The organism is Dorea sp. AGR2135 (assembly GCF_000420885.1).
Classification (GTDB): Bacteria; Bacillota; Clostridia; order Lachnospirales; family Lachnospiraceae; genus Dorea; species Dorea formicigenerans.
Genome location: NZ_ATVU01000007.1, coordinates 1 through 115,343 on the forward strand (window position 1 = coordinate 1; position 115,343 = coordinate 115,343).

The following is a 115,343-nucleotide window of genomic DNA, read 5'->3' on the forward strand; positions in this document are numbered from 1 at the left end:
TTAAGCACGCCGCCAGCGTTCATCCTGAGCCAGGATCAAACTCTCGTTTAAAAATCTTAATTCCGATTCGACTCGGATTTAAAATCAAAGTTCGTTCCAGGTCAAGAAAACTACTAGCTTTCTTATCCCTTTTACTGTTTTAAGGTCGACATTGTCATTCAATGTCCGTTCTGAATTTTCTCTTAAAGAATCTTCAGGGTTGTTGTCTATTATTTAATTATCAAGGATCTTTTTCTTTGGTGTCGTCTCAGCGACAGCTTATTTATATTATCACATTCACAATCGCTTGTCAACAACTTTTTTATTTTTCTTTTTTGCTGTTTGTTCCAATCATCTCTGTCGTTCGAAACAGCTTAATTAATATACCATGTCCTTTTCTAATTGTCAATATTATTTTTATTTTTTATTTTATTCGCGCAATTCACACAATTCAGTTTTTTACTTTCTATCATAACTACAGTTTTAAGAATGCACTTCGAGCCATAATTTCCGATCTTACATTTTAACAAAACACTACGTCTCCAATATTGTTCTTTTGTCTACTTACTGTTATAATTGCTAGACGGAGGTTCTTTTACTTATGAAAATACAGCTTTTATCAACATTAAAAAAATATAAAAAGGATTATTTAAAACAGGACATTTTCTCTGGTATCATTATAGCCGCTGTATCTATTCCCATTTCCATGGGATATGCACAGATTGCCGGGCTTCCTCCGGCTTATGGCTTGTATGGTTCTATTCTTCCTATATTATTATTCGCAATTTTTTCTACATCAAAACAATTTATTTTTGGTGTAGATGCTGCTCCCGCTGCTCTTGCAGGCAGTGCGCTGCTTTCTCTTGGTATTGTTCCCGGATCTGAAGCTGCGTTGAATTATATACCGATTTTGGCACTTTTTACTGGTCTGTGGCTTCTTTTCTTTTACATTATAAAAGCCGATCGGATTGTAAACTTTATATCAACCCCTGTTATGGGCGGATTCATCAGTGGAATCTCTTTAACTATTATCTTCATGCAGATTCCGAAACTTATGGGAAGCTCTGCAGGATCTGGTGAAATCATCGAACTTGCAGAACATATTTATGCCGCCGGTCAGGATTTCCACGGGATTTCTCTCGGATTAGGACTTGGTACATTACTTATTATAAGAATATGCAAAAAATGGATTCCAAAATTTCCAATTGCAATTCTTATCATGGCTGCAGGCGTAGTATCTACTGTGTATTTCCATGTTGACGCAAAGGGTGTGGCACTGCTTGATTCTGTTGGAACCGGACTTCCGCCATTTTTCATTCCTGACTTTAGTCAGGTAGATCTGGCTCAGGCTGTTGGGCGTGGACTGATGATTTCACTGGTTGTAATGGCTGAAACTTTGCTTGCAGAAAACAATTTTGCTTTCCGCAATGGTTACAATCTGAATGACCGCCAAGAAATCTTAGCCTGTGCTGCCGGTAATGTTGCCTCTGCATTTGTAGGTTGCTGCCCGGTGAATGGAAGCATTTCCCGGACATCTATGAACGAACAATATGGCGGGCACTCTCAAGTAGTTTCCATTGCTGCAGGCATTACTATGGCAATTCTACTGTTATTTTTCACAGGCTTCATTGGATACCTGCCGATTCCGGTTCTGACCGCAATTGTGATATCCGCACTTATGGACGTTGTAGAGGTTCATTTATGTATCCGCCTCTTCCGACTAAGCAAACAGGATTTTTACATTTTCATGGCAGCCTGTATCAGTGTATTATTTTTAGGAACAATTTACGGTGTGCTCATCGGTGTATTGCTTTCATTCTTTGCCGTTATCACAAAATCCGCGAATCCAACTCGTTCTTTTCTTGGTGTGATTCCCGGAAAAGATGGATATTATGACCTTATAAGAAATGTACATGCGTATCCTATCAAAGGCGTTGTCATGTACCAGTTTAATGAAAACCTGTTTTTCGCAAATGTAAAGATTCTTCAGGAAGATCTTGAAGATGCAGTCAGTCCTGATACGCAAGTTGTAATCATTGACGCAAGAGCAATCAACAACATCGACATTACTGCTGCAGACCGTCTTGCGGAATTATCTTCGCGTCTGACAGACCTTGGAATACATTTTTATATCACTGAACATACTGAAAAATTGAACCAGCAAATGCGTCAGTTAGGTGTTGAACATCTGATTCGCGAGGGACATGTCCGCCGGACAATACTGGCTGCTCTTCACGACGCAGATATTTACGCTCCATATGAACTGGATATCCCGGATTCTGAAAAAGAAAGCGTAAAACTAAACCTGACATTTCTTCCTGCAGAAGATGAAGATACACTGGAGGAATTTGCATGGGCTTATGGTGATCAGGTAGTCGAGGAAATGGAACATGAAGTTCACCACATCTTAAATCATATTCACGGATTAAAGGATATTGAAGAGATTCTTGAAAACGGTCTTGTAGACCACCTTGAAAATTGGCATTCTCTTGGTGCCTTTGATGAGGACGAATTACTTCGCCGTATCGAGCTTCATCTCAATGAGTTGTCACAGGCACTGGCAGAAAACCAACCATTAGTTCTTCAGTTAATTGAAAAACGAAGACGTATTTTAAGAGACCGTGTTCTACGTGAACATCCGGAAGTCTTCGATAAGTTACAGAAACATCGCCGAAAGCTTGAAGAACGATTAGAACTTCAGCGTGCAAGCGTAGAACCTCAAGAACAAACACCTCAGCCAAATCAAACTTTTGAAAAAGAAGACGTTCCAGCGCAAGAATCTGATGTGGCACAAGATTCCGGTGCGGCACAAGATTCCGATGTGGCACAAGATTCCGATGCAGCACAAGATTCTGATGTGGCACAAGATTCCGGTGCGGCACAAGATTCCGATGCGGCACAAGATTCTGATAATATACAAAAAGAATATGAACTTGACGAGAATACTGCCGAACAGGAATCCAATCTTGAGCGACAATTTCTAGAATATATTCGCCGACATTAATTCAAAGATTTCCACTAAACGCATACAAAAAAAGGCAACACATACACGACGCATGTGTTGTCTTTTTTCGTTCAATATTTCTATTTTTTCTCTTTATTACTTTCATATTCTTTCAATGCTTTTAATGCCTGACCACCCATGAGATACAGAATTCCAGTGTTAAATATGGTCATAAGACCAATTCCTACATCCCCCAGATCCCAAACAAATGTATAAGCTGCAATTCCACCAATGAACAGCATTACAAGTGCAAGTACTTTATAAGCAGTCTGCCAGAACCATTTATCGCCAAAGAGATAGGATACATTACTTCTTGCGTAAAAGAGTATTCCTAAAAATGTCGAGAAACTGAATAAAAATAATGTAAGTGCTATAAAGATTACACCAAATTCTCCAAGATGATATTTCATTGCTGACTGTAGTAAATCCATTCCTGACTTTCCGGCGACTACATTTTCCGGTGCCAACAGCATGATCATTGCAGTACAGCTACAGATCACAATGGTGTCAATAAATACTCCCAGCGCCTGTGTAAGTCCTGCTTTTACCGGAAAATCACATTCTGCTGCCGCTGCCGCACATGGTGCTGATCCAGAACCCGCCTCATTTGAAAACAGACCTCTCTTTACGCCGTTCATAAGAACTGCACCAAATCCTCCAGATACAACCTGTCTGATTCCAAATGCCTCCTCAAAGATTCGACCAAATACGCTTGGAATACTTTTCATATTTATGAGAATAACAAAAATCGTAATGAAGAAATAACATACAGCCATAATCGGCACGATCAGGTCCAGAACTTTTACCGTCGCGTTTTTACGAAGGACGATCACTGCCGCAACTGCAACAAGGACAATCGTTGTATAAAGCGGTGGAATATGAAATGCATTTTCAAAAGAAGATGCAACTGAATTACTGATTACCTGGCTGATTCCACACCAGCAGATCAGACCGGAAATTGCAAACAGGACTGCAATCAAGGTATGATTTTTCTTCTTTCCTGTCTTTTCTTCCATATAGTGATGAATATAGTAAGCCGGACCTCCACGGTATCCTCCGTAAAGTGGATCTTTTTCTTTGTGAATCTGTGCCAGCGTTGCCTCTACAAATGCTGTTGAAGAGCCAATCAGGGCTGTCACCCACATCCAAAAGACCGCTCCTGCACCTCCTGCGGAAATTGCAGCTACAACCCCGACAAGATTTCCCATGCCGACTCTCGTCGCTGTTGATACGATCAACGTCTGAAACGTGGACAGACTGTCTTTATTCTCCTTCTTTGACATCAGTGCCCGAATCATATCCGGGAACAAACGCAAAGGTAATACTTTTGTCCGCACTGAAAAATAAATCCCTGTCGGAATCAATAATATAATCAGCAATGAGATTCCCACACTATCTCCACCCGGCAATGGAACATGTATCAAATCTCCCCACAATAATGCATAAATTCTTTCAATTAACGATACAACCATTTCAGAAATATCCTTTCTGAGCTCTTTGTCACTTTAACGCTCTGCACTATCATACTATATCTCAATATATTGTGCAAATACTTTTCATGAAAAAACAATTTCCTGCAATACTCTTCCGACCGCCTGTGAAAAATCACTGATATTTCGAATCTTAATCAGATTTTGCCCAAAAATCTTTCCTGCTACTTCTCCAGAGCGCGCACTTCCCATAAAAATTCCGATCACCTGAATTCCTTTTTGTTTCAGATTCTGCACTTCTTTTGCAGTATCTTGAATCGCAAGCAGATCTGTGTATTCTTTATTTTTATAAAAAGCACCTTCTCCACTATCCTGATCATCCTGCGGGCTTGCATCTGTCAGTACGAGTAAAATTCTTTTTCTTTTTTCGCCGTTCTCCATCAAGTGTCCTGCCGCCCGAAGTGCAAGTCCATCGCGATTGTTTCCCGCTGCAACATACCGGAACAGTTCATCCTCTCTCTCTTCTTTGCAATTAGGGAAAATGTGCAATATCGTATAGCCGCGGATACTGCAATAAGAATAAATCTGTACCGGAATCTTACATTGTTTCAGACTTTTGGATAAAATATACGCCTGTGCCGCAATCCGCTCCTGCATCTGCTTTCTCGAAGAAGAGGCATCTATGAGAATATCAACAGAAAATCCAGGAATTTCTACCTCTTCTTTTCTCTCAAATACTCTTGGATCGTCCAGATAGACTGCTTTCCACACTTCCTGTGGATTTAGTTTTCCGTGAGCTGCTTTCTCTGAAAATCTCTCTTCTTGTTCCTCAAGACAAATCTTTAGCTTTTCTGTAAGTCTTCGAATGGCATTCTGATAAATCGAATAATTCTGTTCATAATGTTTTTTATTCTTCTCATATTGTCTGGCAGTCTCTGCCTGAAATTCTCTAATTTCCTTTTTTTCTCTTTTTCCTTTTATCTTGGATAATTCATTTTCACCAGTATATATCTTATTTCTGTTTTTTTCTGTCTCCGACTCTTTCAGGCCATCCTCCCTTGCTCTTGAATTCCCTTTTGTAAATAAAAGATGACAATTTTTATGATTTCCCACACACAATTTTTGTTCTATTTTTTCCTGGTATTCTTGCGAATAGATACTCTTCCCAAAACATGCCTCTACATATCTTTTTGTTTCTTCCGGATTTCTCTGTAGCGGCAACTGGAATATATAGTGTCTGCCTCGCTCCATTATTCCCGATTTCCCATCAAAAAATGTATTTTGGTCATCATAATTTCTGGCACGTACATAAGTAGCACTTACTTTTCCAAAAGACTGAAATGCTCCGGATACCTTCTGCAGAAAATAATTTCCTTTCTTCTTTTCAGTCGGACGATACGCAAAATATTTCCACAGATTTTCTCTTGTCTGTTCCAGAATTTGATCCGTTGACATATCTTCTGAAAAAGAAAACGCATGTAAAATCTGCTCATCTTCCTCTTTTAACCCTGATGACTGTCCCAAAATTTCTCTGCAATGTCCGTTTCGTATCTGATCAATTCTGGAATACTCTTTATATTTCCGATAACGTCTCAGGCTTTCTCTGGCATACTCTTTCCTCAAATCCAAAAGTGCTGTCCTTTTCTTCTCTTCTTTTTGATACAATGCATTTTCCAGCCCAATCCAGAGAAGCCCTTCATATAACTCCTGGTTCTTTCCTCCTAACTGATTAAAAAATACGTCTATTTTTTCCTGATCGTACCATTTATATGCCAGTCCGATAATCAGGTTCAAATACATATCTGCTGTTCCATCCGGGGAAAAGGCAAGAAACATCGGTTCAAATTCATACTTTTCTGCTGCAGTCCATATAAAATTACGTGCTCTTTTCGCTTCTATTAATTCCTGCTCTTCCATTCCTGTCACCTTGTAAATATTTGCATATTTTATTATTTTTTGCGAAAAACATCCTTTCTTTGGATTTTTCTTGAAATCCTTGCCTGAATCGTATCCCGGATCAATGTCTGCTCATATGGATCAAACGATTTGTTCGCAATTCCCATATCTAGCGCTGTATGAATATCAAGTCCTTTTTCCATCAGATCGATTGCTCCCAAAAGGCCTCGAAGATCCAGTGCCTTAGAAGAAATCTCAGCATTTTCACATTTTTTCTGTAAATCTAAAAATAATGCTGCTAACTCTTCTGCCGCATCTTCCCGGATTGCCGGAGAGTTCTTTCTTATCAGTTTTATCAGGCTTTCTTTGGCAATCATCGGCATCTGAATGACGGCAAAACGTGACACCAATGCTTCATTCAGTTCTTTTGTGCCGGAATATCCATAATTCATGGTTGCAATAAACCGCGTTGCAGGGTGAAGTTCTATTCTTTCATACCCCGGAACGTCAATGGCCCTACGAAAATCCAATGTTGCATGCAGCACTGCCATAGCTTCACTTTTTGCCATGTTAATTTCATCCAATACCGTAAAACCACCTGTTTTTGCTGCTGTATATACCGGGCCGGGCCGGAAAGTCACTTCACCGCCGCGAAATGTATCCATCCCTATGAGGGAAGCAGCATCCATATTCACATGAAAAGACACATCCCATCGCGGCCGCATAAAAACTCCGGCCAGATTCTCAGCAAACAGATTCTTTCCTGTCGCCTTATGTCCGACAAGCAGAAGATTCTGCCCGCATAGAATAGCTGTAATTGCCTGCTCCCACACATCTTTCCCATAATAAAACTGCTCCAGCTTTGGAATTCTTTCCTCATAAGATTTTTCTGCCGGATAACTTTCACGAAATTTTTTTATCTCATCAATCAAATCATCTCTGATTCCAAGTTCTCGTAATTTTTCTAACAAATGCTGTCGCTTCCCTTCTGTTCTAAACTTACCATCTATACTTCTTTTAGAGATTGCCTACATCTCCTGGATGCTATAAAACTCCAAACAATTGATTGATATTTACATTGTCATCAATAATTCTGCTACTTGGCTTTTTTGCATTAGCAAGCATGGTTTCCACTCTATTTTCCAGTGCCACATCTATAAATTTCCCCATATTAATTCCACGCAGTTCAAAGAAAAGTGCCGGATTTTCATCCAGCCGCACTCCGACGCCATATAACGCTGCTGCGACATGCTTGCACATCAATGCCCAGTCAGGACAACTACATCCGAAACTAATTTCACTTGGATTCGGAAAAAGTCCATTTTCACCTGCAAATAATTCTTTCATGGCAACCGGGAAATTTCCCGCCAGCAATTCTTCCATACTCTCAATCTTTTCACTGCATTGTTCAATGATATTCTGACAATGTTCCTGATTGAGCGGACTGATCCGTATCTCCACCTTGTATGGGGTTTTTCGTCTCCCCTGTACTTTTGCTTCTATTTTCCCCTTCTTTATCTGAAGATCCACAACCGTTCCCGTTCGGACATAACGTTTTCCGCGTTCCAGCCTTGACTCATAATCTGCATATCTTTCCAGATTCTCACACCATGCATTTCCCCACCATGTCTTCGTAATCTTTCTGCCTTTGACTATAATTGGATGAACTTCTTTTCCTTTTTTCCGTTGCTTTTCAATACTTGCCCCGGCATTCTTTTTCAACAGTTCGCCGCTTGGCTGTTCAAACTGCTGCCTTTCATCCCAGTATTTTTTCATTTATTTTCCCTCTTTTTTCGTTTCATATACTTATACAATATTTTGTTCTTTTTATTCTTCAAGCCGAAGCAAGGAGAACAGCTCTTCATTATTAAGATCTGTAATCCATTTTTCTCCACCTGATCCTATCACATTTTCAGCAAGTTCCTTTTTTGAATTAATAATTGCATCTATTTTTTCTTCAATAGTACCTTTGCTTACAAACTTATGAACCATTACATCTTTTGTCTGTCCGATACGGAACGCACGGTCGGTCGCCTGATTTTCAACTGCCGGGTTCCACCAGCGGTCAAAATGTATCACATGATTTGCTTTCGTGAGATTCAGCCCTGTTCCTGCCGCCTTAACAGACAACACAATAAACGGAACATATCTTTCACCTTGAAATTTTTCAACTATTTCTGTCCTGCGTTTTACAGGTGTACCCCCATGGATCACATACCCTTTTGCATGAAAAATTCCCGTCAGATATTCTGCAAGATATTCTGTTATTTCCTTAAACTGCGTAAACACAATTACTCGCTCACGTTTCTCATAAATTGTCTCACACAATTCTTTTAACAATGCAAACTTACCGCTGTCTGCCGGGCTATAATCATCCTGTCCCAGATACTGATCCGGATGATTACAGATCTGTTTCAGTTTTGTAATTGTGCCAAGTACAATTCCTCTTCTTTCAATCCCCTCTGCTTCAAGAACACGTTTTTCCATATCCGATACAGCTTTTCGATACAATACGGTCTGTTTTCTGGATAAGGCAGCATAATCTAACATTTCCACTTTTTCCGGTAGATCAGAAATAATATTTTTGTCAGTTTTCACTCGTCTGAGCATAAACGGACTGATCATAGATTTCAATTTTGCATATTTTTCCGGATGCTCTTCTAATCCCTTGCAAAACTCATGAAATTCTTTTGAAGCCCCTAAAAGGCCATGATTAAGGAAGTCAAATAATGACCAAAGGTTCGTAAGATCATTTTCAATCGGTGTACCAGTCATAGCAATCCGCATCTTACTCTTCATTTTTTTGATCTCTCTTGTCTGCTTCGTCGTTGGATTTTTTATTGCCTGCGCCTCATCAAGAATCAGACAATCCCATTCTTTTTCCTTCAATGGTTCTATTTTTGTCGCCATTGCGTATGTTGTAATTGTTAAAAATGGTAATTCCTCTTTTGCTTCTTCTGCCAGTTTTGTTGATGGCTTTCCGTGCAGGATTACACTGTTCATAGCAGGGACAAATTTATCTTTTTCTCTCTGCCAGTTTCCAATCAAAGAAGCCGGAACGATTAATAATACTTTTGCATCTTTATCTGTTTTTCTCAATTTTTCGAGATATGTCAGAACCTGAATTGTCTTTCCAAGTCCCATATCATCTGCGAGACATGCTCCAAATCCTAGCCGATTCATATAGTTCAACCAGCTATAGCCGCTTTTTTGATATGGCCGTAGTGTTGCTTTCAAAGTCTTCGGAACAGCTACACTTCGAATTCGATTCGGTTCCCTGAGATTAAGAAGCATTCTCGACATCCACACTCCATTTGAAACTACAATTCCAACATCTGGAAGGATTTTGTCATTTCCCATTTCCAGTTGAACTGCATCTCTAAAAGATAAGCTCTCTGGAATATCCTCCATTTCTTCCAGAAGCTTTCTTAATTTTTCATGATTGACTTCAATCCATTTTCCCTTTAAAAATGCCAGTCCTTCCGTCTGTCTGAGCAACTGCTCAATCTCAATTTGTGTCAGTCTGACTCCATCTACTTCTAATGACGGCTGAAGAGAAACAAGTGCATCAAAGCCTACCATGGATGGTTTTTCTTCACCCAGTTTTACATTGACAGATAACATGGAATTTTTCTTTCTCCACCAATTAGGTATTCTGCATAAAATTCCTGTCTCTTCGATTTTCTCGATATCTTTTAAAAATGAATATGCATCATCCACTGTGAATTTCAGCGTGTGAAACATTTCTCCACTTTCCATTAATTCCGCGATCAAAGGAGAGACTTCTGCCGCGCGATTTAAACTCGATAAAAGAGTAAGGAGTTTTTCTCTGTCGTCTCTATATTCAGTCAACGCATATTGGAGCGGCATATGCTGTACGCTTCCATCTGACTGCCTGGATGCATAGGTTGCTATAAATGCAAATGGAGCATCATCATTTTTACTTTCTACAAGATGAAGGAAAATACGCTCTGGCACATGCAGGCTTTGATTTCTCTCTGCCAGATACATTGCCACTGAACCTTTATAGTTTCTGATCTGACCTTGAAAAATTGTTTCCAATTCTGAAAATCTGTTTCGTATCCACTTTTCATCAATAAATTCTGTTCCGATTGCATATGGGGTTGCATTAAGCAACCGTTCAATGCATTCCTGTGTCGGAGCTACTTTTATCTTATCCCTTGCAATTTCCAGCTCCGGAAGTCTGGTCAATTCTTTGAAAAATGCATCGGATACAAGATAAAGGAAATATCCTGAAACTGTAAGTTTTGATGGACTCTCTATATTTCCCATATCATATAAAAATTCTGCTGATTCCTCGTCTTCTGTTTCTTCTCCTGTATTTTCCGGATAGAATCCGTTTTTTGTAAAAATGTACTGTCTTTGCATATTGAAATCTCCGTTACTGTTTTTTTCCACAACATTTTTTATATTTTTTTCCACTTCCACAAGGGCATGGATCGTTTGGATACACTTTCTTCTCTTTTACAATTGGCTTCTGCACCGGCATTCTAAAATCATCATAAAGATCATTATAAATATCCGCTTTCTCAAGTGTATCGGAAAAAACCTCCAGCTGTGACTCTATCCATTTCAGATCTTCTGCCTTTTCCAGATGTTGTGCCAATAATCTCGCCCGTTCAAAAAGCAACTCATTTTCCATCGTACAGCCAATCCCAATAACTTCTCTACGAATAATTTTGTAGGCTTCTTCTGCTCCTTTTTCTTCCTGTACACACCAACTCCAGACGCTCAAGGCATTCTGGTTATGTGGTTCTTTTTTCAGCCAGTCTTCAAACCATTTCCGTCCCTGTTCAATTTTGCCTTCTGCGTATAACTCTTCCCCGATTGCAGATTTAAAATTGCTGCCATCATCAAAGCTAAAGTTTAGCATTTCCAAGATTCTACTACAGAATTCTACACGCTTTTCGTGCTCACCTGCATTTCCAAGTTCCATTTCAAAATCCTGCAACCATGCATCTATCGGATATTGATAATCCTGTGATTCCATAAGTTCTGTAATTCCAATTTTATACTCTGCATTTTCAACAATCTTCTGAAAAATCCCCCAGGCTTTCCACCATAATGGAATCATTTTCTCATAATTCTGTTCATACTGAGCTTCATAGCCCTCCTGAACTAAATTGTCCCATTCGTCCCATTCTGTCAGAATTTCATGTGTATCTTCATAATCTATGCACTGCTGCACCATGTTTCGTAACGCCTGCGCATATCTTTTTTCATCATAGGGCTGATTTTCTTTCATTACATCATAAATTTCTTCTATTACAACCGCACCTATTTTTTCTTTCGCTTCACTCACAGAATATCCTGCGTCAATCAGTCTGTTGTAAGATTCTCTCGTCACAGGCGGGTCATTTTCTCTTAACTGATTATCTACAACTTCCAATATCAGTTTCTTTAATCTTAAGTTTGCCATTTTTCTTTTCCTCACATTCTTTATTTTTCAACATAACTACAGACACGAAAAGGCTGTATCCTTTTTGTATATTGAATTCAAGAATGCCAAGGCATTCTTGAATTTTCTTCATTTTCATGCAAATCAATATCTTCAACCAGCAATTTGCCAATTTCCTTGTATGTTCTTAGAAGAGTATTATTCACTTCAACTGCAACATGTGTTCTTGCCTCTTGAAGTAATTTTTCGATTTTATTTATCATCCTATTATCCGCTAATTCATCCCTGATTCCTCCTTCCTATATCATCAACTAACAATCTCTACACTTATTATATCATTCCCCCCTGATAGTAGTTGTAAAAACTTCACATTTTTCATATTTTAGAGATACTTTGTGCTGTACATAATGCCGCCGAGGATGTCAAGTCATTGCTGCAAAAAAATATGCGGCTTTTTTGCCACGAAAATGGCTTAAAACCGCATATTTCTCTATAGAGGATGTTATATACTTCTGGCAGTTACTTTATCACTCTCCATCATTTTGATCTCTTCAGCTGCATTCAAGACATTCAGCTGATATTCAGCAATCTCTTGTAATATTTTGAATCTTTCTCCTTTTTCTTCACGCAGCATCTGTGCATTATGTGATTCCAGATTGGATAGAACTGTTAATTCATTAATTGTTGCAAAATCTCTGACATTGTTTTTCTTCGCAAGTTCAGGATTTGCCTCTCTCCATGCTTTCGCCGTAAATCCAAATAATGCTACATTTAATATGTCTGCTTCTTCCGCATATGCAAGCCATTGAAGGTTTTCTCTGTAATTCATTTGAGGAAGCAAGTATCTTTTTACAGCATCCGTCTGGATCAGATAATTATTTTTACTTAAAAACCGTTTTGCATCCCATTCCTTTTGTTCAGAATTGTTTTCTTCTTCCTTTAACCGTTGAAATTCTTTTATCAGATATAGTTTAAATACCGGACTGATTGCAGATGCAAATTCAAATGCAATATCTTTGTGTGCATATGTGCCACCATATTTTCCACGCTTTACATATAATCCTATAGCATTCGTTTTATTAATCCATTCCGCAACGCTTAATACAAATGTATGTAAACCCGCTTCAGATTTAAAGTGGTCGAATTCGACCACTTTAAAATCAGGATTATAAATCATTTCCCACGTTCCTAAAAATTCTAATGTATTTCTATTTCGTAGCCAGTTTTTCACAACATCAGCGCTACGTGATTCTCCTGTTTTAGCTTTTGCAATATCCGTAATACAAATATAATCATCCAGTTCTTGTTGTGAAATTGAAATTGGTACATCTTGTACATTAATTATTCTATTCTTCATCCACTTCTTCCTTTTCTGCAAAATTTCCCATTTTTATCCTATATGCTAATAATCTAAAAACATAATCTGGCATTTTTCTTGTTCCTCTTTCCCATTCTGTTACGGTTCTGTAAGGAATTCCGAAATACTCACAAAATTCCTTTCTGTTCATTCCAGTACTTTCTCGTAATTCTTTTATTTCCATTTTTCTCCCACCATTTACACATTGTGTATATATTATAGCATATTTTTTCATTTATTACAACATCTATCATCTTCATTTCGGAATACTCTCTGCAAGACAGAGCCGCCCATATCCCACCATTTCATTTGGATATTTTTCAATCCCCGGAAATGGTTCCGCCCCTCTTCTCAGATAAGCCTTGACCTTCTCCCCATACAGATAGCTGTCATTTCCTCTTACAATTCCCCACTCCATTAAAAGTGCCGCACTCCCCGTCACAAATGGTGTGGAAAAAGACGTTCCGCTGAATTGCATCACGCTTCCTCCAACAGATATCGTGCTCACATTTACTCCCGGCGCCACAAGATCTGGTTTGACTGCACTTGCACTTTCTCCGGTCAGTGGTCCACGCCCGGAAAAATCTGCATAGGAAAATGTCAGGCTGTCATATGCTCCTACTGTGATTGCCCGCATCGCAGTTGCCGGATTTGTAAGTGTCGTGCTGCTTACTGGTCTGAGAAATCCGGTTCCCGGATTCAATGTTCCTTCGCCTGGGATCCACATTTCATAATGTCCATCCACAATTTTTCTCGGTGTCAGAACCATTGTCCACACTCCGCTGTTTATATAGCTCCCGCGTGGGAGGAAATCCAGATAGATCTCCTGGTTTGTGCTAAATGGACTTGGCTCCCCGTAATACAAAAGTATTTCTGTTGCATCGACAGTAAATCGCTGTGTTCCAAGCTGCTCCTTGACTGGCCCGATACGTGTACCTGTAGGCGATACAATTGAAATATCTATCTGATCTACATATCTTTTCCAAATCTGAACATTTAACGATGGCTGTTTTTCCTGCACTGCCAGCTCAATCTCCTGTTCTCTATTTGCTCTGACATTTTCTGATACTCTCCCAGATGTATGCCCTGCGGTTGCCCCTTCATTTCCTGTTCCGATACAAATGCAACTCTTCCAGATATTAGAAATGTCATTAATAAATCGCTCTAATAATGACGTTCCGTCTCTGGCTCCGTATGTATTGCCAAAGCTGATATTCACAGCCACCGGCATTCGCAGCTCTTGTGCTTTGCGTATAACATAATCAATTCCCTGCATAAGCTCCGTCGTCCTTGGAAATCCCCCAGACATAGGATTTCCAAGTTTTACTACAATGAATTCGCTTTGAGGGGCAACTCCTGCATAAACACCGCCGCTTCCTCTTCCATTTCCAGCCGCAATAGCGGCTACCGCCGTTCCGTGTCCTGAAATATCACGCGTACGGATAGTTATCGCTTCCTGTGTCACTATATTTTTCGGTGTTATTACATGATAAAAATCTGGAAAAGCAGCATCTATCTCTTCCTTTGTATACTCCACTCCCATTCCATATCCTTTCGGCACATGCTCCCCCTCCACCGCCTTTAATGACTGATCCCACAGATAACGGATTCTCGTTGTCCCGTCTTCATTCCGAAAATCAGGTAGTGTGTAATCAACCCCGGAATCTATGACTGCCACAAGTACTCCCTGTCCCGTAAGCGAAAAACGGGCGTCCTGTACCTCATTGATACAAGACACCCGTTTCCCATTTCGTACCTGGAAAAATAATCGTTTTGGTTTTTCCACATATTCTACTTCTACAATCTGTACCAGATCCGGTATCTGTGACTGACGTATATGAATAATAGCATATTCATTTAACAGCTCTGTAACTCTCTCAGAAATCTGTCGGACTATCTTTAAATTACCGGAATATTTGATAATCAACTCCCACACCTGGTCCACAGGATTATATCCTACATTCAATTCCTGAGATCGTTCACGTTCACTTTCCGTGGCATTCAATGCCTGATTCAAGAGATTTTCTAATTTCTGACTCTGCATTTCTACTCCCTTAAATGAGCTCAGGCATCAAATATGGTGCCAATTCTACCGGAATAAAATAGCCTCGATCATAATGACAACTTGGACATACAGGCGGTGCCATTTTTCCTTTTTGAATATGTCCGCAATTCATACACATCCATTCCCCTCCATCTGGATTTTCAAAATACTGATTTTTCCCAAGCAGTTCTGCAAGCAATGCAAAGCGACGTCCATGCACAGCTTCTACCTTTGCGATCATGTCAAATGCTCCTGATGCCTGATCAAAACCTTCTTCTTTTGCAATTTTAGCAAATTCCGGATAAACGTCTTCAAACTCCTGCATTTCATTATGCACCGCACTTTTCAGAAGATCTGTCACATTTTCTGCAAGATTTACTGGATACCCGCCACAAATTTCAATCGTCTGCTCTGTCTGACCTCTCAATAATTCATAAAACACTTCCGCGTGTGCCCGCTCCTGATCTGCAGTGAATAAAAAAATCTGGCTAATGGAATACAGATTATCACGACTCGCCTGCTTTGCCGCAATTGTATAACGATTCCTTGCCTGACTCTCTCCTGCAAATGCCCGCATCAAATTTTCTCTTGTCTTACTTTTACTAAAATCAACAGCCATGGTACATACTCCTTTCTTACTTCTATAAGTAGTATGCTCCATGGCTGTACAATTATTCCCTCTTATTCTCTTTGCAGTTCACTTTCAAGAATACCTGTTTTTGTTAATATGTTTTGTTTTTGTGTCATTCTCATACTTTTTCCTAATTAAATCCTATAATTCTTCTTGCCACACTGTACGCAAGAGAGGATATCTTTCGTCCGGGTCTTCCCGGGATGTTCATGGTCTGTCCAAGTATTCCGTAACGGATCTTCATAAATGTCTTGAAATCCTTCTGTTTCAGATATATCCACAGTTCTTTTTTCTTCTCCAGGTTTTCTGTTTTCTTAGATCGGATACATAAAATGGAAGAAACAGTCATCATGATTGCGAGATAATTAATCATATAATTTCTCAGTTTCTTGCATTTTACATTTTTTAATTGGTACATATCAATCATTGCCTTTGTAACAAAAATCTGCTGATCCAGTCTGGATATCATAACTTTCTCATTGACAGACTGATCTTCTCTTCCAATATAATAACGATAAAAATCCACATCCAGGTAATACACTTTTCGCACAAATGGCAACGGATAATACACATAAATATTATCTACATAAAATGTATGTTTTGGAAGCTCTAACTGGCTGAGCTTAAGCATCGCTGTCCGATAAATAACAGAATGCATCAGAATGTACTGATCCAAATGGAACCGTCCGATTTCTTCCCATTTGAAAATCTTATCCTGAGGAAGCACATTACGGTAATGAATACATTTCTTATGGGTTGCTCCTACTTTCTCATAAACATAATTGGAAATGAGCATGTCCACCTCTTCATCTTCAGATTCCAGCTTCTTAAGAAATTCCAGAATCTTCCGAAGAGCCTCGGCATCTACCCAGTCATCACTGTCCACAACTTTAAAATACTTTCCGGTGGCATGTGTAAGTCCTGAATTCACAGCATCGCCGTGACCTCCATTCTCCTTATCCACCGCCTTGATGATCGTCGGATATTTTTCCTCATACTCATGTGCAATCTTAGAAGTATCATCGGAAGATCCGTCATTTACAATTATAATCTCTACATCTTCCCCGCCCACAAGAATACTCTCAATGGCGTGAGACATATATTCCTGTGAATTGTAACTTGGTATTGCAAAAGATATATATTTCATGCATCTTTCTCCTTATATCACATCTTTTTGAATTTATAGTTTCTTTCTTATTATATCACTACTTACCCAAAGCAGAGCCTTAGGAATCTTTTTAAGTATATAGCATCTGTGCACTTTTTCCAACCAAAATTTTTATATCTTTTTTGCAATCTCCTTGTAAAAAATGCTATGATTCGATATAGTAGAGATAAAATTGATAATTTTTCAACAAAAGGAAGGTACACATATGAAAAAGAATCTGATTGTCGGACAATCCGGCGGCCCGACTGCGGTCATTAACGGAAGTCTGTATGGCGTAGTCACTGAAGCCATGAGACACACTGAGGAAATCGACGAAATATACGGTATGATTAATGGAATTGAAGGATTTTTAAACGGACATATGATGGATATGCGTTCGCTCATTGAAACGAACGAACTCTCCTTACTCCGCACAACACCCGGCTCTTACCTCGGGTCATGCCGTTACAAGCTTCCCGAAGATTTAAATGATCCTGTTTATCCATTGTTATTCAACAAGTTTACATCGCATGGTATCGGTTATTTCTTCTATATTGGGGGAAATGATTCCATGGATACTGTAAGTAAATTATCCCGATATGCCAAAAAGATCAACAGCGATATTCGCTTTATCGGTGTTCCGAAAACCATAGATAATGACCTGGTCCACACAGATCACACTCCGGGATTTGGAAGTGCTGCAAAATATGTTGCTTCCATGGTCCGCGAAGTTGCTATTGATGCAAGTGTTTATGACAACAAAAAATCTGTCACTATTGTAGAAATTATGGGGCGTCACGCCGGCTGGCTCACTGCCGCCAGTGCCCTTGCCCGCAAATATGATGGTGATAACCCACGCCTTATTTATCTGCCGGAAACTGCATTTGACCAGGAAGCATTTCTTAAAAAAGTACAGGAAATGCTGGAAACAACCCCAAACTTAGTTGTATGCATCTCTGAAGGAATTCATGACAAAAATGGAACCTTTGTCTGCGAACTTGCCGGTGATATTGGAACCGATACCTTTGGTCATAAAATGCTGACCGGATCCGGAAAATATCTGGAAAATCTTGTCAAAGAGCGAATCGGCGTAAAAGTCCGCTCCATTGAGTTAAATGTATGCCAGCGCTGCTCCAGCGAATACCTGTCAGCTACAGATTTAAATGAATCTGAAAATGCCGGAATCGTTGGTGTTCAGGCTGCATTAAAAGGAGAGACAGGCAAGATGATCACATTTATCCGAAACGGTGATCTTCCTTACGAGCTCTCCTACGAAACTGCCGATGTAAATGAAATCTGTAACATGGAAAAAGCCGTACCATCTGATTGGATCACAGAAGACGGCTGTGATGTCACAGAAACATTTATACAGTATGCAAGACCACTGATCCAAGGAAAAGTGGTGGTATCGGAAGAAAACGGCTTACCGCTTTTTGCTTACCGAAAATAGTTTCCCTACAATGAGGCACAGAATAATCGTGATCAACATATCAGGCAGTGTATTTCCTACCGGCATATCGATATTCATCAGAATTCGATACGCAATAAATCCTATCACCCAGATAATCATATTCGGTACATGCACTGCCTGATTACTCTTATCCAGTTTCAGCAAGAAGAAGTCTGCAATCTGGATTGCAATCATCGGTGCAAATACGGAACCGATGAGATACAGAAAATCTGTAATATTATCCATCGGATATACAATTGCTGCAATCGTTCCAAGCACAGTTACCACGATTGCCACATGTTTTCCATTCCATTTGTTCACAACGGTTTCACTGGAAATTCCTGCGGAATATGCATCCAGAAATGTTGTTGTAACTGTTGAAAATACGATGATCAGAAGTCCGGCGATTCCAAGACCTGCTTTTAGCATGATCTGTGCAATATCATACTCTCCGGTAATAATTGCTGCTCCCATTCCGATCACATACATCCAGCAGCTTACAATACCATAAGTAATTGCGCTGACTGCTGTTGCTTTTACCGGCTCTTTTGCTTCTCTTGTATAATCACTGATCAGTGGAAGCCAGGATAATGGCATGGCAACGGCAAGTTCAACTGCTGCGCCAAATGTCATGCTGTCATCCGATGGTACGCCAGCTCCGCTTCCTGTGAAGATAACTTTGCAAAGAATCAGTGTCAGGATAAATAATGCCGCCATAGCAACCGTGTTTATTTTTCCAAGATTCGTAATTCCAATAACAATCCACAGAATGATCAGCGCTCCGATGACCAGGCACCAGATCCAGCGTCCGGTATTCATGACACCATCTGCTGCCAGTGCTCCATCATAAATCATAATCGCCGTCCAGCCCACAAGCTGCAGCACATTTAACACTGCAAACAGAATACTTCCCTTCTGTCCAAAACTCATTTTTACAGTTTCCATTGCACTTTTTCTGACTTTACCACCGATTACACCTGCCAGGAATAACATAAGGCAGCCGATGATATGTCCTACGATAATTGCAAGAAGTCCTTTCCCCATTCCAAGTGGTGCCAGATAAGTTCCGGTCAGAATCTCCGCAATAGAAACGCCTGCTCCAAACCAGATCAGTCCATTTTCAAATAAACCTGTTCTTTTTTCTTCCATGATGTCTTTCCCTCTTTATGCTTCTTTCTTATATTCTCCCGTAATTGCAAATCCGTGATCCATAGGTCCGCTTCCTTTCCCGAGATCCAGCATCGCAGCCAGTGCTCCGGAAATGTAATCTTTTGCACGCTCTACGGATGTGTCCATATCAAATCCTTTTGCAAGGTTCGATGCAATGGCACTGGAAAGTGTGCAGCCGGTTCCATGTGTATTCGGATTATCAATACGTTTTCCGTTGAACCAACGATAATCACCGTCACGATAAAGCAGGTCATTTGCATCATTCAACTTATGTCCGCCCTTGCAGAGAACTGCGCAGTGGTATGTATCACTGATTTTCTTTGCAGCCTCGATCATATCATCTGCTGAGTGAATCTCCATTTCCGCCAGAACTTCTGCTTCTGGAATATTCGGTGTCAGAACACTGGCAATTGGAAGAAGACGTTTCTTTAAAGTTCCGATTGCCTCTTCACTGATCAGCTTCGCTCCACTTGTCGCTACCATAACCGGGTCAACGACGATATTTTTTGCTTGATACTCTTTCAGTTTATCTGCAATTTTCTCAATCAGCGCACCGGAAGATACCATTCCGATCTTCACTGCGTCCGGATAAATATCTGTAAAAATGTTATCTAATTCCTCACCCAGAAATTCCGGTGTTACTTCCATAATACCCGTCACACCTGTCGTATTCTGTGCGGTTAACGCTGTGATTGCACTCATCGCATAAACGCCATTTGCAATCATTGTCTTAATGTCTGCCTGAATCCCTGCTCCACCACTGGAATCACTTCCGGCAATTGTTACTGCTGTTTTCATTATTTTACCTTTCCTTTTTTACTCTATTTGAAAAATATATCTGCCGCTTTGAAGCTTTCCATATAAATGTCTGCTTCTTCGCGAATCATTTCCTGATCTTCTTTACTTTCTTCGTCATACACGCCAACCGTATGATATCCTGACAGTTTTGCTGTCCGGATCGCATACAATGCATCTTCAAAAACATACAGTTCTTCCGGAGTCCTGCCTAAAAATCCAGCTGCCATATGATAGACTGCCGGGCTCTGCTTTCCAGCTCCTGCCTGCGCGCATGTAAAAATGTGTTTAAAATACTGGCGTACTCCAAGACGTGTAAATGCATGTTCCAGGTGATCTTCATCACTGGCTGTCGCTGCCACGACCGGAATCTTTCTATCTGACATTTTTTGTAAAAATTCTTTTACTCCGGCTTTTAACGGTGCCTCGTAATAGTAGAATTCTCTCACTACATCTTTGATCCCCTGACTGATTTCTTCTACAGATTGTTCAAGCCCATAGCGTGTCCGCATATATAATGCAGCCTCCGGGATAGACATATAATAAATCTTCTCGGCAAGTCCAGGCTCTGCTTCAATCTGCTGACTCGCAAGGTATCTCACACCCGCGTCCTGCCAGATGGACATAGAATCCAGAACTGTCCCGTCTATGTCTAAGATGACACCCCCCATATTCTGTACGGGAACTTTTCCACAACATTTCTGCTTTGATGCATTTTTCTCCACGTCAGATTTATTTTCTAACATGCTTTCACCATCTTCTCAGTGGCTGCTTTCAGCTCTTCTGTTGCTTTCTTAATATCCGGTTTTGCGAAAATAGCGCTGATAACTGCGATTCCACAAAGTCCACAGCCTGACAACTCCTGCACATTATCTTTTGTGATGCCGCCAATTGCGATAACTGGAATATCTACAGCCTCACAAATTGCTTTTACCATCTCATGGTCAACTTCTACTGCGTCATCTTTGGAACTGGTCGGAAATACGGCTCCGACTCCAAGATAGTCTGCTCCGCGCTCCTGAGCGAGAAGTGCCTGCTCCACTGTCTGTGCTGAAACTCCGACAATCTTATCTTCACCAAGCTTTGCCCGGACATCTCCTGCTTCCATATCACTTTGTCCTACATGAACTCCGTCCGCGCCAACTTCCAGTGCAAGCTCCACATCATCGTCCAGCACAAACGGTACCTGATATTTTGCACACAATTCCTTGATTTCCTTTGCCTCCTGAAGAAAAGCATCGTGATCGAGATGTTTCTCACGAAGCTGTACAAATGTAGCTCCACCTTCCAGTGCCTTCTCAACCTGACTGTAAAGTGTCTCTGCGTTCAGCCAGCTTCTGTCTGTCACTGCATAAAGCAGCAAATCTTTTTTATCGCACTTCATATTTTGCTCCTTCGTCTAACTGCTCTTTTGTCATGTTATAAATAGCATCAATAATTCTGTTTCTGTAGGTAGAATTACCGTCACCTTTCTGCATGTAGCTCCATCCAATCTCACCGGCAAGTCCCATCGTACAAACTGCCGCTGCTGCCGCCTCAAGCTTCTGCTCAGGATTTGCAACAAGATATGCTGTCATCAGTCCGGATAACTGGCAGCCTGTTCCTGTAATTCTTCCCATTTCCGGACGTCCATTACGGATCACGTAACATTTTCTGCCATCGCTGACAAGATCAATCGCTCCTGTAATTGCAACTATACTTCCGGATTTTTCAGAAAATGCTTTTGCAAATGCAACTGCTTCGTCCAGATTATCTTCTGTCACTGCGTCAGCTACATCAGCGTCAACACCCTTTGTAGTACCGCTTCCTGCAGCTAATGTCTTGATTTCGGAAATATTTCCACGGATTACATCAAACTTTATTTCCTGCATCAAGTTGACAGCTGTATTCGTTCTAAGAGAACTTGCTCCTGCACCAACCGGATCAAGCAGAACCATGTGATTTAATTCATTTGCCTTATGACCTGCCGCCAACATTCCTTCAATCGTTCTTACATTCAGCGTTCCGATATTAATGTTCAGACCTCCGCAAATTGCAGTGATATCCTGCACGTCCTGCGGCTCATCTGACATGATTGGGCTTGCACCACACGCAAGAATCACATTTGCTACATCATTGACCGTAACATAATTCGTAATATTATGGACAAGCGGTCCTTTTTCTCTAACGTTCTGTAAACATGTACCTAGCATTATTCTCTCTCCTTTTTGTGTTGTGAACATTCGCTGATTTTTATATTGCTAACACAAATAGCAGATATACCTAATAAAAGATATACCTGCTAACATTTACGCATCTCTTTCCCTACGTTGGCATTATCCAAATCAGGTTGCAGGTCAGGGCATTCATCCCAATCTCAGCCTGCTTGATACGCAAGCCCCCTGTTGTTCGTTATTCATTTCATATATATTATACATAATAGACAAAATTTTACAAGTTTATTAATTATAGCACACTTTTCTCTTATAGTATATACATATTTCCTTTGCAATATTCTCAAAAATATTTTTTCACTTTTACTAATATTTTCTTAACGTATCATGACTGTCATCGGTAGTCTTATCAATCCTCTTTACTACTACATAATATCCGTCATCTCCTGCCGGTATTTTCACGCGGTCACCAACTTTATGTCCAAGTACTGCTTTTCCAAGCGGTGACTCGATGCTAATCAGTCCTGCCAGGGAATTTCCTCGGACACTTGTCACAATCCGGTATGTCTCCACTTCTTCATCATCTTCAAAATAAAGATCCACGGTATTATTAATTCCTATCTCGTCTTCTTTTGAATCATCAGACACAATGTTAGCAGTTTTTAACATTCTCTCTAGATAACGGATACGGCTTTCGTTGCGGTTCTTATCCTGCTTCGCTGCTTTATACTCAAAGTTCTCGCTCAAGTCTCCCTGTGCTCTTGCCTCTTTTACTGCTTCCAGCTCTTTTTTACGGACAACAATCTTTCGGTACTCAATTTCTTCCTTTATTTTCTTTACATCACTTTCTGTCAGTTGTTCTCCCATATGATACAGTCCCTTCTATATTAATTGATAATGTTTCATTGCTTTTTCAATTCCGTCATTCATCACACTGTCCGTCACATATTCTGTATATGGATCCAATACAGAATCATGCTCTTTCATCGCTACTGTATGTGTGGCGTATTCGAACATCGCCAGATCATTGCTGCTATCTCCAAATACATATATCTGATCCATGTCATAGCCAAGATATTTCCTCATATACTCAATCCCGGTCGCTTTTGTATATTGCTTTTGAATACACTCATAACTTCCATGTCTCCGATCGATGACTGCCAGATCGTCACGGACTTCCTCTATGAATTTTACTACATCACTTGTCTGATCAGAGAGTAAGAACATTTTATCATAAATGAATCCGCCATCCTCAATATATTTCTTACAACCTAATCCCCAGGCTTTTCCCATGCGCTGTCTAATATCTTCGATTTCCGGAAAACGGGAACTATTTTGGGGAAAATATAGATCATCACTGGCTTCCAGAACTCCTTCCATATGACACTCCTGAATCACCTGTATGTAACGTCTGCACTGCTCCTTGGTCAGTGTACTGTGCATCAGCACATTTCCCTGATAAATGATTTCCGTTCCACAACCGCACACATATCCGTCTACCGGTATGTGCTTCATAGAATCCAATGTGTTACAAGATGTACGACCTGTATTGATAAACACAAGATGTCCGTTTTCTCTCGCCTGCTTCAATGCACGAAGTGTACTTTCCGGCACTATCTTCGTCTGTTCGTCAATCAATGTACCATCTACATCAAAAAATAATGCTGCTTTATTCATTCTGTCTCTCCTCTATATCTAGTTCAAGTCGAACATCCGTGAGACTTGGCGCATGATTCTGGTCAGCAAAGCTGACATATTCCTATCAGAATCACTGCGCATCCTCGCGGAGCGTTTGTCTCAGTCGGAGACCTAACTCCCACTGAAACAAATTTACTACTACTCACCACCTGAAGTGGGAGTCTTCTCGACTGAGATAAAAAGCTGGATTACTGTGATGTATTTCCGTTTTTATCTCGCAATTCCAAAATACTGATCCACTCCATTGGCAATCCCGGTTACGATCTGCCACTGATATTCGTCTGTCGCCATCTTCTGATCTTCCGTCGGATTACTCATATATCCCATCTCCACAATGGTCGTCGGAACCTGTGCCCAGTTGATTCCACTCATGGTATCTGTCTCCCAGACACGCTCTCTTTTTGCTCCGGTCACTGCTACCATCTGATCTAAAATATCTGTAGAAAGTGCCTGACTTTGGGAATATAGATTTCCATTATATGGATTGGAAGCAGTCTGACAGATCGTCATCATGCCGTTGGCACTGCTGCTATCCGAACCATTGGCATGGATGCGGATAAATGCATCGGCATTGGCATTGTTTGCAATCTGTGCACGCTCTGCATTCGATACATTTACATCGTTCGTCTCTCGTATCATCAAAACATCATACCCACGGTTCATCAATTCTTCTTTCAGCTTCATAGAAACAGCCAATGTCAGTTCATATTCCTGAAGCCCTGATGTCTTACCACTTGTCCCGGAAGCCACCTTTGCTTTCATTTCAGAAGAACCTGGACCGACCGGTTCTTTCTCGCTATTCCCCTTTGCCTGATGTCCTGCATCAATCGCAATCAAATGTCCATTTTTCTGCGGCTGTTGTTCATTCGCCTCTTCTGCCTGTGATTGTCCGTCTGGCTGTGATGCCTGTTCCTGCATATCTGTCTGTTCCTCTTGTATATTGTCTTCTTTTTTATCTTCTATATTTAATACCAGTTTGTCTGGATCTTTTTCCTTTGTCTTCGTTTCTTTTTCTGTTGTCCCACAGCCTGTAAGTACCATAAGCACTACAAGTCCCAGTAACAATACTCTTTTTTTCATATTCCACCTCCGTAAGTACTATTCTACCATAACTTTATTATTTCTTAAGTGGTTTTTTATAAATTTTCGATTTGTTTAAGAGTTTCAACATACTTTCGTCACATTTTCCTCTTATACTAAATGACAGATAGTTGAGAAAGACATCAGCTATCCCCCCTCATAGAAGTGCGAAAAGCACTTACTCTCATTCCTTTATATAACTATAACAGCACACGAAGCCTCGCCGGGAACGCACCCGCGGGGCTTCGCTGTGTCTAGAACACTCCTTTCATATCTACTCTTTTCAAATTTCCGTAAACCATGTACAATAAGAATAACGGTATTATCATTCATTGAGAGATTTACCAATTCAAGAATGCCTCGGCATTCTTGCTGCGAGGTGGGAGTCATCTCCCGGCTGATATACAACTGTTAAAGGAGTGCCTATTATGTCTGGGGAACGTAAAAACACTATAACAAAATCTGCAACTGCTAATACAACAACGAAAAAAGGGCTATCACAGGGACAGGCCGATATTCTGATTGCCATCGTAGCCATGACCTGGGGCTGTTCATATCTTCTGATGAAAATCGGGCTGACAGGAATGCCGCCATTCTCTATTATCGCACTGCGTTTTTGCATTGCATTTATTACCGTTGCACTGGTTTTCTTGCCGAAAATGAAGCTGATGAACCTGCGCACTCTTGGATATGGAAGTATTCTCGGACTGCTTCTGTTTGGTGTGTTTGCTTTTCTTGTTCCGGGAATGAAATACACGACCGCTTCCAATGCTGGATTCCTGGTTGGTATTGTGTCTGTATTCGTACCGGTAGTACACAGCTTTTTAAAACACAAACTGCCATCCAAACGTACAACTCTTGGAGTCCTTTTGGCTTTACTTGGAATCTGCCTGCTTACATTTCTCTCCACCTTTACAATTAATCTTGGAGATATTTTATGTATCCTCAGTGCATTTTCCTACACCATCCAGATTATTCTGATGGATCATTTTACAAAAGAAACTGACAGCTTTCTTCTTGGAATCTGGCAACTTGGATTTACCGGTCTGTATGGTGTGATCTTTACATTTTTATTTGAGACTCCCTCACTTCCAGGCAGTGGCGCGCAGTGGGGCGCAATTCTTGGTCTGGCGATCATCTGCAGTGCTTTTGGATTTATCGTTCAGCCAGTTGCTCAAGAATACACATCTCCGGAACATACCAGCATGCTTTTCGCACTGGAACCAGTATTTTCTATGATTTTTGCCTATATTTTTCTCCATGAGAAATTATCTCTGCAAGGAGCAATTGGGGCATTTCTGATTATGGTCGGTGTCGTGATTGCTGCAAGCACCCATGAAGCGTGATTACTCCCTCTTTTCCCGGAAATTTGTTTTATTTTCCTATTCAAGAATGCCTCGGCATTCGGTTTAATGTGCAAAAAATGAGATTACAACTAATCTCCAACGTTGCACTTCTTGATTATTTATAGTATAATTCTAAGTATACTTATTATTGTACTTAAAAGAAAAAATTTGATCATGGAGGTCATTATGAATAAAAATCAAAAAGACGGCAATTTTGAAGAAAACCTTGGCTCCCGCGTGAAGAAATTACGCCAGGAGATGAATCTGACACAGGCAGAGGTCGCAGATGCCCTGCACGTAACACCAGGATATATCAGCAACGTAGAGAACAATCGTACAGCAATGTCTCTTCGTATCCTGATCTATTATGCAAAGCTTATGAATACAACACTGGATTCTCTTGTTGGTTCTCTGGAGCCTGCTTATAAAGAGAACGCTCTGGACAATGAAGTTATGCATCTTGTAGCTCAGATGAATGATCTGGAAAAACAGAAATTAATCAATACATTAAGAATCTGGATTTAATTTATACTTATTGATTTTATAAGATGCCAGCAATCTGTGTTTTTATCACGCAGATTAACCTGGCATCTTTTTTTATTGCAATAAGTTCAAGTCGAACATCCGTGAGACTTGGCGCATGATTCTGGTCAGCAAAGCTGACATATTCCTATCAGAATCACTGCGCATCCTCGCGGAGCGTTTATCTCAGTCGGAGATTGGACTCCCACTGAGACAAATTTGCTACTACTCACCACCTGAAGAGGTGGGGGTCTTCTCGACTGAGATAAATAATATATAAAACCAACCGGGTATTCTTCATGAATTGAGTTATTTTCGTGATAGCTGCGAGCATAGTCTGTGTGATTATACACTGTTTGAACCGATTTATCGGTGAGTTTGTATAATCTCACAGAAATAAGCGGCGCAGCAGTTATAGAAAATAAGCTCATCATGAAGAATACCCGGCTGGTCTTTTTATAAATTTATTTCATTGCTTCTTTAATTGCACTTAACAGTTCATCATATGTTTCATATGCCGGGATCTGTGGATAGTCTGCTTTAATCTTATCGGTACTTCTAAATAAAAATCCAGCTTTACTAGCCTGAATCATGCCAAGGTCATTATAAGAATCTCCACTTGCGATTGTGTCAAATCCGATAGACTGCAGTGCTTTGACTGTACTGAGTTTCGACTGTTCTACACGCATCTTGAATCCGGTAATCTCTCCATCTTCCGCAACCTCCAGTGTGTTACAGAACAATGTAGGCCATCCTAATTTCTCCATCAGTGGTGTTGCAAACTGTGTAAATGTATCACTGATAAGAATCACCTGACTAAATGTACGGAGCTCATCTAAAAACTCTTTTGCTCCCGGAAGCGGATCGATCTTGGCGATTGTCTCTTGAATTTCCTTCAATCCAAGACCATGCTCCTTTAAAATACCAAGACGCCATTTCATAAGTTTGTCATAATCAGGCTCATCTCTTGTTGTCTTCTTAAGTTCCGGAATATTACTTGCCTTGGCAAAAGCAATCCAAATTTCCGGTACTAATACTCCTTCTACGTCTAAACATGTGATATCCATCATTCTTTCCTCCTCTTTATATGTCATAAGATGATGTTGAGTACAAAAGCCTTCCATTATATTTTTTTACTCTACACCTTGTGATACCTTGAAATCGCACGAAGCACCTTCTCCATCTCAAATGGCTTCGCCAGATGCTCATTCATACCGGCATTTTTTGCTTTCTGAATATCGTCAGCAAATGCATTTGCTGAAATTGCAATAATCGGTACAGTTGCACCCCGTGGGTGAGTGCATGTACGGATTCTTCTGGTCGCTTCAAGACCGTCCATGACCGGCATCATAATATCCATCAGAATCAGGTCAATCTCCTGTTCCCCTGATTGTTCAAAGATATCCAGTGCCTCCTGTCCATTTTTTGCAGCTGTTACCTGTACTCCTGATTCTTCCAGAAGATACCGGGCAATTTCCAGATTCAGCTCATTGTCTTCTACAAGCAATACGTGCATACCTTCCACATTGGACATCTCCGCCTCTGACTGTACACTTACATTTTCAAAACCCCTGTCAATTGCAAATGGAAGAACTAATATAAATGTACTTCCTACATCCTTTTTACTCTTTATCTTAATCGTGCCACCCAAAGTATCCACTAGCTTCTTTGAAATTGCCATACCAAGACCGGTTCCTCGGTAAACGGTACGAGCTCCTGTATCTTCCTGTGTAAATGTTTCAAAAATATGTTTCTGAAATTCTTCACTCATGCCAATTCCAGTATCTGAGACAGAGAATCGATACACTACATCATCTTCTGTCCGTGATACCATATCTACACGAAGCGTGATCTTACCATGGATTTTATTATATTTTACTGCATTACTAAGGATATTTGCAAATATCTGACGGAAATGCATCGGACTTCCCACTACATGTGGACATTCAATTTCTGACACTCCGATCTTTTCCAGCTCCAGTCCCATTTTCTCTGCCTGGGATTCCAGATCTGTCCAACAGCCTCTAAGTACTTCCCGGATATCAAATGGCTTATGTTCTACTTCCAGCCCGCTTGTCTCCAATCTGTTCATATCCAGCACATCGTTTACAAGCTGCAAAAGATTACCTGCTGTCATTTTCATTTTTTCATGGCATTCTTTCAATCTTTCTGGAGCATCCCAGTTTTTCTCTTCAATATCCAGCATACCCATGATGCCATTGATCGGAGTCCGGATATCATGGGACATTTTCCGAAGGAATTCTGCCTTGGCATCATTAGCAATTCTTGCCTCTTTCAATGCCTTAACCAGCTCTTGCTGATAAGCCAGCTCTTTCTGCTTATAATCATCAATAATCTGCGTCACATACAGCACTTCTGTTACGGATTCTGTCGGAACTTTCTCCTGCGCGATAAATAATGCACATCTCCAGATTCCCTGCTTATTCGGATATTCCCGGCTGACAAAGTTCTTCTCTTTTAACCGTTCCCCCAGTGTTGACAAGTCAAAGAACTTTCGCATTTCTTCCTGATAATCTTCATGAATCTGAAATGTACAAAATTCCATCAGCTTTTCAGATGCAATTCCTCTGTCATTTGCAATTTTGTACATTTTATTTGGTTCAGAAATCTGCTCCATATAATCTGTGTTCAGATTTATATTATAGATTGCATAATAAATCTCACTTGTTGCAGCTTTTAGACTTCGAAATCGCATTTCCCGCTCGATGTTCTTAGTAATATCCTGATGATAACCACGTATGCAGACTCCGATTCTCTCATAATCTTTCGGCCGCACTCCTCCACATCGGATCCAGATTTTTCCACGAGTCGGATGGTGCCACGGATAAATGACGTCAGCATATCCTTTTTCCAAAGTTTCTTTCACACAGTTGTCCACTTTTTCCGTATATTCCGATGGAATATTGTCTCTCCATATACGGTAACATTCCTCACTTGTGGTACCTTTCGTCAGCCCCAGAAGCTCACGCATATTTGCATCGGCCTCCATCACCGGTTCTTTTCCCTCTTGCCTGATAATCGACCAGATACCAATCTGTGCTCCGCAAAAGATTTCTTCTATATTCCTGCGGTATTTCTGCCTGGACTTGATAGATGCCATCTCAAGCTTTGTACATTCTTTCTTATAAGCATCAACTACTACTCCGATATGATAGCCCAACAGGGAAAGCAGCCTTCGGATCAGTCTGGATTTCTTCATATCCGGATTATCCACGCCCACAAAACCCATTAATTTTCCGTGGATAGAAATGGGAAAGGCAATCAGCGTCTGAACATTCTGGAACTTTAAAAGTCCGTATTCCTGGGACATCTCCGCTTTGATATCCTCCAGTTCCTCCATCAGGATATTTTCCCCCTGCAGGAACAGATGTATCCAGTTTGGCATACTCTCGAAAGGAATTCCTTTCAGATTATCAATCTGTGGTGTCACCCCTTCTTTGCACCATTCATATGTATTGGTTGTTGTATAGTCTTCATTAATTTCAAATACATAGGCACGGTCTGCGCATGTATACTCACCGACTTCACGTAACACGGTATTGATTCCATCGTCGATCAGCTCTGTACTGCTAAGACTTGTAATCTGCTCGATCATAAATCGTTCCGCTTCCAGTTCTGCGCTTAACTTTCCATTTTCATACAATAATTCCGCTATTGTATGGTTCTCTGTCAGACTCATAAGGCCACCTCTTTTCTTATCTGGTTATCTGTTTTTATCTGTCTGCACGTGGTCTTTCTTTTCTCATAGGCCGTATTCTCTCTTACTTTTATGAAATAGTAAGCTCTTCCAACATCTGTCGTACGGTCTTTCCATTTCCCGGGTGCCGTTTGTATGGTGCGATTTCCTCCAAAGGCTCCAGTACAAAAGAACGTTTATGCATTTCAACATGGGGAATGCATAAGTCATCCTCCTGACTGATCAGATCGTCATAGAAAATGATATCCAGATCCAGCGTTCTTGGTCCCCAGTGAATGATCCGCTCTCTTCCGGCTTCCTTTTCAATCCGGTTCAGTTCTCTAAGGAGTTCCTTCGGATAATAAAGAGTTTTCATTCTCAGACAGCCATTCAGAAAATCCGGCTGGTCTGTCACACCGTACGGTGGGGTTGTAATAAATCCGGACACTTTTTCTACTTTGCTTGCAGGAAGCGCGTCAATTGCTGCCACTGCATCGTCCAGAATCTGTTTGCTGTCTCCCATATTAGATCCGAGGGCAATGTAAGCCGTGTGCCAGCTTCTTGTGATTCTAACGCTGACCGTTTTAAGCGGAAGTCCTACCGGTGCCCATGGTTTCTGAATCTCCAGTGTTACTTTTTCAAGCCCGTCAAACTTCTGAAGCATATCTTCCACCAGTTCTTCGGCCACTCGCTCCAGTAATTTGTATGTATGTGATTTTACAAATTCTGTAATAAATGCACTGACTTCTCCGTAATGGATCGATGCCGTCAGCTCATCGGTCTTTCCGGCTTTTCTTGTGTCTGTATAAAGTGTTGCGGACACGATGAACTTCTGTCCCAGTACATTTTCTTCTGGAAATACGCCGTGATTTGCGAATATTTCCAGACCTTCAATTTTAATCTGATCTAATTCCATCCTCTATACCTCATGGTCACGCATAAGCGCTTTTGTCATCTGAATGGCTCTCTTATTCTTCTTTACATCATGGACACGCACAAATGCACTGCCTTTTTGAACACCGTATACCGTCGTCACGAGTGTTCCTTCTTCCCGCTGATCGACTGGCAGATCCAGTGTCAGACCAATGACGGATTTTCTGGAAGTTCCAAGAAGGATTGGGTAATTGAGCTTCTGCATGATTTCTAATTTGTCAATAATCTCCAGATTCATCTCGTAAGTCTTTCCGAATCCAACTCCCGGATCCAGAATAATCTTATCATCTGCAATCCCTGCCGCCTTTGCCAGACGTATACACTCCCGCATATCCTCCATAAAATCATCCAGGAAATTGCTATATTCTGTATTGTCACGGTTGTGCATCAGGCAGCAGGCAACGTTATATTTTGCAATGACATCTGCAATCTTCTTGTCGTATTTCAATCCCCAGATGTCATTCACAAGATCTGCTCCTGCCTGAACTGCTGCTTCCGCCACCTTACTTTTATAAGTATCAATGGAAATTGGCACATCAAACTCTTTTTTCAGTTTCTCAATGATCGGAGTCACTCTTGCAATTTCTTCCTCATCCGTGATCATTATATGTCCCGGTCTTGTAGACTCGCCTCCTACATCAATGATGTCTGCGCCGTCCTCGACCATCTGTCTTGCATGCTCCATTGCCTGATCCATGCCATTATATTTTCCACCATCAGAAAAGGAATCCGGTGTTACATTCAAGATTCCCATAACATAAGTTTCATGCTCTACGTCAAATTTCTTTCCGCCAATAATCATATCTTTATCTCCATATTCTTCTCTTCTTCGCTCCAATTGCACTGCTCTTTTACCGGACACGCAAAACAATTTCTGGAACGCTTGTCACACTCATAAAAAAGTCTTGCCACCTCCGACATGCCGTTACATTTTCTGCGGTGTCCGCGCACAGCTTCTAATATCCATGCCCGTTCCGCCTCTGAAAATGCATCCTTTTCCGAAAGTGTATCTAAAATCTCGCCTGCGATCTTCTCACCTGCAATTTCGTGAGGAATCTTGTACGTGTACTGCAAAGCTTTTCCAATGTCATGTAAAATTGCTGCTGTGTAAATTAACTCCTTATCAATGCCAAGACCTGCTTCCAGATTCTTAATATACGCAATCCGTGCTACATCCAAAAGGTGTGTGATCTGGTGACAACAAAATTCACGGTCATGCTCAATTTTTTCATTTTCCCGGTAATACTTCTGATAAAGTGGATGATTCCAGACTGCATTGAGGCGCGGCATCTCTATATACTTTTCCATCAGCATCGCTATCTCTCCAACATGCGGAAAAATCGTTCTTCCAGTGCCGGGTCTGTCTCGAAGACTCCACGTCTTGCCAGCGTCACTGTCTGGCTTCCCGGCTTCTTGATTCCGCGCATAGTCATGCACATATGCTCCGCCTCGATCATTACGATTGCGCCTTTTGCTTGCATATGCTCCATCAGCGCATCGGCAATCTGTCTCGTCAACTGCTCCTGAAGCTGCAGTCTTCTTGCAAATACTTCTACTGTTCTTGCAAGCTTGCTCAGTCCTACGACTTTTCCATCCGGGATATATCCGATATGTACTTTTCCGTAAAATGGCAGCAGGTGGTGTTCGCACGTGGAGTAAAATGTAATATCTTTTTCTACAACCATCTCACTGCTGTCTACTGTAAATGTCCTGGACAAATGTGTTGCTGCATCTTCTTCCATGCCGCCGTATATCTCTTCATACATTCTTGCAATCCGGTCCGGAGTGTCAATAAGCCCCTCCCGGTTCACATCTTCACCTATTCCTTCTAATAAAAGCCGAACTGCCTGTTCTACTTTTTCATGATCTATCATTTTTATTCGCTCTTTTCTATTTTTCTATTTTCTTCCACAATCCGCTTCACTTCTCCCAGATAAGAAAGTGAACCACATGCGATGATTACCTGATTATTCATTCCTGCACCACATGCTACTGTCGCTGATTCCACCGCCGACTGAATACTGTCTTTTGCTTCTACTTCTTCGCAATATTTTCTGGCACAGTCCGCAAGTTTCCCGGCACTTAAGCTTCTGGCTTTGTTCGGAAGTTCTACAGTGTAAACCTTCTTTGCCAGCGAGCACAGGATACTTGTAATCTTTTCATACTCCTTATCCTGAAATACTCCCATAATAAGCTGGATTTCCTTTCCTTTAAAGTATCGCTCAATGGATGTTCTCAGTTTGATCGCAGCGTCCTCATTATGTGCTCCGTCTATGATAAAAACCGGATTCTTTCTAAGGCAGGTAAATCTGCCTTCCCACACGGTTTTTGCAAGCCCGTCCCGCACTGCTTCATCCGGAATCTCATATCCAAGCGTTCTTAACTGCTTTACAATCTCAAGCGCTGTGGCAAGATTCTCTCTCTGGCACTGCCCCGCAAGATTTGAATGCATCTTTTCAAACTCTTTATAAGAAAATGTGATTCCATCGTAACTGTCCGTCAGAATTTCCATTTTCTCTGGCTCCGCCTCTACATAAGAGCAGTTCTTCTCTTCTGCTTTTTTCTTCAGGACATTTCTCACAACGTCTGTCTGTCTCGCGGATACTACCGCACAACCAGGTTTGATAATGCCCGACTTCGTCCGGGCAATCTCCTCCAGCGTATCTCCAATCACACCAAGATGATCGACGCTGATGGTTGCAAATGCTGCACAGATGGTGTTCTTCACAATATTCGTCGCGTCCGTCTCACCGCCAAGTCCGGTCTCAAGTACAACCATGTCGCAATGCATTTTCCGAAAATACAAAAAAGCCATTGCCGTCTCTGCTTCAAATAACGTCGGGAGAGGTTCTCCCTTTGCTTTCAGACTGGCAATCGCTTCCTTTATCTTCTCTACACTCTGTGCAAAATCCGATTCCGAGATCCATGTTCCGTCCACCTGGATCTTCTCCAGATAAGACATAACGGTCGGAGAAACATATCGCCCGGTTCTGCAGCCAGCCTCACTTAATATAGTCGAAGTGTACGCAAGCACAGAGCCCTTGCCATTCGTTCCTGCAATATGTATGAACTTAAGATCGTCCTGTGGATCACCAAGCTCATGCAACAGACCTCGAATCGTATCTAAGCCAAGTACACTTCCGTATTTCGACATTTCGTCCAAATATACCCTTGCTTCTTTGTAGGTCACGTTTTTTAGTTCCCTTCTTTTTTATATAATTTACTATGATATTCACATATTAGACTTATCATACCACTGTAAGCGCAGGATAACAAGCGAATCTTTTCGAAAAAATATACCATAACTTTTTCCATCTGTAATGGTATATTTCATCATCTCAAGATTCCCGAATATCGGATCAGTGTAAGAATCACCTGCACTGCAAAAATCGCCGGAATCCCGTATCGGAATTCATTCTTTCTCGTTTTGTGGTGGAATACATGCATTCCAATCCACGCTCCAATCGAGCCGCCAATGCATGCGAACCCAAGAAGTGTCTTCTCACTGGTACGCCACTCGTCATTCTTCGCTTTCCATTTGTCCTGACCAAATGCCAGAAATGTAATGATATTTATAACACAAAGATAAATGATAAAATTTTTGTTCATGTTTTTTATAAAAAGACGAAATTCCAAAATTCCGTCCCCTTTTACCTCTCGTAATTCTTATCTTTTTTTATTATTTTACCACATGTTCCGTAATCTTTTCAAACAAGATTTCACCATCTCATGGCTTCTAATGGCTTGAAAATGTGTTTTGCTTTTATTAGAAAGAATCAGACAATAAAAAATCGGAAAGATGTACAATCTTAATTCCATTTTCAATTCCCTTATCCATCTCATTTAAAGTTACCACATATTTCGGATAATGATCTCGGATTGCCATCAAGTTTCCCACTTCTCTGTCTGAATTCTGTGGAATCTGCACACACACTTGAACATATATTTTTTCTTCTCTCCGAATCGCCACAAAATCAATTTCTTTCGTATCATTTTTTCCTACAAATACTTCGTATCCGCGTCGTTTTAATTCAAGAAAAACAATATTTTCCACTACCCCATCTAACATTTTCCGGTTGTACCCAAGAAGCGAATACTTCAAAGAAACATCGGAAAGATAATACTTTTCCTGGGTTTTTAAGATATTTTTCTCTTGTAAGTCATAACGGGCACATGGATATATAATAAATGCCTGTTCCAGCCAACGTAAATAATTGTAAACGCTTTCTACAGAAATTTTCCGGTGCTCACTTTTCAAAAAATTGGAAATCGAGTTTGCTGAAAATGTTTTTCCTACATTTTCAATAATATATTTTACTACCCTGTCAAATAGATCCTGTTTGTTAATCCGATGGCGTTTCACAATATCGCGGGAAACCACCGTGTAATAAATTCCATTTACTATCTGATACGCCTGCTGCGATTCATATTCTCCAAGAGCAATGATCGGAAATCCCCCAAAGCGAATATACTCTTCCAGCAGCTCTGTTTTTGACTTGTCGCTTTCTTTTTTAAATTCCAGATATTCTTTATAAGATAAGGTGAAAACCGGAATTTGTATATAACGTCCGGTCAGATAGGTTGAACTCTCGCTTGACATTAACTTGGAATTAGAACCGGTTATATAAATATCTGCCTTTCCGGCTTCGAATAAATTATTAATTGCCTTCTCCCAGCCTGGCACTTCTTGTATTTCATCTAACAGAAAATAACAGTATTCCTTCACACCTATATCTTCTGCCAATTCATCATACATCTGCTTTGCAGTTATACTCTCCGGTATATCCATATCCGTATACCGTTTCTCTATAATATGATCTTGTGAGACACCCTCTCTTATAAGTTCTTCTTTAAACATTTGAAAAATTGTAGATTTTCCACAACGCCGCACACCTGTCAGTATTTTTACAAGAGGTTTATCTTTAAACGCTTTTAATGCATCCATATAATCTGGTCTGTAAATCATAGAACGCCTCCTTTTTCCATGTTTAATGTTTCTATATTATATATTACCTAAATTCCATTATGTATTCAACAGTTTTTAAGATTAAACCTTAAAAACTATATTATTATTCACATTTTTTCAGGTGATATAGAAATTAATTTAATACATATGTGGTTATAAAATTCCCCTTCCCAGATGCATGACACCTGAGAGGGGGATAAAATCTTTTGATATCTGTACCGATACGCCCTTTTGTTATTTATTTTTTCTTCTTATAACCGTCACACTGATCACAGCTGCTGCTGCAATTGCTGCCAGTGCATAAAGCATCGGTCTTGCTTCGTCTCCTGTGACTGCTGCTATCTGGTTTTTCAGCTTATTTAACGGTGTCTTTTTTTCTGATTCATGTCCCTTTCCAGTGTCCGGTGTTCCTTTATTCGGATCTTTATCCTTATCTGGATTTTTTCCCGGATCTTTATCCTTATCTGGGTCTTTGCTTTCGCCGCCGCTGGTATCTTCTGCTGTCTCAATGACCAGTGTCATATCCTCGCAGACTTCTTCCAGTGTCAGATATCCGTCCTGGAACTGTTCCGTAACGTCTTCCCCGTTCAGAAGAATCCTTGAAACCTTCCATCCTTCTTCCGGTGTGATCCGTATCTTCGGCTCGGCAAAACGATCCACAACAAAGTTATCTATGTTGCCTTCTATCTGATCTTCTTCCCCTTCTATCACTACATCTGCGTGACTTTTTTCCACACGGATATTATGGGAGTCCGGCACGGTTGTACGGATGGTGCTCTGGGAATTCGATGAGCTTCCTGCATCTGCTGCCAGAACGGACATGGTCATAAAAAACATCGCTGCGATTGCAGCCAGCATAGTCATCACTGTCACAAACACTGCCGTTGTAATGCGGACAGTCTTTTTATCCACAATGATATCCAAATTTTCTGTCTTTTTTCTCATATACACGCCCCCTTACTCACTTTTGTCCACGTATGATATCGTAAATGTCACCGTATCTGCGTACTCTCCGGCTGCCGCCTTCTTCCAGTCTTCTTTTTTAATCGCGATAGTAAGAGGTGTCTCTTCCCCGGCTTTTGTATACTGCGCTGATGTAAATGGCCGGCTTCCCGCCTCATCCTGCGCCAGAATCTGATAAGGAATCACTGCCTTTGAATTGTTGGAATTCTTTAAGTTAAGATCAGATAGCAATGACACCTGGATACATTTTCCATCCTCAATCTGCGCCTGCTCTACTACAATATTCCCGTAAGAGGTTTCTGTCTCATTAAACCGCATGCTTGTATCTACCGGAATCGTCACCTGGTAAGCCGGGTCCACATGATAACTGACTGTCGCGCTTCCCGCCGTCTGGGTGGTGGCTGCATAGATTGGATTTTCTGCACATATTAACAGCACCGGATTCAGTAGTGCGAAAAGAATTCCTGTTCTTATACTTCTCTTTTTCATCGTTCTCCCTCCCGTTACTGTGCAATGATTGTCGTCTCTACATTTGCCCCGTTCATAGTCGAGCCATCGGCGAGTGATGCTGTCGTAATCTTGATGGTCGCCGGATATTCTCCCGCTGCAAGTACCTTCTCTAATGTCACCTCTGTAATCGCCTTCCCCGGCTCCACCATCTTCGATGTGTAAATCGTCTCATCTGTGTCGTTAAGCACGATTTCAAATGTAAAGTAACATGGATTTCCTTCCGGATTCATCAGGTTCATCTGCACGTCTTTTTTGTCTGCCTCGATTGTAATGGACGGATAGCCCGGTATCCGGATTCCTGTCGGCTTTTCCCCGGTATCGTCTGCCGTCTGGGTCTTCGCATTTGGATCCAGATCCGGCGTAAAAGCCGAATCTGAACCTCCTTTCCATTTCAGGAAATAAATTAATCCTGCAATGATGACTGCACACAGACAAATGATAATGATGATAAGTATTTTATTTTTTCCTGCCTTTTCTCTCATCTGCTCTCCCCCCTCTTATCTGAAAAATACATACATACTCAGACTACTAAGATCGTATTCATCTCTTTTATTTCCGTGAGCGTCAAATTCCAATGTCAGGCTGTCTACATCAATTTTACCGTCAACCATCAGATAGTAATCGCATATTCTCATCTTACCATTATTCTTATTCAGATCCTCGGTGTGAACTTGCCAGTCATTATGATCTTTATTGTCAGATCTTGTATGATAAGAAATCTTAAGATCCGAATAACCATCTTTGATTTTATTAGTCCTGTACAGCACCATAACCTCCATAGATGAGTAATTCTGGTGGATCGCATCGTAGGAAAGATTGGTCATATTCATATGATAAACTGCCGGATCCTGTCCAGTATCTCCGGTTGTCGGCACTTTCGTCTGATTTCCGTCTACATAGAAAGTAAATTTTGCAGTCTTGCCATCATCATCTACCCGGTAAGTGTTTCCATAATCCGATGGTTTGTAAAGATAATAAGAATTCGCTTTCCAGCTTGCGTATAAGGTAATATTTTTTGCGTCCTGAAGCTGCAGCTCTTTCGTACTCATGTCAAATGCTGTGTTGGCTCCTTCTTTTTTCCAGCCTTTGAACTCCCAGCCGTAACGAGTCGGATCTGACGGGAACTGGTACTTATCACCGTATTTGGTCTTTCTAACTGTCTTCGCTCTTCCGTCACCATAGTCAAATGTAACATTGTACACATTTGCCTCCCATTCCGGATAGAGTGTCACAACGCCTCCATTCACATCGGTCAGCTTCGACACCTTCTGTCGGTCAGAGTAATAAGTCTTCTTGCCCTTCTTATCCACGGTGTACCATCTCTTAAAGGAGTGGCCTTTGCATGTAAATCCGCATTTTGGAAGTGTTACATTTTCCGTGTAATTGACCGTCTTGGCTGCCATGGAACCTTTTGCCTCCGTACCGCTTAAGATAAATGTAATCTGATATGTATTCTCTCTCCAGTTCGCCTTATACTCCCGTTTTTCTATAGAGCCCTGTTTTACAGACACATTGTCACTTACTCCTGTAATTTCGGTTCCACTCCAGCCTGTAAATGTATATCCGGCGCGGACTGGATTTTTCAGTTTAAATACGGTGGTGTCCACGTTGTAAGTCGTCGGATTCTTCTCCCCGGACTTCATGCTTCCGCCATTTAAGTCATAAGTAATCTGGTATGTCTCCCGCTCCCATATTGCTGTGTAAATATGACTTTCTGCCGGCATAGTCGTCGGAAGGTTATCGACTTTCTTGCCATTCTTACTCCAGTTTTTGAAAATGTATCCTTTTCTTGTCGGATTTTCTGGTGTATTTATCTTGTCACCATAATTTCCTTTGATTGGCTCAATCGTTGTTCCTCCGCCTGTCTTGAACTGAAGTGTGTATTCCATCTTCAGCCACTGTGCCTTATAGGTAAGGTCTTTATCCGGTATCGTCATTTCAACGTCTTCGTCCCAGCCAAGGAACTGGTATCCGGTTCTTGCCGGCGCTTTCGGCACTGTGATATTCGCACCATAGCGTCCGGTCACGACAATCTTACTGTCGTCCTCGCCCTTTTCTGCAGCGAATGTTCCGGAATTTGCGTCAAATGTGACTGTATGTACCTTTCTCTTATAGTAGTACTTCACTGTCGTCTGTCCGTCTCCGGAAATGGTAACTTTCTCTGTCTTTGGTTCCTCGAAGCCTTTATATTTCATGACTTCTGGTGTCACTTCGCTATCCACAGCCGCCCGTGCATGACTGCTTTCTTTCAGCGTATAACCATCACCTTGTACATTTTGCTGATAATGTTCTACTACATAGTTGACAATGTTTGCTTCCCATTTTGCATAGAGTGTCAGATCCTGATCCGGCATATTCGCTTTGTACTCTTTCGTACATTTTGCATCTGTATACCAGCCTGCAAATGCATAACCGGCTCTTGTCGGCTTCGGTATGGACATTTCATATCTTGCTTCTACCGTCTTATCTGTCTTACCATCGTAGTTCTTAAGCGTCAGCGTATGCACATTTCTTGTGTAACGGTAAATGACCGTTGTTCTTCCATCACCTTCGACTGTCACCTGCTGTTTCTTCGGTGCTGTAAATCCATCAAAGTTCTTTACTTCCGGTGTGACAACCGTATCCGTATCGGCATTGAAGTTCTCCTGTGCTCCCAACGAATATCCGTCATCATTGGCATTTTGCAGACAATGCTTGATTGTGTAGTTTACACTCTGCACATCCCATTTTGCATAAAGTGTGATGTCACGTGCCGGAACCACTCCGTCAAATGCTTTTTTAAACTCTGCGTCTGTATACCAGCCTGCAAATACATAACCGGCACGATATGGTTTTTCCTCCCATTTCTCACCATATGCAAGTTCTTTTGTCTCGCTGTCATTACCGTTATTGTAATGGATCGTTACCTGATGGCGGTCACGCGTATATTTGTAATCTACATACGTAACCTCTCCATCGTCTACCACATCATAGCTAACCGGCTTTGGTGCTGTAAATCCTTCATACGCTTTTACTGCCAGCGTAAGATGTTCTCCTGTTTTAGCTGTGACAGTTTCTGTCTCTGCCAGATCATACTGCTCTGAATTGCCAATAGACTGTTGATAATGTCTCACCTGATAAGTCTTCATTCCGGCTTCCCATTTTGCATAGAGTGTCAGGTCATGTGCCGGCATGGTCGTCTGTACGTACGGCTGTGTCAGTGCTTCGTCCGTGTACCAGCCTGCAAATGCATAGCCTGTCCGCGACGGAGTATTTGTAATATCTGCCTCATAGCGGACTTTTGAAGTCTTGTTATCTTCTCCATTGTTCAGGACATAAGTCAGATTGTAGCTGTTCCGCTTATAGTGATACCAGATATCCGGTCCGCCCCAGCCATTTACCTGTCCTGTTTTGGCCTCCGGTGAAGTAAATCCTTCATATTGTTTTGGCTGCGGAGTCACTTCTGATTCTGTCAGGCCGCTTAATACTTCTTCGTCCGTTAGTCCAAAGTAAGAACCATCTACAGATTCTTTATAATGATAGACAGTATAGCTGCTCATCACCGGTGTCTGTTTTGCATAGAGCGTCAGATCTTTGTCCGGCATGGTTCCATCGAATCGATTCTTGAAATCCTTATCTGTATACCAGCCTTCAAAGAGATATCCTTCCCGGATCGCTACTTCTGTAATTGCCGCACCAAATGGCATTCCGAATCCTTCCATATTATTTTCATCGACCCCGCGGTCTACCAGCTTCAGCTTATGGATATTTCTCGCATACTTGTATTCAATAACTGTGTTGCCGTTTCCGTCCACTGCCACGGTCTGTGTTTCCGGTGAAGTAAAGCCTTCGTAACGCTTCACGTCCGGCGTCACTTTATCTTCCGGATATGCCGCAAAGACTTCCTCTTCATATAAGATATATGAATTTTCTTCCTCAACCGGTTTATCTAAGTCCGGATACTCTTCTTTATCTCCACCCGGATTTTCTTTTTCTGCATCTGGTAATTTTTCCATTAGATGCCGGACTGTATAGTTGACTTTCTGCTTCTCCCATTTTGCATAGACCGTCATATCTTTTGCCGGCATCGTCTGGCCAAATGCGTTCTCACATGCCTCGTCTGTATACCATCCTTCAAATACATAGCCTTTTCTTGTCGGCATCGGTGATGCAATCTTGTCACCATATCTTGCCGTCACTTCTGTCTGGTCTGATTCTCCGCCTTTTGCATCGAAGGTCAGTTTGTACTCATTCAGATCATAGTACACTTTCAGTACAAGACTGCCATCTGCCTTGATCGTTCCCTTCGGCAGTTCACCTTTTAAGTGATAGACTTTCTCGTCAAAATCTGCTGCTTTTGCTGTGACTTCCTCTCCCATCTGTCCGGTCAGAGCTGCAGTCTCACTTAAGCTGTATCCGCTGTTATCCGTATTCTGCACGTAGTATTTCACGGTATAAGTAATGCCTTCCAGTGCTTTCCATTTTGCAATGTAGGTCTTATTCTCAGATGGAACTTTCTTTGGAACCCCAGCGCCTTCTTCGTCCTCCCAGCCAAGGAATTCATATCCCGGTCTGTAGACTGCCGGTGTCGGCATCATGGTTCCATATCGGTAATTTCCGTCTGCGATCACTTCTGTCTCCGTTCCATTCTCCGTCTCTTTTTCGGACTTGAATGTCTGTGTATATTTATTTCTTGCATAATAGTAATTGATGACCAGGCTGCCGTCTGCTTTTACAGTCTCCGTAAGCTGCGGCGGTGTTACAAATCCCTCCCGCTCTTTTGGAACCGGGCTTACTTCCTCTTCCGTCCTGCCACTCATTTTGACCGGAGTCTGTGCTTCATAGGTTCCATTTGTTCCTTCTATATAATCTACGACTGTATAACCCACATCGGCTGCTTCCCATTTTGCATAGACAAGTCTGTCTTCTTCCGGCATGGTTTCCGGAATTGTGTATGGAATGGTGAGATCCATGTCCTCATACCAGCCGGCAAATGTGTATCCGAGTCTTATCGGATCTTCCGGCCTCTTGATCTCTGCGTTATATTTTCCGGTAATTGCATCGACGAAAGATCCGCCATTACTCTGGAATGCAATATAGTAACCATCTCGCAGGCGGTCCCAGTGAAGCTTGATCTTTCTTGCACATGGCTTCGTATTAAAGGTACCTTCCTGGTTTTTCCATGTAATGATCATCTCGCCGTCCTGCTCCGGCTCATCACCTGGATTTACACGGATAATATTGGTCGCCGGATCATACGTAAACGCACTGTTCGTCATGGAAATGTTGAAATACTTTGTATCATCTTCGTAAATCTTCTCGTAATATTTTCCGTCGTCCAGTCCGGTCTTCATATCCATGTACTGCATCTTGAAATATTCATCCGGGATCTGAACCGACTGAATCTCTCGCTTCATATTAATCTCGGCAACCTTATTCTGGGTATAAGCAAAATCCAGTACATTTTCCAGAACACCTACCTTATAAAGCGGCCACTCATTTTCGTAAAGTGTCGGATTATAGGTAAATGCATTGGACAGTGCCTGTGCCTCGAACTTCACTTCCAGATAAATACCGATTTCCAGATACATAGCTCCCATAGCACGGCTGCTTCGTCCTGCCGATGCCGTATACTTCAATTCGTAGTAGAGGTAACCCCAGACCTGTGCATAACCGCCCACATCCGCCGAGATACCGACACTGGCGATGGACGTTGATAATAATCCCACACGCACCGTCAGTCTCACACCGGCTTTGATGCCAAGAGTTCCCATAGCATATGCCGTAAATTCATACTGCTCCTCTACCAGATCTATCGTATCATTGGTCGCCGTCCGCTCTTTGACCCGTACACAGAAGACATACTCTTTCGCATTCTTATACCAGTACGTCATTCCGATGGAAATGTTCACATTTGCGGAGACAACGAATTCCAGCTTCACCTGAATATCAATGATCAGAAGCACACGGAAATGCTGGTCTACCAGCGGACGCTTGTAGATTTCCACCCAGTCTGCCTCGTCTGCCAGAAGTTCCGAGTACCTTTCTGCCAGAGACTTGGATACGGATATTTCATCTCCGCCACTGACGAGACCTGATGCAGAATTTAGATAATCCTCGCCATTCTCCATCATATTCTTCAGCTCTTCGGTAATCTTGTTGACACCTTTTCGTAATTTCGAACTGGAATCAGATACTGGGTTTCCGGTTTCTGCAGTCTTGAAGTTGACATTCAGTCCGATTCCTGTGTATTCATATAATTCCAAAGATGCCGTTACGCGGTAATCTGCAATGTACGGAATAAATCCCCATGTTTTCCACACGGCTGAACCGTCCACATCGATGGATACTCGCACTTCCTGTTCAAATGTCGCCGTGATCATGATCTCGATGTCTGCGCCCCGGTTCACATGAACTGTAATCGGCACGCCGATCTCCAGTGCAAGCCTTAGTCCACTCACATCTCCGTCAAAATGTTTTAGTGTCGTGCCGAGATTTGCTTTTACCGTCGGTACTCCTAATTCCACACGGGAACCACCTGCCCCGCCTGCGGCTCTTGCCTTTCTCAACTGGCCATAGCCCTGGCTCTGAACCATGATGTCTGCATTCATATCTTCCTTGAGAGATTCCTGAAGCTCCTCAAAAGATTCTGTCTCCATTGCCGCATCGGCAACTCTTTCTGCCACTTCGGATGCAAATCCGCTGTCTACTGCCTGTGTCTCAATATCCTCTTCCAGCGCCTGCACATCGGTATCTTCCAGAAGGTCCTCCCCTTCTACATTTTCCTTCTGGTACACGTCCATAGTCTGGCGCATATCTTCTTCGCTCACAGGCATATAGCTTACTATGTATCTTTCTCCTGATAACAGAACACTCGTAATCTCTCCATAGAGAGACACGGTTCCGCTTCCATTTTCTCCCATTGTACCTGTGTAAAGTGCCAGATAATCGCCCTCATCTACGGTTGTCTCACTGTCCAGATCCATAGCCCGGCTCATAGCATCATCACCAAAGGTCAGGTCACTGACATTAATCGTTACACTGTTATTATCCGGGTCACCGTCCTGATCTTTGTCCCTAGAAAGCGGCAGCACATCCGGCATAAAAAGCACGTCTTCCGGTCTGGAGCCGCGATATGTATACTTGTCCCCATCCGCTCCTGTAATCTCGATAAATGACACATCACTGTTGTCACCAGAGGACATATCCATGGTCGGGATCACATCACCGGAATAAATTGCGACCTGGTCGCCGACTTCTAACTGCTTCTTATAAGTAAATGTTCCTGTCGTATCACTGCCTTCTTCGGTCAGGGAACCGTCTGTTCCAATCGTCATTGCCGCGATTGAAACTTCCTCTACTTTCTTTCCATTTACAGTCAGATTGGAAAGCTCTTTCTTATGAATATACTTGATCTCTTTATTTAACTCTACATTTTTGACTTCTTCGCGGTAGACCGTAAAATCATAGACACGGATCGTCGGGTCAAATCCTGTAAAATATAACGCCTTTTCCTGAAGCTCCAGCTTATAGGCTGCCCCCGGTGTCCATCCGTTCGGATTGCTGATCGTAAATGTATGGTCTGCTCCTTCGGTCACATCTACCGTAACCGTTTCGGAAGAATCTGTCACGTTTTTTATCGTGAAATTTTTCCGCACCTGGTCAGGCGTCATGGCAGCACTTGTATCCGTCATCGGAATCGTAAAATCTGCTGCCACATCATTTGCTCTGGCATAAGTCGCCATGGACACCTCTTCCATCGGCTGGTTGTCTGCATAAGAGGCATACAATGTCACATCACTCAGAAGACGGTCCTTACTGTCCACATATCTGGTGCATGCTTCATCGTAACACCAGCCAAGAAATGTACTGGACTTTTTCACCGGTACCGGCAGATCCTTCAGAACGGTTCCTGCCTGGTACTGCTCCTGTGTTACTGTGATCATCTGATCTGCCTGCTGCGGATTCTTCTTCGTGATAGTCCCGCCATTTGTCTCATATGTAATGTTGTACGCTGTATCCTGAAATGCAATGTCAAAAGTCAGGTGATCTGTATAATCACCTGTATAGTTCGGTTTGTCCAGAATGTTGCAGTCATATTCCTGCTGCTTATGGCTCTCATCTTTCGTAAGACTTGCGACAACCGAACCATTTTCCAGTGCCGAACCACTCTGCGGATTTCTCAGTTCATATGCAAGACTATGTAATCCACTCTTTAATTTCCAGTCATTTTCAGACTGGACTGTCACGCTCACATGATCCTTGTCATATAATCCACCTGCATCCGCTTTTATCGTAAGCTTATCCCCATCCGCATTGACCGTCTGTGGAATATCCACATAGTAGTAGCGTTCCGTCCACTTTGCATAGAGGACAACACTGCCGGAATGATCCGCAGTGCTAAGTGAAGTAACCGGCTCTCCGTTAAACTCCTCATTATCATACCAGCCGGCAAATTCATATCCCGCTTTTGTGATCTGCTCCGCTCCCGGAAGCTCTGTCACCGGCTCATCGTAATTAGACGGAGCCGTGTAACCTTCCGCAAACGTTCCTCCATTTTTCTTATAGTCAATGCCAGATTCCTTCCGCGCATTCGACCCCTGAGACGTTCCTTCCTCCGAATGCATAACCGGATTCTGCGTATTCGCATCTTCAGCAAATGCTGCGACCGGCACTGATGTTGCAAACAGCACCGCACTCAAAATCATACTGACCAGACGTTTCTTCATATGTATTCCCTCCTCATTTTTCCCTCTGAAAACGAGTAATTATATGCTAAATTACATATATGATACCTACGAATTGTTCCGTGCTACGCACTCCCACAATTCTCCCCACTATTCGCATATCGTGGGATTAACATCCCACTTTTAGGCTCATATTGGGGCGAGTCCCAAGGTCTTTCAGTCACATATGAGCAAGCTCATGTGTCTTTAGACCTTTTGACTCTGGTATCATATATATTGTACCAAAGAAAATACATCTCTCACATGCCCGTTGAAAGCCAAAAAAGTGCCTATTTTACAATTTCTTTTGTAAAACAGACACTTTTTCGTATCCTGTTATTCTATTGATTTACGAATTCTTTAATCTTATCGCGTTTATCAATCTGTAGTTTTTCCAGAATTCCGGAGACATAGTGCTTGACCGTATTCACTGACATTCCCATATGTTCTGCGATTTCCTGATTCGTCCAATCCCTGCACGCCAGCATGGCTATAGAATATTCCAGCGGAGTCAAAAGATCCGTCACTGCCTTTTGCGTCTTGGGATTGTGAATTTTCATCCAGCCACGGCTAAATGCAAGTACACCATCCACCAGCTTCTTGTACATTTCCGGCTCTTTTTTCCGGATACAGACTTCCATAGTCCCCTGAAGCAGACCATGATACTCGATAAATGGTTCCATGAATTTGTCCGCTCTTGCCCTCTCCCATGCCCGGGTCACCGTCTGAATTGCTTCTTCTTGTTCTTTCAGATTAATCTGACACACTGCCTGTACGCACCCCAGATAAATCATGGAAATCGGATAAACTCCGTCTGCCATCAGAAATGCCCCCTGTACAACACCTTTTGCCTTTGCATAATCCTGTCTCAGATAAATCTCATGTGCTAAAAGACTTACTGCAAATAATCGTTGCCCAATTGGAAGATACGGAATGTACTGCTGAAGTGGCGGGGTTCCTTCCTCCGGCGGTATATGAAGAAATGTGCTGATTACATAAAATGCGAACAGACACGCCGCCTTTACATTCACAGGCGTGTCCTCCTGCATTGCCCGTGTCAGACACTGATGTACATCTTCCCTTGTATGCTGTGCTGCCTGAGAATCTCCAAGTGTAAGATTCGCAAATGTGTAAAGCATATCTGCCGATAGCCGGAGCATCACATCATCGTGATCCAGATAATCTTTTATCGTCTCCACACATCTTTCTGCCTGAGCTGAGAAGAAATAATATTCTCCCTGTGCAATCTGTGCCAGTTCCTTATCTTCTATTTTCTCAATTGCTTCTGCAGCCTTTCCCGGTTGAAATGCACTTCCAACCAAAGGAAGGATGACTCTGTCAGATATTTTCATTTCTTTCACCACTTCTTATAAAATTATATTTTCTGTCAATATGGCCTTTATCAATGAAACTTTTCTACATAATAATTCTGTATATCTGTTAAAATATACGCCTCATAATATTCTACCGGAATCTCCTGATTGTCTTCCAGACAATAGGAAATCGCTTTAATTCTCAATAAAGGCTGACTTTCGTCCCGTTCCAGTAACCGGCTCACCGACACATCTGCTGTTGTAGCTTCCAGTGTCTGTCTCACCCGGTACATATATGTCCCATAGAATGAACCAAGCACTTCATATAAAGACCGGTTATTGAAGTCAAAAAAATCTAACTTTTCAAATCTTTTTGCCGGTAATACTGCTGTATTTAAACTATACGGAATACCATCTGCATAATAAAGGCTTTGGATTTCAAAAACCTCTTCTCCTTCTTCTATCTGAAGTTTATCTGCCAGATACGCATCTGCTTCTTTTTTTTCTAAAGACAACTGCTTCTTGCCCGGCAACTTTCCTTCGTTCCTTACAGCCTCTGTAAAACTATAGATTCTTGATCTTTTCTGATCTGTCTGTTCTCTCACAAAGCAGCCCTTTCCCTTGATCCGGTACAAGATCCCTTCTGCACACAATTCGTCAATTGCTTTTCTCACCGTCACACGACTGACTTTATAACACTGGCACATTTCATTCTCAGATTTAATTACCTGATTGGGTTTTAAAATATTATCTTCGATCTGTTCTTTTATCTCTTGCTTGATTATTTCGTATTTGGTCATCTTACTTTCCACCTGTTCGCCATAAAGAATAACTTTGGCTTATCGTTAACGCAAAAAGCCACAGATCTCATACTCACATGAAATCCATGGCCTTCTTGATCTTTTATTATTTTAACATAAAATCCTCTATTTTTGTCCGTTATTATGCAGTTTCTTTTGCAATTTTTCTCCAGTTCAGGAAACCGTATGTGGAGTTGATGAAGTTGATTGTCTTCATAATGATAATCAGCAGTGCAGAAGAATCTCCCTGCATAAATACCATGATCCACATCACAATGGAAAGTGCATTTACAATTGCCCACATTGCCCACTGCTCTGAGAAACGAAGCAGATACAGGAAACTTGCCACAACCGATACGACTGTTGTCAGAGAATCCATAAATGGAAGATTTCCACCCATCCATTTCAGAATCTGCATGTATCCAAGTACTCCGATAATTGTCACTGCTACTGTTGTGAACATAATCTTTGGTGTCATCGTGCGGAATTTTACTTCTCCACCCTTTGTCATGTTCTTTTTCCATGTGAAGATTGCAATGGCACTGACCGGAATTGAGTAGATTAAGTTGTACATGACCTCACCGTAAAGCGGAATACCCATGCAGTTAATCGCATATAATGCACTGTTGATAATTGCAAAATACAGACCGGCAACTTTACCTTTTGCTCCAAGTACCAGGTTCAGACTACTTGTCAGCGTCATGACCAGCATAAACAGACTTTCTTTCTGAATTGCCCAGGCTACTGTCTGTACAATCAGTACAAATGCAAGCCATGCTTTTTCTTTCCAGCTCCAATCTGTAAAAAATTCTTTTATTTTATTCATTTTCCCATTCCTCCGAAATCTTCTGAAATTCCTCCAGGTCCATAACCGGTCCGGACGTTCCTACAATTGCCGCTGCCGTACGATTTGCAAGTAATACGGCATCTTCTACTTTCATTCCCTTTGACATTCCTGCAATAATCGCCCCGATATGACTGTCTCCGGCTCCTACAGTGTCCACAACATTGGTCTTAACAGATGCGACCCTTCTCATTTCTTTTCCATCATAGAACAAGGTTCCTTCTGCCCCAAGCGTAACAAATACGAGATTGCCACTCTTCTCATAAAGAGCTCTCACTGCTTCTTCTACATTTTCCTGCTGTGTATAACCCTTTGCTTCTGCTTCATTAATATGTAAGATTGGCTTTAATGTAAAAAGGTTTTCCATTGTTTCAGATTCGATTGCCGTAATCATCGGTCCCGGTGCAAAAAAGATATGCTTTTCTTCCACATTTTCCACTGTTTTCAACCATTGTGAAATGATTTCACCACTTTTTCCACAAACCTGATAGCCTGCGATGTAGATATTCTCATAGTTGTCCATGTCGATTTGCTCAAACCATTCCTTTTTGAAGTGGCATTCCGCTCCCTGCACTGTGATAAATGTTCTTTCTCCATCAGCCTCTACAAGACTCAGGCAATAACCGTTATCCTCTCCCGGTTCTTCAATCATCGGCTCATATCCTTTTTCCTTCATGCCTCTACGGATAATATCTGCAAATGAACCGCTTCCCACCGGCACACACAAATCATGTTCACATTTCAGATTTCTCAATGTGTTGGCAACATTGTACGCACAGCCGCCAACTACCGTTTTCGTCTCCTTGCAGGGAATATCCTCCCCACTCTTTGGGAGACGTTCAACCTTCATCATCAGATCAACAATCGCAGCTCCGACTACTAGCGTCCGCATCCCAACAGCTCCCTTCCTTTTTCAAGAATATTGATATACTCCTCAAAATTTGTCTCCGGGTTTTGAACTCTTAAAAGTTCTGTGTACTCTGGATTAATCTTTGAATAACCAACAAATGCCCCACATATAGCTGTTGCCATCGCTCCGATTGTATCTGTGTCACCGCCAAGATTTGCACACATCAGACAACATTTATTTGGATCCTGTGTGTAATATGCAATGGAAACCGCTGCCGGAACAGATTCAATAATTCCAACTCCTGCTCCAATTACATCATAGATTTTCTTAGAAAATGCCTCTTCATCGTCTGCATATTCTTTTGCAATCTGAACACCAATCTTTACTCTCTCTGCAAGTCTCGGGCTGAATGTCTCACAACCTTTTTCGTATCCGGCTTCTTCTACAGAAAGAATATCACTTAACACCTGCTCGAAATCATCATTGACAATTGCAGATGCAACACCTTCTGCAATCATAGCTGCTCCGGCGATTGTAACATCACTTGTATGTGTTGCCTTGGAAACTCCGTACACATAATCTATCAGTTCTTTTCTCTGATCTGGTGTAAAGAGGCAGCCGATTGGTGCAATTCTCATAGAACTTCCATTGGATAAAGCTTTGTTCGTTATCGCACTTGCATCTACTCCATCTCGGAAATTCGCCAGTGCAAGCTTAGAGGTCGGTCCTAAAATATTATTTTCAAATGCATTCTCTTTTTCAGCCCATTCCAGCATACGCTTTGCTATATCTGAAGCATTTGGCACATAACCAGTTGCCTTCAATGAATCCAAAAGAACCATTGCCTGTCCAGTATCATCCGTGAACTGAGCTTTATTATAATTAAATGCAACATCATTCTCTTTGGGTCCGTCAATGAATTCTGTGATTTTTCCACCAAAGAATTTTCTTGCCCTTTCTCTGCCCCACAATTCTGCCGGCATTCCCATCGCATCACCAAGTGCCATTCCATATAATGCTCCGGCAATTTTATCTCTTAATTCCATGTTTCTTTGCTCCTTTCAGATACATCTTGATAGTACAGCTTGTATTATTTCTTGTTGCGTTTATTTTATACATATCGGTTATTTATGTCAATATACTTTCATATTTTTACAACTTTTCAGCATTTTTGTCAATTTTCATCGTTTTTTGAATAAATACAAGTCTGATTTTTGTCTAAAATAACAACAAGCCGAATTCCTTAAAATCCGACTTGTTGTTATTTTGATTTCCCTGTAAAATAAACACTTTCCTTCATGCTCGATATTCATCTGTACCTGCACTGTTCTTATAAGCTTTCAGCTTTCTCATATTCTTCAATGATGCACTGATGTTCTTTAGTAGCTTTATCGTAATTGATTGCTACAAGTAAAATATTCCCTGTGTAATCCAAACCCGAAGACGGATATTTCTTCTCTTTTATCTGCTCCATTGCTGTCTGAGCATTTTGATTCCATTTTAATTCAACAATTAATGCCGGATAATCATTTTTATATTCCGGTTTAGGAATAAACACAAAATCTGCAAAACCACGCCCCGTTGGCAGTTCCCGTACTGGTTTAAAATAATACTGCATCGCACTTAAATATGCAATTGTCAGCACACTACTCAATGAATTTTCATTGTGATACTGAATTACTGATGCGTATTCATTATGAATTGTTTCAATTTGGTTCGCGACTGCAACACTATCCATATCCAATGTTGCCTCCAGCAGATTTTCTGATTCCTGCTGGAACATGAGCATCTCATTCCATGGTTTACAATTGACTGCCGTAATAAGCTCCTGACGAATTTCTTCATTCGGAACAAAAGCCATTTTCTTTACCTGGTCATATCCCAGATACCCCAAATGAATCATGTAGGTCAACACATCGTCTTTACTCTGGATATTTACCGTATCATTTTTAAATGTTGCTGTGTTAACCTTGACTGCTGTCCCAGAAATCATCTCAATAATTGCCGTTTTCAGACCATCATAATTCATATTGATCAGTGGAACAATCGCTTCATAAGAAGCTGTTTCAGACCAGTAACTTTTATATTCACTATTCAACATGACACTTACAACAGCTCTCGGATTGTAGACCTGATAATCTCTCAACAGATAACCGTCATACCATCTTTTTACTTTTTCAAATTCCTGATGATATGATCCTGAAAGTTCTCTTACCTCTTCTTCTGTAAATCCAATGTATTGTGCAAGCTTACCCGGACTTAACATTGTAAATTCATCAAAATTATTCAATGCAGATTGCGTCTTTTCTTTTTTTATCGGCAAAATACCTGTCAGATAAGCCAGTTGAATATATTTTGTAGGCTCTGTCCCTTTAAATAGTCCTCGTAAAAACCCTATATATTCATCTTGAATTTTTTGATCGGCCGCTTTGTCACGAATCAGGACATCCCATTCATCAATAATTACAATAAATTTTGTTCCGGTCTCTGTATTGATTTTCGATAATACCTCTGGTAATGATACAAGATGCTCTGTCAGCACATCAGGATAATATTCTTTTAATTCAGAAATTGTCTTTTCTGATATATAGGATACAATATTATCTGCTCCTCCTGCAGGTTCCATGCACCATTGAATGTCCACGTGAATCACATCATATTTATTTAAACGTTTCTCAAAATCTGGCGTTTTACTGATCTCCAAATTTGAAAACATTTCTTTCGAATCGCACCCTTTGCTATAATACGCCGTAAGCATATTAGCGGTAATTGACTTTCCGAATCTTCGCGGGCGGCTATTGCAGATATAGCCTTGTAACGTATTCATAACTTTGTTTGTATATTCCAGCAATCCTGTCTTATCAACATAAATTTCAGAATTAAGTGCAACTTGAAATGCTGAATTTCCAGGATTCACAAACATCCCCATATCTGCACACTCCTCTCTGCTATATAATAAATTCTTTCCATGTTTTTCTACAGTATAACATAAAAACACCGTATCCGGTACTGTGTTTCTATTTCGTAATCTTCAAAAAAACGCCAGAACCGACATTTGCCGGAACTGGCGTTTCTTAATCCGAGAGCTTATTATACTCCCATTTTATTCTTTTATCATTTTATGAATTATTTTCCTAGGCTGTCACTTTTTTATCTTCCGACTTCTCAAGAAGTTTCTTAATTCCCTGAATTGCTACAAGCACTCCAAGGATTAACAGAAGTACTGCAAAGATAAGCTGCAATGTATTTCCAAAATCCAATCCTGTTGTCATGAATGCCTTTGTAAGTTTTACAATTGTCATTCCAAGTGCCGTAAATGTAACTGCCATCATAAATACCATTGGTCCCCAGAGCATGAATCCCTGACGTTTTGTCTTCTTTAAGAATACTGCGCAGGCTACAAGTGCCAGTACAGATAACAGCTGGTTTGCTGAACCGAACAGTGGCCAGATCTCTGCATATCCGACTTTTGTCAGGAAATAAGCAAGTACCAGTGTAATGATTGTTGCAAAATACTTGTTCGTTACTACCTTTAAGAAAGGACTCATATTCTCGTCTTCCACATCTGAATCAATCCAGAACTCCTGGAACGACAGACGTCCGACTCTGGCTACTGAATCCAGAGATGTCAGTGCAAATGCAGATACTGCAAGGTTGATCAGTGTAAATACAAGTGAATGTGGCAGGCCGATGACTGACAGGAAGTTCGCAATTGCTCCTGCGAAAATCTGTGGCTGAGTGGTCAGTCCCTGTGCTGCTGCCTCACCTTTTCCAAATGATGCAACGGCAATCAATGCCAGAATTGCAAGCATACTTTCCATTAACATGGCACCGAATGAAACCGGAAGCATGTTTTTCTCATTTTTAATCTGCTTGGAAGCAGTACCTGATGATACCAGTGAATGGAATCCTGAAACTGCACCACAAGCGATTGTTACAAACAAGATTGGGAACATATACTGCGGATTTCCATTTGCATCCGGTATCGAGAATGCTGTAAATGCTTCAAGATTACATGCCGGATTTGCAACAAATACGCCAATAACAGCACCAAGGATCATAAAAATCAACAGATAACTGTTCAGATAATCACGAGGTTGAAGTAATGCCCATACAGGTGTTACACTGGCAACTAAAATGTAAGCAAAAATAATAAGATGCCATATATCAAGACTTACATAGATTGGAAAGTTAAGTCCAAGTGCAATTGCAACTACCAGTAAAATAACTGCTACTGCTGTATTTACCCACTTATTAAATTTTGAATATTTCAAGAAAAATCCAAGTGCCACTGCTTCTACGATAAATAACATAGAGGTTGTTGCAACAGCTCCATTTGCTACTACTTTTGTAACTGTTCCTGATTCACTTGTTGCGAATCCGTTAAATGTTCCGGCTACGACATCAGCAAATGCTGCGACAACCAGAATGCAGAACAGCCAGCAGAATAACAGGAATAATTTCTTACCTAATTTTCCAATGTACTCTTCAATGATGTATCCAATTGTACGGCCTTTGTTCTTTACAGATGCATACATAGATGCGAAATCCTGAACTGCTCCGAAGAATACACCACCAATTAAAATCCATAAGAGAACCGGAAGCCATCCGAAGATTGCTGCCTGAATTGGTCCGTTGATCGGACCTGCTCCTGCAATTGATGCAAACTGATGACCAAATACTACGTTAGTATCAGCCGGTACATAATCCACTCCGTCTTCTAATTCATACGCCGGAGTTTTCGCATTCGGGTCAATGCCCCATTTGTTTTGGAGATAACGGCCATACAGAAGATAGGCTCCTCCGAGCACTACGATGGCAATTATCATCATAAGTATTCCACTCATAATAATCCCTCTTTCTTTATATTTTGATTATATATTAATCTCAGGAACACCAATCAGCATTTCTGAAATTATTATCGATCTTGCGTATATGTTTCCATACAATAAAAAAACGCCTTCGCTATCCTTTCGGATAACAAAGGCGGATTTATCTTCCGTGGTACCACTTTGTATTACTGCATTTATCACTAACTACAGTCTCTTATCACTGTCATTCTCAAACAGTTTCTTCTGTAACGTGAAGATTACGTCCCTGCTTACTTTAGCTCTGATGTTAAATATGTTAAGTATTTCAGAAGGATGCTCCCGGGTGATATCACAAAATCCGTTCTGTCGCTTCGCACCACCCAACGACTCTCTGAAATCGCGTTCTCTTTTGTGACGTATCCCTTTCACTGCATTTCTTTTCTTTAACTATATTATGTTTTACACTTTTTTGCGTTAAAACGCAAGAGACTATTTTAACATAATTAACAATAATACAAAGGACTGTTTGTGCAGTTTTTACAATTCTATTTTTTTGATATGAAATCTTGTTATATTTTATTAAATATCTCTACCGCCTTTTGTGCAAAGCGCTTCCCATAAATATTAAAATACTCTTTATAATTTCCCATTCCATTGAACTTTTCCATATTATTATTTACTCCGACCGGTCCAAGATGAATCACTGGCTTTCCACAAGCCATACCGCCTGAATAGCACAGCATTCCTTTTACCATCTCAATTGTCAAAATAGACTGAATGACCTGAGTTCCGCCACCATGTGTGTACTGCTCTGTTGCAAATGCGCCACCCATTTTCCCCGGAAACTCTAACTCTCCTGCTTTTTCAAACAGCCAATTATGAATCTGCGGTGTCATCTGTGCCATATAGGAAGGAGAACCTACTACAATTCCTTTTGCTTCCTTTACAAAATCTTCATCCACTTTTTCAATAGAAAATGCTCTGGCTTCTACTCCTGAGACTCCATTCATTCCATCGGCAATCCATTCTGCTGCCTGTTTTGTATTTTCAGTTTCTGAGTGGTAAATAACTGCAAGCTTCATAATAATTTTCTCCATCATTTGTGTATCGGTTTATATAGATTTCATCCCTTGTTCAAACGCCCCCCTCAGAGGTCATGTTGCAAGCGAGATGTAGGTTTAGAAGATTAAACGTATTTCTTTATTTCTTCGATCACAATTTTCAAAGCTTTGATCCGGGCATATTTCTTATCTACGGATTCCAGAATATGCCACGGTGCGTATTCTGTGTTCGTCTTTTGAAGCATTTCATTCACCGCAACTTCATATTCATCCCATTTTTCCCGATTTCTCCAGTCTTCATCGGTAATCTTCCACTGTTTCTCCGGATTATTTTGCCGCTCTTGAAATCTCGCCAGCTGGGTATCTTTATCAATCTGTACCCAGAACTTAATCATCACAGCGCCCCAGTCTTTTAATTCTTTTTCGAATTCATTGATTTCATTATAGGCACGCTGCCAGTCATTTTCACTGCAGAATCCTTCCAGGCGCTCTACCATCACTCTGCCGTACCAGGTTCTGTCAAATATCGCAATATGCCCGCTTTTTGGCAGTCTCGTCCAAAAACGCCACAGATAATGTCTTGCTTTTTCATGCGGTTCCGGTCTGGCAATCGGTTGTACCTCATAACCTCTTGGATCAAGCGCCTCGGTAATTCGTTTGATATTGCCGCCTTTTCCTGCTGCATCCCAGCCTTCATATGTGATAATGACCGGAATCCTTTTCCGATAAAGTTTATTGTGCAGTTTTCCTAATTCTATCTGAAGCTGTTTTAATTCTTTCTTGTATTCTTCATCATTCAGTATTTTGTCCTGCAAATCAATATCTGCAAGACGTGGAATTGGTTCCAGCGGAAATACATTTTGCAAGATTGGCACCGAATGCGCCTGATTCTGCAATGCCACTTCAATGTTGCTCACCAGCGTCTCCATCACCTGCAGCTCTGCCCACTTCTGGTCACCTGCATCAATGATATACCATGGTGCGGAAGATGAATTTGTATCTGACATGTACTTTGAAAATGCCTTTTTGCATTTTTTATAATGTGCATTTTCCCACTGATCGAACAGGGAAACGCGCCATTTTGTATCCTTGCTTTCCAGAAGATCCTGCTCCCGTTCTTTTTGTTCTTTCTTCTCTATCTGCATAAAAAACTTCAAGACAAGATAACCGTTATCTGTCAGTTGTCTTTCAAAATTGCGGACACTTTCTATACGAGAAGCATATTCTTTTTCATCTGTTTTCCCCTCTAAATGCTCTCTGCAGATCTGCTCCAACCAGCCAGAATCCAGGAATGTGAATTTCCCTGCTTCTGGAATCTCCTTAAAAAATCGATATAAAAATGGATATCTTAGTTCCTCATCTGTCGGCTCAGACATTGTCACGACCTTGAAAAAGCGCGGATCAATATTCCGGATCACCTTACCGATCGTGCTTCCCTTTCCGGATGTGCCCCAGCCTTCAAAAAGCACAATTACCGGAATTTTATGTTCCTTGATCTTCATCTGTAAATCATACAACTGCTTTCTGGCTGTAGATAAACGTAACTTCATCTCATCCTTTTCCGGCATACGTGCCGGATTCCAATTCGTCAACATATCCGAGTCCTCCTTATTCTTATTCTTATTCTTATTCTTATTCTTATCCTTGTCTCTCTCTGTATCGTCCGATACTGCTAAATTTCATCCATTACTGCATCATTGATTACATCGTACGCATCTTCAAGTGCATCCAATGCTTCCATCAAAGTATCTGCTTTCTCCTCAGCTCCCTCCTCCTCATACTGATCCAGTACTTCCACAAGCGCATCTTTTACCTCCTGCAGCGCCTCCATGATTTCCTGCAGATTGTCTTCTCTATTTGCCATTGGTAAAATATTTATAATTTTTCCCATGTTATAATCTCCTTTCCCAGACCTTATAATAACTTTTCCGTCCATTCTTTCTCTTTAAATCCCGTCAACACAAGATTTTCTTTCACGATCAATGGTCGTTTCACAAGCATTCCGTTTGTCGCCAGAAGCCTCAACTGCTCTTCCTCGCTCATGTCAGGAAGTTTGTCTTTTAATTTTTGCTCTTTATAAAGCATACCACTTGTATTAAAAAACTTCTTTAGCGGTAAATCCCCATTCTCATACCACTGCTTCAGCTCCTCGTAAGTTGGATTCTCCTCCACAATGTGACGCTCCTCATAAGAAATGTGATTGGCATCCAGCCATTTCTTTGCCTTCTGGCAAGTAGAACATTTTGGATAATATAAAAATAACATCTTTTCAATCCCTCCGTAATAGTTTTTACTTATTTTTGCTTCTTTCCCAGCTGCCAAAATGCCACCGCACTTGCCGCTGCTACATTTAATGAATCAACGTCATGTGACATCGGAATCTTGACTGTGTAATCACACATCTCAATTGTCCTATCCATCAAACCTTCGCCCTCGGTTCCAAGAATAATTGCCAGCTTCTCTTCCTGCATAAGTTCCGGATTGTCGATTCCGACCGAATCATCTGTCAGCGCAAGCGCTGCCGTCTTATAACCCATTTCCCGAAGTTCTGTAATCGCCTGCCTGGGCCAAAGTATCTCCCGCTGGCAACGCATTTCATTATTGTCCTGAATAAATGTCCACGGAATCTGAAAAACCGTTCCCATACTGACTCTTGAGGCTCTCCTGTAAAGTGGATCACTGCATCCAGGAGTCAGAAAAACTGCATCCATGTTCAAAGCTGCTGCCGACCGGAAAATTGCACCGACATTCGTCGGATTCATTACATTTTCCAAAATGACGATCCGGTCTTTTCCCTCACACATATTCTGATAATCTATAAGCGGCTGACGCTTTAGGGCGCACAGCATTCCTCTTGTCAATTTGAATCCGGTCATTTTTGTCAGCACTTCAAACTCCGCTGTAAATATCGGGACATCTGTACTTTCAAACCTCTCCAGAATCTGCCTTGTCTCTTCATTTTCTTTCATCTGATGCTTTTCGACCAGAGCCGATACCGGGATATAGCCCGCATCTAACGCTCTGCCAATTACCTTCGGACTCTCCGCAATAAATAATCCAGCCTCCGGATTGTCCTTATTTATAAGCTGCGCCTCGGTACGTCTCGCATAAATATCAAGCTCCGGTGCAGAAAAATCATTGATTTCTAATATGTTTAGCATTTTGTCTGCAATTCCTTTCCCATGCTATTTTCTTCTATATGCTACTGAATTCTCCCTACACCACTCTTCTGCCTTATCAAGATACGCCTGACTTCTGTAATCATAATAAAGCTGACTGATTCCCAATTCATTTATCTTATCTTTAAAGGCTCTATAAGGATGTCTTTTTCTCAATGCATTCGAAAGTATTTCAGATACTCGTTCATTTCCAATCTCATATGCAAAATGTTCCAGAATATTTTTCGAAAAGTGACAGATATTCTTCTTCGACTTCTTCAAATGGACGAACCGTATAATCTAAGTCAATATGTAACTCTGGAATTTCTCCGTATTGTATTTCTCCAAGTAAATGTTCCAAGTCATACCATAGCATTGCATGATCTATTTCTTTGAGTTCTTTCTGCTCTTCCTCCGTCAAATCTGAGTCAAGAAATTTTTCATATACCATACTCAGTAAATGTTCTTCCTGTTCCTGATATTCCGGTAGTTCATTCTTAAATGGAGTCGGAACATCGGACATATAGCATTCACTGGCATCATGAAGCAAGCATGCAAGTACCATTCGATTTGACAGACCACGGGCTGCCGCCTCCCTAGCACAACAAATACAATGCTGTCCCACCGACCAAAATGTCTTTACATGTCCATTTCCACGGCAAAGCATGGAAAGTGCATGTGCAATATCCTCAATCCGAATCAACTCCGAATCCGGATTTGTTGGTTCAAAATGTTTTCCTGTGTATGTTGTAATATATTCACTCATCATTTTCTCCTGTTACTTCATAGCCTCATACTAAAATTATTTTCTATGTACATATGCCTTGAAATCAATCACCTTTGCTGGTTTTCTTTTTGGGACAATCCCTAAACGTTCCATGTCTAATTTAAAAAGTTCCCTTGGATATCCATATGCGTCAAAACCATCTGGCTGGCAAATATCTCTGTTAAGATACTCATTCAAGTCCCACTGATACTTTGTTTCCTTCTCAAATTTCTTATCAAAATACTGTGCATCTGTTACCATTCTATTTATGCCGCCAACGGATTTCTTACCGTGTGTTTTTGTAACAATCGTATCACCTGACATTCTAAAATACTGTTCTATCTGATCTTCTAAATAACCCATTTGTTGCATCACGCCATGAAACACACGACTAATATACAATGTATAATGATTCCAATTCCTTGATTCAATATCTGTCATTGCTATTGTATAGCGATTGCTGGTATTTACTATAAACAGTACATTTCTTCTCTTTATTTTTGCCAAATGTGTATCCCAACAAAACACAAGCGATGTTTCTTTTATTTCACTAATCTTTGTTGCTTTTAATCGTTCTTGAACAGCCTTTGTTGCACCAATTTCCATATATATCACCTATTCTTATGTATAGCTTTTTCCTTCCTCGAATACTTCCATTATACCATCGAACTTTTCTTCTTGCATTAACCGATTATTTTATTAGTGTACTCTTCTTTCGCAATCCCTTGTGATTAAGAATTATTACAATTTTACCAAATGCAATAATTTCAATTTTTCTAACAGCCATCGAATTCCTTTTGCCAGGCGCTTTCCGGAATCTGCGAAATGTCCTCCGGGATTCCACTCTAATACTACCCGCTCTGCCAATGGATCTTCCAGCAACAATTTTTCTTGTTCCCTGGTGCAATCTCCCACAGTTGCCATTACCGCGTTCTTCGTCTTTTCTTCCTTGCCTCCAAGGCTTAGATATACGCTGCATTTTCGCTTCAACTTATGTTCTCTCATGTAAATATCCCAATCCTTGAACCATAGAGAACCAGAACAACACGCAATTCCAGCAAATGTATCACATTCGTATGCCGCCCACAGCGCAAATAATCCTGCCAGGGAATAGCCTGCCAGCCAGTGCTCCTGTTCTTTCACATGATATGTCCGGCCAATATATGGAACTCCTTCCTCGAGCAACCACTTCAACGTCCTTGCGCCTTGTCCATCAAATGCTTCCGTTCCAAATGCCGCCGGTGCTTCCCAGGGTGAAAAATCCCGGTTCCAGTCTTCCACCTGAAATGCTACTAGCAAAAATTTCTGTTCCGGCACAAGCTCCATCAAAGCTTCCCAAAAATGTTCTACTTCTCCTCCCTGATGCGGATACATGCCCCAGAAAATAACCGGACCTCCCGATCCATTCTGTACGATATGTAATTGTATATCTGCTACGATTGTCTCTGTCACATTTATCTTCTTCATTTTCATCACATTTCTGATTCCACTGCCATCCTTATCATTTTCTCAAATGACTGCGCAAACCGCTCATCATCTTCCTCAGTACGTTTCTTCGGCCCTTTTATATGATTTTTATGAGAACTTCTTCTCGCCTTCTTATTCAAATGTCGCTCCATAAGCATCTGATCAATATTGTCATTGGTGTACCATTTGCCAGACTGATGAATAGCAAATGCACCCTTTCCCAACGCCATCGCTGCCACTCCATAATCCTGTGAAACCACAATATCTCCCCTATGACAAATGCTGATCAACTTATAATCAACAGCATCCGCTCCGGCACCCACAACAATCACTTCACTGTACTCAGATGTCAGGACATGATTTGTGTCACATAATAAAGTCACCGGAATGTTGTATTTTTTTGATATGTTCTCAACTATGCTGACCACCGGGCAGGCATCAGCATCAATGAATACCCGCATGTTTCTCTCCTAAAATATTTTTAAATAATTTTACTTTGAAATCAATTGTGTAATCCACTTCTGAATTATTACTCATTTTCTTATTCTCCCAATTCTGTTCCAATCTTCTCTATCAACTCCACGTCTGCTGGCAACCAGGCTATTTCTCCCAGTTCATCTTTTTTCAACCACTTTGCGTCTTCTGCTTCTTTCAGAACCAGTTCACCTTTCACGACCTCGCACCAGAAGCAGTCCATGGACAAATGGAATGTCGGATACTCATACTCGATTGTATCAATCAGTTTTCCTACTGTGATTTCCGTATCCAGTTCTTCCATAATCTCGCGTTTTAATGCTTCTTGTGGTGTTTCACCTTCTTCGATCTTACCTCCCGGAAATTCCCAGCCGTCTTTGAATTCTCCATATCCGCGCTGTGTTGCAAATATAATTGGCTCCCCTTCTTGATTCAGTGCTTTTATAACTGCTGCCACTACTTTTACTGTCTTCATCTTAATTTCTATCTCCTGTTTCCGTTCTCTTCTTATCCATTTACAATGTATTCATAAATGTCCTCACGCACTGGTGTCTCCAATGCCCATTCAATTTCTACTGCTGTCTTATCTGTATTTGGCATAATAAATTCTTTTTTATTTCCCGTTGCAATTACTCTTCCAAGATAATAAAATTCCTTGGATATCTTATCGTCTTTATTCTTTCTTACAAAAAGATGTACATCAATGGAACTTCATTTCTTTCCCAATTCAGTAACCGACACGCGTCTTCATAGGTATATTTCTGATATAATACCAAATCTGTATCTTGATAATGAACACTATAATTTTCTTTATATCGTGTTATTCCAAAATCCAGTAATTCTTCTAAAATAGAACGGAAATCTGAATTATCTAACATTTTCATAAATGACTTTGATGCGCTATAATCGTCCCCTTCTTTTTCTAAAAATACGCACTGTGCGTAAGTTTTCTTAGCTGCGCTTGTCGGAAATTCATTGGTCATCACATTTATAATATTTCCTGCACAATTATCATCTATAAAATGGTGATATTTTTTTGATGATAATTCACGCAACCAACCTATAGGATTATTGGGACAATCCATCAAATATTTTAGTAATTCCAGTTCATATACACGTTTTCCACTGGCAAGTTTTTTAGAAATAAATCCAATTACTTTTTCCTCATCTTCAGACAGACGAATCGTGTACTCTTTTTCATATTTCACAAGGAATTTGTAATAAGAACCCAGACTGCTGTTATCGAAAATTCTAAGTACATCCATTTCTCCATATTTATCAAAATCTGCTAATGCAGGAATGTGTCCCAATTTATTTTTTAGATTCGTATAATTCTCCCGGATCAACTTAATATCGCTAAAGTTTGCATTATCAATTGCTTGGAAAATGCGTTTTCTCGATATTTCATCAAAATGAATCGTACTGGCACCTGGAATGATCCTTCCACCTTCTGTCACATAGCGACGAATGTTATCTTTATTGTAACTTCGATCTCCTGACAGAGCAATCGGAATCATAAAGTTGTTTTGATAATTTCCAATAAAATCCAAAACTACTACATACTCTTTATCTTCCGCTTTTCGCAATCCTCGTCCTAACTGTTGAATAAATACAATCGGAGATTGTGTTGGACGAAGCATGATGACCTGATTAATTTCCGGAACATCAACACCTTCTGAGAATATGTCTACAGAAATAATATAATCCAATGCATTTTCCGATTCTTTTCCTGCTAGTCTCTCAATAGCCGCTGCCCTCGCCTCTTCTGAATCATTTCCACTAAGCACCAATGTTCTCCAGCCATTTTTATTAAATTTCGCAGACAGTTCTTTTGCTTCATCAATTCGACTACAGAATATCAACCCTTTCACACGCTCTCCACTATAGCCAAAATATCTTGCCTGCTTCATCACATTTTCCACACGTTCGTCAGAGGTCAGATGTCGGAAATTCTCTATCTTTTCTTCTGAAGATTTTCCTCCATCTGCAATAAGATCCAAATCTGTAATTCCAAAATAATGAAATGGGCACAACAAATCTTCTTCCATTGCATCTTGCAAACGAATCTCGTATGCAATCTGATGGTTGAAAATCTCATAAATATTTCTTCCTTCCAAATTGTCGTCTCGTTTATCTGGTGTTGCAGTCATACCAAGCCATAGCTTTGGCTGAAAATAATCCAATACTTTTTTATAACTATTGGCAGCACTGTGATGTGCCTCATCAATCACAATCGCATCAAACCTCTGCCTACTATATCTCTGTAATGTCTCCTCTTTACTCAGTGTCTGAATTGTCGCAAATATATAATCTTTGTCATATTCCTGATATTTTCCAGTCACCATTCTCATTGAAACCGAACCACCAAACACCTTGCGATAGGACTTAATTGCCTGTTTTGCTATTTGATTTCGATGCACTAAAAATAACACTCTCTGAAACCCCATTTCGCGCATGGCAAATGCCGACGCATACGTCTTTCCAGTACCCGTCGCGGAGATCAGCAATGCTCTCTCTTCTCCCTGCTCCAGAATCTTCCTCAGGTTTACTATAAATCTCTCCTGCATAGAATTCGGCTTTAATCGATATTTTTCCAGCGATGGAATTTCTTCACTTTTCGCAATCTCGCGCTGATGCTTTATAATATTGTAACGCTCTTTGTAAATTTCATAAAAATCATTATAAGGTAGTGCATACTCGCTATTCCAAAGATTATTGAACTCTTTTATGATTTCTTCTGCAACGTCTCCATTTTCCGTAGAAATCAGTTTCGTATTCCACTCTTTATTAACCGTAAGTGCCGCACTTGTCATATTGGAACTTCCAATGATAATCCTATAAATCTCTTCTTTCTTGAAAATATATCCCTTCGTGTGGAAGCCATTCCCAGCAGCTTCCACGTCATACATTTTCAACGTAATATTTTTCAATCCATTGAGTTTCTCAAGTGCTCTCGGCTCACTGAAATTCAGATAATTCGTCGTAAGAATCTGTCCCTTAACACCCTTTTTCTCAAGCTCTTTTAACGTCTGAAGAAGCGGTGTCACACCACCCATCGTGATAAATGCAACACTGATCTGGAACTGATCACAGCGCAGCAATTCATCCTCCACAGATGAAATAACTTTCTTTCCCTCTTCCGGATTGTTCGATACAAATGCTGGCTTGTAAGCCAGATTCGCAGCTACAGAACCATTTATATAAGCGGCACTTAAGCCATTTTGCAATTCATTGATCGTATTCTCGTATCCATGTAAAAATCTTCCTCTCATTCCGTAATGAGCAAAACAAAATACTCTGGTTAGTATTATACCTTATGGAGGGAGGGGTTGTCATTGAAATCTGCTTTGTTTACGCTCTCGCTCCATTTTTTAACGCGTACCCCCCTTCTATTGCCCTTTTCGGGGCTATCTCACTAAGTATTAGTGCGCAGCTTCCTTTTTTTGCTTCTTAGATACATCTTACTCCGTAAGCTCCCAACTTACTTTACTTCCCTTTGGCTTCTTCGTGACTTCCTGGCTTCTTTTCTTGACTCTTCATCTATGGCCTTTCCGATGAATAGCTGGGCTGGCTTTTCATTGAGATTTCTTATGCTTTTTTCGTTGACATTTAATACTGTTCAATGTATCATATAAGCAAGAAATGGGTTTTGTTACTGAGTAAAGTCATTTGACTGGAAAAGGTTGCTCGTTTCTTTTTTTATTTTCATGATATCGTATAAGTAATACTTCCCATCTTCATCGTGTCTGACCAACATCGCAACATTAAAGACGTTGTATCTCTCTATTTCTCCATCATCACCAAATACCGGAAGAGCAAATCTTGAATCATATGAATACCAACCATATTTAGCATCTTTACTATGCTTCTCCTTACGATTATCTTCATAAACCTCGTTCGTTGCTATTTTAAGCAATTCCGGTAATCCCTGTGCGGCATTCGCTTTTGCTTTCGCATTTGCTCCTTTCAAAATCCGAGTATAATTTGAGTGCGTATACTCATCAGGAAGATCCGATCCAATATAAATCATCTTATTGCAATCTTCTATCTGATAGAATTCTCCTACATACTGGCGTAAATACTTTTCAACTTCATCCCAATTAACTGCTCTTTTTCCCTTGAACAGAATATCGTGAATAAATACTGTTTTCTTTCCGTTCAAATCTTCGACAACATTTACTTTTCTCTCCAAGTTAACCTCCTAAATATTTACGTGTTGTAACGCATTGCGTTATGCTTATTGCAAAAAAATATACAGAGGATACATTTTAATTATCTCCACTTTTGATTTAACGCTCTATTTCCGCTCTGTATTTCAACAATCGCAGTAAATAATCCGGAAGTTCTCTTTTCTCTGCTTCCCAATCTTGAACGGTACGATACGGAATACCATAGTAGTCACTAAATTCACGTCTGTTCATTCCCATTTTTTCTCTTAATTTTTTTACTTCTTTTCCTCTACTCATGATTAAACTCTCCCGCCAGAAACAACGCATTGCGTTACTTAATAGTACCCGATATATGCTATGTTGTCAATTCGCTATATTCTCACCTCTCATCATATTTTCGCCCATATATTTTTATAAAATAGAAAAAATCGGCCCGATATTCGTACTATGCTTCGCTTATATTCATATATGGATAAGTTTTCAAACCTTGACCCTTGAGTCATACTGCTCTACCAGTCTTTTCACTTCTCCTTGCATCTGTTCTACAACTTCCTCCGGTGAAAGTATTTTCACCTGTTCGCCCAGTGAGAATACCCAACCCAAGAACTGCTTGCTGACGTGTACATCTACATTTACAGTAAAATGATTTTCGTCTGCTGGTATGAATATAATGTCTTTTCCGAATCGGTCGATGATAACTCCTGCCAGACGATTATCTACCAGAAGCTTTACGGTCTTTTCTTTTCCGCCGAACATTCCGAAGCTTTTCTTGGTATAGTCTGCCATATCCAGTTGTTTGAAATATTCTTTTCCTTCGCGTGCTTCTGCAGACATTTTGATATGAAGCATTTTGTCTACCCGGTAATGCTTGATCAATTCTGCTTCTGAATCATATCCTACGAGATAATAATTCTCATCATCCCAAGAAAGTCCCCATGGACTGATATGATACCAGGCGCCGTCATGCCGAAGCTCCATTTCTTTTTTCACATTCCACTGATAATACTGGAACTTGATTTTCCGGTTCTCTGATATCGCATTATGAATTGCATCAACTGTATAATAAATGCTTTCGTTCATGGCCTTGATTCTGCCGGACACATAGACTTGTCGCTGCAGTTTCTGTGCGTCATATTTACTGACCAGCTTCTCCAGCTTTTTAATCAGTGTATTTGTCTTCTTTTGGGTGATGAATTTCGAAGACTGAATTGCATCTACCAGAAGCTTTAATTCCGGAAGTTCAAACGGACGCTCTACCACATGATAATGATAGCGGTTTCCTACAGGCTCGCCTTCCACTTCTATCCCCAGCTTTTCCAGATCTTTCAGATCATTATAAAGACTTTTCCGGTCCGCAGTGACTTCGTATTCTTCCAGCTTTTCTTTAATTTCCGGCATTGTGATATAGTGCTCTTCATCTGTATTTTCTAACATAATCTGTGCAAGTCGATATAATTTGAACTTCTGATTCTTTCCTTTTGGCATCGCAGCCTTCCTCCTCACCTGATGATAGTTTGATTGTATCACAGATGGAAATAATATGGTACATTCAACTCCCCCATAAATGAAAACAGGCCGACCTTTCGGCCAGCTTGTTTTCATTTATTTTTCTTATTCTCTTATAATAATGATGTTGGGGCCAAAAGCCCCAACTATGATGCCTACGGATTGTTCCGTGCGTTGCACTCCCACAATCCTCCCAATTATTCGCATATCGTGGGATTGTCATCCCACTTTTAGGCTCATATTGGGGCGGATCCCAAGGTCTTTCATCCACTTATGAGCAAGCTCATGTGGATTTAGACCTTTTGACCCTGGCATCATAATAATTTCAATCTTCTACGAATAATTCTCTGTCAAGATTTATTTCACTGCTCCACCTTCTACAACCAGATCCTCTTCGTAGTCTTTTCCGTAAGTGTCTACAAGTGTCTCTTCGTAATCTTTGTGGAAGAACTGTTCATCACCAAGTGATTTGATTTCCTCATTTACCCAATCAAGCAATGTATCGTTTCCTTTGGATACTGCTGGTGCAATGGTGTCTTTATTTCCAAGTTCAGAGATTCCAACTGTGTAACCTTTGTTCTGAAGTGCAAATGCGATAACCTCTGTGTTGTCGTTTGCCCATGCTACACCATTTCCATTTTCCAGAGCGTTCTTTGCTGTTGCGTAGGAATCATATTTCTGAAGTGGAATGTCCGGATAATTCTCTGTCAGGTAAGTCTCTGCTGTTGTTCCGGAGATGACGATCATCTGGTCTTTACTGTTCCAGTTGTCCAGGCTCTTGATAACGTTGCTGTCCGGAGATACAACTCCAAGTGCTACGTTCATGTATGGAAGTGCGAAGTCTACTTCTTCTGCACGCTCGTCTGTGACTGTGAAGTTTGCAAGGATCAGATCAACTTTTCCTGTCTGCAGATACTCGATACGGTTTGCAGCTTCTGTAGATACAAAGTTGACTTTTACACCGAGATCTTTACCGATTCTGTTCGCGAAGTATACATCATATCCCTGATATTCACCGTTTTCATCAACATATCCAAATGGATTCTTATCGGAAAATACTCCGATATTGATTGTTCCGTCTTTTTTGATTTCATCTAATGTACGATAAACAGTTCCGGAATCTTTTTTTGCTGAGGAATCGCTTCCTTTAGAATCATCGGAGCTTGAGCTTCCGCATGCTACAAGTGCAAATGTACTTGCGACTACGGTTGCCAGTGTAATTAATTTTTTCAGTTTTCCATTTTTCATAATACAAACTCTCCTTGTCTCATTTCTTATATCAAAACTCTTATGAGTCTTGCTTTTTCTAAAAATTTCCTGTTACAGATGGATTCAAATATCTCTCTTTACAGACTCAAATGTAAATGTATTCAAGAATTTCTTCGCCCGATCTGTCTTCGGGTGTTCGAAAAACTCATCTGGTGTTTCATCTTCTTGTATTTTTCCGCCTTCCAGAAATATGATCCGGTCTGCGACAGCTCTGGCGAACTGCATTTCATGGGTAACAATTATCATCGTTCTGCCTTGCGCTGCCAGGTCTAAGATTACGTCCAGCACTTCACGGACCATTTCCGGGTCAAGTGCTGCTGTTACTTCATCGAAAAGTAAGATTTCCGGGTGCATGCACAATGCACGGACAATTGCAACTCGCTGCTTCTGTCCTCCGGAAAGCTCTCTTGGATAACTTCCGGCTTTTTCTTCCAGTCCAACTCTTCTAAGAAGCTTCATGGCTTCTTCTTTCACTTCATCTTTTGAGCGTTTTTGGACTTTCGTAGGTGCCAGTAAAATATTATCTAATACAGTCAGATGTGGAAACAAATCATAGCTTTGAAACACCATTCCTATTTTCTGTCTGAGGCGGATCAGAGATTTGCTTTTCGGGTCGATGACCTCCCTTCCCAGTTTGACCACGCCGCCCTGGATTGGCTCCAGGGCATTGATACATCGAAGTAATGTACTCTTTCCACAGCCACTTGGACCAACTACCACAATGACTTCACCTTTCTTTACGTCAAGACTTACATCATCTAAGATGACTTGATCTCCATATTTTTTTATCAGATGTTCTACTGTAAGTAATGTCTCTGCCACAATCTATCACCTCCATCTTCTTTCCAGATACTTTGCAAGCATACTGATTGGCCAGCATGCGAAAAAGTATAATAAAAATACTACAAGATAAATGCCAAATGCAGCATTTGGACTGCTCATTCGATTTGCCTCGATGATCTGCTGTGAGACTTTCAGCACTTCCACCACACCGATCATCAGGATCAGGCTTGTAGTTTTGATCATTCGTGTGATCAGATTGATGGATAGTGGAATGAGTCTGCGAAGTGTCTGCGGAATGATAATGTACCAATAAGTCTGCACTTTGCTCAATCCTAATGCCTCGCTGCTTTCATATTGATGTTTCGGTATACTGATAAGCGCCCCTCTTACCAGGTCACTCATTTCAGCTGCTCCCCAGAATGTAAATACTATAATTGATGCATTTTCTCCTGATAAGTCCCAGCCAAACGCTCGCGTTGTCCCGAAAAATACGAGAAATAACAGTACCATTTGTGGCATGATTCGTACAATTTCCAGGTAAATGCGAAGAATCGATTTGGTAATTGGATTTTTCCAGGTCATCAAAACTCCCAGTACGATTCCAAGTGGAATGCTTATGACTACGGAAATCAGGCTAATCTTCAGTGCCACTCCAAGTCCTGCCAGCATTCGCATGAAGTTCTGTCCTTTTAATAAAACACTAATCCCCAAATCCGGCATAACGCAGCCTCCTTTCCAAGAGACTTCCCAATATCGAAATTGGAAGTAAGATCAACAGATAAAAGACTACCAGTAAAAACAGGCTTTCTGTTGTCTTGTAATAAAGTCCGATTAAGTCTTTTGCGGTAAACATAAGGTCCATAAGACTGACTGCACTAAAGACACTCGTTTCTTTCAAAAGAAAGATTACATTTGCCATAAAGGCCGGTACACTTATTGAAAATGCCTGTGGCAGTACCACGTACCGCATAACCTGCAGTCGGTTCATGCCAAGGCTCAATGCACTTTCTGTCTGAACCTCTGCGACTGTCTCCAGTCCGCTTCGAAACGCTTCTGCCATATAACTTCCTCCAAGAAATGTCAGTCCTGCGATTCCACATGTCTGCGGATCTGTCTGGATTCCAATCTTTGGAAGCCCATAATATATAAAAAATAATTGTACAAGCAGTGGTGTATTTCGACTGAGTTCGATATAGACCGCTACAATTTGTCTTGCGGCCGGTACTTTTTCATATTGGATGATTGCACAGATCAGTCCGACGATAATCGCACAGATAACTCCGGCTAATCCAAGTTTTACAGTCAACAAGGCAGCTCGTTCATACATTGGCAAATATTTGATAATAAAATCCCAGTTCATTGCCTTACCCCTCTCTCACGATTTTTAATCTCTTGCTCCTTTCGATTTCATGAAAGCAATGTTATCACTCTTTTCCTAGTTAGTCAATAGGTTTTGTATGAAATGTTGGATTTTTTCCAAATCTATAATCAATAGCTAGCTATAGATGTTGGCTATAGCAGTTTAAAGTAAGATACGCTTTGCCGGCATCATAGATATTTTTATCAACATTGCCTGATTCTATTATATGCATACCAACTTATATAAGTTATGAATCTTCAAGAAACAAAAAAAAGCCGACACTTTGCATTCTTCGCAAAGTGTCGGCTTTTTTCTACTTTCTGATATCCACAACTCCTGCTTCCAGCATACCTTCGTTAAAATCATAGGCACCGCCTTCACCGTCCAGATTCAGGTACATATCCGCCAGATTATCTTCATTGACGATCCATGCCATGTTGACTTGAATACTCTCGCCCGGTTTCAGAGACGAAATATAATTACCACCATTCCCATAATCTTCTCGCACACTACTGTAGGTCATTTCTGCAGTATGCGCCACGCCGTCCCAACTCACACGGTCATATCCGTTACCGGACTGTTCCATTGCATTATAAATATGGTATTCACCATTTTCATGACGAATCAATGCCAGATTTCCGATATACAACATGTGCTTGATTTCCTGATCTGAATTATTTGTATACGTGACTGTTGCATAAACAAGTTTCTGATTTACATTTTCTGTCTTTACGACCTGATCTACTGTATTGACACCATCACCGGATTTGATATAAGAAACTTTATTCTTTACAAGTTTTCCGTTGGAATCGATTACATTTTCCCATTCTTCCGGTAAGTCTGCACCGTTAAGCAACTTCAGATCATCCGCTGTCTGAACTGAATCTACGTGGGCAGAAATTTTATCATTTACGATATTGTTTCCGTCTTTATCTTCTCCTGATACAGATAATGTAAAATCTTCGCCAATCTTGTACACCTTTAATTTATCCTCAGACACAGACGTTACCATTTCATCTCCGGTCTCAACGTTCGGGTTGACCTCATCACTCCAGGTATACATCTTCGCTGTTTCCATCATCTTGTCATTTTCTGTAATCTCAAGATTTTCTGCTACTTTCACAGCATCATCTTTCGATACATCATCTCCGATATAGATTGTGATCACACGGTATTTATCTGGGCAAAAGAGATAGATTCTTTGGTCAAATGTACCTTTTTCAGTCTTTAAATTATTATATTTCAGATATACGCCTTCGTATTTGCCAAATGTTCTCTCCTCGGACTCGACAACATTTTTATTTTCCAGTGCCTGATTCAGATCATCATTGTCCAAAAGTACGGACGCAAAACTAAATCCACCCATACGTTTGCTTTGCGGATATTCCAGATGTGACTCGTCTACCCATTTCATGCCATCCGGAATATATCCGGTCTTGAAATCAATATCGTGAATCTGCGCCGGAAGATCTGCTAATTTATTTTCTGATGTTATCCCTGTCTTCACACTGTAATCGCCCTGTTTTTCCACATACATGCGGTACATTTTCACACCCGCATAAGCTGCTGTGGAAGTTGCCAGCACGCAGACCATTACTGCCGCTGCCACTCTTGCACCGTTCCATCTCTTCCTTTTCTTCGGAATCTGTATAATTGTAGTTCCCTGAAGCTGTCTGTCTACTTCATTTTGTATCATTTCATGAATAAAATCCGGAGTCTCTGGAATATTGTTTTTCATATCTTCAAACCTCATATCGCCGCCTCACTTTCCTGCAAATTCATTCTAAGTTTTCCCCTTGCCCTGGCAAGTCGTTTTTGTACTGCGCCTTCCGTGATATCCAGTATCTGTGCGATTTCCCGGATATTAAAATCTTCGATATAATACAGGATTACCGGAAGTCGCAATTCTTCTTTTAATGCATTGATTGCCTGGTACAATTCACTGTAATCAGCCTTTTCCTTTGTCATCATTATTTTTTCTGTCTTCGCCTGCTCATCCATCATATCCAACGAAGTCAGTTTACTGGATTTTCGCAAAATGGTATAACATTCATTGATCAGGATCCGAATCAGCCATGTTCTGGCATATTTGTCATTTTTCAATGTTTGAATCTTGGAAAATGCCTTTACAATCGTATCTTGAATGGCATCAGCACAGTCCTGATCACTGTATAAGATTGTCTTGGCTGTAGAATATAACTGCCTCTCGCAGTCGAGAATCAGTACTCCCAATTGCTCTTTTGTCACTTTAACACCACCTTTATATCGGCCGATTTATTTTTCTTACATAGATTAGACGCATATGGATAGAAAATATCCCGAAAAATATGAAAAAAAATAGCTGCCCTGTATCGTAAATATTTTCAGGACAGCTATCTTGTGATAACGAATTATGAAATTTTCCCTGCCTACTCTGCTTTTTTTATAATTCCAACCCCTATTGGATATGGTCCTGTGTGTACCCCGATCGTTGCACCGATCTGGCGGATTTCAATCTCTTCGATTCCGAGACGTTCTTTTACGAGATTTTTTAACATCTCCCGGAATTTGACTGCCTCTTCATAATCATATCCATAGCCGATGCAGAAGCTGTACTCGCCTGGTTTTGCATGGATTTCATTCAGATAATCTTTTGTCATCTCCACAACCTTTTTCATGGATTTGATGCGGTTTCTTGCAAGTCCGGAACTGAAGATTTCCCCTTCTTTCAATGTGATCATCGGTTTTATCCCCAGTGCACCTGCTGCTATCCCCGCAAGTTTTCCGATTCGTCCGCCATGCCTTAAATAATCAATGCTTCCGATTGTAAAGAAGATCCGGCCGGTCTCACGGATAGGAAGGATTCTTTCAATGATTTCCTCATAATCCAATCCCATGTCACGCATTCTGCATGCCTCCAGTACATAAAGTCCCTGAAGAACGGTATTGACCGTGGAATCAATCACTGTGATCCTGGCTTCTGGATATTCGTCCTTTACCATCTCTTTTGCAACCGTTGCAGATTGCAGGGAGCCACTGAATTTTGTCGTAATACAGATGCAGATCACCGGAATATTTTCCTTTGAACTTTTTACAAATGTCTGATAAAAATCATCCACTGACGGCATAGATGATTTTGGAAATACATCCGGGTGGTCTACCATTTCCTGATAAAATTCCCGAATTCCAATCTCTTCTATTTCTTTCTGATAAGTCTCACCGTTAAATGATACATAAAATGGTACGACTTCTATATCATGTGCATCTGTGATTTCCTGTGGAAGATCCAGTGATCCGTCACTGACGATCTGAACTTTCTTTTGCATAACTACTACCTCTCATCTCATGAAATTACGATTCTATATTGTTCTGATTTCCTTTGCATACCCCGAAAATATCAGGGGTACAGAATGAATTATTCTAATACATAGTTTCTAATACTACTTCTTATAGAAACGTAAAACAGTATAACACAAAGGCAGTATTATGTACACGCTTTGGGCAAATAATTTTCTAAAATTTTAGAATTAAACCATATGCTTTAAGTTTGGATCTCTTGTCACTTTATACTTGATTTATAAATCTTAAAAATGCTTCTTTTCCTTCTGGTGTCCGTTTGTAAACTCCGGCCTGTTCCAGAACTTTTGAAAAGACAATTCCAGTCTCTTTCTGAACGATTTCTTTTACATTTTCTGCTGTAATTTCGTAGTTCGCTGCAATATCTGCCGCCCACTTTGCATGAGACTTGGTCAGCGGATCTTCTGTCATATCCTCACCGGAAAGGAGTTTTTCTTCCACTGCCTCCAGCTCTTTTTTCAGACGTCCCGGAAGAATTGCCAATCCCATAACTTCAATCAGGCCGATATTTTCCTTCTTAATATGATGGAACTCTTCATGTGGATGATAAATTCCAAGCGGATGATCCGGCGTTGTCAGATTGTTTCGAAGCACCAGATCTAATTCAAAATCTTCTCCTCTGCGACGGGCAATTGGGGTGATTGTATTGTGAGGTTCTCCATCTGTCTCTGCAAGAATCATAGCTGCTTCATCTGTATACCCACGCCAGCTTCCAAGAATTTTATCCGCAAGATTAATTAATCTTTCCGGTTCTTTTGCATTTAAACGAATAACAGACATTGGCCATTTTACAATTCCTGCTTTTACATCTTCGTATCCTTCAAAAGAAATCTCCGTCTCAATCGGTGCGCGTTCCATTGCAAATGTATAATGTCCGCCCTGGAAATGATCGTGCGCCAGAATGGATCCTCCAACAATCGGAAGATCTGCGTTGGAACCAACAAAATAATGCGGGAACTGTCTTACAAAATCTAATAACTTCGCAAAGCAGGCTTTATCAATTTTCATCGGTGTATGCACTTTATTAAAACAGATGCAGTGTTCATTGTAATATACATATGGAGAATACTGCAAATACCAGTCAGTATTGTTGATTATCACTGGTACAATACGGTGATTCTGTCTTGCCGGATAATTGAGTCGTCCGGCATATCCCACATTCTCCTCGCAGAGCATGCAGCGTGGATAATCGGAAGCTGGTTGGTTTCTTGCTGCTGCGATTGCTTTTGGATCTTTTTCCGGTTTTGACTGGTTGATGGAAATGTCAATCTCACCATATTCTGTCTCGGTCTTCCAACGGATATCTTTCGCAACTCTGTCCTTTCGGATATAATTCGTGTCCTGACTGAACTGATAATACCAGTCCGTTGCCCTCTGGGAAGATTCTTCCTGAAATTGTTGAAACTTCTTCATCACCTGTACCGGTCGCGGTGTCAGGCTGCCCATGAGTTTTGTATCAAAAAGATCGCGGTATACGACTGAATTTTCTTCCAGTACGCCACGCTCATATGCATCATCGATCAATGTGTCCAGTATCTCTGTCAGACCAGCTTCTTTTCCCTTTGCTGACTCTTCCCATGAGAAAGAATCTGCCTGCATAACCTCCAAGATCCGGTTTACTGCCCATACTTTTTCTTCCTGCTCGATCAGCTCTTTCTCCAATGCATAATTCACTAACGCAGTAATTGCTTCATTTCGATTCATCTCATTTCCCCCTCATTCTTTAAAGGATAAGTCCACCAGCTGGACGGATACTCAATACATGACAGCATCCTTCACTCAACATAGTTTCCATCGTTTTCTTAAATTCACACACATCTTCCACCGGGACAAATGCCTGGATTGTTCCGGCAAATCCACCTCCATGTACGCGGCATGCACCCTTTCCATTCAGCGCTTTCTCAGCCACGGCCAATGCAACTGCCATGTCCTGATGTGTGATGGCTGCTGCCGGTGTAATATTCTGAAGAAGTTCCCATGAAGAACGTCCGGACTCTTTTACAAGATTTAAAAACGCCTCTTTATCTTTCCGCTCCAGTGCATCTGCTTCCTCTGCTGCTCTTCTGTCATCTGCATAGAAATGTAAAGCCCTGAGAACTGCCCTGTCTCCTGCTTCTTTTCTGACCTGTGCCAGATCTGCCAGCAGATCTTCTTCTTTGACTTCGCGAAGTACTTTTTTACCAAAATGCGCTGCCACTTTGCTCATTTCTTCCGGAATAGACGCATATTCATTGGTAAGTGCTGCATGATCCGCACCACAGTCGATGATACAAAGTGCAAGTCCCAGTCCTGTAAGATCCGCATTGATGGATCTTACTATCGGGTTTGCCGGATCTTTAAAATCAATGGCTACTGCATCTCCCACGGAAGAAGCAGTCTGATCCATCAATCCACATGGTTTCCCAAAATATTCATTTTCTGCTGCCTGACCGATTTTTGCGATTTCTACTGCATCAAACTTGTCCTGACAAAACAGATGATTTCCCGTTGTTCCAATCAGCACCTCACACGCTGCGGAGGAAGACAGTCCGGATCCAGGCAATACCGTTGATGTCACATACATATCAAAGCCTGCTACCGGATATCCTGCTTTATGAAGCTTGGCCAGCACGCCTCTTATCAGAGAAGCAGTTGTTTCTTTTTCTTCTTCCTTCACTTCCAGATCAGCAAGATCAACACTTGTCATTGGCCAGCCTTCTGACTGAAAATGCACAACACTCGTTCCGTTTAATGCGACACATGCCAGAAAATCCAGATTCACTGCTGCCGCCAGCACTCGTCCATGCTGATGATCGGTATGATTTCCACAGATTTCTGTACGCCCAGGCGCAGAACAAAGTGCGACCATCGTATCTTCTGTTGCTCCAAAGCTCTCCTTAAATCCTTCCATCACATGTATGGCTCTTTCTCTTGCTGCCTTCAGATTCTCACACCCGGTCTTCAGAAGTGACGCATCCAAATCTCCATTTTTTACCATCTGATATACTTCATTCCACTTTTTCAAAATATAGTTCCTGCCTTTCCTATATGATTTTATATGATGTTGGGGTCAAAAGCCCCAACTATGATGCCTACGGATTGTTACGTGCGTTGCACTCCCACAACCCTGGCATCATTTATATGTTAATATATTTAACATGCTTATTTTTTCAGAAAATGTTCCCGGTTCGGGTATTCCTGACGAAATGCCTGAAGTGCCGCCTCCTGTAGAAGGGCAAATTCTTTATCCATGTGCAATGCATGGGGTGCCTGAAATGCAATGGCGCTGATCTGTTCCGCGATTTTTTTCACAACTCCCTCATCCGATAACTGTCCCATTCCAAACACAAGTGAAGTAAATCCTCTTCCGTCTCTGCTGACTTCCATAAATTTCAAAAAGACATTTTTTAATTCCAGCAGAAGATTTTCTCTTAATTCTTCGTCCAAAGAATCTGCATCTGCCAGACATAATGTACTAATAATCTTTGCTGCCTGTTTTCTTCTTTGTCCGCCAAAATCTAACGATGTGCCTTCTGCCAGACATTTCAGTTCCATCAGGCTTCCTACGAATGCATCTTTTGTCGGTTTTCTCTTTCCATATCTGGCGACCCATAATTTTTTTCGGAACACATCCGCCTGCGTTAATTCATTTTCTGTATTCTGTTTTAGTAATTCCAGCCTTTTTGGCGCATCTGTCTCCTGATAAAATGTCTCGATCCATACTGCTTCCATTCACTTCTTACCTCGTCTGTCGTTTTATAAAATCTTCCACATTACTGCTGTATACCGGCTGATACTCAGAAACATAATACCTGCCTTCTTTTAACTTGTTTCGGTTCACATCTTCTCCTCGAAAAATCTCTACAGCTAGCTTCGCTATCTGCAACGCCTGATCTTCTTTATCATTATACACTGTCCCCTGCATTTCACCAGCTTTTATTGCTTCCAATGCATCATCTAATCCATCAATACCGAAAATGACCGGCCACTCTGCCTGTTCATATCCGGCTTTTCGATATGCCTCCACAGCTCCAAGTGCCATTTCATCATTGTTAGAAATGACAAGTTCAATTCCATCTTTATACTGACTGATCAGGCGGTTCATTCGGTTTTCGGCCTGTCCCCGGTTCCAATCTGCGAACTGATAACTTAATTTTTCCAGATTTACCTCTTTCTCGATCAATGTTTTTACAGAGAAATCCGTTCTGCTGATTGCATCCTGATGCCCAGCTTCTCCTTCCAACAATACATATTGTATTTCACCATCCTGATTCTTGTCTACTTCCGGATGATTTTTAATATAATCTGCCGCTATCTCTCCCTGCATCACTCCAGATTGTTCTGCGTCACAACCTACATAATACAGGTCTTCCCACTGCATCAAATCCTCCCAGACCAGTTCCCTGTTAAAGAAAATAATCGGGATGTCATTCTGTTTTGCCAGCCTGATGATCCGGGACGGAGCAGTTCTGTCTACCAGATTGACGCACAAAACATCACAACCGGCATCAATCATCCCTTCCACTATATCATTTTGATCCTGCTGATCATCATTTCCATTTTTTACAGATACGGTAATCTTCATATCTTCTGTTTCCATAGATTTCAGATTTTCTTTTAGCTTATCTGCCAATGCATTGATAAAAGGATCATCCTGTGTATATGTTACAACACCTACACGCAACACTTTATCAGATTTTATTTTTCCTGATCCACAGCCGGAAATACACAGCATCGCTACCATTACAACAACTGCACAGACACTTTTTTTTCTACATTTTTTACTCATAGGAATATAAAAACCTTTCTATTTCGTCATCTAAAAGCTTAGTATCCTGATCCATAATCTTTACTTCCGTTTCGTGGCTTTCCATTTTGTAAAGTCTGTTTTTTATTTTCTTTGCAATTTCTTCTACACTTTTATATCCTATCTCATATCCATCCAGTACGACAAGCCCTTGTGTCTTTCCGTAATCCTGAAGTGCAATTGCTTTCATACTGCTTCCGATCCCATAAATCTTCGTTCCTGCTCCCTGTTCTTGTGTTTCTTCCTGTGCTTCCTCCTGCGTTTCCTCCTGCGTTTCTTCAAACTGGTCTCCCAGTTGATCTAATGCACCGGGATCTAACACTACCAGCGTATCTACTTTTGGCTGTTCTTTCACTTTCTCGCAGACATCCTGGTCTTTTTCCTGATAATAATGCCATAGGATCTGACAGTCGGAACCTTCCAGTGCATCCGTAAGCCCGCGGACTGCACTGGCTGCCGCTTCCGTATCTTTCCTTCCCACAACAATTCCTATGGTCTGTTTTCTTGAATTTATCTGTCCGCCAATATATTTTCCCATCTCATAGTAATCTGGTGCGACTACCGAAAACTTCGATGTTGCTTCTGCGTCTTCGGTATACAGATCTTCCACGACCAAAATAACCGGAACATCTGAACATTCTTTTGTCAACATCTCTTTTGTATCTGTTCCAGGTGCAGGAAGCACAATAAATGCATCGATATGATTATTTTTCTGCTCTTCGATAGCTTCTTTTTCTGCTTCTGCATTTTCAATATCATCTGTGTTGCAAATGACCAGATGTATATGATTCTCTTTTGCCGACTGCTTCATTCCTTTGATCAGAGAATCCCATCTCTGGTCTCCGGATTCCGGAAGTATTACGGCTACTCTTTTTTCCGGCACGTTCTGAATAAAAATCTTCCACACAAAAAACAGTGCCAATACAAGAAGAACCAATTCCATAGCAAAGAATGTTATTTTATTCTTTTTCATATGCTTTCCCCCTCTGGCTGTATTTTTGCATTTCCAGCTTTTCTGCATTTTCTTTTGTGTATAGGATTGCCGGAATGTGAATAACGACTTTCGTTCCTTCATCAGGTTCACTGTAGACAGTAAGTCCGTATCCTTCACCAAACATCAGTTTAATTCGGGAATGAACATTAATCACTCCGACTCCTGACCCATGTTTTGGAACTTTGTTGTTATCTGTCAAAATATTTTCCAACACTTCTTTGCGCATTCCCATTCCATTATCTTCTATACTAATGTATATATCATTGTCTTTCTTTTCCCCAGATACTACAATTCTTCCATCATCGTCTTCATCCATATGTCCGACTCCGTAATAGATCGCATTTTCCAAAATAGGCTGGATGACCAGCTTTACAATACAGTAATTATAAAGTTCTTCCTCTATCTGAAAATCTATCTTAAATCTTTCTTTATAGCGTACCAGTTGAATATTCATATAACTACGGCTATGCTGAAGCTCATCCTTGATTGGAATAATCGTCTTGCCCCTTGACAGGCTGACTCTCAACAGTTTTGCAAGCTCAGAAATCATAATGACCGCTTCTCGATTCTTCTGTGCTTCTACCATCCAGGTAATAGATTCCAACGTATTATAAAGAAAATGTGGATTGATCTGACTCTGAAGCGCATCCAGTTCACTTTTTCTCCGCTCGTTTTGCTGACGCATAATTTCTTCCATCAACTGTTCAATCTGTTCATATGATTTCTGCACGGAATATCCAAGATGTCGCACTTCCAAAGAGCCTCCAATATAAATATCCGGTTTTTCTCCGGCTTCATAAGCCTTCACGGAAGCATCTAACTCGCGGAGCGGCTTTGATAATTTCTGGGAAATTAACCGGTTTCCCTCCAAAAGCAGCATCATCAATATAATGATCGTTGTAAAAATATAATATCTGAAGTTGTTAATATTGGCTGTCTGCACACTTTCCGGTATCACACCGATCAGTTTCCAGCCTGTATAGGAAATACTTCCGACAATAACATTTTCTTTACCGTTGCCAGACGATATCTCATAGACTCCATCCTCATATCCTGCTGCCTTAAGGCTGTTCTCTTTGAATAATTCACGGTCTATCTCTGCTCTTCTTGGATGATAGAGAAGCTCCCCGTCCCGATTGCAAACATAATAGTAAACTCCGTCCGAAGACTCATTGATCTGCTTTAAAACATTTTCAACAACAGAATATTTCATATCTACCAGAAGCACTCCGCTCCCCGGTCTATCTCCGTCGTTAATATCAACCGAACGACTGAGCGAAATGACTCGATGATACCGATAAGTTCCGTCCTGGAACAAGTTCTGTACATGAGGCATGGAAAAATGAATGTTTTCAATCGCATTTTCCGCATTCTGATACCAGTCCTGGTTTTTAATCTCTACATTTTCTTTTTCTAAAGATACCGGCTCTGAAGCAATAAGATTTCCGTCACTTCCATACAATGCCATACTCTGTATCTTATCTGAATTCGTCTCATACAGCAGACTGAACTGCTTTGCAAATTTCTGACTGGAAATATCAAATTCCTGAATAATATTGTAGTTAGCCGCATTAAAAATCTGTCTGATATCTAACAGATCAGAATTCAACCGGTCCACGCTGCTTTCGACCGTTGCTTCCGTATTCGATACAGCGGTATTATCCATTGCCAGTTTGAATCTGTGGTAAAGCAGCAATCCCATTACAGTAATTGTAATCAGTGTCGATGCCATAAGAACAGACATGATAATGGATTGTATGTTAAATCCGCCTTTTCTTTTCTTCACGCTTTCTTTTCCCCTCATATGGATTATTTCTTTAAATGTTCATTCCGATATTTCGAAGGTGACATCCCAAATCTCTTTTTAAAAACATAGCTGAAATAATTTGCATCCAGATATCCCACTTTTTCTGCAATGATATAACTCTTTTCTGTCGTATTCAGCATCATCTCTGCCGCAATATCCATCCTGTAATCGGTCAGATAAGAAATAAAAGATTTTCCCATCTCCTTTTTGAATATAGAAGAAAAATATGAATTGGAAACTCCAAGTGCTGAACACACATCGTCAAGTGTGATCTCTGACTCCATATATCTTTCTCTCACAATATTCTGAGCCTCTGTCACAAGACGTCTTGACGTACTGTTTCTGGCATTTTTCAACTGTTCGCTGATTTTCAGCGACATACCTATGATCCAGGATGTCAGTGCACTTTCATCCATCTGGGATACTTTTTGATATAAATTCGGTACATTTCCGGACATTTCATTAAAATCCAGTGAATTATTGGAGCAGAATTTAAAGTAGCCGCTTACGATCTCCATGGTAGCAAGGTTGTACTGTCCAATCGTCTTTGCATTTTTATGAAGTTTTTCAATCTCTTTTCTGGCCGCTTTCTCAATCTCTTCCTCATCGCCTACATGAATAGCACGAAATAGCTCCTGCATTCTCGCTTCTTCCTGCTGCGTCTGGATTTTCGATTCTTTTGGTACGATTTCTCCAATATTGATTGCCCGCTTTGTTCCATACAAAACTCTATAGGAAACTGCTTCCCTGGCGCCTTCATAGGATGTACTGATATCATAAAGGCCTTCACATGTCGTTCCTACTCCTGCTGTGACAACTGCTCCCATAATCCGATAGGCCCATCGACAGAACCTGTCACATTCATCGGTAATCTGAACAAGATTCTCCTCCGTGTCCACTTCCAGTACTAAAACTGTATTACCAAGATAGATAAACTCCTGACACTTCCATTTTTCTGCCAGTCTCTGCTTGATTTCCCGGTCTACCGACATGGACAAAAGCAGCGAATCCATTCCCTCCGGTACATGATTCGCCGAAGTATGAAATACAACACAGCAAAAAAGCGGTCCCTTCATATCGATCTGATATGCTGTCAGAAATCTCTTGTAATCTTCTTCACTCACTCTTCCTTCAATCAGTGAGATCAAAAAATTAGATTTTAATGCCGGGAGCGCTTCCTGGAAATAATCTTCCAGTTTCTTTACATTTAACTTCTCTTCCCGTTCTTTATCTAACGTATCTTTTAACCTTGTCAGACATTCTGATAATTCCACCGCATTGATTGGCTTTAACATATATTCCTTGATTTCAAGATGTACTGCTTCCTTCGCATATTCAAACTCATCAAAACCGGTACAGAGCATAATGTATATATTCGGATAATCCGCACGCACTCTTCTGGCCAGTTCCAGTCCATCCATATAAGGCATCTTGATATCTGTTAAAACGACATCCGGCTGAAGCTTTTCTATCAATTCTAATGCCTTCACTCCATTTGTCGCGCTTCCTACTACTTCAAACCCTAATTCATTCCAGCGGATCTTTGCTTCCATGACATCAATGACTTCTTCTTCATCATCCACAAGAATTACTTTATATCGTTCCATCTTAATCCCCTTTTTGTCCCTATTTCAAGTTTTTTATCATAAATCGGGAACTTTTAATCCCCATTCATTATATCAAACATTTCCCGGATTCTAAACAATCATTATACAACTGCCAGCGGCTTTTATAATATAGCAGGAATTTTCTTAAGACTCCTGCTATATTATAAAAGCCGCCCCTTTCATCTATAAGACGAGCAGGGCGGCTTTCACCTTTTATGTTTACCTGCGTAAACAGCCTTTTTTAACTATTATTTTTTCTGTACATATTTCAGACAGTCAAGTGTAACGGCTGCCAGAATAATGATACCTTCAAAGATAAACTGAAGGTTTGTATCAATACCAAGAATTGTCAGAGAGTATGTCAGAGATGTAAAGATCAATACACCAGTTACAACTCCTGAAATCTTACCGATACCACCAGTAAAGGAAACTCCACCAACTACACAGGCTGCAATAGCGTCCATATCCCAGCCCTGTCCATAAGCTGCACTACCAGATCCAACCATTCGGAGACACTCGAGCCAGGAACCAAATCCATAAAGAATACCTGCCATGATAAATGCTCCCATTGTTACTTTGAATACGGAAATACCGGATACGGTTGCTGCCTCCGGGTTTCCACCGACTGCATAAAGGTTCTTTCCAAATGTTGTCTTGTTCCAGATGAACCATACAACAACTACTGCGATGATTGCCCATAAAATAATCATTGGGAATCTTCCTGCCTTTGGAATAAAGATATTCGGAATTGCCGGATCAATTGCTCCAAAAGAAACTCCCTTTGTTGCATATGTAACAAGACCGAAGATGATCAACATGTTCGCCATTGTTGAAATGAATGGATGCATCTTAAATCTTGCCATAAAGAATCCGGCGATCATAGCAAATACGGTTGTAAGAATGATACATACACCTAATGCTAATAATGATTTTGGAATTGTTCCCATATTGGAAAAATCAAAAATGTGACCAAATACACCACCGGTGTTAATTCCGTTATGCATAATAATGGTTGCTGTAACCATACCCATACCAACCATACGTCCTACAGAAAGGTCGGTACCTGTTAAGAGGATCAGGCCTGCAACACCAAGTGCGAGGAACATTCGCGGTGAAGCCTGCTGTAAGATATTCAGGATATTCGTTGCTGTAAAGAGCTGTGTATTTTTCACAATTGGTGTAATGATACACAGTGCAATAAAGATCAGGATAATTACAATATACAGACCATTCTTATACAGGAACTGTGTCATATTGAATGTATATTTGTAATTTTCAATTTTCTGTGCCTGCTTCTGAGCAAATGTGTATTTTGACATTCTCAGAAGATCAATCAAATGGAACTTATGCATAAATGCATCATGTTTTCTGTCCTTGATTTCCTGAAGTCTGGACTCATGTGCCATCTGCGCATCATATAATTTATTCTTATATGTATACTTCTCTGCTTTGATCTCTTCCGCATCTTTCAGGCTTCCAAGTGCTTTCTTATGCTCTTCCTGAAGCTGTGTTTTAGTTTTTTCAAAGCTGCTGTTTTCTGCTTTCTTCTCAGCTTCACAGCTCTTGACAACAATGTCATAGTATTCACTGCTGTAATGCTTGGAAAGATACCCTTCTGCATCTGCAATCAACTTTGTAATCTGCTCTTTATTTGCAGCCTCTGTTGCTTTTGCTTTCTCCAGTTGTTTTTTGCTTTCCTCAATAATCTTGTTCTGCTGCTCTTTTGTTAAATTCTTATTCTCTTTTGCAATTGCAATCTGATTTTTTAAACTATTGACTTTGTCAGATCCTTCTACACGAAGTGCATCGATCTGAGCCTGTATCTTACCAACATATTCGTCAATCGGCTTTAAAAGCTTTGCTTCTTCTTCAGCCGAAATAATTACGTTGTTCTCTGCCATATCTAATACTCCTCTCTGTTACAAATATTTCGCACTGAGTCTCAATAATTCTTCCTGATCTGTCTCTTTTGTATTTACGATTCCGGCCAGACGTCCATTTGACATAACGCCTATTCGATTCGTAATTCCAAGAATTTCAGGCATCTCTGAAGAAACTACAATAATTGTCTTTCCTTGCTTTGCCATATTGATAATCAGTTCATAAATCTCGTATTTTGCACCTACATCAATTCCTCGGGTCGGATCATCCATCATGAATACGCTCGGTGAGCGCTCCAGCCATTTACCGAAGATAACTTTCTGCTGATTTCCTCCGGAAAGGCTTGTGATCATGTCATCCGGTCCCATACATTTTGTATGCATGATTCTGATCTCTTCTGCGGTCGCACGTACCATTCTGTCATGAGACAATGCAACGCCGCTCTTATAATGGCTCATATTGGCAATGGTAGTATTAAATGTAATATCACCTTTTAAGAACAGACCATTGGCTTTTCTTTCCTCTGTAATCAGAGCAAATCCATGATCCATTGCATCTTTCGGGGAGGAAAAGTTCATAACTTTTCCATCATAAATTACATTTCCTTCTGCTCTTGTACGTATTCCAAAAATCGTTTCCAGAAGTTCCGTACGTCCGGCTCCTACCAGACCATAAAATCCGAATATCTCTCCTTTTCTGATATCAAAGGATACATTCTGAATCTTTGGTGCATATTTTGTTGAAATATTTTGTACAGAGAGAATTTTCTCTCCCGGTTCATTATCTACAGGTGGAAATCTATTATCCAATGAACGGCCAACCATCGCTGCGATCAGCTCATTCATATCGGTATCTTTACTATCTTTAGTCATAACAAGACTTCCATCTCGAAGTACTGATATTTCATCACAAATTTCAAAAATCTCGTCCATCTTGTGTGAAATATAAATCAGTGAAATTCCCTGTGCTTTCAACTGACGCATCATTTTGAAAAGCTTTTCTACCTCTGGTGCTGTAAGTGATGATGTTGGCTCATCTAATACAATCACCTTAGAATGATATGAAATTGCTTTCGCGATTTCACACATCTGGCGCTGTGACACAGACATTTTCTTCATTGGCTGAGTCAGGTTCACAGTTATTCCAAGTTGACGGAACAGATTTGATGTTTCCTTTTTCATTCTTGCTTCATCAACAACTCCAAAAGAGTTTTTTGGATATCGACCAAGAAACATATTGTCGATAACACTTCTCTCCAGACACTGGTTCAATTCCTGGTGTACCATCGCTACGCCATTTTCCAGTGCATCTTTCGGCCCAGAAAAATTCACTTCCCGGCCATCTAATATAATTGTCCCCTCATCTTTCTGATAGGTTCCAAAGAGACATTTCATCATTGTCGATTTTCCGGCACCATTTTCACCCATAAGTCCCATAATGGTTCCAGGTTTGACATTCAGGTCAATATGTTTTAGAACCTTATTTCTGCCGAATGACTTACTCATACCTTTAATCGATAAGATGTATTTATTCTTATCCTCTGTCATAGCCCTGCTTCCTTTTCTTAGCGAAAGAAGGGTATCATCTCTGACACCCCTCTTTGTTTCATTAATTTACTGATAATCAATCTCTTATTATTTAAGAAGTGATGTATAAGATGATGCATTGTCTGTTTTAACCATGTTAATTGCAAATGCATCGTACTCGCTTGGATTTCCAAGACGGTTTGTGATGTTAGACTCTGTCTGTCCATCTCCACCGATGTAATCAACTGTCAGGTTCAGAAGATCATCATAATTCTCAAGCAGTGGCTGATATGTTGAGCTCAGGAAGTTATCTGATGCATTGTAAATGTCAAGCCATACTTTCTTAGATGGACTCTTAGAAGAATCAAGCTGTTTGGAAACTTTGTCGTAAACCTTTGTTGAATCTGTAAAGTCTTTGTAGTTGTCAGCTGTTACAGCTACGTTTAATGCGTAGTATGATCTGTCCTCTTCACTGTATCTGTAGTCTTCACCTTCTGTCAGGCAGTTACCAGCATCATCTGCTGTACCGATACCTGTATCAACATCGACTCCGTCAAGCGCGTTACGAAGAACTCTCAGTGTCAGGTAAGCCTGTACATCTGCATGCTGTGAAATTGTTCCGCCGTATCCTTCAGCAATTGCTGCTACAGCATCACTGTTAGCATCATATCCGAATGTAGGAACTTTGTTGTCTTTTGCCCAAGCGTTGAACATTGACATTCCCATACCGTCATTGTTAGAAACAACAACATCGATCTGCTCTCCGAAAGAAGCTGACCATGTTCCGATTGCGTTACCAGCTGTTGCTGCATCCCATGTAGCTCCTGCTGAGTTCTTCATCTCCTGAGAAGCAAGCTCACGAATTGTATATGTCTTTCCATTTACATCAAGAGTTGCATCTTTAACAACTTTTGCTTTTCCGTCTACGTTAGTTCCTGCTGGTGTAGAATCAACTTCACCGTTTGCATCAATACCTGTTCCAAGAGCAGAACGAACACCACGTGTACGAGCGATAGAATCGTTATGTCCGATATCACCAATTGCAAGTACATATCCGATTACTCCGTCACCGTTTCTGTCAATCTTGTCTGCATTCGCTTTGATGTAGTCAACAACCATCTGTCCCTGCAGTTCAGCTCCCTGGTTAGCATCAAATCCTACATAGTATGTATCATCATTGAAGTTCAGAGCCTCTTTGTCAAGTTCTCCCGTAGAACTGTTAGATGGCTGACGGTTGAACCAGCAAAGCGGTTTGTCTGCATTTGCCACGGAACTGTCTGATGATCCTGATGATTTAGAATCTCCTGAGGATCCACCACAACCTGCAAGTGATAACGCAAGTGTAGCTGTCATAATTGCTGCTAATACTCTTCTTTTTTTCATTTTGTTTCCTCCCATTTGTTCATTTTGCTTCAATTTTCCTTGAACCAATTAACTAATTCCATTATAATCACTATGATCTGTTTAGAACATAGAATATTTTTGTATTTATTATCAAATTTCTATGGTAATCAGTGATTTTTTTATGCATTTTCCTTATATCTACTTTTTTCGGCATATTCATCGCAACACCCGAATCTGCACATTTAAAACAAATCTACTGTTTTCATTCATGCGAAAAGAGCTTCACACACAACTTTCCAGGCTGTGTATGAAGCTCTTTATATTGTATTCTCTTCTATAATTTTATTCGATCACTCCACCGTTGGCCTCGATCAATCCATTAATATAAGCTGTTCCAAGTGCACGGTCATATAATCCGTAACCTGGTTTTCCTGTTTCTCCCCAAATCATACGTCCGTGATCCGGGCGGAAATATCCGTCAAATCCAGTCTCTACCAATGCTTTCACAATTGCATTCATATCAAGCGAGCCATTCTGTGTCAGATGTCCAGACTCTTCAAATGATGTATCCGGAAGGATCTTTACATTTCGGATATGCATAAATCCGATTCGTTTCATTGCAGAATATTTGCGTACCATAGCCGGGATATCATTTTTCGGTGAACTTCCCAGGGATCCTGTACACAGACACAAGCTGTTAGCCGGGCTGTCCACAATAGAAAGATATCGATCCAGATTCTCCTCGCATGTGATCACTCTTGGAAGTCCAAAAATCGGATACGGAGGATCATCCGGATGAAGCGCCATGACAACACCGCACTCTTCCGCTACCGGAATGACACGTTTCAGGAAATATTCAATGTTTTCCCAAAGTCCTTTTTCTCCTATTTCCCCATAGGCACGAATCAATTCACGGACTTCATCCTGTGTATAGCTGGAATCCCAGCCCGGAAGATGAATATCGTCTTTTAGTGGATCCAGACCTTTCATCTGTTCCCAGTACATTACAAGACTTGTGGAACCATCTTCTGCTTCTTTGTCAAGCTGTGTTCTTGTCCAGTCAAATACCGGCATAAAATTATATGTCACACATTTAATCCCGTATTTTGCGCATCTGCGGATAGACTCGCAATAATTCTCAATGTGACGGTCTCTTCCCGGTCTTCCAAGTTTGATTTCTTCCGTTACCGGAATGGATTCTACAACATCAAAAATTAATCCATGCTCCCGGCATTCATCTACCAGATGTTTGATACTTTCTTCCGGCCATACTTCTCCCGGTTTTACATCATAGACAGCGGAAACGATGGAACGCATTCCCGGAATCTGACGAATCTTATCTAATGTTACCGGATCACTGTCTCCGTACCAACGAAATGAACTCTTCATTGAATTTTCCTCCTATTCAAGAATGCACGTCATGCAATTGCATGACATACTTCTACCTTTTACAACTTCACTTTTACAACAATCTTCTTCACCGGACACGGACCATTCTTTGTCATACGTCTCGGCGCATGTCCGTCTTCCGGCGGAACAATGGCAAAATCTCCGGCCTTCAGGATTACAGAGCCTGCATCGTCTGGCTCATTGTAGAAAATCAGGTCTCTTTCTGCATCGTAGTCCATAGAAGGTGTCAGATTTTTCACCGGCTCATATCCAAAGCATTCTTCTCCTTCTACCACATACTGTACATCAAAATATTCCAGATGACTTTCAAATGCACATTCTTCTACAGTCATAGTTGTATAGCTCTGCACACTTGCATAAACTTCATCTCCATCAATCTCTGTTCTTCCGATCGGAAGTGATGCAAGATCTGTTTCTCTTAAAAATGTAAATGCTTTTTTAAACTTATCACTGAGGTAATCATACTTCTCAGCTAATGTAATATTCGTTGTTAACATTTATTTCCTCCTGCAGTGTTTACTGCTTCTTTGTCATATTCATGATTTCATCGTATAGTCCCCATGCTGCATTCTTATCATAAGAATACACGAGAAGTACATCTAACATATACGGGGACACCTTCAAATCCAGAAGTTTCCCTGCGAATGCCATAGCCGCAATCTCAGAAAGACAGGAAATCGTAGATTTATTGGAAAACGGTTTTCTCCAGAGTTCTACCCTTTCTGTTCTTGTATAGATTTCTTTCACGTGCTGCTCCTCTACTGCATGAAATAATTCATGAGCAAGCAATGTATTGGTAAGATTTTCTCTGCGAAGCAGATCGCATCCACATTCTTCTTCCAATTTTGAAGCTTTATCCACACAATCCGTAAAAATAGTGATCTCATCCGGTTCTACAAATTGAGCAAAGAGTACCAGACCGCCTCCTACCGGGACTTTTGGAGTTTTTACTTTCATCCCAAGTTTTTCAGCTAATTCTCCCGGATTTCTCGTTCCATACTGCCTCGCGATTTTTTCAGCCCACTCTCGACCGCAATCATTCGCTTTGTGCGTATACTGCATTTTCTTCTCGTTACTGAACCTTCCCTCTAAAGGCTCTCTGCTAAATGCATATTTTCCCCAGTCTTCCTCTGTCAAAGCCCCCAGTTTCTCTATCATTTCCGGAAACGGAACTTTGGTATATTCCGGCATAGAAAAGGCAGTACCCTTTCCTGAAAATGCGTCTATAAGTCTGTTCCACTTTTCCTGTCTTCCCATATATTTTATACCTCTGCATCCTTAGATGCCACGGATCATGATTGATCTATAAACTGTTCTTTGCTCCTACGATGATGACATCATCACCTGGATCTATCATCTGCATTTCCACTTCCATCAGCATCATGATCTTATCAAGGTCTACAGAACCTGAAAAATCCATGACACGCGCACCGGCACAAATGTAATAGTCCGGGCGAAGGATTGCGTCCTGCTGATAAATTGCAAGCTCTTCCCATAACTGAGATACGATATTACGATAGCTTCCGGCTTTACAAAGAATTGCTTTTCCGTCATTTCTCTGAACCTTGATAAATCCTTTTTTATCCAGAATACGAACCGGATGTTTTCCTTTTCCTTCTATAGCAAATACATAGAAGTTCTTTGTTGCACATTCTTCATTTACTTCTGACAGAGCAACCTTCAAGTCTTCAGCCGCCAGTTCTCTTGCTTCCTTAGCTGTACACTCTTTTAAGAGGTCCGTTGTCTTAACTTCTGTTGATCCAAGGGCAATGGCTGTCAGTTTTGATGTCTGCGGATCGATTTCAATATGTACATCTACGCTGTCTGCTGCCGCACCACTTTCTACAGCCTTATCAATTGCCTCAGCTTTGATGGAGCGGATATCTTCCGGTGTCGGGTTCGGAACAACACGTTCTACAACGTCTCGTACCATTGCAAGCGCAACTCCGATAGAAGAAATAACTTCTGCATTGTCCGGGATTGAGTAGCGCAGTCCCATTTTATCAGAACAGAATCCGATAAGAGCCGCTGCTCCTCCACCAACTCCGACCAGACTGATCTGGTCTTTTTCCAGACGGTATTTGTCAGCCAGATTCATAATGATCGGCTCAATCTTTTCGTAAGCCTTTGTCAGGATCTGAGTTGCAACTTCTTCTACAGTTTTTCCCATGTAATCTGCCAGCGGCTGCATTGCCTTTCTTGCTGCATTTGCATTTCCATATGCAAAATATTCCGGCTTAATAAGACCAAGCACATTGGCTGCGCATGTATTCGTAATGGTGATACGTTTTCCATTCTTTAATTCGATCGCAACATAGTCCTCCGGATCTCCTTCTTTCGGGCTGAAGAATACAACTTTCGGATCTACGATTTCTTCTTCTGGTGTAAATACTGCATAATCAAGACCTGCAATATGCGCGGAACGTGGTCCTACATCTTTTACTCCGTTCTTATCTGCACGAACCATACTTCCTCCGGCAACACCGAGAACTCGTACATCTAAGCTGCTGATATATGTACGATGTCCTCCAACCACAGAATAGTCGATAGCAGGTCGTCCATCTTTGATAACACCGATATTGGTCGTTGTTCCACCTACTTCAAAGTATACGCCATTAGAAGCACGCAGATACATCAGACTTCCCATAACAGATGCAGCCGGACCGGATAACATGGTCAGTACCGGACGTTTTTTCATCTCACTGATCTCCATAACTCCGCCGTCACCACGCATGATCATCAGCGGAACTTCAACACCTGCACTCTTAACACTTTGCTCTGTAGAGTTTGCAGTGTTAAGCATTTTCGGAAGAATAGACGCATTGATCGCTGCTGTACGGGTACGTCTTGTCAGTCCGTAAAGTTTTGTGATCTCACTGGCTGCTGTTGCTTCAAGTCCCATGTCTTTTACAATCTTGCAGATGCCAGTCTCATTTTCCATATCATCTACGCCGAAAGACTCACTGGCAACGATAACCTCTGCGCCATCTCCAACCAAAGATTTAATCGTATCTGTCACAGCCTGGCCGGACAGTTTTTCATCACAGATGTAACGATTCTTAAGACGGATAAAACGTCCGGACCCAAGATTGATGTCTTTCATATTTGTCTGAGCTTTTGCAATGAGTCCGCCGATTCCTTTCGGGCCGACACCAACAACACCAACCTTTGCAACGTCACCTTCAATCAAGGCATTAGTTGCCTGGGTCGTAGAATGTGCTACGAAAATGACATCTTTCGGGTCAATATTATTTTCCCGCAGACAATTCTGAAATGCTGCTACAACACCGGCTGCTACGCCTGCTTTATCATCGTGAGTTGTCTTTACAGAAGATTTTCCAATTATTTCATGTGTGGCATTGTCAATGGCAACCGCTTTTGTATGCGTTCCACCTACGTCAATACCCATACGTACTTTTCTATCGCTCATTTTTTACGCCCTCCTTAACCGAACATAACATATGTGATTGCCTGCATAATGATACATACAAGCCATGCATATGGCAGTGTCATCTTCAGATGTTCTCTTGTGGATACTTTTGAGTAGCTTACTCCCCATGCAATCCAGCTCTGTGTCATACAGATTGATACATTCATTGTAATAGAAGGAATGGCCATCAGTGCATACAGATATGATGTTGAGAATCCGATTCCTTTCAGGATTCCAAGTGTTGCAGCTCCGCAGCCGAACAGTGTAAATGGTCCACGGAACAGTCCAAGTGGCGCAAGAATTGCAAATACAATGCTGATAACCAGTGTATTATTCGGAATAATATTTCCAAGAAGTGCATTAAAATATGGCACGCAAAGCTCTGCCGCTTTGTTGAACATTGGAATCATAAGCAGGAATCCTACCAGCGGTGCAGTGTCAACAACACCATCATAGAAATCCTTATTCAGTACACGGCATGCACCGCGAAATGATGTCAGTTTCTTACATACGAATAATGCGTAGAAACTTCCAATTGTAAATCCAAGAATGATCGGTACATTAAATACTACAAGAAGTACAACCGGAATGATCGGTGCGATCAGAGCAATTGTCGGAACATATCCCGGGCGGGCTTTTCTTGCTGCAGATGCGCTCCATGCATGAACGGTTTTCTTCTTTCCAAGTGTCACAACACACATAACAATTACTACAAGAAGCTGTACTGCAACTCCGATGATCGCCCAGTGAAGACGTGCAGGATCATCATAAGTGATGAGCTGTTTTCCATCTTCTCCAAGGAAGAATCCGAGGAACTGTCCGGTAAGTACCGGATTTAAATACATTCCGGCTCCGACACTCATCATGAAGGATCCGATGGAAAGTGTCTTAGGAATCCCAAGACTCATAAGGATTGGAAGAATGATCACTCCAATCGCTACAACGGCACCTGCGCCAAATAATGTTGAAAAGATTGCTGTTGTAACTGTAGAAAGTAATACACAGATGATAACCGGTTTGTCTCCACCAAGCTCAACCGCTTTACGGATCAGTGCATCTGCAATACCTGTCTGAAGAAGAACACGTCCAAACCATGCACCAAATACAACATTTACAAGTACATTTCCCCAGCCTTCCGGACCGGACTGGAAAACTTTTGTAATTGCATCAACAACACTGATATCCGTGATTCCCGGATAAGAACCAATAAATTCCGGATTTGTCGCAAATGTATTTCCAATAAGTGGAAGCACTGTCCAAATAATTGCCATAATCAGCATACCCATCATCAGGTTACCGCCACGCACTGCGTATACAGCCAACCCTACAAATGAGATGAGCAGCAGGATTCCAATAATATATTCCATGATATTTCCTCCTGTATCAAAGATTCTTTATGATTTCTATAACCTCTTTTAAATTCGAAACTTTCGCATCCCACAGACCTTCTTCTTTCTCAGGTGCCGGGGACAGATCTGGGATTACAATCGCTTTGCAGCCAGCATTTTTTGCAGCCTTCAGACCATTTGGGCTGTCTTCCAGAACAAGACATTTCTCTGTCGGAACTCCCAGCGCCTCTGCCGCAGCTATGAAGATATCACCTGCAGGCTTCGCTGCCTTCACTTCATCACCGCACACCGATGCACTGAAATATTCTGTTACATTTGCCATATCCAGATAACCCATCGCTTTCTTGCGGTTTGTCGAGGTTGCGAGCGCCGCCGGAATATTTTCTCTTTTCAAATACTCCAACAACTCCACCAGCCCTTTCTTTACCGGAAGCCCATTCTTATCGATCCATTCTTTTGCATATACCGTCCGAAGCGTAAATGCTTCATCATATAACTCTTCACTTCCAAATGCTTCTTTGAAATGTCTTCGCTTTTCTTTTTCTCCGGTTCCACGAAAAGACGCGATCAATTCATCTTTCATATGAAGGCCAAGCTTTTTTCCTGCATATTTCCAGCCTTCGTATCCGATTCTTTCCGTATCGAACATAAGCCCGTCCATATCAAAAAGTACTCCCTGAATCATTGTTTCTTCCTATTCTATATTTCCTAATTATTATTACATCTTCAGAACAGATTCCCACACTTCTTCAACAACCGGGATTCCCTGTTCTTTGTTCTCTTTGATGTTCTTAAGCTCCAACTCTCCCGGATAAAGAACTTCTCCGTCCTCTTTGATCGGCTCAGAAGATTTCACATCTGCAAGAATCTCATCTACAATTGCATCTGTCTGCTCCACTGTGTTGAACTTTGTAGGATCTACTGCAATCATAATCTGAGTAAGTCCAATCTCGTCACCGAATGTTCCGATTTTTGATACAGAGTTTCCATCTGTAAGAACTGTTGCGATCAGATCCAGCACGATGGAAAGTCCACTCCCCTTCCAGTATCCCATCGGAAGCACACGCCATGTCTTCTCGATTTCTGAAGGGTCTGTTGTGAGTTCTCCCTTTGTATCATATCCTCCTGGCACCGGAAGTTTCAGTCCTTTCAGACGGCAATCTTCAATCTTTCCATAAGAAAACTGAGATACAGCACAGTCGATCATTGCATGTTCCCCATTAGAACGAGGCACTGCCATGATCAACGGGTTATTTCCGATCTTGCGGTTCAGTCCACCCCATGCAGGCATGTTCGGCATTGTATTAGACCAGCAGATTCCGATACAACCATGATCTGCTGCAAGCCAGCCATATGTACCACCACGCATCCAGTGGTTATTATTTCCAAGAGCTACACAACCAATTCCATTCTCCTTCGCAAGCTCGCATGCACGATCCATTGCACGTTTTGCATTCAGAGGTCCAAATCCACGATGTCCATCCCAACGTTCAATCGCTCCCATCTTCATCTCACAAGTTGCTCTTGCATTCGGATCAATCTCACCTTTCTCCAGGTAGCTGACAACTCTTGGAAAACGGTTCAGTCCGTGGGAGTATACACCAGCCAGACTGTTCTGTGCGAAAATGATTGCCGCATTCTCGGCATCTTCATGAGTGAATCCTTTTTTCTCTAATACTCTTGCAAACTCCTGCACCATTACATCATATTGAACTCTCATATGAATCTCCTTTCAATTTCGAGAAAATATTATTGAAAATATATAGAAGCGCTTTCTTTACTTTTCATTATATTTATTTCACTTGTTTTGTCAATTTCACGCTTGTATTTTTATTTTTTTCGGCATTATGCTCAAATCCTAGCATTTATTTTAGTACAAAATAACGATTATTTTTTAACAATCTTTCATATTTTATGCAAGCGTTTTCAGTTTATTGAAGATTATGAAGAAAAAAAAGCAGAGGTACTTTCAGTTTTTCTTTCTGAAAATCCTTCTGCTTTTCATAGCTCTATCTGCAATCTTTCACCTATATCGTCTTTTTTTGTTGTCTTATGTCAGCTTATGTTGTCTTTCCTTCCACCAATTCCGGCTGGATCACACAGGAAGAGTACACATCCGTCTGTTCAATCAAACTTGTAAGGAGCTGCACGCTCATCATCGCAACCATCTCCGGCTTATTGTCAATAGTCGTAAGACGTGGTTCACAGATTCTTGCATATTCTGAATTATTGTACCCGGTAACCGCTACATCTTCCGGTACTCGAAGCCCGGCACGCAATGCCGCTTTCACCGCTCCCGTTGCTGTAATGTCTTCTCCACAGACAATGGCTGTAAATTTCTTATTCTCGGCAATCAGTTTTTCAACCGCTTCGATTCCTCCACCGATACTTCTGTCCGTATCGATCACATATTGCTTCGCGTCACTCACACCGTGACTTTCCAATGCTTTTATAAACCCTTCACTTTTTAACCTGGCACTGACCGTATCCATATCCTTTAGATAGTACATATCAAGGTGCCCTCTTTTTAGCAGATGTTCCACTGCCAGAGAAACGCCATACCGGTCATCAACTAAGACAGAATAGGAATTCGGCAGTTCCAGTTTTCCATTCGCAAGCACTACCGGTGTATTCTTGATCATATTTCCAATTTCATCTTTTTTGCAAAGTGTATTAAAAATTGAACCGACCAGTACGATTCCGTCTACTTTTTTCTCAAGCATTGTCTTTAAATACTTGGCTGTCTCTTCCAACTCACCACCCGTATTACAGATTGCGACCTCGTACCCTCTGTGGCTAAACTCCCGTTCAATTGTATAAACAGTTCTCGCATAATGCGGCACGCGGATATCCACAGTCAGTACTGCAACCGTCTTCATTGTTTTACTTACCATACCACGCGCAATCGCACTGGGCGTATAATCATGCTTGTCCAATATTGCTTCTACTTTTTTTCTTGTAGCAGCATTCACATTCCCTTTGTTATTCATAACACGAGAAACCGTTGATATAGAAACTCCGGCTTCTTTTGCTATATCATATATATTCATCTTTTTCCTCTTTTCACTGCTTTGCATTGCATACCAAGCTCTTATGAAAGCGCTTTTATACTATGAGGATACGTGATTTCAAAGGGATTTGTCAAGAGATTATTGATGAAAGTAATTTTTCAAATTAATTTCGCTATAACACACTAGTCATAAAATCCAAGAACGTCCATGCCGTCTCACTTTTACAACCGTTTTATTCTTACCTCAACTGTAAAATCAATGAATAGAGCAAAAAATGAGACAATCTCATTTTTCAATTACAAAAGAGAGGAGCATTTATATGCCAAAACCAAAGACAGCCACCGGAGAAAAGAACTTAATCAGTAAAAGACTCATCGAGCTTCGTGAGAAAAACCATATGTCCCAGCGGATGCTTGCCCATCAGCTTCAACTGCGCGGCTATGATATGGACAAAAATGTAATTACAAGAATTGAAACAAATAAGCGCTTTGTTACTGATGTTGAAATCAAAGCATTTTCTGAAGTTTTCGAAATATCTTATGAATATCTCATTGATGGGAAAGAAAAGTAATGCGAGTGGCTTCGCATTACTTTTCTTTCCTATCCTATCATATCCACTTTCAAAAATCGTATATCTCACACTTCTAATTTTCTTGTCGCCTTCCCTGTATGATTAAAATATTTTCAAGAATGCCCAGTTTTTCCTTTCGCGGCTTCAACGGCTGCTTGTACGGCAGAAAATCCAGCACCATAGCTGTCCAGCAGGCATAAGCATATACCTTTCCTCCTGCCGGAACATCCCGTTTGATCATCATTGCCCCACAGTCTCCACAAACCACAAGTCCAGATAGTGGATATACCTTTTCCTCGTTCGGAGAAGTCCTTGTATCTATCCCTAATAATCTCTGCACCAGAGTTCCAGTGTATACTTCATTTCCAAGGATTCTTTTTACCGACATGGTGCTCCATTCTGCCTGTTCGTGTGTTTTAAAATTATCCTGAATCCTTATTCCAAGACTGTGCTTGTATTCCATTGGTGAAAGAACACCCTGTTTGTTCCATGCATTGGCAATTGCTGTCTGGCTCATACCTGATAATTTCATGCGGTAAATTTCTTTGACGATACCTGTCGCATATACATCTATCACCAGTTTGTTTTTATTATCTGAATCTTTCTGGCTTCTTATTTTGATAGAAATGTCACGGCAATATGCATCGTTAATGAGATTCTTGAAGGGAATCACGATTTCGTCTGCCTGACTTTTTCCTTCCAGGTTGTCATAATAATCATTGACCGCAATAAACCGCACGCCAAGTGCCGGAAATAATCTTTCGATATATTTTCCGGCATCAATATACTCACGGCCAAAACGGGAAAGGTCTTTTACAACGACACAATCCACAATTCCTTTTTTGATATCTTCCAGCATCATCTGAAATGCTGGACGTTCAAAATTAGAACCGCTGTAACCGTCATCCACCCGTTCTGATACAACAACTATATCCTTTTTATCTTTTAGGAAATTTTTTATCAGATCTTTCTGATTTGAGATACTGTTGCTTTCACGCTTTCCAGCAGTAGCAACATCGCCATCTTCTTTCGATAAACGAACATAAATGACTGCATGATAAATTTTCTTTGAATTGTTAATTTGATTCATCTTCATCCTCCTTAGTTTTACCTTTCCATCAACATTGGTAAAACCCAGAGGGTGAGTCGATTTTGTCCTGATATGAATGAGGAGTCCTGAATTCCTCGTCTCCATATTAACATAACTCTTCAGATTTTACCCTCACTTTTTATACAGAAAGCAAAAGTTCCTCAAATGCATCTTCAAAAGATACTCCATTGTTTGCAAACCTTATTTTTCGGATATCCTTCAATTCCTTCAGATCCATATCATCAAAATCCGTTTCCAGGCTCTGGCAGTTCATAGTTTTACCAGTTACAGACTTCTCAGGTTCTGCAAGTGTATCGCATCTCATACATATCATCGCATCACCAGCCTGCCAGCTGGCTTCGGTCAGTGCTTTTTCGCAGCATTACGGACGGAACTAAAAATCTTTGTTTTGTCTTATAATCCTATAGCGGCATCTTCCTCGTACTCTCTGCATGAAATGTCACGTCAGTTATGATTGGATATTCAGTTATCATGGTTCATTTTAGGAAGTCCTTTAACTTCCTCTAATTACTAAAGTCAAATGACTTTGGCAGATGCAAAAGATTTTGAAAAATTTTTTCAAAAAATTTATTCATATACATTTCACGCATCTTATTAAGAGTGGATTTCAGCTTGTATGACAGCATCTGTCTGGAAATACCCATGATCTCTGCCATCTGTGTCTGAGTCTTGTTTTCAAAGAAAATGCCATAAATAATCATGCGTTCCTCTGAGTTCAGCTGATTGATCACTTTGTGAATATCCTGCTGTTCCATTTTTGTCAGTACACAATGCTCCACATCACAGTTCAGATCTGGAAAATCCTCTATCATGAAGCCTTCTCCATCAATATTTACGTAATACTTTCCTTCATAAAAATATAGGTGTTCAATATACATGTCCGTTCCTCCTGAATTTGAAATCTTGTTGTTCGTTTCAAATTCGGAAGGAGGACCTTTGTTTAGGATCATGCCTGCTCCGCCTTCATCCTGCCGGGACACACCCGCAGTTATTGGCTGATAAATTCAGGCACGAAAAAAGCCCCAGTAGTTTTTCTTAACTACTGAGGCTTCTGTCTCTTTCTTGTATTCAGTTATCTATGCCTGCTTTCATCAGCATAATCAGTTTCAGATATTAGCCTAATAACATCCAACATACTGATTTTCTGCATCATACCTGTACCAATAGCAAAATAGCGTGTCAGTAAAAATTTCTTTTCCCTCTAATACGGTTCTCTATATATACATGGCCCACAGATTCCGAACCTGACCATGCAGCTGTGCATACGTCCAGTGTTTCTCACTGTTAGTCCGGCTGTTGGGATCATTGATTGTAAAACCTTCGCTGTCATATCCTGTGAGCGTCATAAAATGACCGGAATCCGTAAAGTCTCCGGGACCCACATTGACGATGATCGGGCAGCCCTCATCCAGCTTTGATTTAATCCTGTCTTCATCCATCGGTACTTCTGTTGCATGAACACCGTAATGCTCACATCCTTCACTGATCAGTGTCCAACTGCTTCCAGAGTCAGGGATACTGTAGCCGGCACTTTCCGCATATTCAGCTACAGTTGCTGGGTTCACCGTCTTATCCCCCGTCAGATATAAGACTACCATCGCCAAATTTGTCGGACCACAGCCTGTATAGCCAAGAAGACCTCCACTGTACTGTTCGTACCCCCAGCGCTCATCCCACTGCATCAAAAGCGGCACCGTATCGGCTTTTACTTCTTTTGACAGATTGATTTTCTGCTTTTTGTCTTTCATTTCCAGATAATCGTATACAAAATCGATCGTCTCACTGTTTTTTTTCGCCATTTCTTTAAGCCGTTCCGGATATTCGTCACTTTTCTCGATTTTCTGCAGCTTGTCCTGCTCTGTCATATTTCTATCGAAGAATACTCCTTCCTTATCCTTTGTTTTGTCTGCTGCGTTCTGCGCAGTGCCTCCCTGACCGCTATAGGTCTGTTCTATCATCTCATTCTGACCATTCTCCCATATACCGATGAGTGACATTGCACTTCGAACCACTCCAACGCCAAGAAAGAGTAGCATCAGTATACAGGCACAGATTTTCAAGCGTTTTTTCCGTTTTCTTCGTTTTCTGCGTCTATATATCTGTCTTTTTCTTGCTTCTGTCATTGATTCTTTCATCAAAAAACCTCCTGCTGTACTGCATAGTCACAGTATAGCAGGCGGTTTTCGCCATCCTGTCACAAAGATGTGTCAAAGTTGTCAAATCATCCTAATGCATTGCCATCTATCTTGCAACGCCAAATTTCTCTGCATCACATTTCACTGTATCTAATACAGCCAGATATACACTTCAAAATAGCCATCCTTCATCTTTACCTGTCTTTCATCATAGTAACATTGTAATTCCAGATGCAGCAACTGATCTTTCGTATCACAGGTAAAACCATACCAGGACTCCCCACTCATACTAAGCAGGTTCTGCCCGATATGCATCTCTTCCAGCACATTGGGAGATCTAAACTGCATACTTTCGCCATACAGCTTCGTGTAAGTATCCGCCACAGCCTCACACCACGTTTCATCCGGGCTTATCCTCCATGTACTGTAAGTGATGAAAACTGGCATTCCCGTCAATGCATCCACTGCGATCTGCAGATCGCACAGGTCCAGATGTGCATAACAAAACCATAAGGACAACTGCTGGTCATCCGGTGACACTAGAAATTCCATGTCCTCATCGATCACAGGCGCGGTATCTGCATCCGCTGTCCATCCCACGTCAGCTGTTCCTGCACTCGGTGCATCTGTAGCCATGTTTGGAGATATATATTCTGCCTCACTAAGGTCAATCCCCATATCTTCCAGCCTGGATGCATAGACTTCTATAAACTTTATGACTTTCGCCTGCACTTGGGTCGCAGACAATTCCGTATCCAGCGGATCCCGGATTCCTAAGTACCTTTCTTTCTCAAACATACTCATCTGCTCCGCAAATGCCGCCAGTTTTGGCAGTCTTTTCTCCGTGTCCATCGTATAGGTATATGGCGATACATCCCCATTTTCTACCTTACCCGTCTGCGTTGCCAGACGATCCGCTTTTGCATCCAGCATAAACTCCGGTACAAAGGTGCCGGTCAACGCGATCAAAAGTGCCATTATCAGTGTCAGCCAAGCATACAAAACTTTAATCAGTCTCTTCTTCATCGTCCGTCTCCTTCTGCAACACTAATATCACACTGGTTCCCTGATCCGGTTGACTCCTATAGGAAAGCTTGGTATGGTGCAACTGTGCAATTTTTACAGACAACGCCAGTCCCAGACCTGCACCATGTTCTTTACGTGACCTGGATTTATCTACCATATAAAAAGCCTCTGTGATCTTTTCAAGATCTTCCGTAGGAATGCCACGTCCACGGTCGGTGATCGTGATTTTGTACTGCTCGTTCTCACAGCTGCCTTGTACAAACACAACATCTGTACCGGATTTTAAGGCATTATCCATCAGATTTAATAAAAGCGTTTTGAAAAGATCGTATTCTAAACGCACCCATGCTTCTTCTGTCTGCAGTTTTATCTGGACCTTTCGTTTTTCTGCTGCCGGCGTGATAGTCTCCACCGCATCTGCCATGACTTCATCAATCCGTGCCTCTTCCAGCTGAAAATCTGACCGCGACAACGTGACCAGTTCCATCAGTTTAAATGAAAGAGCTTCCAGCCGCATACCTTCATTCATAATGATTCCCGCCAGCTGATGCACATCTTCCGGCGGCAACGTTTTCTGGTACAGCGTGTCTGCATAACCGATAATCGATGTCATCGGTGTTTTTAACTCATGGGCAAAATTGGCTGTAAAATCCTCCTGCCGTCTGGCCGCATCCTCCAGCTCCGCAATCTTTTTTTCTATGGTCTTTGCCATATAGTTAAAAGTCTTTGCCAGTTCGCCTACTTCGTCTCGGCTGCCGGTCTTTGCCCGCACACCGTATTCTCCGGCGGCAAACTTTCTGGTTGTATTGCGCAACTTTCCAAGAGGTCTGGTGATCGTCAGCGTCAAAAACAGCACTAGAAGTGATCCCGCACCGAGAATACACCAGTAAAAAAATTTACAGCGTTTGTACAGTTTTTCAGTATCCTGGAACAGTTCTTCCACGTTTTTTTCTGTCACCAGCACATAACTGCTGTCTTTTAAAGAAAAACTGCTTCTGACCTGCAGATGTCGGTTTCCTGCCTTTGTTACAATCTCATACAGAATCTTTCCATCCTCCACACTCTTTTGGGATGGGTCGCTTTTGCAGGAATTGTAATATACGGCATCACTGCCACTTTTCTCTTTGTTTTCCGTAGCAAAATACAGCCCACTCTGTGTGCCAAGCGGTACTTCTGCAGACCGGGCAATCTCCACCATATCTGCCCTCGTATAGCTGTCGGTAATGTTAAGCAGCACCGTCTGAATCGAATATTTCACCATCTGGTGCTGTGAAAATGCTGTATTTTCTTCTCTTTGCAGGGCATGCTCCAGACTGTGGGAAACCGTCAGATACTCTACTGTAGCTAACGATACCGTCAATACAAACAGCATACTTAAAAAAATCTTATAGAAAAATTTCACTTATGAACCTCCAGCCGGTATCCAATGCGGAAAACCGTCACAATCCGGTCATTCCAATCCAATTTTTTTCGCAGTCTTTGAATATGGGAGTCAAGTGTTCTCGTCTCACCGCTGTACTCCTCCTCCCAGACAGCCTCATACAGCCTGGCACGGCTCAAAGCTACATTTTTATTGCGTACAAGCTCTATCAGAAGGTCAAATTCTTTCACCGTCAGATCTACCTGTTTCCCACACTTAAATACCAGTCGTGACACCGGATCAATCGTCACATCCCCGATTGTAATCTTGTCCTGGATCTGCTTTGTCCGGCGCAGCACCGTCTCTACCCGGGCCAGGAGCTCACCAATCTGGAAGGGTTTACTTAAATAATCGTCCGCTCCCATGCGCAGCCCCCGGATACGGTCTTTAACCTGTCCCATAGCTGAAATGATAATCACCGGTGTACCTGTAGATACAATATAGTCCAAAAGCTCGTAGCCACTGATCTTTGGCAACATCAAATCTAGAAGAATCAGATCATATCGTTTTCCCTCAATACGGTCTGCCCCCTCCTGTCCATCCAGCGCACTTTCACAGTGATATCCTTCGACCGTCAGAGTGGAATTGATCAGACGGCTGATCTGAGTATCATCTTCTATGATTAATATAGATGTCATTTTTCTCCTCTTCTATCCTTTTCTTTATCTGTCATGTGCCTATTGTATCATAAAGATGTGTCAGACTTGTAAAAAATGCAGAGCTGAAGCATTTGGCATGAATCCATATCCTGTGCTTCTCCACAGGAGGAACAGACAATTATTATTGGACCAATCTGCAAAGACATAAATCTTTCACTACAATCTTCACATTCATAATAACCGCACATTTCTGTACAATCTTCCTTGTTTCCTTCCATATATCCCATATGCATGATAACTTTTGTTTTTCTGTTTATATCACGATCAATATTATAGGGCGAAAAGGCATATCCGGTCAAATGGTTTTACACTCCGTTCAGAACAGTTGTCCCAGCAGCTTCAGCATATTAATTATCATTCAAAAGATTACCGTAAGCAATCTTTATGCATAAAAAAACCTGTTGACTCAGCAACAGGTTTTTTTCTTACCTATCCATACTTGGGAAAATATTACACTTCTATTCAACTTCTGAAAACTGATCTTTTCCAACATTACATAATGGACATTCGAAATCTTCCGGAACATCCTCCCACTTTGTTCCTGGTGCAATACCTCCTTCAGGATAACCTTCCTCTTCATCATATTCCCATCCACAAACATCACATACGTATTTCATGATTGATTCCTCCTTGTAAAATTGTTAATAAATAGCTCTTTACTGTTATATCTATAGGAATTATTCCTGATAAGAATTATATATTGTTATCTGAGTAATGTCAATAATATTTACAATAATAATTACTATTATTATTATTAAACCAGTACTCGAAATAAGTCTATTCTTAACGAGCCATTGTTTCTATTTGCGTTCAAAAATATATTCAGTTTCTGATGATAAATCCGGTCTGAACGCATAACCAAGTCTTTTAAATCCCTTAATATCCTCTGGATTTTCAATACTGTTTTCAGCCATGAACAAATCTCCCCAGTACTCATACAGATTTTTTGTTTCTCCTATTCCAACCTTCGCCTGCATTTCCAAACGATAAGGTGTTACACCATCCCTTGGTTTTAAGACACCATAAAACGCAGATAATATTCTCAAATGGTTTTGTACATACTCGAACTGACTGTCCTCAAACACGGAAGGAGCCATATATTGAAAAGCAATTCCTTCATATAATAAAACAGCTGGAGTAAGTAAATGGTAAAGATCCATGTTTTCCAATCTATTGAAGTTCTGTTCTGCAATTTTGTCATTACATTTCCAAATAGTCTTCAACTCTTCTTTTGACTTACTTTTCAACCACTTTTGTATCTCTGTTGTTTTATCAATAAATTCAGGCAATCCATCTGGTGTTATGCTGTCAGTATCTGTAATCATCTTTTTAGCAGGGGATAATATTATCTTCATTAATCTAATTCCTTCAGCATATTTTCAGGATCATCTGCTGCTTTGACTTTATCATTGGCTTTAATGATAACTCCCTGTTCATTGATAAGATATGTAGTTCTTACCACTCCCATAGAGACTTTACCATAATTTTTCTTTTCTTTCCATACATCATAAGCTTCAATAACTTTCCGCTCTGAATCTGCTAAAAGTGTAAATGCCAATCCATATTTTTCCTCAAATCTCTTATGCGAGAGTACAGAATCCTTACTGACTCCAAGAATAACTGCACCTTTTTCAGTAAACTGAGGGTATCGCTCGGAAAAGCCACATGCCTGTTTCATACATCCTGCAGTATTATCCTTGGGATAGAAATATAATATTACTTTTTTCCCTGTATAATCCGATAATCTATGTGTTTTCCATTTTGATCTGGCAACTCAAAATCAAGCGCCTTACTTCCTGCTTCCAGCATTATTTATTCCTCCTTCTCTATAACTTTCTCTTTTTTCGCCTTTTCTTTTCTATTCCCGGCGATCATTTTATGACCTGTATATATCGCCATTATCATACATAGCATAGAACTCAAAGCAAAGTATTTGTGACTTGTTTTTAGCTTTTTATATCCAGTGTAAAAAGTCCCAAACATTGTGATTAATGCTCCTGCTGACCAATATTTATGTGCTTTCATGTGATTCCTCCATTTTTCAGTGTATTCAATTGTAATTATACTCTACCGCATTCTTATGTCAATTTTATAATAGATCTTTCCTATAAAATTTTTCAGACGAGATTTTTCAGAATATCAGAGGGTGATTAAAAACTATGTGTTGTTATTCTTTAATCTTTCTTTGAAAATCTGATAAAAGGTTTGCCTACAGGAAATTCTTACTCAATCTCTCGTCCATCTATATATAGTTGAAATTTATCAGGATTATTGACAACGTCATAGTCCTTTCCGTATTCTATAGGCCTATATTCGGCTGTCATTACCGACTCTCCCTCTTCAATATTCTCTTTTCATAAATAAATGTACATATCAAGGCTCGTCGCATATCCATGGTCTGTGGAAAATTTTGTCGAATGAAAAGAATTATCCTTGTACATCTGCAAAAGTTCTCTTGCAAACACTTCTCTATCTTCAATATTTTCCCGGTTAGCGACCACGGTTATATTTTCATCCCGATTTATGGAAAATGTTCCAACTACATCCGGTTCACCTTTCTTATGACCGGATTCAGATTTCATATAAATACTTTTTGCCGCAATTATCAAGATCACTGTTCCTGAGATCACTGCAATGATACTTCTCTTCATATTTCCATTCATTCCCTTCTAACTGTCCTACTGCATAATCTATTACTTCTTTCAATGGGATTTGTCTCCTTTAAGTGTTACTTTCTTTCGTTCTTTCTTTATCTATTGTACCCTGGTTTGTCATATGTGATTGCCTCCGATAGTAGTCGGTTCCTTGTGATGCGTATGCTTTATGTGCGGTCTAGAATCCAGATAATTCTGGTTCCGGTTTTACAGTTTTACAGAACCAGTTACTTAATCATTCTTCTTAAAAAGGCAAAAATAGAACGTATAGACTATTTCCATACGCTCTATCGCACATTTCATATTAAATTTTTGAATTCTATAAACCGGAATTAACATATCTCACTTAGATTGCTTATGCCAAACATATAAGTAGATAGCAAGGAACACTCCCGCAAAGCAACTAATGATTATGCCTGCAATCAAAGCAGAATAATAACTTGTAATTAAGCCTGTATCTGCTGTTACGATGAAGATAATGCCAATAACGAATGCCATAACATTCTTATCTACTTTTGCATTTTGTATGTCGTATTTTCGGTGTCTCTTTGCCAGAGTTTCTTGTGGTTACCGCTTTTTCTCACATATTCTATAAACTGAGCTTCTGGCATTGGTCGTGCATAATAAAATCCCTGTATCTCATCACACTTTATTTTTCGTAATACATCTAGTTGTTCTGTTGTTTCAACACCTTCAGAAAGTACCCTTTTTTGTAATCTGCACACCTGTCGAAAAACATAAGCATCTATAAAATCGTTTTCTATCATTTGATTATAAAGTCTCTTCTGCGCCAGTTCATCTGTATAATACGCATAGTCATGATTATAATCCTCCATAACCGTTTCTGCCGCCATAGATGCATAATCACATATGGTAGTTATTGAAAGATTCTTATCTATATTTTTGTAAATACCATATTTCATCTTTTTCAGAGATACTTTCGCTCTTGTTCCAAAGTTTCCATGTCTCTCTGTATTTAAGATACAACGAAAAGTGAAACATTATGTACTTGAAGAATCTGAAATATGATTCCTCCCTGTAAATACCAATCTGTTCAACAAAGCAATTAAAATTTATTCTTTTCAGTGGTCTTAATATATAGTTTATCAAAATATAGAAGAAATGGATATATATTTTCTTTTAATATTTTTCTAAAGAATCTTTATTTTATCACTCGCCAGTCACCGGACGCATCATGGAAGCCAGCTCCTTCCGGTAATGATCTGCCTTTTCCTGATTGCCCTGTTCTTTCCGTACCATCTTTGTGATTCCCGGATACTGTCCCGGGAAGCTTTGCAGCATGATACCATCTCCATAGATCAGGTAAACATCTCCGTCTGTCATATCTTCCTCTGTCAGCTTCTTTCCATTCTCATCCGTAAGCTTATCCGGTATCGTTCCAGAGAAAATCGTGTCCGTGTCCAGATCCGCAAAATACCAGCTGTTATCATCTGTATGAAAATACACTGCTGTCATCGGCTTTTCCCCGCATCCCGCCAGACAGAACATAACAAGTACCGCCAGCATCACGATCCATTTTTTCATTATTCCACCTCCTAGTTTTCTGATCTTCATTGTTTCTTTGCAGTAATGTCTATGCACTGAATTTTCGTTCAGTCTCCTGTCACTCATATCTGTCACACCACAAGAGGTAACTGTCTGATTTTCCAGTTACCCACATTCTACCATAATTCTTTCTTCTTTTGTCTCATAGTCTGAGACTTTTGTCTTTCAATTTTCTTTCTTCCAGCTTTCTTTTTACAATAGCTATTGGCAGGATTAAATTTGATTGTACCTTTTAGGATTTGCACCCCGTTTTTAACGTAAATGTTTTGTCCTTAAGTACAGCATATTATTTTATCCATCCTAACCGATCTATTGGGTAAACCTACTCTCTCTGAAGTTCGTGAATTTACCACTTTAATTACTGATATGCGGGATTCTGAATAGATTTCTACATTACCAGGTGCTAGATTCCTTAATGCAAGTTTTATTTCAAAAAAGAATTCGTGTATTTCGTCTATCTTCCTTTATTTCTGATATTTTTGGTGCTTCCTGCAGAAACATTATTCTACATTTGATGGAACATGGACGGATTGTTTGTATATTTTATATCTTCTGTCGTATAGACAAATGTAGATAAATGATTTATAATAAAGTTCGAGTTAGTTATAACAAACTGTATCAATCTTGATAACTGAACCACTATACAGATGGGGGATGATATATATGATTTAATTAAATCAAATTTAAAAAAGATACATAATTTTATGGATCTACACAAATGAATTGATGGAGGAAAATTATTATGCACTTAAAGGAAAAAGTGAAGTACACAATTATGAAAAGTGCTGCTTTTGCATTATCGTCAGCAATGCTGATAATGTCTGTACCAATATCTGTAAACGCAGAAGAAACACAATATGCAGATGGAACATTTGAAGGATCAGGAAAAGGACATGTAGATACAATTGTCCTGGATGTAACAATTGCGAATGGGAAAATAGTTGACATTAAAACAAAACAGCAGAATGAAACACCTGAATATTGGGAGATGGCAGTTCCTGATATGTACAATAACATTATAAATAAAGGTGATACAGCTGTAGACACCATATCCGGTGCAACCGATAGTTCCAATGGGATTAAAGATGCTGTAAATCAGGCACTTGAAATATCAGCAAGTAAAGCAACGGAAGATAAAAATAAAATATTTGAATCTGGAAATGGGACGCAGGATGATCCATACATTATCCATACGACAGACCAACTACAAAAATTTGCAAAATCAGTAACTGCAGATAATGACTACAGTGGAAAATACATAGTTCTGGATTCTGATGTAAATATTTCAGATATCTCCTGGGAACCAATTGGTGGAAATGACTGTGCATTTAATGGAGACTTTAATGGACAAAATCATTCAATTATCGGTATGAAAATAGGATCGTATAGTAATTCTTATATGATTACAGGAAAAAATACCTATGTTGGTTTTTTTGGTATATTAAATAAAGATGCACAAATTAAAAATCTGAAGATTACTGGTATCGATATTGAATCTGAAGGGCGTAATGGAAACGGAATCATTGGAAGTATCGCCGGAGGTATGAACGGTTACGACGATAAAGGAAATTTGCATGGAGCAGTCATTGATAATTGTTATGTTTCCGGATCAATCTATCATGAATCTGATAACGGAGATAACTATGTAGGCGGAATTGTTGGTTGGCAGAAAAAAGGTGCCGTAATTAACTGTAAAAGTGACGTCGTTGTATCATGCTATGTATCAGATCAAGATAAGATTGCAGCTGCAGCTGGAATTGCTGGAATATTAGACCAGGGATTAATTGCAAATTCATTATCAATTGAAAGTATTGGAGGTGGTACAGACGAAAATAATTCAGTAACACCAATAATCAGTAATTTGGTTGCCATTAATAAAGGAACTGTTTCTAGTTGCTATGCATCAGGTTCACTGTCTACGCACAATGAATCTAAGTATGCCGGCATGATATCTGGATGGATTACTGCAACTGGTAAAGCATATGATTCAAAATATGATAAAGAAACTGGAATGTCAATAGGTGGTGAATCGATAACTCCACCAACACCTGTAGGAACACAGGATGCAGCTTCCTTAAATGATGACGGTTTAACTTATGCGGGTGGTTTAAGTGATAATCTGGAAGGATTTGAATTGTCAGGACTTAAGGAGACAGCAGATGACTTGAACGCTTCCTTTAATAACTATCCAGTAGATATCACAAGATATGGCGTAAATATAAATTCATTAAAGAAATGGTATGTTGGAACAAATTCTTATTACGCAGATTTAGGAAGTGCAAAGGCAACTATTGTATATAAACAGCCAGTATGTGAACTGGTACCTGAAAGTGCTTTACAGTATAAGAAAGTTATAGAACAGATTGATGCAATCGGCGATGTGACTCTCGAAAAGGAAAATGCAATTCAAGAAGCAAGAACGGGATACGATGCATTATCTGAAGATCAGAAAACCAAAGTATCAAATTATGAACTTCTTACACAAGCAGAGGCAAAATTATCCGAACTAAAGAAAGAAGAAGAAAATTCCAAAACAGATAAGATCGCTGCTACAGAAGTAGAAAAGAAAATTGATGCAATAGGAACAGTAACAAAAGATTCTGGTGATATAATCAAAGCAGCCAGAGCTGCATACGACGCATTATCTGATACTCAAAAAGCAATGGTAAGTAATGTAGATGTATTAACCACTGCTGAAGAGGCATATAAAAAGCTAAACAGCTCGGGAAATACACCTAACACCAATGATATATTAACAGGTACAGATAAAAGCTTATCAGATACAAAAAACACTTCACTCAAAACAATCGAAGGCAAATCATTAAAAGGTACGTCCAAAACAGTGAAAACTGGAGACACTGCAAAAATCTTCCTTCCAATCTGTGGTATAATTTTTTCTGCAGGATTGATAATGATTGTTGTTATCAGGCACAAAAAAAATAAGTATCTGCCATAATAAAATATCCCTAGATGAGACCGATAGTATTTTATCTTTCTCATCTAGGGAATAATGTTTATCTTTTCTTAAATTCTCCGATTACTGATTATCCCAATTGCTCAGAAACAGCTAAGTCTTCGATATTTTTGCGGATAAACTGAAAGAAATTCAACGTTGCATATTCGTCATACCAGTGGAACTCCTCTGGATTGTTTTTAATTTTACTGGCTCGCTGCCGTTCTTTGATTATCTGATCAGCTATACCTTTCATCGAATCTTCGTATCTCATATTACTCACCTACTCTTCCTCAACGCCCAGTGATGGTTTAAATCTTTTATCCTTTGCCTGCGGTACCATGATCTCATAAAAGTAAAACCCTAAATACCCAAGTGCCTGCTTCTTCATTGATCTTCTCCTGGCACTCCATATCCAGTTCTTCTAACACAATCTGATTTTCTAAAATCAATTTCTGATAGCTTGTCATCAGTTCTTTAATATCAGTATAATGTCTTTCGATTGTAACTTCCAGATAATCCTGTGCATGGCTTGCCATCTGGAAAGTAATTTCTTTCATTGATTTAATTGCATAATCTCTGTCTGTCATCAGTTTCCTTTAATGTTGGGCATCTTGCACCCGAGAAGACGGATTTCGGAATCCGCATATCTGGTGACAGTATGGAGCCGATGTATCATACCGGAGATGTTGCATGGGTTCATAAACAAGACAGTATCTCCAACGGTGAAATCGGTATCTTCTGTCTCAATAACAGACTTCTATCCTGTTCTTGCTGAAAATAACAAAGGAAGTGATGAAATGGCAATTAGCAACACGCTTAAAGATATCCGTGAAGAACGAAATCTCGTTCAGGCGGATCTTGCAAAAGCTGTCGGTCCTTGTAGTGATACCATCGGGCGCATTGAACGTGGTGAGCGAAGTGCTTCTCTCGAAATCGCAATCCGGCTGGCAAGATTCCTGAACATGAATGTAGAAGATATTTTTACATTAGATGAGGCTACATCTGCCCATCAAAAAACCGGGGTGTAATCCCCGGTTTCTCTTTATACTCAATCAAAGCAGTTCAATCAGTTTTTTCATATTTAGAATCACTGCATCAGCACCCGCATTCTTGAATTTTTCTTTTACCTCAACAATGCGTTCTTTCTTTTTCTCCTCCGAGAGTTTCTCATATTCTTTCTCTGAAAATCCTAATGCTGAACTTCCTTCAACCACACCTACCGTATAAACTCCCGCATTTTTTCCTTCTTTGATATCTGATACAGTATCTCCAACCTTCATCACTTGATCCACACTCTGGATTCCAAGAGCCTGCATATTTTTAAATACCATATATGGGTAAGGTCTTCCAAATCCCCCTACTGCATCCGGACTAAACCATATGTCCGGCTCGTATCCATTTTCTTTTGCTTTTGGAACAACGATTTCCATCATTTTATCGGTGTATCCAGTTGTAGAGCCAATCTTAATTCCTCTTTTTCTCAATTCTTTTACAGTTTCCAGCACATAAGGTTTTACCTCTGCAAACTGATCCAAAATGCTAAGAAGCTTCTCTTCAAAAATTTCATACAAATCTTCTACATCTTCTTCTGTCCATTTTCTTCTATATTTGATTTCCCATAAAGAAGAGATTCTTTCCATCTGAAGCATTGTGCGGATATGATCTTTCTTCAGCATTCCCATCGGTTCTCTGACCTCTTTTATTGTCGGTTCAATCCCAAAATGTTTAAATACCTCTACAAATGCCTGTACCGGTGCAAAGCATCCATAATCTACGGTTGTTCCTGCCCAGTCAAAAATGACCGCTTTATATTTTTCCATTTTCTTTCACTCCTATTTGTATTCTTCTTTCTCCAGAAATTCTTTGATCAGTGCGGAAACCTTTAAAATATCTTCTTCGTAGATTTCCCCGATATTTCCGATGCGGAAAGTGTCAGCCTCTGTTACTTTTCCCGGATAAATCGCATATCTGCGCTCTTTGATATACTGATACATTTCCGCAAATGAAAAATGTACATTCTCGGGATAGAAAAATGTTGTAATAATCGGTCCCTGGTGCGCTCCATCGATATATGGACGGATGCCAAGCTCTGCCATTTTCTCGATCAGTAGGCGGTTGTTATCTGCATATCTCCTATGTCTTGCCGGAATGCCACCCTCTTCTTCCAGCTCCTTCAGTGCCTGTGCAAATGCAAGTACCACATGCGTCGGCGAGGTGAATCTCCATTTTCCATCTTTTTTCATGGTTTCCCACTGGTCATACAGATCCAGTGACAGGCTCCTTGCTTTCCCTTTTGATGCAATCAGTTTTTCTTTATTAGCAATGATGAAAGAAAATCCTGGTACACCCTGGATGCATTTATTTGCGCTGCTGATAATAAAATCAATCCCCAAGTCGGCGACTGGAATATCCACTCCACCAAAACTGCTCATTGCATCAACAATCATGGTACGTCCTTTTTCCTTTACCACCTTTGCAACGGCTTCAATATCGTTTATGATACCCGAAGTCGTCTCACTGTGCACCATAGATACATGGGTAATTTTTGAATCCTCATCCAAAATCTGTGCCACTCTTCCTGCATCTGGAATCTGATCGTATTTTTCATTGTAAATACAATACGCAATCTTTGCATGCTCTGCGATATCTGCCATTCTCTCACCATATGCACCGTTTGCACAGATCAACAGCTTTTCATTATCTCCGATTACACTCGTGAGTACCGACTCCACACCAAAAGTTCCGCTTCCCTGCATCAAGATTGATGTATAATCTGCTTCTGATACATGCGCAAGCTTTAAAAGCCTTGCTCGTATTTCCTGTGTAATCACTTTATAATCATCATCCCATGTGCAGTGGTCAAACAACATTTCTTTTTTAACCGTATCGGTTGTGGTAAGTGGTCCAGGTGTTAGTAATTTATAGTTTTTCATTATTTTATCGTCCTCTCTATTCTGGTTTGCATTCCTCAGATAATGTCTGGTGTTTCTTTAGAAGATCTACTGTTAATTTTTCTGGAAATGTCTTCGGATTTCCAGATTTTTCTGCTTCATCTACCGTTTCACCTTCGTACAGTGGGATTGGATAGTTTGCAAGAAGATCTTTTCTACCATTGTTGATGATACATTCTGCCATTTCCATAGCTTTTTCGTTGCTGTTGTCCCCTTTATCAACAACTGCTACAGATTCTGTCAATGTGAAGTTTCCTTCTGCTGGATCTACGTAATCGATTGGAAGT

102 protein-coding genes, 4 pseudogenes and 1 other annotated feature (1 of these 107 running past the window's edge) are annotated in these 115,343 nt (G+C 40.7%); of the genes and pseudogenes, 8 read left to right on the forward strand and 98 right to left on the reverse strand.

What is annotated here, in order from left to right; all coding sequences use genetic code 11:
* Positions 1-580 precede the first annotated feature (580 nt).
* A complete protein-coding gene (locus tag G593_RS0106110) occupies positions 581-2,983 on the forward strand; it encodes a SulP family inorganic anion transporter (protein ID WP_044994169.1) in 2,403 nt (800 codons plus the stop codon).
* Positions 2,984-3,063: 80 nt separating this feature from the next.
* On the opposite strand, the gene G593_RS0106115 is transcribed toward G593_RS0106110, so the two are convergent.
* The 12 genes and pseudogenes from G593_RS0106115 to G593_RS0106175 all read right to left on the reverse strand — a co-directional run bounded on the left by G593_RS0106115 (position 3,064) and on the right by G593_RS0106175 (position 16,907).
* A complete protein-coding gene (locus G593_RS0106115) occupies positions 3,064-4,455 on the reverse strand; it encodes an alanine/glycine:cation symporter family protein (protein ID WP_022278778.1) in 1,392 nt (463 codons plus the stop codon).
* Between the two features lie 84 nt (positions 4,456-4,539).
* Positions 4,540-6,330, reverse strand: a complete 1,791-nt coding sequence (locus G593_RS0106120) for a hypothetical protein (RefSeq protein ID WP_029731125.1) — start codon at positions 6,328-6,330, stop codon at positions 4,540-4,542.
* A 32-nt stretch (positions 6,331-6,362) separates the two neighbouring features.
* Complete coding sequence (locus tag G593_RS0106125; protein WP_029731127.1) at positions 6,363-7,280, reverse strand: AAA family ATPase; 918 nt, start codon at positions 7,278-7,280, stop codon at positions 6,363-6,365.
* A 73-nt stretch (positions 7,281-7,353) separates the two neighbouring features.
* Positions 7,354-8,085, reverse strand: a complete 732-nt coding sequence (locus tag G593_RS0106130; RefSeq protein ID WP_029731128.1) for an SWIM zinc finger family protein — start codon at positions 8,083-8,085, stop codon at positions 7,354-7,356.
* 51 nt (positions 8,086-8,136) lie between these two features.
* A complete protein-coding gene (locus tag G593_RS0106135) occupies positions 8,137-10,698 on the reverse strand; it encodes a DEAD/DEAH box helicase (protein WP_044994188.1) in 2,562 nt (853 codons plus the stop codon).
* Between the two features lie 13 nt (positions 10,699-10,711).
* Positions 10,712-10,801, reverse strand: a pseudogene (locus G593_RS21450) (SEC-C metal-binding domain-containing protein); the annotation flags it as partial.
* Positions 10,802-11,826: 1,025 nt separating this feature from the next.
* Positions 11,827-11,991: a hypothetical protein gene (locus G593_RS20075; protein ID WP_155961784.1), complete on the reverse strand. Its 165-nt coding sequence runs from the start codon at positions 11,989-11,991 to the stop codon at positions 11,827-11,829.
* Between the two features lie 239 nt (positions 11,992-12,230).
* The gene (locus G593_RS0106155; protein WP_029731131.1) at positions 12,231-13,085 is read right to left on the reverse strand and encodes a KilA-N domain-containing protein; all 855 of its coding nucleotides are present in this window, start codon (positions 13,083-13,085) and stop codon (positions 12,231-12,233) included.
* Positions 13,075-13,269, reverse strand: a complete 195-nt coding sequence (locus G593_RS0106160; RefSeq protein WP_005340033.1) for a helix-turn-helix domain-containing protein — start codon at positions 13,267-13,269, stop codon at positions 13,075-13,077. The genes G593_RS0106155 and G593_RS0106160 overlap by 11 nt, the downstream gene beginning before the upstream one ends.
* A gap of 72 nt (positions 13,270-13,341) precedes the next feature.
* Positions 13,342-15,129, reverse strand: coding sequence for a S8 family peptidase (locus tag G593_RS0106165; RefSeq protein WP_029731132.1), 1,788 nt, complete (start codon positions 15,127-15,129; stop codon positions 13,342-13,344).
* Positions 15,130-15,139: 10 nt separating this feature from the next.
* On the reverse strand, positions 15,140-15,748 hold the full coding sequence (rbr, locus tag G593_RS0106170) for a rubrerythrin (protein WP_005340028.1): 609 nt from the start codon (positions 15,746-15,748) through the stop codon (positions 15,140-15,142).
* 142 nt (positions 15,749-15,890) lie between these two features.
* Positions 15,891-16,907, reverse strand: coding sequence for a glycosyltransferase family 2 protein (locus tag G593_RS0106175; RefSeq protein ID WP_022278693.1), 1,017 nt, complete (start codon positions 16,905-16,907; stop codon positions 15,891-15,893).
* A gap of 226 nt (positions 16,908-17,133) precedes the next feature.
* Here G593_RS0106175 and G593_RS0106180 point away from each other — a divergent pair, with 226 nt between their 5' ends.
* Complete coding sequence (locus tag G593_RS0106180) at positions 17,134-18,357, forward strand: 6-phosphofructokinase (protein WP_022278662.1); 1,224 nt, start codon at positions 17,134-17,136, stop codon at positions 18,355-18,357.
* On the opposite strand, the gene cytX is transcribed toward G593_RS0106180, so the two are convergent.
* From cytX to G593_RS0106220, 8 genes are all read right to left on the reverse strand, one after another.
* Complete coding sequence (gene cytX, locus G593_RS0106185) at positions 18,331-19,506, reverse strand: putative hydroxymethylpyrimidine transporter CytX (RefSeq protein ID WP_005340021.1); 1,176 nt, start codon at positions 19,504-19,506, stop codon at positions 18,331-18,333. The two genes, G593_RS0106180 and cytX, sit on opposite strands and share 27 nt — an antisense overlap.
* A 15-nt stretch (positions 19,507-19,521) precedes the next feature.
* On the reverse strand, positions 19,522-20,325 hold the full coding sequence (gene thiD / locus G593_RS0106190) for a bifunctional hydroxymethylpyrimidine kinase/phosphomethylpyrimidine kinase (protein ID WP_029731133.1): 804 nt from the start codon (positions 20,323-20,325) through the stop codon (positions 19,522-19,524).
* Positions 20,326-20,348: 23 nt separating this feature from the next.
* Positions 20,349-21,068, reverse strand: a complete 720-nt coding sequence (locus G593_RS0106195; protein WP_029731134.1) for an HAD family hydrolase — start codon at positions 21,066-21,068, stop codon at positions 20,349-20,351.
* Positions 21,062-21,706 (reverse strand): thiamine phosphate synthase, encoded by a 645-nt coding sequence (gene thiE / locus G593_RS0106200; RefSeq protein ID WP_022278659.1) that lies wholly within the window; start codon positions 21,704-21,706, stop codon positions 21,062-21,064. The genes G593_RS0106195 and thiE overlap by 7 nt, the downstream gene beginning before the upstream one ends.
* On the reverse strand, positions 21,693-22,514 hold the full coding sequence (gene thiM / locus G593_RS0106205; protein WP_029731135.1) for a hydroxyethylthiazole kinase: 822 nt from the start codon (positions 22,512-22,514) through the stop codon (positions 21,693-21,695). The genes thiE and thiM overlap by 14 nt, the downstream gene beginning before the upstream one ends.
* A gap of 327 nt (positions 22,515-22,841) precedes the next feature.
* Positions 22,842-23,342 carry a GreA/GreB family elongation factor gene (locus G593_RS20080; protein WP_005333729.1) on the reverse strand — a complete coding sequence of 167 codons (501 nt, stop codon included), beginning with the start codon at positions 23,340-23,342 and terminating at the stop codon, positions 22,842-22,844.
* A gap of 15 nt (positions 23,343-23,357) precedes the next feature.
* A complete protein-coding gene (locus tag G593_RS20085; RefSeq protein ID WP_029731136.1) occupies positions 23,358-24,152 on the reverse strand; it encodes a Cof-type HAD-IIB family hydrolase in 795 nt (264 codons plus the stop codon).
* Positions 24,153-24,383: 231 nt separating this feature from the next.
* On the reverse strand, positions 24,384-25,253 hold the full coding sequence (locus G593_RS0106220) for an N-acetylmuramoyl-L-alanine amidase family protein (RefSeq protein ID WP_029731137.1): 870 nt from the start codon (positions 25,251-25,253) through the stop codon (positions 24,384-24,386).
* A gap of 428 nt (positions 25,254-25,681) precedes the next feature.
* Between G593_RS0106220 and G593_RS0106225 the strand changes: the two genes are divergently transcribed.
* Both G593_RS0106225 and G593_RS0106230 read left to right on the forward strand, forming a co-directional pair.
* Positions 25,682-26,599, forward strand: coding sequence for a DMT family transporter (locus G593_RS0106225; RefSeq protein ID WP_029731138.1), 918 nt, complete (start codon positions 25,682-25,684; stop codon positions 26,597-26,599).
* Positions 26,600-26,785: 186 nt separating this feature from the next.
* Positions 26,786-27,124: a helix-turn-helix domain-containing protein gene (locus G593_RS0106230; protein ID WP_005339999.1), complete on the forward strand. Its 339-nt coding sequence runs from the start codon at positions 26,786-26,788 to the stop codon at positions 27,122-27,124.
* A 461-nt stretch (positions 27,125-27,585) separates the two neighbouring features.
* Here the strand turns inward: G593_RS0106230 and thrH are convergent, their stop codons facing one another.
* The 59 genes and pseudogenes from thrH to G593_RS0106545 form a co-directional block, all read right to left on the reverse strand.
* Positions 27,586-28,188, reverse strand: coding sequence for a bifunctional phosphoserine phosphatase/homoserine phosphotransferase ThrH (thrH, locus tag G593_RS0106235; RefSeq protein ID WP_005339994.1), 603 nt, complete (start codon positions 28,186-28,188; stop codon positions 27,586-27,588).
* A gap of 71 nt (positions 28,189-28,259) precedes the next feature.
* On the reverse strand, positions 28,260-30,821 hold the full coding sequence (locus tag G593_RS0106240; RefSeq protein ID WP_029731139.1) for a response regulator: 2,562 nt from the start codon (positions 30,819-30,821) through the stop codon (positions 28,260-28,262).
* A gap of 88 nt (positions 30,822-30,909) precedes the next feature.
* Positions 30,910-31,734 (reverse strand): 2-amino-4-hydroxy-6-hydroxymethyldihydropteridine diphosphokinase, encoded by an 825-nt coding sequence (folK, locus tag G593_RS0106245; protein ID WP_029731140.1) that lies wholly within the window; start codon positions 31,732-31,734, stop codon positions 30,910-30,912.
* Between the two features lie 3 nt (positions 31,735-31,737).
* A complete protein-coding gene (folP, locus tag G593_RS0106250) occupies positions 31,738-32,553 on the reverse strand; it encodes a dihydropteroate synthase (RefSeq protein ID WP_029731141.1) in 816 nt (271 codons plus the stop codon).
* Complete coding sequence (locus tag G593_RS0106255; protein WP_044994174.1) at positions 32,550-33,065, reverse strand: HD domain-containing protein; 516 nt, start codon at positions 33,063-33,065, stop codon at positions 32,550-32,552. Before G593_RS0106255 ends, folP begins: the two co-directional genes overlap by 4 nt.
* A gap of 2 nt (positions 33,066-33,067) precedes the next feature.
* Complete coding sequence (folE, locus tag G593_RS0106260; RefSeq protein ID WP_029731143.1) at positions 33,068-33,625, reverse strand: GTP cyclohydrolase I FolE; 558 nt, start codon at positions 33,623-33,625, stop codon at positions 33,068-33,070.
* Positions 33,626-33,627: 2 nt separating this feature from the next.
* Entirely contained in the window at positions 33,628-34,941 is a 1,314-nt protein-coding gene (locus G593_RS0106265) for a bifunctional folylpolyglutamate synthase/dihydrofolate synthase (protein ID WP_029731144.1), read from the reverse strand.
* Between the two features lie 143 nt (positions 34,942-35,084).
* A complete protein-coding gene (locus G593_RS0106275; protein ID WP_029731145.1) occupies positions 35,085-35,387 on the reverse strand; it encodes a DUF1294 domain-containing protein in 303 nt (100 codons plus the stop codon).
* A 130-nt stretch (positions 35,388-35,517) separates the two neighbouring features.
* On the reverse strand, positions 35,518-36,717 hold the full coding sequence (locus tag G593_RS0106280) for an ATP-binding protein (RefSeq protein WP_029731146.1): 1,200 nt from the start codon (positions 36,715-36,717) through the stop codon (positions 35,518-35,520).
* A 234-nt stretch (positions 36,718-36,951) separates the two neighbouring features.
* Positions 36,952-37,662: a hypothetical protein gene (locus G593_RS0106285; protein WP_029731147.1), complete on the reverse strand. Its 711-nt coding sequence runs from the start codon at positions 37,660-37,662 to the stop codon at positions 36,952-36,954.
* 12 nt (positions 37,663-37,674) lie between these two features.
* The gene (locus tag G593_RS0106290; protein WP_029731148.1) at positions 37,675-38,169 is read right to left on the reverse strand and encodes a hypothetical protein; all 495 of its coding nucleotides are present in this window, start codon (positions 38,167-38,169) and stop codon (positions 37,675-37,677) included.
* A gap of 14 nt (positions 38,170-38,183) precedes the next feature.
* Positions 38,184-38,672: a hypothetical protein gene (locus tag G593_RS19015; RefSeq protein WP_029731149.1), complete on the reverse strand. Its 489-nt coding sequence runs from the start codon at positions 38,670-38,672 to the stop codon at positions 38,184-38,186.
* Between the two features lie 15 nt (positions 38,673-38,687).
* Positions 38,688-46,898 carry an InlB B-repeat-containing protein gene (locus G593_RS0106300; RefSeq protein WP_029731150.1) on the reverse strand — a complete coding sequence of 2,737 codons (8,211 nt, stop codon included), beginning with the start codon at positions 46,896-46,898 and terminating at the stop codon, positions 38,688-38,690.
* 338 nt (positions 46,899-47,236) lie between these two features.
* Entirely contained in the window at positions 47,237-48,247 is a 1,011-nt protein-coding gene (locus G593_RS0106305; RefSeq protein WP_005339975.1) for a response regulator transcription factor, read from the reverse strand.
* Between the two features lie 50 nt (positions 48,248-48,297).
* The gene (locus G593_RS0106310) at positions 48,298-49,008 is read right to left on the reverse strand and encodes a GntR family transcriptional regulator (protein ID WP_029731151.1); all 711 of its coding nucleotides are present in this window, start codon (positions 49,006-49,008) and stop codon (positions 48,298-48,300) included.
* A gap of 142 nt (positions 49,009-49,150) precedes the next feature.
* Complete coding sequence (gene pnuC / locus G593_RS0106315; protein WP_029731152.1) at positions 49,151-49,834, reverse strand: nicotinamide riboside transporter PnuC; 684 nt, start codon at positions 49,832-49,834, stop codon at positions 49,151-49,153.
* Positions 49,827-50,744, reverse strand: coding sequence for a PfkB family carbohydrate kinase (locus G593_RS0106320; protein WP_029731153.1), 918 nt, complete (start codon positions 50,742-50,744; stop codon positions 49,827-49,829). The genes pnuC and G593_RS0106320 overlap by 8 nt, the downstream gene beginning before the upstream one ends.
* The gene (locus G593_RS0106325; RefSeq protein WP_029731154.1) at positions 50,732-51,748 is read right to left on the reverse strand and encodes an ADP-ribosylglycohydrolase family protein; all 1,017 of its coding nucleotides are present in this window, start codon (positions 51,746-51,748) and stop codon (positions 50,732-50,734) included. The genes G593_RS0106320 and G593_RS0106325 overlap by 13 nt, the downstream gene beginning before the upstream one ends.
* 284 nt (positions 51,749-52,032) lie before the next feature.
* A complete protein-coding gene (locus G593_RS0106330; RefSeq protein WP_029731155.1) occupies positions 52,033-53,631 on the reverse strand; it encodes an AAA family ATPase in 1,599 nt (532 codons plus the stop codon).
* A gap of 205 nt (positions 53,632-53,836) precedes the next feature.
* Positions 53,837-55,549 (reverse strand): carbon starvation CstA family protein, encoded by a 1,713-nt coding sequence (locus G593_RS0106335; protein ID WP_005339968.1) that lies wholly within the window; start codon positions 55,547-55,549, stop codon positions 53,837-53,839.
* Positions 55,550-55,681: 132 nt separating this feature from the next.
* Positions 55,682-55,951, reverse strand: a binding site (T-box leader).
* A 131-nt stretch (positions 55,952-56,082) separates the two neighbouring features.
* Complete coding sequence (locus G593_RS0106350) at positions 56,083-56,595, reverse strand: flavodoxin family protein (RefSeq protein ID WP_029731157.1); 513 nt, start codon at positions 56,593-56,595, stop codon at positions 56,083-56,085.
* Positions 56,596-56,699: 104 nt separating this feature from the next.
* Positions 56,700-58,169 (reverse strand): polyphosphate:AMP phosphotransferase, encoded by a 1,470-nt coding sequence (pap, locus tag G593_RS0106355; protein ID WP_005339965.1) that lies wholly within the window; start codon positions 58,167-58,169, stop codon positions 56,700-56,702.
* 77 nt (positions 58,170-58,246) lie between these two features.
* Complete coding sequence (locus tag G593_RS0106360; RefSeq protein WP_005339964.1) at positions 58,247-58,465, reverse strand: hypothetical protein; 219 nt, start codon at positions 58,463-58,465, stop codon at positions 58,247-58,249.
* Positions 58,466-58,488: 23 nt separating this feature from the next.
* Positions 58,489-58,839 (reverse strand): arsenate reductase family protein, encoded by a 351-nt coding sequence (locus tag G593_RS0106365; protein WP_005339963.1) that lies wholly within the window; start codon positions 58,837-58,839, stop codon positions 58,489-58,491.
* A 29-nt stretch (positions 58,840-58,868) separates the two neighbouring features.
* Entirely contained in the window at positions 58,869-59,735 is an 867-nt protein-coding gene (locus G593_RS0106370) for a TrmH family RNA methyltransferase (RefSeq protein WP_029731158.1), read from the reverse strand.
* A 214-nt stretch (positions 59,736-59,949) separates the two neighbouring features.
* Positions 59,950-60,498: a hypothetical protein gene (locus G593_RS0106375; RefSeq protein WP_029731159.1), complete on the reverse strand. Its 549-nt coding sequence runs from the start codon at positions 60,496-60,498 to the stop codon at positions 59,950-59,952.
* A 36-nt stretch (positions 60,499-60,534) separates the two neighbouring features.
* The gene (locus G593_RS0106380; protein WP_029731160.1) at positions 60,535-61,104 is read right to left on the reverse strand and encodes a DUF6933 domain-containing protein; all 570 of its coding nucleotides are present in this window, start codon (positions 61,102-61,104) and stop codon (positions 60,535-60,537) included.
* A gap of 135 nt (positions 61,105-61,239) precedes the next feature.
* Entirely contained in the window at positions 61,240-61,965 is a 726-nt protein-coding gene (locus G593_RS0106385) for an alpha/beta hydrolase (RefSeq protein ID WP_242827051.1), read from the reverse strand.
* A gap of 5 nt (positions 61,966-61,970) precedes the next feature.
* A complete protein-coding gene (locus tag G593_RS0106390) occupies positions 61,971-62,426 on the reverse strand; it encodes a YaiI/YqxD family protein (protein ID WP_005333664.1) in 456 nt (151 codons plus the stop codon).
* 80 nt (positions 62,427-62,506) lie between these two features.
* Positions 62,507-62,914: a (deoxy)nucleoside triphosphate pyrophosphohydrolase gene (locus G593_RS0106400; RefSeq protein WP_022278941.1), complete on the reverse strand. Its 408-nt coding sequence runs from the start codon at positions 62,912-62,914 to the stop codon at positions 62,507-62,509.
* 32 nt (positions 62,915-62,946) lie between these two features.
* Positions 62,947-65,711: pseudogene (locus G593_RS18410) on the reverse strand (DUF3427 domain-containing protein).
* Positions 65,712-66,091: 380 nt separating this feature from the next.
* Complete coding sequence (locus G593_RS0106410) at positions 66,092-66,631, reverse strand: hypothetical protein (protein WP_029731162.1); 540 nt, start codon at positions 66,629-66,631, stop codon at positions 66,092-66,094.
* Positions 66,632-66,728: 97 nt separating this feature from the next.
* A complete protein-coding gene (locus G593_RS18415) occupies positions 66,729-66,905 on the reverse strand; it encodes a helix-turn-helix domain-containing protein (protein WP_044994178.1) in 177 nt (58 codons plus the stop codon).
* A gap of 183 nt (positions 66,906-67,088) precedes the next feature.
* Complete coding sequence (locus tag G593_RS0106420) at positions 67,089-68,093, reverse strand: helix-turn-helix transcriptional regulator (protein WP_029731163.1); 1,005 nt, start codon at positions 68,091-68,093, stop codon at positions 67,089-67,091.
* A gap of 378 nt (positions 68,094-68,471) precedes the next feature.
* Positions 68,472-69,362, reverse strand: a complete 891-nt coding sequence (locus G593_RS0106425) for a transporter substrate-binding domain-containing protein (protein ID WP_005339926.1) — start codon at positions 69,360-69,362, stop codon at positions 68,472-68,474.
* 84 nt (positions 69,363-69,446) lie between these two features.
* Positions 69,447-70,205 carry an amino acid ABC transporter ATP-binding protein gene (locus G593_RS0106430; protein ID WP_029731164.1) on the reverse strand — a complete coding sequence of 253 codons (759 nt, stop codon included), beginning with the start codon at positions 70,203-70,205 and terminating at the stop codon, positions 69,447-69,449.
* A 6-nt stretch (positions 70,206-70,211) separates the two neighbouring features.
* Positions 70,212-70,886, reverse strand: a complete 675-nt coding sequence (locus G593_RS0106435; protein ID WP_029731165.1) for an amino acid ABC transporter permease — start codon at positions 70,884-70,886, stop codon at positions 70,212-70,214.
* Entirely contained in the window at positions 70,867-71,526 is a 660-nt protein-coding gene (locus G593_RS0106440) for an amino acid ABC transporter permease (protein ID WP_029731166.1), read from the reverse strand. Before G593_RS0106440 ends, G593_RS0106435 begins: the two co-directional genes overlap by 20 nt.
* Positions 71,527-71,839: 313 nt before the next feature.
* Positions 71,840-73,264 carry a DUF4367 domain-containing protein gene (locus G593_RS19365; protein WP_242827052.1) on the reverse strand — a complete coding sequence of 475 codons (1,425 nt, stop codon included), beginning with the start codon at positions 73,262-73,264 and terminating at the stop codon, positions 71,840-71,842.
* 11 nt (positions 73,265-73,275) lie between these two features.
* The gene (locus tag G593_RS0106450; RefSeq protein ID WP_029731168.1) at positions 73,276-73,773 is read right to left on the reverse strand and encodes an RNA polymerase sigma factor; all 498 of its coding nucleotides are present in this window, start codon (positions 73,771-73,773) and stop codon (positions 73,276-73,278) included.
* 161 nt (positions 73,774-73,934) lie between these two features.
* Complete coding sequence (locus tag G593_RS0106455; protein WP_029731169.1) at positions 73,935-74,831, reverse strand: DegV family protein; 897 nt, start codon at positions 74,829-74,831, stop codon at positions 73,935-73,937.
* Positions 74,832-75,069: 238 nt separating this feature from the next.
* A complete protein-coding gene (galT, locus tag G593_RS0106460; protein ID WP_029731170.1) occupies positions 75,070-76,566 on the reverse strand; it encodes a UDP-glucose--hexose-1-phosphate uridylyltransferase in 1,497 nt (498 codons plus the stop codon).
* 19 nt (positions 76,567-76,585) lie between these two features.
* Positions 76,586-77,866 (reverse strand): galactokinase, encoded by a 1,281-nt coding sequence (locus G593_RS0106465; RefSeq protein ID WP_081646502.1) that lies wholly within the window; start codon positions 77,864-77,866, stop codon positions 76,586-76,588.
* Between the two features lie 137 nt (positions 77,867-78,003).
* Positions 78,004-78,573, reverse strand: a complete 570-nt coding sequence (locus tag G593_RS0106470) for a DUF6553 family protein (RefSeq protein ID WP_029731172.1) — start codon at positions 78,571-78,573, stop codon at positions 78,004-78,006.
* A 7-nt stretch (positions 78,574-78,580) separates the two neighbouring features.
* A complete protein-coding gene (locus G593_RS0106475) occupies positions 78,581-79,630 on the reverse strand; it encodes a galactose ABC transporter substrate-binding protein (RefSeq protein WP_005339906.1) in 1,050 nt (349 codons plus the stop codon).
* On the reverse strand, positions 79,623-80,621 hold the full coding sequence (locus tag G593_RS0106480) for a substrate-binding domain-containing protein (protein WP_029731173.1): 999 nt from the start codon (positions 80,619-80,621) through the stop codon (positions 79,623-79,625). Before G593_RS0106480 ends, G593_RS0106475 begins: the two co-directional genes overlap by 8 nt.
* The gene (locus G593_RS0106485; RefSeq protein ID WP_029731174.1) at positions 80,608-82,446 is read right to left on the reverse strand and encodes a cache domain-containing sensor histidine kinase; all 1,839 of its coding nucleotides are present in this window, start codon (positions 82,444-82,446) and stop codon (positions 80,608-80,610) included. Before G593_RS0106485 ends, G593_RS0106480 begins: the two co-directional genes overlap by 14 nt.
* Before the next feature lie 5 nt (positions 82,447-82,451).
* Positions 82,452-84,056 carry a response regulator gene (locus tag G593_RS0106490; RefSeq protein WP_029731175.1) on the reverse strand — a complete coding sequence of 535 codons (1,605 nt, stop codon included), beginning with the start codon at positions 84,054-84,056 and terminating at the stop codon, positions 82,452-82,454.
* A gap of 248 nt (positions 84,057-84,304) precedes the next feature.
* On the reverse strand, positions 84,305-85,957 hold the full coding sequence (locus G593_RS0106495; protein WP_029731176.1) for a galactose/methyl galactoside ABC transporter permease MglC: 1,653 nt from the start codon (positions 85,955-85,957) through the stop codon (positions 84,305-84,307).
* Positions 85,958-85,975: 18 nt separating this feature from the next.
* Complete coding sequence (locus G593_RS0106500) at positions 85,976-87,484, reverse strand: sugar ABC transporter ATP-binding protein (RefSeq protein WP_005339896.1); 1,509 nt, start codon at positions 87,482-87,484, stop codon at positions 85,976-85,978.
* An 87-nt stretch (positions 87,485-87,571) separates the two neighbouring features.
* Positions 87,572-88,846 (reverse strand): substrate-binding domain-containing protein, encoded by a 1,275-nt coding sequence (locus tag G593_RS0106505; RefSeq protein WP_029731177.1) that lies wholly within the window; start codon positions 88,844-88,846, stop codon positions 87,572-87,574.
* A gap of 303 nt (positions 88,847-89,149) precedes the next feature.
* Positions 89,150-90,196, reverse strand: a complete 1,047-nt coding sequence (gene uxuA / locus G593_RS0106510; RefSeq protein ID WP_029731178.1) for a mannonate dehydratase — start codon at positions 90,194-90,196, stop codon at positions 89,150-89,152.
* 59 nt (positions 90,197-90,255) lie between these two features.
* On the reverse strand, positions 90,256-90,714 hold the full coding sequence (locus G593_RS0106515) for a YhcH/YjgK/YiaL family protein (RefSeq protein ID WP_005333617.1): 459 nt from the start codon (positions 90,712-90,714) through the stop codon (positions 90,256-90,258).
* Between the two features lie 19 nt (positions 90,715-90,733).
* Positions 90,734-91,474, reverse strand: coding sequence for a hypothetical protein (locus tag G593_RS0106520; RefSeq protein WP_029731179.1), 741 nt, complete (start codon positions 91,472-91,474; stop codon positions 90,734-90,736).
* 46 nt (positions 91,475-91,520) lie between these two features.
* Positions 91,521-93,647 carry a hydantoinase/oxoprolinase family protein gene (locus tag G593_RS0106525; protein WP_029731180.1) on the reverse strand — a complete coding sequence of 709 codons (2,127 nt, stop codon included), beginning with the start codon at positions 93,645-93,647 and terminating at the stop codon, positions 91,521-91,523.
* 14 nt (positions 93,648-93,661) lie between these two features.
* Positions 93,662-95,014, reverse strand: a complete 1,353-nt coding sequence (locus tag G593_RS0106530; protein WP_029731181.1) for a citrate transporter — start codon at positions 95,012-95,014, stop codon at positions 93,662-93,664.
* 16 nt (positions 95,015-95,030) lie between these two features.
* On the reverse strand, positions 95,031-95,681 hold the full coding sequence (locus G593_RS0106535; RefSeq protein WP_029731182.1) for an HAD family hydrolase: 651 nt from the start codon (positions 95,679-95,681) through the stop codon (positions 95,031-95,033).
* A gap of 33 nt (positions 95,682-95,714) precedes the next feature.
* The gene (gene yiaK, locus G593_RS0106540) at positions 95,715-96,716 is read right to left on the reverse strand and encodes a 3-dehydro-L-gulonate 2-dehydrogenase (RefSeq protein WP_005333608.1); all 1,002 of its coding nucleotides are present in this window, start codon (positions 96,714-96,716) and stop codon (positions 95,715-95,717) included.
* A 340-nt stretch (positions 96,717-97,056) separates the two neighbouring features.
* On the reverse strand, positions 97,057-98,046 hold the full coding sequence (locus G593_RS0106545; RefSeq protein ID WP_022278841.1) for a LacI family DNA-binding transcriptional regulator: 990 nt from the start codon (positions 98,044-98,046) through the stop codon (positions 97,057-97,059).
* Between the two features lie 280 nt (positions 98,047-98,326).
* Between G593_RS0106545 and G593_RS0106550 the strand changes: the two genes are divergently transcribed.
* Positions 98,327-98,578, forward strand: a complete 252-nt coding sequence (locus G593_RS0106550; protein WP_005339884.1) for a helix-turn-helix domain-containing protein — start codon at positions 98,327-98,329, stop codon at positions 98,576-98,578.
* A 73-nt stretch (positions 98,579-98,651) separates the two neighbouring features.
* Here G593_RS0106550 and G593_RS0106555 read toward each other — a convergent pair whose 3' ends face one another.
* The 14 genes and pseudogenes from G593_RS0106555 to G593_RS0106630 form a co-directional block, all read right to left on the reverse strand.
* A complete protein-coding gene (locus tag G593_RS0106555; RefSeq protein WP_029731183.1) occupies positions 98,652-99,668 on the reverse strand; it encodes a recombinase family protein in 1,017 nt (338 codons plus the stop codon).
* Positions 99,669-99,807: 139 nt separating this feature from the next.
* Positions 99,808-100,002: a hypothetical protein gene (locus G593_RS18425; RefSeq protein ID WP_044994181.1), complete on the reverse strand. Its 195-nt coding sequence runs from the start codon at positions 100,000-100,002 to the stop codon at positions 99,808-99,810.
* Between the two features lie 190 nt (positions 100,003-100,192).
* The gene (locus tag G593_RS0106570; protein ID WP_196801962.1) at positions 100,193-100,567 is read right to left on the reverse strand and encodes a sigma factor-like helix-turn-helix DNA-binding protein; all 375 of its coding nucleotides are present in this window, start codon (positions 100,565-100,567) and stop codon (positions 100,193-100,195) included.
* A 336-nt stretch (positions 100,568-100,903) separates the two neighbouring features.
* The gene (locus G593_RS0106575; RefSeq protein WP_005339880.1) at positions 100,904-101,824 is read right to left on the reverse strand and encodes a C39 family peptidase; all 921 of its coding nucleotides are present in this window, start codon (positions 101,822-101,824) and stop codon (positions 100,904-100,906) included.
* Positions 101,825-101,974: 150 nt separating this feature from the next.
* Entirely contained in the window at positions 101,975-102,850 is an 876-nt protein-coding gene (locus tag G593_RS0106580; RefSeq protein WP_029731185.1) for a hypothetical protein, read from the reverse strand.
* Positions 102,831-104,252, reverse strand: coding sequence for a sensor histidine kinase (locus G593_RS0106585; RefSeq protein WP_005339876.1), 1,422 nt, complete (start codon positions 104,250-104,252; stop codon positions 102,831-102,833). The genes G593_RS0106580 and G593_RS0106585 overlap by 20 nt, the downstream gene beginning before the upstream one ends.
* Complete coding sequence (locus G593_RS0106590) at positions 104,249-104,908, reverse strand: response regulator transcription factor (protein ID WP_005339875.1); 660 nt, start codon at positions 104,906-104,908, stop codon at positions 104,249-104,251. The genes G593_RS0106585 and G593_RS0106590 overlap by 4 nt, the downstream gene beginning before the upstream one ends.
* Positions 104,909-105,387: 479 nt before the next feature.
* Positions 105,388-105,546 (reverse strand): rubredoxin, encoded by a 159-nt coding sequence (locus G593_RS0106600; protein WP_005339874.1) that lies wholly within the window; start codon positions 105,544-105,546, stop codon positions 105,388-105,390.
* Between the two features lie 183 nt (positions 105,547-105,729).
* Positions 105,730-106,284: a YaaA family protein gene (locus G593_RS0106605; protein ID WP_029731186.1), complete on the reverse strand. Its 555-nt coding sequence runs from the start codon at positions 106,282-106,284 to the stop codon at positions 105,730-105,732.
* Positions 106,284-106,738: pseudogene (locus tag G593_RS18435) on the reverse strand (peroxiredoxin). The gene G593_RS0106605 and the pseudogene G593_RS18435 overlap by 1 nt, the downstream one beginning before the upstream one ends.
* Before the next feature lie 3 nt (positions 106,739-106,741).
* Positions 106,742-106,954: a DUF6219 family protein gene (locus G593_RS0106615; RefSeq protein WP_005339871.1), complete on the reverse strand. Its 213-nt coding sequence runs from the start codon at positions 106,952-106,954 to the stop codon at positions 106,742-106,744.
* 329 nt (positions 106,955-107,283) lie between these two features.
* Positions 107,284-107,580, reverse strand: a complete 297-nt coding sequence (locus G593_RS18440; protein ID WP_242827053.1) for a hypothetical protein — start codon at positions 107,578-107,580, stop codon at positions 107,284-107,286.
* A gap of 512 nt (positions 107,581-108,092) precedes the next feature.
* Positions 108,093-108,437, reverse strand: a complete 345-nt coding sequence (locus G593_RS19370) for an EAL domain-containing protein (protein WP_242827054.1) — start codon at positions 108,435-108,437, stop codon at positions 108,093-108,095.
* A 316-nt stretch (positions 108,438-108,753) separates the two neighbouring features.
* On the reverse strand, positions 108,754-109,128 hold the full coding sequence (locus G593_RS0106630) for a hypothetical protein (RefSeq protein ID WP_028087681.1): 375 nt from the start codon (positions 109,126-109,128) through the stop codon (positions 108,754-108,756).
* Positions 109,129-109,891: 763 nt separating this feature from the next.
* Between G593_RS0106630 and G593_RS0106635 the strand changes: the two genes are divergently transcribed.
* Entirely contained in the window at positions 109,892-112,105 is a 2,214-nt protein-coding gene (locus tag G593_RS0106635) for an FMN-binding protein (protein WP_029731187.1), read from the forward strand.
* A gap of 88 nt (positions 112,106-112,193) precedes the next feature.
* On the opposite strand, the gene G593_RS18450 is transcribed toward G593_RS0106635, so the two are convergent.
* On the reverse strand, positions 112,194-112,376 hold the full coding sequence (locus G593_RS18450) for a hypothetical protein (RefSeq protein WP_144100741.1): 183 nt from the start codon (positions 112,374-112,376) through the stop codon (positions 112,194-112,196).
* Positions 112,377-112,449: 73 nt separating this feature from the next.
* Entirely contained in the window at positions 112,450-112,692 is a 243-nt protein-coding gene (locus G593_RS18455; protein ID WP_242827055.1) for a hypothetical protein, read from the reverse strand.
* A gap of 5 nt (positions 112,693-112,697) precedes the next feature.
* Between G593_RS18455 and G593_RS20090 the strand changes: the two are divergent.
* A pseudogene (locus G593_RS20090) lies at positions 112,698-112,853 on the forward strand (S24 family peptidase); the annotation flags it as partial.
* Positions 112,854-112,902: 49 nt separating this feature from the next.
* Positions 112,903-113,133 (forward strand): helix-turn-helix transcriptional regulator, encoded by a 231-nt coding sequence (locus G593_RS0106650; RefSeq protein WP_029731188.1) that lies wholly within the window; start codon positions 112,903-112,905, stop codon positions 113,131-113,133.
* A gap of 24 nt (positions 113,134-113,157) precedes the next feature.
* Here G593_RS0106650 and phnX read toward each other — a convergent pair whose 3' ends face one another.
* The 3 genes in view from phnX to G593_RS19380 are tightly spaced (at most 16 nt apart) and all read right to left on the reverse strand, a layout consistent with a single transcriptional unit that may run on beyond the window.
* Positions 113,158-113,925: a phosphonoacetaldehyde hydrolase gene (gene phnX, locus G593_RS20745; protein WP_029731189.1), complete on the reverse strand. Its 768-nt coding sequence runs from the start codon at positions 113,923-113,925 to the stop codon at positions 113,158-113,160.
* A 12-nt stretch (positions 113,926-113,937) separates the two neighbouring features.
* Positions 113,938-115,038, reverse strand: a complete 1,101-nt coding sequence (gene phnW, locus G593_RS20750) for a 2-aminoethylphosphonate--pyruvate transaminase (protein ID WP_029731190.1) — start codon at positions 115,036-115,038, stop codon at positions 113,938-113,940.
* A 16-nt stretch (positions 115,039-115,054) separates the two neighbouring features.
* Positions 115,055-115,343, reverse strand: the 3' portion of a protein-coding gene (locus G593_RS19380) for an extracellular solute-binding protein (RefSeq protein WP_081646506.1). It continues 3,332 nt past the right edge of the window; 289 of the gene's 3,621 nt are visible here — the last part of the coding sequence; its start codon lies off the right edge, out of view — the gene reads right to left on this strand; it ends in the stop codon at positions 115,055-115,057.

Bases quoted from the DNA above. Each gene is read 5' to 3' on its own strand.
- G593_RS18440 (WP_242827053.1), bottom strand. From the start codon at position 107,580: ATGAAGAGAAGTATCATTGCAGTGATCTCAGGAACAGTGATCTTGATA.
- folK (WP_029731140.1), bottom strand. From the start codon at position 31,734: ATGGAATTAGATCAGATTAAAATTGAAGGTCTGGAAATATTCGCAAAT.
- thiE (WP_022278659.1), bottom strand. From the start codon at position 21,706: ATGAAGTGCGATAAAAAAGATTTGCTGCTTTATGCAGTGACAGACAGA.
- G593_RS0106120 (WP_029731125.1), bottom strand. From the start codon at position 6,330: ATGGAAGAGCAGGAATTAATAGAAGCGAAAAGAGCACGTAATTTTATA.
- G593_RS0106135 (WP_044994188.1), bottom strand. From the start codon at position 10,698: ATGCAAAGACAGTACATTTTTACAAAAAACGGATTCTATCCGGAAAAT.
- G593_RS0106590 (WP_005339875.1), bottom strand. From the start codon at position 104,908: ATGACATCTATATTAATCATAGAAGATGATACTCAGATCAGCCGTCTG.
- G593_RS0106385 (WP_242827051.1), bottom strand. From the start codon at position 61,965: ATGAAGAAGATAAATGTGACAGAGACAATCGTAGCAGATATACAATTA.
- G593_RS0106580 (WP_029731185.1), bottom strand. From the start codon at position 102,850: ATGAAGAAGAGACTGATTAAAGTTTTGTATGCTTGGCTGACACTGATA.
- thiD (WP_029731133.1), bottom strand. From the start codon at position 20,325: ATGAAAACAGCAGTAACAATTGCCGGAAGTGATTCCAGTGGTGGAGCA.
- G593_RS0106635 (WP_029731187.1), top strand. From the start codon at position 109,892: ATGCACTTAAAGGAAAAAGTGAAGTACACAATTATGAAAAGTGCTGCT.
- G593_RS0106515 (WP_005333617.1), bottom strand. From the start codon at position 90,714: ATGTTAACAACGAATATTACATTAGCTGAGAAGTATGATTACCTCAGT.
- rbr (WP_005340028.1), bottom strand. From the start codon at position 15,748: ATGGCTGTTGATTTTAGTAAAAGTAAGACAAGAGAAAATTTGATGCGG.
- G593_RS0106330 (WP_029731155.1), bottom strand. From the start codon at position 53,631: ATGGGGATGTTTGTGAATCCTGGAAATTCAGCATTTCAAGTTGCACTT.
- G593_RS0106485 (WP_029731174.1), bottom strand. From the start codon at position 82,446: ATGAGGGGAAAAGAAAGCGTGAAGAAAAGAAAAGGCGGATTTAACATA.
- G593_RS0106290 (WP_029731148.1), bottom strand. From the start codon at position 38,169: ATGAAAAAGAGAAGTATAAGAACAGGAATTCTTTTCGCACTACTGAAT.
- thiM (WP_029731135.1), bottom strand. From the start codon at position 22,514: ATGCTAGGTACATGTTTACAGAACGTTAGAGAAAAAGGACCGCTTGTC.
- G593_RS0106310 (WP_029731151.1), bottom strand. From the start codon at position 49,008: ATGACCAAATACGAAATAATCAAGCAAGAGATAAAAGAACAGATCGAA.
- G593_RS0106155 (WP_029731131.1), bottom strand. From the start codon at position 13,085: ATGAAGAATAGAATAATTAATGTACAAGATGTACCAATTTCAATTTCA.
- G593_RS0106220 (WP_029731137.1), bottom strand. From the start codon at position 25,253: ATGAAAAAAAGAGTATTGTTACTGGGACTTGTAGTGCTTATGGTACTT.
- G593_RS0106575 (WP_005339880.1), bottom strand. From the start codon at position 101,824: ATGAAAGAATCAATGACAGAAGCAAGAAAAAGACAGATATATAGACGC.
- thrH (WP_005339994.1), bottom strand. From the start codon at position 28,188: ATGGATATCACATGTTTAGACGTAGAAGGAGTATTAGTACCGGAAATT.
- G593_RS0106615 (WP_005339871.1), bottom strand. From the start codon at position 106,954: ATGAAAGCACATAAATATTGGTCAGCAGGAGCATTAATCACAATGTTT.
- G593_RS0106500 (WP_005339896.1), bottom strand. From the start codon at position 87,484: ATGACAGAGGATAAGAATAAATACATCTTATCGATTAAAGGTATGAGT.
- yiaK (WP_005333608.1), bottom strand. From the start codon at position 96,716: ATGAGAGTTCAATATGATGTAATGGTGCAGGAGTTTGCAAGAGTATTA.
- G593_RS0106440 (WP_029731166.1), bottom strand. From the start codon at position 71,526: ATGAACTGGGATTTTATTATCAAATATTTGCCAATGTATGAACGAGCT.
- G593_RS0106255 (WP_044994174.1), bottom strand. From the start codon at position 33,065: ATGCTGATGGAAAAGTATATAGAGATGCCGCGCCTCAATGCAGTCTGG.
- G593_RS0106365 (WP_005339963.1), bottom strand. From the start codon at position 58,839: ATGTTATTTTTATATTATCCAAAATGTTCTACTTGCCAGAAGGCAAAG.
- G593_RS0106115 (WP_022278778.1), bottom strand. From the start codon at position 4,455: ATGGTTGTATCGTTAATTGAAAGAATTTATGCATTATTGTGGGGAGAT.
- cytX (WP_005340021.1), bottom strand. From the start codon at position 19,506: ATGGAAGAAAAAAGAACAGGTTTATTTGAAAATGGACTGATCTGGTTT.
- G593_RS0106320 (WP_029731153.1), bottom strand. From the start codon at position 50,744: ATGCGGACGCTAGTAGTCGGAGCTGCGATTGTTGATCTGATGATGAAG.
- G593_RS0106110 (WP_044994169.1), top strand. From the start codon at position 581: ATGAAAATACAGCTTTTATCAACATTAAAAAAATATAAAAAGGATTAT.
- G593_RS0106335 (WP_005339968.1), bottom strand. From the start codon at position 55,549: ATGAGTGGAATACTTATGATGATAATTGCCATCGTAGTGCTCGGAGGA.
- G593_RS0106600 (WP_005339874.1), bottom strand. From the start codon at position 105,546: ATGAAATACGTATGTGATGTTTGTGGATGGGAATATGATGAAGAGGAA.
- G593_RS0106550 (WP_005339884.1), top strand. From the start codon at position 98,327: ATGCCAAAACCAAAGACAGCCACCGGAGAAAAGAACTTAATCAGTAAA.
- G593_RS0106495 (WP_029731176.1), bottom strand. From the start codon at position 85,957: ATGGCAGAGAACAACGTAATTATTTCGGCTGAAGAAGAAGCAAAGCTT.
- G593_RS19365 (WP_242827052.1), bottom strand. From the start codon at position 73,264: ATGAAAAACAATATTCCAGAGACTCCGGATTTTATTCATGAAATGATA.
- G593_RS0106300 (WP_029731150.1), bottom strand. From the start codon at position 46,898: ATGAAGAAACGTCTGGTCAGTATGATTTTGAGTGCGGTGCTGTTTGCA.
- G593_RS0106470 (WP_029731172.1), bottom strand. From the start codon at position 78,573: ATGGAAGCAGTATGGATCGAGACATTTTATCAGGAGACAGATGCGCCA.
- G593_RS0106390 (WP_005333664.1), bottom strand. From the start codon at position 62,426: ATGCGGGTATTCATTGATGCTGATGCCTGCCCGGTGGTCAGCATAGTT.
- G593_RS0106380 (WP_029731160.1), bottom strand. From the start codon at position 61,104: ATGGAAATTGGTGCAACAAAGGCTGTTCAAGAACGATTAAAAGCAACA.
- G593_RS0106305 (WP_005339975.1), bottom strand. From the start codon at position 48,247: ATGAAAATATCTGACAGAGTCATCCTTCCTTTGGTTGGAAGTGCATTT.
- G593_RS0106325 (WP_029731154.1), bottom strand. From the start codon at position 51,748: ATGGAATTAAGAGATAAAATTGCCGGAGCATTATATGGAATGGCACTT.
- G593_RS0106570 (WP_196801962.1), bottom strand. From the start codon at position 100,567: ATGTATATTGAACACCTATATTTTTATGAAGGAAAGTATTACGTAAAT.
- phnX (WP_029731189.1), bottom strand. From the start codon at position 113,925: ATGGAAAAATATAAAGCGGTCATTTTTGACTGGGCAGGAACAACCGTA.
- G593_RS0106455 (WP_029731169.1), bottom strand. From the start codon at position 74,831: ATGCAAAAGAAAGTTCAGATCGTCAGTGACGGATCACTGGATCTTCCA.
- G593_RS18415 (WP_044994178.1), bottom strand. From the start codon at position 66,905: ATGAGTAGAGGAAAAGAAGTAAAAAAATTAAGAGAAAAAATGGGAATG.
- G593_RS0106240 (WP_029731139.1), bottom strand. From the start codon at position 30,821: ATGAGTCTGACAGAGAACCATACAATAGCGGAATTATTGTATGAAAAT.
- G593_RS20080 (WP_005333729.1), bottom strand. From the start codon at position 23,342: ATGGGAGAACAACTGACAGAAAGTGATGTAAAGAAAATAAAGGAAGAA.
- G593_RS0106230 (WP_005339999.1), top strand. From the start codon at position 26,786: ATGAATAAAAATCAAAAAGACGGCAATTTTGAAGAAAACCTTGGCTCC.
- G593_RS0106225 (WP_029731138.1), top strand. From the start codon at position 25,682: ATGTCTGGGGAACGTAAAAACACTATAACAAAATCTGCAACTGCTAAT.
- G593_RS0106285 (WP_029731147.1), bottom strand. From the start codon at position 37,662: ATGAGAAAAAAGACAGAAAATTTGGATATCATTGTGGATAAAAAGACT.
- G593_RS18455 (WP_242827055.1), bottom strand. From the start codon at position 112,692: ATGACAGACAGAGATTATGCAATTAAATCAATGAAAGAAATTACTTTC.
- G593_RS0106280 (WP_029731146.1), bottom strand. From the start codon at position 36,717: ATGATTTACAGACCAGATTATATGGATGCATTAAAAGCGTTTAAAGAT.
- G593_RS19370 (WP_242827054.1), bottom strand. From the start codon at position 108,437: ATGGCGGCAGAAACGGTTATGGAGGATTATAATCATGACTATGCGTAT.
- G593_RS0106480 (WP_029731173.1), bottom strand. From the start codon at position 80,621: ATGAAAAAGAATAAAATAACATTCTTTGCTATGGAATTGGTTCTTCTT.
- G593_RS0106360 (WP_005339964.1), bottom strand. From the start codon at position 58,465: ATGGGAAAAATTATAAATATTTTACCAATGGCAAATAGAGAAGACAAT.
- G593_RS18450 (WP_144100741.1), bottom strand. From the start codon at position 112,376: ATGAGATACGAAGATTCGATGAAAGGTATAGCTGATCAGATAATCAAA.
- G593_RS0106545 (WP_022278841.1), bottom strand. From the start codon at position 98,046: ATGAATATATATGATATAGCAAAAGAAGCCGGAGTTTCTATATCAACG.
- G593_RS0106195 (WP_029731134.1), bottom strand. From the start codon at position 21,068: ATGTTAGAAAATAAATCTGACGTGGAGAAAAATGCATCAAAGCAGAAA.
- G593_RS0106520 (WP_029731179.1), bottom strand. From the start codon at position 91,474: ATGGGAAGACAGGAAAAGTGGAACAGACTTATAGACGCATTTTCAGGA.
- G593_RS0106350 (WP_029731157.1), bottom strand. From the start codon at position 56,595: ATGAAGCTTGCAGTTATTTACCACTCAGAAACTGAAAATACAAAACAG.
- G593_RS0106180 (WP_022278662.1), top strand. From the start codon at position 17,134: ATGAAAAAGAATCTGATTGTCGGACAATCCGGCGGCCCGACTGCGGTC.
- G593_RS19015 (WP_029731149.1), bottom strand. From the start codon at position 38,672: ATGAGAGAAAAGGCAGGAAAAAATAAAATACTTATCATCATTATCATT.
- G593_RS20075 (WP_155961784.1), bottom strand. From the start codon at position 11,991: ATGATAAATAAAATCGAAAAATTACTTCAAGAGGCAAGAACACATGTT.
- G593_RS0106425 (WP_005339926.1), bottom strand. From the start codon at position 69,362: ATGAAAAATGGAAAACTGAAAAAATTAATTACACTGGCAACCGTAGTC.
- uxuA (WP_029731178.1), bottom strand. From the start codon at position 90,196: ATGAAGAGTTCATTTCGTTGGTACGGAGACAGTGATCCGGTAACATTA.
- G593_RS0106505 (WP_029731177.1), bottom strand. From the start codon at position 88,846: ATGAAAAAAAGAAGAGTATTAGCAGCAATTATGACAGCTACACTTGCG.
- G593_RS0106555 (WP_029731183.1), bottom strand. From the start codon at position 99,668: ATGAATCAAATTAACAATTCAAAGAAAATTTATCATGCAGTCATTTAT.
- G593_RS20085 (WP_029731136.1), bottom strand. From the start codon at position 24,152: ATGAATAAAGCAGCATTATTTTTTGATGTAGATGGTACATTGATTGAC.
- G593_RS0106530 (WP_029731181.1), bottom strand. From the start codon at position 95,014: ATGGAATATATTATTGGAATCCTGCTGCTCATCTCATTTGTAGGGTTG.
- G593_RS0106130 (WP_029731128.1), bottom strand. From the start codon at position 8,085: ATGAAAAAATACTGGGATGAAAGGCAGCAGTTTGAACAGCCAAGCGGC.
- folP (WP_029731141.1), bottom strand. From the start codon at position 32,553: ATGATTATTGGCGGAAAGAAATTTGACGTAGAGCATGAAACTTATGTT.
- G593_RS0106475 (WP_005339906.1), bottom strand. From the start codon at position 79,630: ATGAGTAAAAAATGTAGAAAAAAAAGTGTCTGTGCAGTTGTTGTAATG.
- G593_RS0106375 (WP_029731159.1), bottom strand. From the start codon at position 60,498: ATGAGTGAATATATTACAACATACACAGGAAAACATTTTGAACCAACA.
- G593_RS0106435 (WP_029731165.1), bottom strand. From the start codon at position 70,886: ATGCCGGATTTGGGGATTAGTGTTTTATTAAAAGGACAGAACTTCATG.
- folE (WP_029731143.1), bottom strand. From the start codon at position 33,625: ATGATAGATCATGAAAAAGTAGAACAGGCAGTTCGGCTTTTATTAGAA.
- G593_RS0106525 (WP_029731180.1), bottom strand. From the start codon at position 93,647: ATGAGCGATAGAAAAGTACGTATGGGTATTGACGTAGGTGGAACGCAT.
- G593_RS0106165 (WP_029731132.1), bottom strand. From the start codon at position 15,129: ATGCAGAGTCAGAAATTAGAAAATCTCTTGAATCAGGCATTGAATGCC.
- G593_RS18425 (WP_044994181.1), bottom strand. From the start codon at position 100,002: ATGATATGTATGAGATGCGATACACTTGCAGAACCTGAGAAGTCTGTA.
- G593_RS0106420 (WP_029731163.1), bottom strand. From the start codon at position 68,093: ATGCCAAAAGGAAAGAATCAGAAGTTCAAATTATATCGACTTGCACAG.
- galT (WP_029731170.1), bottom strand. From the start codon at position 76,566: ATGAATCGAAATGAAGCAATTACTGCGTTAGTGAATTATGCATTGGAG.
- pnuC (WP_029731152.1), bottom strand. From the start codon at position 49,834: ATGAATAAAATAAAAGAATTTTTTACAGATTGGAGCTGGAAAGAAAAA.
- G593_RS0106400 (WP_022278941.1), bottom strand. From the start codon at position 62,914: ATGAAGACAGTAAAAGTAGTGGCAGCAGTTATAAAAGCACTGAATCAA.
- G593_RS0106630 (WP_028087681.1), bottom strand. From the start codon at position 109,128: ATGAAAAAATGGATCGTGATGCTGGCGGTACTTGTTATGTTCTGTCTG.
- G593_RS0106535 (WP_029731182.1), bottom strand. From the start codon at position 95,681: ATGATTCAGGGAGTACTTTTTGATATGGACGGGCTTATGTTCGATACG.
- G593_RS0106605 (WP_029731186.1), bottom strand. From the start codon at position 106,284: ATGAAGATAATATTATCCCCTGCTAAAAAGATGATTACAGATACTGAC.
- pap (WP_005339965.1), bottom strand. From the start codon at position 58,169: ATGTTGACGAATTGGAATCCGGCACGTATGCCGGAAAAGGATGAGATG.
- G593_RS0106370 (WP_029731158.1), bottom strand. From the start codon at position 59,735: ATGCTAAACATATTAGAAATCAATGATTTTTCTGCACCGGAGCTTGAT.
- G593_RS0106490 (WP_029731175.1), bottom strand. From the start codon at position 84,056: ATGGAACGATATAAAGTAATTCTTGTGGATGATGAAGAAGAAGTCATT.
- G593_RS0106175 (WP_022278693.1), bottom strand. From the start codon at position 16,907: ATGAAATATATATCTTTTGCAATACCAAGTTACAATTCACAGGAATAT.
- G593_RS0106650 (WP_029731188.1), top strand. From the start codon at position 112,903: ATGGCAATTAGCAACACGCTTAAAGATATCCGTGAAGAACGAAATCTC.
- G593_RS0106160 (WP_005340033.1), bottom strand. From the start codon at position 13,269: ATGGAAATAAAAGAATTACGAGAAAGTACTGGAATGAACAGAAAGGAA.
- phnW (WP_029731190.1), bottom strand. From the start codon at position 115,038: ATGAAAAACTATAAATTACTAACACCTGGACCACTTACCACAACCGAT.